Source organism: Roseobacter sp. TSBP12 (assembly GCF_009129705.1).
Lineage (GTDB): Bacteria > Pseudomonadota > Alphaproteobacteria > Rhodobacterales > Rhodobacteraceae > Celeribacter > Celeribacter baekdonensis_A.
Genome location: NZ_PYIB01000052.1, coordinates 1 through 105,469, shown reverse-complemented (window position 1 = coordinate 105,469; position 105,469 = coordinate 1). Strand labels below are relative to the sequence as shown.

Below are 105,469 nucleotides of genomic sequence, written 5' to 3'. Positions count from 1 at the left end.
GGTCGACAGGCCCAAAGCGGCCAAATCCGGCTGCACGGCGGACAGATCGGTGTGGCGGAAGGCCAGATAGGTCGCGAGGTTTTGCGCCGAGGGGCGAAAGGCTTCGCGCATATCGAGATCGGCCCAATCGCTCCAGATCGTGTCTGTCTCTGTGGCGATGTGATCGCGCAGGGCGCGGAACCGCGTCAAAAGATCGGCCGGATTGGGCGCGAGCGGGCAGGAGGGGGGCGAGATGGAAGAAGCGGCGGACATGGGGCACCTATCTGTGACAGTTGCGGCCAGTGTTCGCCGGTCTTGGTAACGGCGCTATGGCAGAGATCAAAGAATGGCCTGTTTTGGAAAAGAAACACCGCCTGGGTGCCGAGGCAGGGGCGGTGTGGCAAGCTGAGATCAGGCTTTGCTGCGGCTTTTGCGGGCGGGCGTGGGGCGGACCCGTTTTTCGATCATGTCATAAAGCACTCCAGCCAAATTTTTGCCGGTGGTGGTCTCCGCGCCTTCAAAGCCCGGCGAGGAATTGACCTCCAACACTTTCGGCCCATCTTCGGCGCGCAACAGATCGACGCCCGCCATACGAAGGCCAAAGGCCTTGGCGGATTTCAACGCGACGTCGCGTTCGGCTTTGCTGATGCGCACGGTCGAGGCGGTGCCGCCCAGATGCAGGTTGGAACGGAAATCGCCGCCCGAAGACGAGCGTTTGATTGAGGCCACGACTTTGCCGTCGATGACGACACAGCGGATGTCTTCGCCCGCAGCTTCTTTGACGAAATGCTGGACCAAAAAGTTGGCTTTGAGGCCGCGAAACGCCGAAATCACCGATTGCGCCGCCTTTTTGGTTTCGGCCAGGACCACGCCGCGGCCTTGGGTGCTTTCCAACAGTTTGACGATGAGCGGCGCTTGGCCCGCCAGGGCGATCAGGTTGTCGGTGTCTTTGGGCGAGGAGGCGAAAGCGGTGGTCGGCATCCCGATCTGGTGGCGTGAGAGGACCTGATGGGCCTGAAGTTTGTCGCGCGATTTGGATATGCCTTCGGAGCCATTGACGCAAAACGTGCCGATGGTTTCAAATTGCCGGATCACGGCGGTGCCATAAGAGGTGATAGACGCGCCGATGCGCGGGATCACGGCGTCATAGCGCGGCAGGCGCTCGCCATCGTAATAAATCTCCGGGGCCATGGCATTGATCACCATGTAACAGCGCGCGGTGTCGATGACCTCAACCACATGGCCGCGTTTTTCGCCCTCATCCACCAAGCGTTGGGTCGAGTAATTGTCCGGTTCGCGTGACAGGACCGCAATGCGCAGCGCGCGCGATGGCAAGGTGTCGCGGATCGCGGTGGTGAAATAGGCGCTGTCGTCCAAAACCGGTTGGCAAAAGCTCTCGGTCGGTTGAACGATCATATCTTCAGAAATCGCCTGACGGCCCAAAAGCATCCGGTAAGCCATATTGGTGCGGTTGGTCAGGGTGATTTCAATCGGCCAGCGGCGATCACCCATCTGGATTTCGGATGAGATGACATAGCGCAGCTCGGTTTCACCATTGGACGAGGTGACTTCGCGGCGATCCACCACATCGGCGGAGCAAGAGATCACGATGTCCTCGCGCGCCGGAATGGGGTGGATGTTAAAGCGCACTTTCGGGGCATCCGCCTTGCCAAAGGGTTCGATGTCAAAGGCATGCAGCGCCGAGGTGCGCGCGCCCGTGTCGACCTTGGCCTTGAGCGCAGGCAAGCCGAGATCCGGCAGTGCAGCCCATTCTTCCCAGCCCAAAGCGAAAGGAGCTTTATCCATCATTGTCGTCTTTCATTTACTGGGGAGGTCCCGTCGCGGTCACGTTCAATGCCCGTGTGCCGTGTTACACGCGCCCAATGTCATCCTTCTGTGTGTATGACAAGAGGGTTTGTGAGTTTTGTGACAGCGACGCTGGGGACCGGCGTAAAGAGAGAAATGCGCGCCCCGATTGGGCCGGAGCGCGCCATCTTTTGAGTTCAGTGCGGCCTTATCAGGCCGGACGCATCAGTGGCCCGTATGATCCGCATGGGCGGGTGCCGCCAGATCCAGCGCCGGGGCGGGGGACGCGGGGCGCGGTGCATCGGCAGAGGCGGGGATGTCGACCCAGGCATTTTCGCCATCGGCGCAATATTGCGTGGTGGGGAAATAGATCACCCCCTCCCCAAGGCTGGCATCCAACGTGCCACGAAAGATGAATTCGTCAAAAAAATCGTCGGGCAACGTGCCACCTGACCATTCAATTGTCTGCACGCCTTCGGTGACCGGACTGCCATGAACGGTATAGCTATGGGCATAGGCCCCACGTTCTGTGGTCACGGTCCAGCCGGGTTTGGGCATTGGTTTGACGTTCACAACGCCTTCGGGAATGTCAATGCGCACACGTTGGGTGCTTTGCCCGTCGCAGCCATGGGTGATGCGCATCACGCCTTTGTAGGTCGTGCCCAAGGCAGCGGTTTGGGTTTCGAGGCTCGCATGGGCCATGGCAGCCAGAGGGGCGACAGAGATCAGACATCCGGCCAAAGCCGGTTTCAGAAAAGAAAATTGGGTCATTGTTGTATCCTAAATTCACATAACAGACCCATCGGCACCGCCTGCGGGGCGGGTCGATGGCGTTTGATCGGCTGTTAGGCGAGGACGGGCGGCGCGCGCGCCGTTTTGACCCGTAAAAGCTGTGGGATCGAGAGGGAGTCTTGAGCAAAAATTCGGGGGGATCTGTGGGGGCTGCCGCTGGGGGCGCAGAGGCCTTGGGTGTCTGGCACAACCGCCGAAGTGGAGATCACACAGTTCGGGCAGCGGCTGTCAGACCCCGAGCCCGAGCCGCCATAGCCGCAGATGTCGCTGGCGGAAAACCCAAGTTCGGCAAACAGGGCGGCGTTGGCCGCCGGAGCGGGGGCAAGGCCAACCGGACGCGCGCCATGCAGCCCCGACAGGACCGCAAAAGCCAGCGCCGCGATCAGCGTGATCAGCGACCTTAAGGTCCTGGTATGGGCGATGGCACGGATCATCATGGCGGGAACATGGCTCAATGGTTCGACCCGTTTAACGCTCGGGCGTGATCCGGTCAACAGGCCCCATGTGGCTGAAGAAATGAACATTCCGAGTTGGCGCGCGCGAAAACTGCCGTTTTCTTAAGCGAGAGAAAAACGCAGGCGAGGCAGGTCGCGTCAGGCACAGGTGACGCTTTTGTTACAGGCGGTGGGGGCGCAGATTTGCGGCAGGGAAAACCAAAAGTTGAAAAACGACCGAAAAGGGGACCACCATTATGAGCAAAGAGAGTTTCATGCCGCTAGTCTACGGGTTAGAGGACGTGCCGCCTCCGTCAAAGGCCGCTTTGGCCGCGGTGCAACATGTCTTGGCCTCCATCGTTGGCATCGCCACGCCGTCCCTGATCATCGGCGGCGCTTTGGGATTGGGCGAACAAGTGCCCTACTTGATAGCGATGGCGTTTTTTGTCTCGGGCGTGGCCACGTTCATCCAATGCAAACGCATCGGCCCGGTGGGATCGGGGCTTTTGTCTTTGCAGGGCACGTCCTTTGCCTTTCTGGGCGCGGTGTTGGCCGCGGGTTTTGCGGTCAAAAGCCAAGGCGGCACGCCGGATGACATTTTGGCGATGATCTTTGGCCTGTGTCTTGTCGGCTCTTTAGTGGAAATCATCCTGTCGCAGTTTCTGGACAAGCTCAAACGCATCATCACGCCCACGGTGACCGGGGTTGTGATCACCGTCATCGGGCTGAGTCTGATCAAATCGGGTTTTACCGATTTCGCCGGGGGCGCGCGGGCGGGCGAAGACCTTGGCAAGCCGCTCTATCTGTTGCTTGGCACTCTGGTGGTGGCGGTGATTTTGGTGATGACCTTTATCGGCAAACCGACCCTGCGGATTTCGGCCATCATGATTGGCCTCATCGTTGGGACCATCGTGGCGAGTTTCTTTGGTCTGGTGAATTTTGGCGCGCTGAGTTCGGCCAAACTCTTTGCCCTGCCGATCCCGTTCAAATACGGCATTGATTTCGACATCGGCCTGTTTGTTCCGATTGCCTTTCTCTATCTGGTGACGGCGATTGAGACCTCGGGCGATTTGACCGCCAATTCGGTGATCTCCGGTCAGCCGGTGGAAGGCGAGCTTTACATGAAGCGCATCAAGGGCGGGGTGTTGGGCGATGGCGTCAATTCCGCATTGGCGGCGGTGTTCAACACCTTCCCCAACACCACGTTTTCGCAAAACAACGGTGTGATCCAAATGACCGGCGTCGCCTCGCGGCATGTCGGGATGTATATGAGCGGGGTCTTGGTCCTGTTGGGCCTGTTCCCCATCATCGGCACGTTCTTTTTGATCATCCCAAAACCGGTTTTGGGGGGAGCCACATTGGTGTTGTTCTCGACCATCGCCGTGGCGGGGATTCGCATCCTGTCCTCGGTCGAGATGACCCTGCGCCGGGTCTATATCATGGCGGTGTCCTTTGGCTTGGCACTTGGCGTCACCTTGGTGCCCGATGCGACGCAACACCTGCCGAGTTTCCTCAAACAGGTCTTTGCCGCGCCGATCACGCTGGCGGGGATGTCCGCGATCATCTTGTCTCTGGCCATTCCTGAGGATGCCAAAGCCACGGTTGAAGCGGCGGAGTAACCTCCGCGGATCGAAGTGAACCCGTCCCCCCGCCCGTGTGTGGGTGGGGGCGGTTTTTTCACGCGCCACATGTCGGGAGAGAGGCTTCTGCGACGCGCAAAGCGAGCCTCTGGCCCTGACGCGCCTTTGCGGGTAAATCCCCCCTATGACCCAAGATGCTCAAACCCCGCGATTCTCATTTTCCCTCAACGCCACCGATGGGCGCGCCCGCACCGGGGTGATCTCCACCCCGCGTGGCGACATTCGCACGCCTGCGTTCATGCCCGTGGGCACGGCGGCGACCGTCAAGGCGATGATGCCCGAAAGCGTGCGCGCCACCGGGGCCGACATCCTGTTGGGCAACACCTATCATTTGATGCTGCGTCCCACCGCCGAACGCATCGCGCGTTTGGGGGGCTTGCACAAATTCATGAACTGGGAGCGGCCTATTTTGACCGACTCTGGTGGGTTTCAGGTGATGAGTCTCTCCGATCTGCGCAAGCTGACCGAAAAGGGCGTGACCTTTCGCTCGCATATTGATGGCTCCAAACATGAGTTGACGCCGGAACGTTCGATGGAAATCCAAAAACTCTTGGGCTCCGACATTGTGATGTGTTTCGACGAATGCCCGGCGCTGCCCGCCGATCGCGACCGGATCGCGTCCTCCATGCGGCTGTCGATGCGCTGGGCGGAACGGTCTCGTGAGGCCTTTGGCGACCGTCCGGGCCATGCGCTGTTTGGCATTCAACAGGGCGGGCTTGAGCGTGATTTTCGCGAAGAAAGCGCCGAGGCGCTCAAGAAAATAGGCTTTGATGGCTATGCGCTGGGCGGTCTGGCCGTGGGCGAGGGGCAGGAGGCGATGTTCGGTTGCCTCGATTTTGCCCCCGACATGTTGCCCACCGATAAGCCACGCTATTTGATGGGGGTTGGCAAGCCCGATGACATCGTGGGCGCGGTCAAACGCGGCATCGACATGATGGATTGCGTCTTGCCCTCACGCTCTGGCCGCACGGGTCAGGCATGGACCCGGCGTGGGCAGGTGAACATCAAGAACGCGCGCCACGCCGATGATCCGCGGCCTCTGGACGAACACTGCTCCTGCCCGGCCTGTTCCCACTATTCGCGTGCCTATTTGCACCACGTCTTTCGCGCGCAGGAGATGATTTCCGGGATGCTTTTGACTTGGCACAACCTGCATTATTTTCAGGAAATCATGCAAGGCATGCGCGACGCGATTGCGGGCGGAACATTTGCGGCTTGGGAAGCGGAGTTTCACGCCAAACGCGCGATGGGTGACATTGATCCGCTGTAAGATATGCGAAAACATCTGCGCGACCTGCGAATAAGGTGAAAGATAGGGCAAACAGACCTTTCTTTTATTTTCTAATGGCTTTGGACATGAAGTTGATCAAGCCGGGCCGTGTCAGGCGCCGTGACGCGGACGTCAACGCAAATCCACTCTTGCAGGGCCGCCCGTTGAAAGGCAGACTGCTATGCAACATGCAACCTGTCTTGCTTGAAATCTGCGGGCGGCCACCCCAGATGTAATCACTAAGACAGGAAAGAGCGCAAAGCTGCTGCAAAGCCGGGGCTTGGCTCTTTTGCCAATAAAAGGAATGAACATGCACGAGCAACTCCAATCCTACCCCGTTCTTCCGCTGCGCGACATCGTGGTTTTTCCGCATATGGTTGTGCCGCTGTTTGTTGGCCGTGAGAAATCGGTCAAGGCGCTGGAAGAGGTGATGAACCAGGACAAGCAGATTCTGCTTGCCGCCCAAATGGACCCGTCGGTCGATGACCCGGATATTGATGGCATTTTCCGCGTCGGTGTCTTGGCCAATGTGTTGCAGCTTTTGAAACTGCCCGATGGTACGGTCAAGGTTTTGGTCGAGGGCGAAAGCCGCGTCCGGCTGACCGAATTCACCCAAAATGACAGCTATTTCGAAGCTCAGGTCATCCCGCTTGAAGAGAGCGAAGGCGATCCCGCCGCGATCACCGCGTTGTTGCGCTCGGTGCGCGAAGAGTTTGAACATTACGCCAAGGTGAAAAAGAACATCCCGGAGGAGGCGCTGGCCGCCGTGTCCGAGACCCGCGAACCCGCGAAACTGGCCGATCTGGTGGCCGGGCATCTGGGGGTGGAAGTGGACCAGAAGCAAAAGCTTTTGGAAACGCTGGCCATTGATGACCGCCTTGAGGCGGTGTACGGCCTGATGCAGGGCGAAATGTCGGTGTTGCAGGTCGAGAAAAAGATCAAGACCCGCGTCAAATCCCAAATGGAGCGCACCCAGCGCGAATATTACCTGAATGAGCAAATGAAGGCCATTCAGAAGGAATTGGGCGACGGCGAAGACGGGGCCAATGAGATTGCGGAATTGGAGGCGAAAGTCGCCGAGACCAAGCTGTCGAAAGAGGCCAAGGACAAGGTCGATGCCGAGATCAAAAAGCTCAAAAACATGAGCCCGATGTCGGCAGAAGCCACCGTGGTGCGCAACTATCTGGATTGGATGCTCTCAATCCCATGGGGCGTGAAATCGCGGGTCAAAAAGGACCTGAGCCGGGCCGAGGACATCCTCGATCAGGATCACTATGGTTTGGAAAAAGTCAAAGAGCGCATCGTCGAATATCTCGCCGTGCAACAGCGCAGCCAGAAACTCAAAGGCCCGATCATGTGCCTTGTGGGGCCTCCGGGCGTGGGCAAGACCTCGCTTGGGAAATCGGTTGCCAAGGCCACGGGGCGCGAATTTATTCGCATCTCTTTGGGCGGTGTGCGCGATGAGTCCGAGATCCGCGGTCACCGCCGGACCTACATCGGCTCCATGCCGGGTAAGATCATCCAGGCGTTGAAAAAAGCCAAAACTACCAATCCGCTCATTTTGCTCGATGAGATCGACAAGATGGGTCAGGATTTCCGTGGCGATCCCGCAAGCGCCATGCTCGAAGTGCTGGACCCGGAACAGAACTCCACCTTTGTGGATCACTATATGGAGGTCGAATATGACCTCTCCAACGTGATGTTCCTGACCACATCGAACAGCTACAACATGCCGGGGCCGCTGATGGACCGGATGGAGATCATCCCGCTTTCGGGGTATACCGAGGACGAAAAGGCCGAGATCGCCAAACAGCATTTGATCCCGAAACAGATCAAAAACCACGGCCTCAAAGCCAAGGAATTCTCTGTCACGGATGGCGCGATCATGGATGTGATCCGTTATTACACCCGCGAGGCGGGGGTGCGCAGCCTTGAGCGCGAATTGGCCAAGATTGCCCGCAAGGCGGTGACCAAAATCGTGCGTAAAGAGGTCGAGGCGGTGCATGTCACCTCCGAGACGCTTGAGGAGTTCCTGGGCGTGCGCAAAGTGCGCTACGGCTTGGCGGAGAAAGAAGATCAGATCGGTGTTGTCACCGGGCTGGCCTATACCTCCGTCGGCGGTGATCTGTTGCAGATCGAGGCGCTCAAATTGCCCGGCAAGGGGCGGATGAAAACCACGGGTAAGCTCGGCGATGTGATGAAAGAAAGCATCGACGCGGCCAGTTCCTATGTCCGCTCCATCGCGCCCTCTCTTGGGGTCAAGCCGCCGCTGTTTGACACGATGGACATCCACGTCCACGTGCCCGATGGGGCGACGCCGAAAGACGGACCGTCTGCCGGTCTGGCCATGGTCACGACCATCGTGTCGGTGCTGACGCAAATCCCGGTGCGCAAAGACATCGCCATGACCGGCGAAGTCAGTCTGCGCGGCAATGCAACGGCGATCGGCGGGCTGAAAGAGAAACTCTTGGCGGCGTTGCGCGGCGGGATCAAAACCGTTCTCATCCCTGAGGAGAACGTCAAAGATCTGGCCGACATCCCGGACAACGTCAAAGAGGGGCTGGAAATCATCCCGGTCACCCATGTCTCTGAAGTGCTCAAATACGCGCTTGTGCGCCAGCCTGAGCCGGTGGAATGGGACGCAGAGGCCGATGAGGCGGCGCGTTTGGCCAAAATCACCTCAACCGGTGAAGGGCAGGGCGCAACCGCGCATTGATTTCGTCTCGGAAACAATCATAATGAAAAACCGGCCTGAGGGCCGGTTTTTTGTGGCTGATATGCCACCAAGCCTCTGTGGTTTACCCCGAGATTGCCAGAGTTTTGAGCAATCATGCCAGCTGACCGCGCTGTACCCCATGAGATAAACCATTCGTTCATTTCCCATTTGCGCCAAGGGGGGCTGTGGCGTTAGGGTTTCCGTGAGCGAAACAAAGAGGTTCAAATGGCAACCCGAAAATCCTCGACCAGTAACCGCAAGACTGCGACCGCTGTCAGGAAGACCACATCAAAATCCACATCCCCCCGTCGCAGCACCAAAGCGGCAACCATGCCAAAATCGGAGTCCCCTGTGACAACAATTTCCAATCCAGAGCCGCTTAAAACCGTCCCCAGCAGCACAGATGCCGCCCCGGTTGATGCGCCTGAAGCAAGTGTAGTGACCACGATGAAAAAGAAAGAAATGATCGCCAAAGTGGCTGAAGCCTCTGGTGTGAAACGCTCTGACGCCAAAAAAGTGCTCGAAGCGGTGTTGGCAGAGTTGGGCGATGCGCTCCAGCGCGGCGACGAATTGAACCTGCCGCCGCTCGGCAAGGTTTCGGTCAACCGCCAACGCGAGGGCTCGGGCGCACATATCGTCATCGCCAAGCTGCGCCGCCCGAAAGCGATGATGGCGGGCACCGAAGAGGGCGATGTCTCAGGCGAGGAAGCGACAGAAACCGAAGCCGCAGAAAGCTAAAGCCTCCCGCTTTAAAAATCTGCATTTCGCCCCTTGCATCAAAGGACCCGTGGCGCTAAACACCGCGCCACGGCGGGTGATTAGCTCAGTGGTAGAGCGCTTCGTTCACATCGAAGATGTCAGGAGTTCAAATCTCTTATCACCCACCATTTTCCACATTTTCCACATTTTGTTTTTAAATAAACTTTTTCTCACGCCAACTTCAATTGTATGGTGAAAACCTTTCAAAATGTATGTGCGCTTTACTGCAAGAGCAGGTAATAGCATATGCATGGAACCTCACATGCGCCGCAGCACAGCTTTTGATCCTGAAAACGCGATCAAAGAGGCGTTGGCGAACGCGGGCATCATGACGAAAATGTGTCGTGAGGATTGCGAGGTTGGCTGAACTGGATAGGCTGATCTCTCGGACGCTGAGACAAGAAAGGCCGCACTTGAAGTGGACAAGATGTTGCGGCCGCGGAGCGGAAGAGAAGAGCTGAACGACAAGCCACCCGAGAGCCGCGCGAGACGCCAGAAAAGGCAATCTGAGGCAGTGACCAAATGAATGAGCAAAGTAAAAAAGCGAAGATGTCGTTGAGAGGACTATGGCGGTTTTTACTGCGATTATTGACTTTAGCTTTGGTCGATATCTTTTTGGCGCCGTTCATTGCAATCATTTTTATCTTTGGCTTTAATATCTCGGATCCATTTGCAAGCGACATTCCCCCGGGCGATGGAGTTTGGCACTATTACATATCCCTCAGTGCTTTGGTGCTCCTGGCATACTTACTCGCTTTCTACGGCATCATATCCATCATTACGATTTTGTTATCTCGCAAACTGAATGTAAGGCGAAGAGCCCTTGTTCGTTTGGGCACTTACAGTTTGTGGATAGGTATGTTTGTTTCCTTGGACCTTATCGACGCTGATTTTGATGTTTTGGTTTGGGTCAGGACTTCGATTTTTGTTGGTGATCCCCTTGTGTGGGGCGGTTTTTGTTCGTCACTCTTGTCGGAATATGTCTGGGAGCGAATTTCCAAAAGAAATAAAAGTCGAACAGCGTAGTAGACACTTCACGGGCATGCTTTTGGTTTATGGAGAACCTTCGCTCATAGGCTCCAAGAGCTTTGCGCCTCTCCAGCACCCCGCACAGCAGGTCTTTCACCACGAATGGTTCCACCCCAAGGTCGATCAGTCGCGCATGGGGCGTATCGGCGGAGTTGGTGTGAAGGGGCGCGCGTCTCATCCTCCGCTGGGCGTTTTGGTCGGGGCTTTTTGCCGGATTGCTTGGGCTCAGCGTGGTTTTGCCGCAGAGCTGAGACGAAATCTAACTTGTCAGACCCGGTTCGGCACAGTAGTTCGATCCCATGACCCATTCCGAGACCTATCCCACTCTCTATCTTTTGCGCCACGGCCAGACCGAATGGAATGTCGAGGGCCGTCTTCAGGGCCGTCTTGACAGTGCGCTGACTGAGACAGGCGTGGCGCAGGCCCATGCGCAGCGGGCGATTTTGGCGCCGATTTTGGCCGCGCATCCGGGGATCGCGATCCACGCAAGCCCTTTGGGCCGAGCGTGGCGCACCGCATCTGTCGTTGCCGAGGGGCGCGCAGTGCAGGCGGTGGACGGGCTCAAAGAAGTGTTCGCCGGCACATGGGAAGGCCGATTGCGCGCCGAAGTTGTGGCAGAGCGGGGGTTTGGATCGGCGGAAGAAAAGGATATGTTCTCGCTGTTTTTAAGCGCCCCGAACGGCGAGGGGGGCGCGGCTTTGGAGGCCCGCTGTCGCGCCTATCTGGCCAGCCTGACCCAGCCCACCGTGATCATTTCGCATGGAGTCGTCTCGGCCTTTTTGCGCGGGATCATCTGTGGTCTCTCTTTGGATGAGATCGCCGCATTGCCCCATGTTCAAGGCGTGGTGACGGTGCTCTCAGGCGGTCAGGCGCGGGTGCTTGACACGACAGAGGCGGCTGAGGCCTATCTGGCCCAATCCCTGGCGACCGATCCCCCTGCGGCATGACGCCCTCTGGTCTGCGCGCCTGAGATGGGGCAGGAGGGGCCTATGAGCTTTTTTGACAAAATCCCGACCTCCACCTTTGTGATTGCCGCGCTGACGCTCGGGCTGGCGCCGTTTTTCCCGGAACCGCATGTCTGGGAAAAGATCAAAATGCTACTGGCGGGCGCGTTGAGCCGACCGATCGATATGTTTGATCTGGTGTTTCACGGTCTGCCTTGGGCGCTTTTGGTGCTGAAACTGGCGCGGGGCGACCGGGGGCAGGCTGTTTAACCGTCGCTGTCACGAAACTGTCGGATATCTTTTACCATTTGGAAAATTGTTTGACACATTTCTCCGAGACAGTGCGGTTGAAGACGACGGGGACCAGCCCCGCGTCTCATAAACGCACATCCATTCCGGAGACCTTATATGTCCATCCGTATCACGCGCCGTCAGGCGCTTGCCGGGGGCGCTGCCCTTGCCGGCTCCCTTGCCATGCCCGGCCTGTCCCGCGCCGCCACCCGTCCGTTGATCACCCACGGCGTTCAGTCCGGTGATGTTGCCCATGATGGTGCAATGATCTGGGCCCGCGCGGACCGCGAGTCCAAAATGATGGTGGAGTGGTCCACCACGGACACGTTCGCCAATGCCACGCGGGTTCAGCCGCTCTCCGTTGGCGATACATCCGATTTCACCGGTAAAATGTTGCTCGAAGGCCTGCCGTCGGACCAGGATATTTTCTACCGCGTTGCCATGGCCGATCTGTCGGACACCAATTCCGTCTCCGAGGCGGTCACAGGCCATTTCCGCACCGCGCCGGGGTCGCTGCGTGATGTGTCTTTCGTCTGGTCTGGCGACACCGCCGGTCAGGGCTGGGGCATTGACGAGGATCGCGGCGGCATGACCACCTACGCGACCATGCTGGGACATCGCCCGGATTTCATGATCCACTCCGGCGATACCGTTTATGCCGATGGCCCGCTCTCGGCTGAGGTCGAGTTGAAAGACGGCACGATGTGGAAAAACGTCATGGTCGAAGAAAAGACCAAAGTGGCCGAGACGCTGAATGAGTTCCGTGCCGCGCATAAATACAACATGCTCGACAAGAATGTGCGGGCGTTTAACGCCGAAGTTCCGATCCTCTATCAATGGGATGACCACGAGGTCACCAACAACTGGTATCCGAACGAGACCTTCGCCTCGGATGATCGTTACACCGAGAAATCGGCGGCTAAACTGTTTGCCCGCTCGGCGCAGGCGTTTTTTGAAATGTACCCGATCCGCGTCAATGCCGCAGAACCCAAGCGTGTCTATCGCAAGGTCTCCTATGGTCCGATGCTGGACGTGTTCTTTCTCGACATGCGCACCTACCGCGACGACAATGACGGCAACCGTCAGCCGACGCCGAAGGATTTCCTGGGCGCCGAACAGATTGCTTGGCTCAAGGGCGCTTTGTCGACGTCGAAAGCCACATGGAAAGTCATCGCCGCCGATATGCCCATCGGTATGATGGTGCGCGATGGCAAAGAGGCGTTTGAAAACATGGCCAATGGCGATGGTCCGGTTCTGGGGCGTGAATTCGATATCGCCGAAGTGCTGTCCTTTATCAAACATGCCAAGGTCAAAAACACCGTCTGGCTCACGGCCGATGTGCATTACACCGCCGCGCATCACTATAGCCCGGAGCGTGCCGAGTTTCAGGACTTTGAGCCGTTCTGGGAATTCGTTTCCGGTCCGCTGCACGCGGGCACCTTTGGTCCGAGTGAGTATGACAACACCTTTGGCCCGAAGGTCGAATTTGCCAAAGCGCCGCCAGAAGGCGAGTTCAACCTGCCGCCGTCCGATGGCTATCAGTTCTTTGGCAAGGTCGATATTTCCGCTGCGGACCGGACGATGACCGTGTCGCTTTTGGATGCGGCTGACACGTTGTTGTGGTCCACGACGATCGCACCCGATCTGGCGTAAATCGCATAAAGAAGCCCCGGAGAGTGATCTCCGGGGCTTTTTCTATAGATGCAAGATTTAGGCCCGAAACTTAGGCTTTGGACACAGCGTCCAGAATTCGCGCCCAGGAGCGGATGCCTTTGTGGAAATTCTTGAGGCCGTATTTCTCATTCGGAGAGTGAATGCGGTCGTCGTCATCAGCAAAGCCCACCAACATCGAATCCAGCCCCAAAATCGTGGTAAAATAGCCCGCAATCGGGATCGACCCGCCCATGCCGGCAAACACCGCCTCGCGGTCCCATTCGTCGGACAGGGCCTGACGTGCCGCCTCGAATTCCGCACGATCCGTGTTCATCACGGCGGCGGGGGACCCGTCGAGGTCTTGGTTCCATGTGACTTTGGCGTCCACCGGCAGGCGGCTTTCGACATGGGCACGCAGGTTTTTGCGGATCGCGTCCGGGTCCTGATCGCCCACCAAACGACAGGTGATTTTGCAATGCGCCTCCGCTGGGATCACGGTTTTGGTGCCCGGTCCCTGATAGCCGCCCCAAAGCCCGTTGATCTCCAAAGTGGGGCGGGCCCATTGTTGTTCCAAGGTCGAATAGGCGGCCTCGCCATGGGCTTTGGTCATGCCAATGCCGGATAGGTAATCCGCCTCGTCAAAGCCACAGCCCTGCCATTGGCGCAGGATGTCGTCGGGCACCTCATGCACGCCGTCGTAGAAATCTTTGATCGTCACGCGGCCCGCTTCATCATGGAATGTGCTGATGATTTTGGAGATTTCGCGCAGCGGGTTCAGTGCCGGGCCGCCGTAATGGCCCGAATGCAGATCTATCGTCGGCCCCGTCAGGGTGAACTCGTCTTTGAGCATCCCGCGCAGCTGGCTACAGATCGAGGGCACGCCGGGGGCGACCATCGACGTGTCACAGATCAGCGCCAGATCGGCGGCGAGCCTGTCTTTGTTGGCTTTCATGAAGGGGATCAGGGAGGGCGAGCCGCTTTCCTCTTCGCCTTCAAAGAAAAACGTGATCGTGCAGGGCAGGGTGCCGTTTTCGGCAATCCAGGCGCGGCAGGCCTCGACGAAGGTCATCAACTGGCCCTTGTCGTCGGATGCGCCGCGGCCCCGGATCACTTTGCCCTGCGCGCGCTCTTCGATAAAGGGCGCAAACGGGTCGTGATCCCAGAGGGTGAGCGGGTCCACCGGCTGCACATCATAGTGACCGTAAAACAGCAAATGCGGCCCACCGGAGCCGATTTTACCCATCACCATCGGGTGGCCGGGCGTGGCGCAGACTTCGGCATCCGCCCCCAACGAGGTCAATTCCGCGGCAAGCCACTCCGCCGCCGCCTGGCAATCGGCCTTGTTGGCCGGGTCGGTCGAAATCGACGGAATGCGTAAAAATGTCATCAAGCGATCAAGGGTAGCGTCGAGATCAGTGTCGATGCGTTCAAGCACCGGAGCGAGGCGAGAGTTCATTATGGGAAACCTTTTATCATGCTCGGGATATTTTGCCGCAGCTTACGCCTCTGAAAAATGGTGTCCAGAGGGGGCGGGCGGGTTGACATAGATCATTCTGAAAGGGAATGGATACGTCATAAGAAGGTGAAGCTGACAAGGCAGAGCAGAAGAGGCTCATAGGGGGCTGTTGCGGTATTATCTTGCGAAATGTGAATATGAGTCGCAATTTTCGCTTGATGCCGCTAAAAGAGGCAGACCTGAGACGCGCGAAAGGACGAACAGTGGACTATACGGCGAAGCTTGACGAAGCACTTCAACGGTTGCACGACGAAGGGCGTTACCGCACCTTTATCGATATTGAACGCAAGCGCGGGCAGTTTCCGCACGCCACATGGACCAAACCGGATGGCTCAGAGCAACCCGTAACCGTGTGGTGCGGCAACGATTATCTTGGCATGGGTCAACACCCGTCCGTTCTCGCGTCCATGAAAGAGGCGGTGGATGCAACGGGCGCGGGCTCTGGTGGCACGCGCAATATTTCCGGCACCACGGTTTATCACAAACGTCTTGAAGCCGAGATTGCCGATCTGCATCAAAAAGAGGCGGCTTTGGTGTTCTCCTCGGCCTATATAGCCAATGATGCCACGCTTTCGACCCTGCCGACGCTGTTCCCCGGTCTCATCATCTATTCCGACTCGCTCAATCATGCGTCGATGATTGAGGGCATTCGTCGCAACGGTGGCGCGAAACGCATTTTCCGTCACAACGATCTGGATCACCTGCGCGCCCTTTTGGCGGCGGATGATCCCGAAACGCCGAAACTCATCGCCTTTGAATCGATCTATTCGATGGATGGCGATTTTGGTCCGCTCAAAGAGCTGTGTGATCTGGCCGAAGAATTCAATGCGCTCACCTATCTCGACGAGGTTCACGCGGTTGGCATGTACGGCCCGCGCGGGGGCGGTGTGGCCGAACGCGACGGTCTTTTGGATCGGATCGACATTGTCAACGGTACACTCGGCAAGGCCTTTGGCGTCTTTGGCGGCTATATCGCTGCTTCGGCCAAAATGTGTGACGCGGTGCGTTCTTATGCGCCGGGCTTTATCTTCACCACCTCGATCCCGCCCGCTGTGGCGGCAGGGGCGGCGACATCGATCGCCTTCCTCAAAGGCGAGGGCGGTGTAAAGCTGCGTGAAGAGCATCAGACTCAGGCGAAAATCCTCAAACTGCGGCTCAAAGGCCTTGGCCTGCCGATCACCGACAATGGCTCGCATATCGTGCCGTTGATTGTGGGAGATCCGAAACACACCAAACTCATGTCCGACATGATGCTCGAACATTATGGCATTTACGTTCAGCCGGTGAATTTCCCGACCGTGCCGCGCGGCACAGAGCGGTTGCGCTTTACGCCCTCACCGGTTCACGGGCCGCGCGAAATGGATGCTCTGGTTCATGCTTTGGACGCGCTTTGGAGCCATTGTGCGCTGAATCGCGCCGAAATGGCGGGTTAATCAAGATATACGCTGGGCGGCCCCGTTGAGCATATGGTAACAGTTTATCAACTTTAGGCGACGAATCGACGCCTAAAGGGCGGGCAGGTTAATTTGGGGCGAATGCATGATCAGGCGGTGGACGAAGCCACACGTCGAGGAGCAGGAACATCCTCGCGGTTTTGACGATTACGAGCTTCAGCTCGGCGACGTCATGCGTGGGGAACGCGCCACCCTTGGCAAATCGCTCTTGGATGTTCAGCGCGAGTTGAAGATCAAAGCAACCTATATTGCCGCCATTGAGAACTCTGACCCCTCTGTGTTTGAAACCCAGGGTTTCATCGCGGGGTATGTGCGCTCCTATGCCCGCTATCTGAATCTTGATCCCGATTGGGCTTTTGCACGGTTTTGCTCTGAAAGCGGCTTTACGGTTGCCCACGGCATGTCCCCCGAGGCCTCAACCAAACGCAAACCGGCCAAGGCGGCGGCGGCACCTGTCAAGAAAGATCCATTCTCCGATCCCAACGCCAGCTTTGTCCCGCGCGGACAGGGGTTTATGTCCCGGATCGAACCCGGCGCGCTGGGATCAACCGCTGTGTTGCTCGCGCTTTTGGGCGTGATCGGCTATGGCGGCTGGTCGGTGTTGCAAGAAATCCAAAAGGTCAAAATGGCCCCGGTCGATCAGGCCCCGGCCGTGATCGCCGAAGTTGCCCCCCTTGGTGGTGCAGGCTCCGAGACCCGTTTGGCGCAGATGGACGAGAGCGTCGGCCTTGCGACCCCCTCCGCCGAGGCGCTGGATCGGTTGTATCGTCCGCAGGCGCTGGATGTGCCGGTTTTGGTGCCGCGTGACGGGCCTATCGCGGCGCTTGATCCGCGCTCTGTTGGGGCTTTGGCGGGCGAAGGACTTGCCGCCGAGCGCGAAGAGCGCCTGAACGCCATGTCGTCTGACATTGCCTTGGCGGCGCTTTCCGACACGGACGAGGGGGATGTGCGCGTGGTCGAAGAGGGCGCGCCCGAATTGGCGCTGGTCGCCGTGCGCCCGTCATGGGTGCGCGTCCAGGCCGCCGATGGGTCCGTTTTGTTTGAGAAGATTCTTGATGCCGGTGAACGTTACATCGTTCCGGCGATGGACAAAGCGCCGATTCTGCGCACGGGCAATGCCGGTGGCGTCTATTTCGACGTCAATGGTCAGGCCTATGGCCCGGTCGGTGCCTCTGGGTCTGTGGTGAAAAACATCGCCCTCTCGGTCGCGGATGTGTCGGACAGTTTTGCCCAGGTCGATCTGGCCGCCAATGACACGGTCGCCGAGGCCTTTCAGGTCGCCCAAAACGGCCAATAAACCGGCTTTCATCTGATCACTCTGCCGCTTCCGCCGCTTGTCACTTGCGGTGTGCCGCCTTATCTAAGGGGGGCTGAATTGACGTTCCCAAAACCGTCCCAAAACCGTCCCAAAAGAGGCCCGTTCCCATGTCGCACAATTCCATTCGCCCTTGGCGCAACATTGACCGACGCGTGAGCCGCAAGATTTGGGTGGGCAATGTGCCGGTGGGGGGCGATGCGCCGATCACCGTGCAGACCATGACCAACACGCTGACCACCGATGTCAAAGCGACCTTGGATCAGGTGCTGCGCGCCGCAGAGGCCGGGGCCGACATCGTGCGCGTCTCCGCCCCCGACCGCGACTCGGCTTTGGCGCTCAAAGAGATCTGCCGTGAAAGCCCGGTGCCGATCGTCGCTGACATCCATTTCCATTACAAACGCGCCATCGAGGCCGCCGAAGCCGGGGCCGCCTGTCTGCGGATCAATCCGGGCAATATTGGTGATGAAAAGCGGGTGCGTGAGGTGATCAAAGCTGCCAAGGATCACAATTGCTCGATCCGCATTGGCGTCAACGCCGGCTCTTTGGAAAAGCACCTGTTGGACAAATACGCCGAACCCTGTCCCGACGCGATGGTCGAATCCGGCATGGATCATATCAAAATTCTGGAAGACAACGATTTTCACAATTTCAAAATCTCGGTCAAAGCCTCTGATGTCTTCCTCGCCGCCGCCGCCTATCAACAATTGGCCGAGGCCACCGATGCGCCGATCCATTTGGGCATCACCGAGGCGGGTGGGCTTATGTCCGGCACGATCAAATCGGCCATCGGGCTGGGTCAGCTTTTGTGGATGGGCATCGGCGACACGATCCGCGTCAGCTTGTCTGCCGATCCGGTCGAAGAGGTCAAGGTTGGCTATGAAATCCTCAAATCTCTCGGCCTGCGCCACCGCGGCGTGAATATCATCTCCTGCCCGTCCTGCGCGCGTCAGGGCTTTGACGTGATCAAAACTGTTGAGGCGCTGGAAAAGCGGTTGGAACATATCAAAACGCCGATGAGCCTGTCGATCATCGGCTGTGTGGTCAACGGTCCCGGCGAGGCGTTGATGACCGATGTCGGTTGGACCGGCGGTGGAGCTGGCCATGGCATGGTCTATCTCGGCGGGGCGCAGAGCCATAAAATGTCCAATGACAATATGGTTGACCATATCGTTGAACAGGTCGAAGCCAAAGCCGCCGAGATCGAGGCTCAGACCGCGTCCGAGGCCGCTGAATAAGCACCACAACCGCTTCAGCGCAGCTCAAATACTCAAATAAAAACCCCGCCAATGGCGGGGTTTTGTCATTTCCAGGTATAAACCGGCGCTGTGACCCGCGTCCTGCCGCATGTTCACCCACGCAGCTCCGCCACGATTTCAACCATCGCATCATAGGGCACATAGCCGCGCAGCATCTGGTCGCCCATCACAAAGGTCGGCGTGCCCGAGATTTGCAACTCCGCCGCCAGTTGGTGATTTTTCGCGATCACCGTGGTGACCTCTTCGCTGTCCATTTTGGCGACAACCGCATCGGCGTCGATGCCAAGGTCGGTGGCCAGACGGCGCAGCGAGCCAACTGTGACATCGCCGCGCGCTTCCATCAGCGCGTCATGGAAGGTCAAATAAGCGTCATCACCAGCCACCATTTTGGTCGCAACGGCAAAGCGCGACGCCAAAACGGAGGCCTCGCCCAAGATCGGGAATTCTTTGACGATCAGTTTGATATTGCCGTCTTTTTCCAAAAGTGCTTTCACATCTGGAAAGGCTTTTTTGCAATAGCCACAGCGGTAGTCGGTGAATTCGACCATCACGATATCGCCTTCGGGATTGCCGTAGATGCCATCGAAGGCGGTGTTGTAAATCGCGTCCATATTGGCGGCGATCATGTCGGCATCGCTGGAGACCTGAGCCTCGGCCTGACGCGCTTGATAGACGTCCACCGCCTCCATCAACACTTCGGGATTGTCCAAAAGATAGGCGCGCACTTCGGCGCGAAACGCCGCGCGCTCGGCATCGGACATGTCACCGATGTCAAAAGCAAAGGCGCCAAGCGCGGTGGAAGCGGTCAAAAGGGCCGCGGCACCGAGTCGGGCGCAGGCTTTGGCAAAAGGCATATCTCTATCTCCGTTTGAGAGCGGTTTCGCACGCGTTTACCACATCTTGCGCCCGGTTCCACCCAACACTTCCGTGACCCAGCGCTGCTGCGGCACGTTGGGCCAAAGGCATCGCGGCTTTGCAATCGCCACGCATGATATGGGCCTCTGAGGCGTTGAGTGCGGCCATGGCGTCCTGACCCGATTGGGCATAGGCGGAGGCCAAATGACGCAACAGATTTGGGTCATAGCCATCGCGCGCCCGCGCCGCCTCCAGCGCGGCGGGGAGGTTGGCCTTATTGGTCGTCGCCAAAAGCGCGCGGCCAAGCCCGGTCTGAATTTGCGCCTCATTTGGTGCCAATTGGGCCGCCCGGCGATAGGCGGTGACAGCGGCATCAAATTGGCGACTTTCCAATAGAATCTGCCCCTGAAGCTCGGCGTAATAGGGGTCGTTTGGGCGTAGCGCGACGAGGCGGGCCATGGTGGCCATCGCCTCTTTCGGCTTGGGCACGCGGTGCAGTGCCACGGCGCGGCGCATCAGCGCGATGTCGGAGCCATCAGAGGCGGGCACCCGGCGCAGCGTATAGGCGGGCGGGCGGATGAACGCCTCCAACTTGCCGCGCGCACGGGCGTACCAATAGTTGGCCTCCGGGTCGGGATTGGCGGTGAGTTTCGATGCGGCTGCATAGCCTTTGAGCGCGCGCAGACGCTCGCGGGTCAAAGGATGGGTGCGCGCGTAGGGGTCCTGGCGGCTCTCGGACAAGACCTCCTGGCCACGAAACATTTCAAGTACATCCAGCATCGCCTGTGGTGGGACGCCCGCGCGCGCCATGTAGCGGATGCCGGCCTGGTCCGCGGAGGCTTCCTCGGCGCGGGTGTGGCCAAACAGCACCCGCTGCGCTGATCCGGTGACGCCCATGGCGATGCCCGCCGCCGCCTCGCCATTGCCCGTGGCGGCTACCACCGCCCCCGACAGCAACAGGCCAAGAGCCGCCGCCGTCGAGGCATTTTTCATATTGGCCTGACGCCTGATGATATGGCCGCCAGTGATATGGGCGACCTCATGGGCGATCACCGCCTGTACTTCGGCCGCCGTATCGAGCGCAAAAGCAGGCCGGAATGGAGGAACACATGGGAGGTATCAGCAACAAAGGCATTCGGTTGGTCGTCATGGATGACGACGATTTTCATCCGCGCGGCCGACAGACCCGCCGCATCAAAGATCGGTCCGGCCAGACGGCCAAGCGCATATTCAATATCCGGGTCGCGCAAAATCCCCTTGGCCCAGGCCGACAGCGGCAGGCAAAGCATTAGCGCGAAGGTCATCAAAAGGCGCATGGCGCGTACTCGCATCTGCCGCATTGCAATTCCTTTCTGTCGCTGGCATTTCAGGCTCCAAACAACCACAGGACATGCCCGATGAAAACCTCCCGCCGCTCTGAAGTCGATCCTTTTATCGTGATGGATGTGATGGAGGCGGCGCGCGCACATGAGGAGGCCGGGCGGCACATCATCCATATGGAAGTCGGTCAACCTGCCACGGGCGCGCCCAACGCGGCGCGGGCCAAATTGGCGCAGGAGATGGAGCAGGGGCCTTTGGGCTACACCGTCGCCCTTGGCCTGCCGGAGCTGCGCAAAGGCATCGCGGCGCTCTATCAGGATTGGTACGGGGTGCGTTTGGATTGGCGGCGGGTGGTGATCACGCCGGGCTCCTCGGGGGCGTTCATTTTGGCGTTCACCGCGCTGTTTGACGCCGGGGCCAAGGTGGGCTTGGGCGAGCCGGGGTATCCGTCTTATCGGCAAATCCTGTCGGGGCTCGACATCACGCCGGTGGGCATTCAGACGCAGATGGAGAACCGCCTACAGCCGGTGCCAAGCGAGATCCCCGACGGTTTGGATGGCTTGATCGTCGCCAGCCCCGGCAACCCGTCCGGCACGATGTTGGATCGGGAGGCCATGGGCGCCTTGATTCAGACCTGTCAGGACCGGGGCGTGTCGTTCATTTCCGACGAGATTTACCACGGCATCCAATACGGCACGCGTCCGGTGACAGCGTTGGAACTCTCGGACGATGTCTATGTGATCAATTCGTTTTCAAAATTCTTTTCGATGACGGGATGGCGCGTCGGTTGGATGGTGGTGCCCGAGGATCATGTGCGGGTGATTGAACGCATTGCACAAAACTTTTTCATCTGCCCGCCCCATGCCGCACAGGTCGCCGCCTTGGGCGCGCTGGAAGGTCGCGATGAGTGTCAGGCCTTAGTCGATGTCTACACCGAGAACCGCCGTTTGATGTTGGACGAGCTGCCAAAAATCGGTTTTGACCGGATCGCGCCACCAGACGGGGCGTTTTACATCTATGCCGATGTGTCGGAGCTGACCGAGGACAGTCGCGCCCTTTGTGCCCGTATTTTGGACGAGGCCGGGGTGGCCGTGACGCCGGGGTTGGATTTTGACCCCAAACGCGGCCACCAGACGATGCGGTTTTCCTATGCCCGCTCGACCGAGGACATTCGTGAAGGGCTGCGCCGCCTGTCTGCGTTTATGGCCGCCGAAATGTCGCAAAAGTGAGTGCGCTTTGGCCGTTCTGATGGCTGTTCAGGCCGCGCCTGTCCGGCTACACTGCGCCAAAGGCCGGACACGCGGCCGGTTTTATGAGGTTTCGATGCAGGTTTTCAAAGCGCTCCTTTTCCTATGCCTCTCCGCTCTGCCGTTGCAGGCGCAAGACGGGCTGACCGCCTTGGCCCGCGCCGACAGTTCGGCCTCAGCGCTGGTCGATCAGGGCGACAGCCTTGAGATGATGTTGCGCCTGTCCCAACCTGTGCCGTTTCGGATTTTCTCGCTTGATGATCCCAGACGCATCGTGGTGGATTTTTCCGAGGTCGATTGGACCGGGTTTGACGTACAGGCCTTTGACACGGCTGAGGGCGTCACCGACCTGCGGGTGGGCGGGTTTGTCCCCGGCTGGTCGCGCATGGTGATGGATTTGGCCGCGCCTTACGGGCTGGTCCATGCCGAAATGTCGCGCGATGAGGCGGGGGCGGTGTTGCGGCTCAACCTTGATCCGATGGCCGCCGATGAGTTTGCTTTGGGGGCCGGGACGCCGTTGGAGGCGCAGCTTGTCCGTCGCTCAGAGCCGGACGGTGCGGTGATCCCACGCAAAAAATTTGGCGAGGGGCCGTTGAAGGTTGTGCTTGATCCCGGCCATGGCGGCATTGATCCGGGTGCCGAACGCGATGGCGTGCGCGAGTCGGATTTGATGCTGAGTTTCGCGCGTGAATTGCGGGATGTGCTGATCCGTGCCGGTGGGTTTGACGTTACGTTGACCCGCACAGATGACACATTCGTGCCGCTCGAAACCCGCCTGACCTTGGCGCGGGAGGCGGGGGCGGAGGTGTTTATCTCGCTCCACGCCGATGCGATTTCCGAAGGTCGGGCTGAGGGGGCGACGCTTTATACGTTGGCCGATCGCGCCTCGGATACTGCGTCGCAAAAACTGGCCGAACGCCATGATCGCGCCGATTTGTTGGCGGGCGTGGATTTGAGCGATCAGGACGATGTCATTGCGGGTGTGTTGATGGACATGGCCCGTAATGAGACCACACCGCGCACGGACCGTTTGGCCGATGCGCTGGTGACGCAGCTGCAAGCCAGCGTCGGGATGCACAAACGCCCGCGTTTGGAAGCTGGGTTTTCCGTGCTCAAAGCCCCCGATATGCCCTCCGTGTTGTTGGAATTGGGCTTTCTGTCCTCGCCCAAAGATCGCGCCAAGCTCAATGACCCGGCTTGGCGCACCCGCGCGGCTTGGGCCATCCGCGATGCGCTTTATGCTTGGCAGGATGAGGAACGGGTGGCGATGGGCAAATTGCGAAAATAAGGCCGCTTTATGCGCCTTGCGCCCTCGTGACTGAGGTGACGCGGCTCAGATGAACCGTTTCGCCCTATCATTCCGCGCCGCTTCGCGTATGGGAGGGGGGACCCATACGGAGAACTGAACGATGACAGCGTCACAGAGCGTGCCGGAGCTGATTGCAGCGGTACAGGCCAAAGCAAAGACATTCGAAGACATCATTTTGGCAGGGCAGGCCGCGTCCAGCGCGCAAGACCTGCGCGCCGCACAGGGTGCGCTTGAACTGGCCGCCGTCGATGCTTTCACCCTGTTCGAGGCGCGGATGCAGCACCATTTCAAACGCGGCCCGTTTTCACGCAAACTCACCGCCGCCCTCAAAGAGGCCGGACGCGGCGACCTCGCCGAGCGCATCCACATCTATTACCTCGCCATCAACGTGCTCAAACACGGAAAAGGCGCAAGCTACCGGGAATTGCTCGACACTCCCACCGCGCTTGTCCATGTGAAGCCCACCAAAGGCGCAACGACGCAAGACGAAAACGCGCCGTCAGACCTGATTGATATTGGCGTTCCGGGCTTTTTCGGCGGTCTCGCCACAAGCCTTTTGCAGGCGCACGCGTTCCTTGAACATCGCTAGGTGTTTGGACGAGGTGTCCGAGATTGAAGAGGCGGGGTAGAGCGCGCGTTGTGATGGGGATGTTGCGCAAATAAGGGGTGACTTTGGATCAAAAATCTATTTTGTGGTGTCATATCTTGGGTGAGGAAATGATGGCAAACCTCCATTTTTTGAACAGAGTTGAACTGCGGTCAGGGCCTGTCGTGATGCGCACGGTGTTGAACGCTCAGGGAGCGGCGCTATGACTGCCCCGTGCTGCGTGTTGCAGAATGATTTCCTCAGTCTTGAGGTCGCGCCTTTGGGCGCGGAGATGCAAAGTTTGCGGACCTCGGCCGGGGACGATCTGCTTTGGAACGGGGATGCCACTTTTTGGTCTGGCCGCGCGCCCGTTTTGTTTCCAATCGTTGGGCGGGCGGTGGATGATGTGATTGCGGTTGCCGATCATAAAGCGCCGATGTCCCAACACGGATTTGCCCGGCGGAGCCTCTTTGCGCTTCAAGACCAAACAGATGTGTCGTGCAGCCATATCCTTACACAGAATTCTAAAAGTATGGCGGTCTATCCCTTTGACTTTACGCTAAAAGTGACGCACCGACTGGAGAGAAACACGGTACAGGTCACAGCGCAGGTGCAAAACAACAGCGCCCAGACCATGCCTTTTGGCTTTGGTTTCCATCCTGCATTTTGTTGGCCGCTGCCCAATACCGGGCAGGCGACGCATTACGTCACACTTGCCACGCACAGCACCCCTGATATGCATAAACTCGATGACGGATTGCTCGATCCGCAGCCGCTTCCCAGCCCATTCGTCGAGGGTAAACTTGCGATTGATGAGGATCTGTTCACCGAAGGGGCGCTGGTTTTTCCGAATGGATCAGAGGCGTTGCGTTATGGTCCCGCCAAAGGACTGACTTTGGAATTTCAGTTCCATAATCTTCCCGATCTGGCGCTCTGGCGCCCGAAAGGCGCGCCCTTTTTGTGCATTGAACCATGGCATGGCACGGCCTCTTACACCGGGGATGGCCCGCAAATATCGCAGCGCCCGAACAGCATCGCACTCGCGCCCGAGGCGGTCGTGGAGTTTGGCTATGAGGTGACAGTTCGGATGTGAATTGGGATGTCCGCCGCGGTATTGGCTGGCAAGACCTGACAGCCCCGTCACCCCGCCAAACGCGCCATCCATACTGTGTGGAAATCGCATTCGGGGTCTTCGGGCACGTAGCGCAGCACCTCTAAACCTTGCTCAGCCATCAGGGCGCGGTATTCGTCGGGGCCGAGCGAGGCGTGGTAGACCTCTTCGCCCTCGACATTGCCGATCACTTCGCTGTCCTCAGGACCCGAGGTGAACAGCAACACGCCACGGGGCGCGAGGTGGTGGGCGAAGGTTTTGAACATCGCCCGCTGGTCGTCTTTCGAGAGGTGAAAGAAGCTGTCCCATGCGATCACCGCATCAAAGGTCTCTTGCAGGTCGAGCCCGCGCATGTCCTCGTGAAACACCCGCACATTGGGCAGGTTCTCTTGGAACAAGGCGACCATGGCCGCCGCGCCGTCGACGCCTGTGACCTCTACCCGGCGATCCACCAGATATTGTGCGATCGGACGACCTGCGCCACAGCCAAGGTCAAGCACCCGGCGTTTGCCGGTGCTTTGCGGGGCGTGGGCCAAAAGCCGGTCCAGCCAGACCCGTTCAAACAGGGCCTTGCTGCGGTTGCGATCAAAGCCTTTGGCTTGGCGTTCGTAGGTGGGCAAGATATTTTCGGGTGTCATGGTGACCAGCAGATAGGGGGGCAGACGGGGCAGGGCAAGCCTAACTGTATCGGGCGCGATCACAAGCGGCGTCTTTCTGCTCACATTTGCGCGGGGGATGTTTTGACCCGGAGGTCGTGCCTGTATAAGGAGGAGCAAAGATCGGGCGTTGATGCGAGTCAGGGCCGGGTCAGGTGGTGGGAAAGGCAAACACGTGCTTCGATTTATTCTCTCTTTTTTCGGCACAATTTTCTCGTGGGTGACCACGGGGGCCTTTCTGTTGGCTGTGGTCATCGGCGGGATTTTTTGGATGTATGGGCGCGATTTGCCCAATCACGAAGCCTTGGCGCAATACACGCCACCGACGATTTCGCGGATTTATTCCGGCGAGGGCAAAATCATCGACGAATTTGCCAAGGAACGCCGCCTGTATACCCCACCTGAAGAAATCCCCGATCTGGTGAAATATGCGTTTGTGTCGGCAGAGGATAAAAATTTCTACACCCATCACGGCTATGATCTGCGCGGCATGGCGGCGGCGGCGCTTGAGGCGGCCAAAGGCGGCACCCTGCGCGGCGCATCGACCATCACGCAACAGGTGATGAAAAACTTTTTGCTCTCCTCGGATCGCTCCGCTGAACGTAAAATCAAAGAGTTGATCCTGGCCACCCGGTTGGAACAGACCCTGACCAAGGATCAAATCCTTGGGCTCTATCTCAACGAGATCGACCTTGGCGTGCGCTCCTTTGGGGTGACGGCTGCGGCGCAGTCTTATTTCAACAAATCGCTCTCGGAGCTGTCCCCGGAAGAGGCGGCATTTTTGGCGATTCATCCGAAAGCGCCCTATTCCTATCACCCGGTGAAAAACTATGACGCGGCGCTCAAACGGCGCAATTTCGTTTTGCGCGAGATGTATGAAAACGGCTATTTGAGCCAGGCGGACTACGAAACGGCGCGGGAAAAACCGATCAAATCGGTGCAAAACGGTGATTACGAGAGCTTCCGTGCAAGCCTGCCGCCGCGCGATTATTTCACCGACGAAATCCGCCGCCAATTGTCCAAGGACTTTGGTGAAGAGGAATTCTTTGAAGGTGGCCTCTCAATCCGCGCCACCATGGATCCGGAGATGCAAACCAGCGCCGCCCATGCGTTGCAAAAGCGGCTCGAAGAGTTGGACCGGGGCCGGGGCCAATGGCGCGGCACGGGCAAGACGATTGATGTCGCCACGCTGGAGGATGGCACATGGGAAAATGCGCTTGGGACTGTGAATGTGGCACGTGACGTGACGCTCGATGGCAAATGGTCGGTCGGCGCGGTCAACACCATTGGCGCCTCCGAGATGACGGTGATGGTCGAACAGGTCGGCGAAGTCACCGTGCCGCGCGAGGACATCAAATGGATCAAAGGCGGGTTCAGCGACAATTTTGAACGCGGCGATGTTGTCCATATCCGGCGTATGACCACCGGCAACAATGGTGAGGGCGATCTGATCCGTTGGAGCCTGCGGCAGGTGCCACAGGTGCAGGGCGCGTTCATGGCGATGGACGTCAACACCGGCCGCGTGATCGCGATGCAGGGGGGCTTTAGCTATCAGAACTCGGTGTTCAACCGCGCCACACAGGCCACGCGTCAACCGGGGTCTTCGTTCAAACCCTTCGTCTATGCGGCGGCTTTGGACAGTGGCTTTACACCGGCGACGATTATCGTGGACGCCCCGATCGAGATCAACACACCCCAAGGTGTCTGGCGCCCTAAAAACGCCTCGCGCACCTTTTACGGGCCCACGCCCTTGCGCACCGGGATCGAACAGTCCCGGAACCTGATGACCATCCGTCTGGCGCAAGAGGTCGGTATGGACACGGTGGCGCGGTATGCCGAACGCTTTGGCGTTTACGATCACATGGGGCAATATCTGGCCTCCGCTTTGGGCGCCGAAGAAACCACCGTGTTCAAAATGGTCTCGGCCTATGCGATGTTCGCCAATGGCGGCGAGCGGGTGGAACCGACGCTGGTCGACCGGGTGCAGGACCGTTGGGGCCGCACCATCTACAAACATGATCAACGTGCCTGTCCCGAATGCGAGGTCGCGACACTTGCGCCGGGCAAAGCTCCGACCATTACGGCCAACCGCGAACGGGTGATGAACGCGATCACCGCCTATCAATTGACTTCGATGATGCAGGGCGTGGTTTCGCGCGGCACCGCCGCCGGCAAGGTGCATTTGAACGTCCCCGTGGCGGGGAAAACCGGGACCACCAATGACGGCAAAGACGCGTGGTTCATTGGCTTTACCTCCAACATCGTGGCGGGGTGTTACATCGGCTTTGACACGCCGCGGGCAATGTCTGGGGCATCGGGCGGCGGGTTTTGTGGCCCGGTGTTTGACGCCTTCATGCAAGACGCGGTGAAAAAATACGGCGGTGGCAAATTCAAAGTGCCACCGGGCGGGCATTTCATCAAAATCGACCGCTATACGGGGGCCCGCCTCAATGATGACGCCTCGGGTCCGAATGTGGTGGCCGAATATTTCCGCGATGGCGAAGAGCCGATCTTTGGTCTGATGTATGATGGCGGCTTTGCGATGGGGGCGGACCTGCCCTTGGTGTCGGGCGCCAGTGCAGGCAATGGTCAACGCGAGGTTCAGACCTCGACGGGCAAGGTGATCAAAGTGCCCGAAAAGGCCAAGATCAACTCGCTGTCCTCGGGCGGGCTGTATTAAACCCTTTCGCAAGATCCGCCTGTCCGCCCCCTTGTTTCTTGGGGGCGGTGCGCGTAAATCTCCACACACGCTGAGCCCCTGAGACGCTTTGATCGTTGAGACAAGAATAAGGTAAGACACCCGTGCGCGCTGAAATCCAAAACACTGTGGCCAAAATCGAAAAATCCGTGGCGCTGCTCAAGCAGCGGCTGGATTGGGAAACTGCGCCGCATCGGCTTGAGGAATTCAACGCGATGATCGAGGACCCGACCCTGTGGGACGATCCCGAGCGGGCGCAAAAACTGATGCGCGAGCGCCAGATGTTGATGGATGCGGTGAACACCGCGAAATCCATCGAACAGGATATGAAAGACAACATCGAGCTTATTGAAATGGGCGAGATGGAAGAGGACCAAGAGGTCATCGCCGAGGCCGAAGCGGCGCTGATGGCGCTGACCAAAACGGCGGCTGAGAAAGAGCTTGAGGCGTTGTTGGATGGCGAGGCCGATGGCAACGACACGTTCCTTGAGATCAACTCCGGCGCGGGCGGCACCGAGTCCTGTGACTGGGCCTCAATGTTGGCGCGGATGTATGTCCGATGGGCGGAGAAAAAGGGCTATAAGGTCGAATTGCAATCCGAGAGCGCGGGCGAAGAGGCGGGCATCAAATCCGCCGCTTATAAAATCTCCGGTCCCAATGCCTATGGCTGGCTGAAATCCGAGTCTGGCGTCCACCGTCTCGTCCGCATCTCGCCGTTTGATAGCGCCGCCAAGCGCCACACGTCTTTTACCTCGGTCAAAGTCTACCCGGTGGTGGATGACAATATCGAGATCGAGGTGAACCCCTCCGACATCCGCATCGACACCTATCGCTCGTCGGGGGCGGGCGGTCAGCACGTCAACACCACCGACTCCGCCGTGCGGATCACCCACTTTCCAACCGGGATCGTGGTGACCAGCTCGGAGAAATCCCAACACCAAAACCGTGACATCGCAATGAAGGCCCTCAAGTCGCGCTTGTACCAAATGGAATTGGACAAACGCTCCGCCTTGGTGAATGAGGCGCATGAGAACGCCGGTGACGCCGGCTGGGGCAACCAAATCCGGTCCTACGTGTTGCAGCCCTATCAGATGGTCAAAGACCTTCGCACCAACTTTGAAACCTCAGACACCAAAGGCGTTCTGGACGGCGATCTCGACGGCTTCATGGCCGCCACCTTGGCGCTCAACGTGTCAGGGAAATCACGCGCGGATGCTCAGGGGGAGTGAGGTCTGGCGGAGAGTGTAGTTGCGCCGAAGCCGCCATTGAGCATGGATGCAGCGAATGGCGGGGTTGAGCCCGGAGTGCACGATGCTGCGCGGTGCATGAATGTCCACTTACGTGATTTGCTTTTGATCACTTGCCTTATGATATCGTTGCGACTCTCTTGCTCAAAACCTATGAAGCTACGTTGCAGTTCGCCATTTCTTGTCGCCAGCCTGCTGTGAGCTGGGCGACCGTCACTGCGCCAAGTGATCGCTCAAATTGAATCCGCGCTGCGTTCAACGCTTCGGTCGTGGCGGCGTTCGCTTCGCGGGCAAGCAGACAGGTTGGCTCATCCTCATCATTGCCAAGCGCAAACAAGGTCGGTGATCCTAGGGCCTTGTAAATGGAAAGCAGGGTGATTTCACTCAACGGCTTGATCAATATCCAGCCGCCGCCATGCCCTTTCGTGGACGTGACAATTTCCGCATCGCGCAGCCCTGCCATCGTGCGGCGCACCACGGCGGAATTGGTCTGCAACATCTGCGCGATCAATTCTGATGTTGCTGGCTCGTCCATGCCGTCAAGATGGAGAAGGGCATGAAGAACGCGGGAAAGTCTTTTATCCTGACGCATTTTGAGTCTCCATCGCCCCTATGTAACATTTGAAAACACAAGAGATTGACTCTTGGTGTGTTATGGTACATTTGATGTTACATGAATATTTTCAAAAGTACCATGGCCGATGTGTCTCAGCACAAGCCGCGCTCCGACAGGTGGATGGCCTTGGCCGTTCTGTTCCTTGCCAGCTTCATGAACCTGATTGACGTCAGCATCGTGAATGTCGCCCTACCGCGCATACAAGTGGACACGGGTGCGACAGCGACCCAGCTTGAATGGGTGGCGGCAGTCTACGTTCTTGCCCTTGCCGTGGGCCTGCTGCCCTTTGGGCGCTTCGGTGATGTGTTCGGACGCCGCCGTATGTTCCTGTGGGGCCTGCTTGGGTTCACTGCCGCATCCGTTCTTTGCGGGGTCGCACCTGATATACTGACCTTGATTGCGGCCCGCGCGGCGCAGGGTAGTTTCGCCGCCATGATGGTGCCGCAGGTTCTTGCGATTGTGCATGTGATCTTTCCACCGGATGAAAAGGCCCGGGTCTTTGGTCTGTTTGGTACAGTCTCCAGCCTTGGCGTCGTCGCAGGGCCGATCATTGGCGGCGGGTTGATTACCGCTGATTTCGCGGGGCTGGGCTGGCGGCTGGCCTTCCTGATCAATGTTCCGCTTGGTATGGTCGCCTTGATCGGCGCCATGCGCTTTGTCCCTGATCTGGAGACTGACACCACATTGCGCCCCGACTGGATCGGAACGGGATTGTTTGCCGGGGCAATCGTTCTTTTGGTCCTGCCGCTGATCGAGGGTCGCGTCCTTGGCTGGCCGTGGTGGACGTTTGCGGCACTCTTGGCCTGTGTGCCAATGATGGTCGGCTTTGTGCTTTGGGAACGTCGCCTGAGCAAACGCGGCTTGTCCGCGCTGATGCCCGAGGGACTTTTGCAAAACCGGCCCTACCTGATCCGCCTTGGTTGGTGATCTTATTCTTCTCCGGCATCCCCGGTCTGTTCCTTGTCCTCGCCATCTTCCTGCAATCCGGGTTTGGCCTGTCAGCCCTGCAAAGCGGCCTTGTGACCACGCCTTTCCCTGTTGGCGTTATGCTGGCGTCCACACTCACATCACGCTTTGGAAACGCGTATCTGACACTCAGAATTGCGTGCGGTGCTGCACTTCTGACGATCGGCATGATTGGACTTCGGGTCGTGATCAACGGCGTGGGGACTGACCTGACCCCGTATCTGTTCACCGTGCCGTTGATCATCTGCGGCTTTGGCATGGGAACGGCGGTCATGTCGCTGTTTCAGGTCACTATGTCGAGCGTTGAAGCGCAAGATGCAGGGGCCGGTTCTGGTGCCATGCAAGCGTTCCAACAAGTCGGCGCTGCCCTCGGTATCGCAATCGCAGGTCAGATATTCTTCTCTCTGCTCGGTGAGGACGAAATGCAAGTGGGCACAGAGGCCGCGTCCCGTTTTGTCCATGCCGCGTCACAAGCCACGCTCTATTCGATGGCCGTCTTTGCGGCCTTGGCCCTCGGCCTTGGAGTGTCAGCCTATCGCAACAGAAAGCCCCCACAATGACCGATAAATCATCAAACCCCTCGCAAGATTTTTGGGAACCACATTACGCCAAAATGACTCGTCCGTCTGGCGGCCGTGTCTCCGCCGTTTTGAAGCAGTTTGTCGAGGCGCGACCAATCGGAACCGCGCTTGAACTGGGGTGCGCCCGTGGCGACGACGCAATCTGGCTGGCAAAGCAAGGATGGACGGTCACAGGGGTTGATGTTGCCGAGGCCGCATTGAGTGCGGCCCGTGCCTCCGCGCAGGAAGCGAACGTCTCGGATCGAACGACATTTGAACGGCATGACCTGGGTATGACCTTTCCAACTGGAAAATTCGACTTGGTGACAGCGATGTTTTTCCATTCACCGGTCGATTTTGGGCGGGTTCAGGCGCTGCGCCGTGCCGCGCAATCCGTCGCACAAGGCGGGCTTCTTTTGATCGCTGGACATGGTTCTCGCGCGCCTTGGTCATGGGCTGATCCAGATACGGTCTATCCAACTGCACAAGACGAGCTGGCGGACCTGGCTGTTAACGCAGACGATTGGCGGAACGTCTTTGTCGGACCCATCGAACGAGCTGCGACAGGCCCGAAGGGGCAGAGCGCTGTGGTGATTGACACAGTCATTGCCATTGAGCGGAGTTAATCACGGTTCTTGAACGCTTTCCGGAGATGGGCGTTTATAAAAGCGGTCATTGGCGCAGCAATAATGAATGCTCGCTTTGTCCGGCAATTTACCATTTCATGCGCCGCAAAGCGTAGGGCGATGAACTCCGAACCGGTCACCCGACACCAGCGCGGCGAAAGTACCCGGAGAGCCCTCTTTGATCAATGCTGCGCAAGGCAAGAAGGGCGGCTCTGACGGCCCTTCAATCCATTCATAGGCACTGTTCAGCGAGGCTGTCTTTAGAAAAACTGGCTACAGTGTAAATGCCTTAGTCCTGAGACATGGGGACGAGGGTATCCACTGGCAGATCAGCTAAGTAGCCGACAATCTGGGACCGGGACCGCTCCATATCCGCCAGCCTCTGGTCCAGTTTCGCCACTTCACCTTCAAGCCGGGCGCGCAAGCGGTCACAGGGGTGGAACGTCGGCTTCGGGCTGATGATGCAGGGCAAAAGGTCGTGCATCGCCTCGACCGTCAGGCCGGCATCCGCCAACTGTTTTATCCGCTTTGCCTCTTCGAGGTCGGCTTCAGAATAGTCGCGATAGCCGCTGCCGGTTCGGTGCGGCTGGAGCAAGCCTTCGGCCTCGTAAAAGCGCAACATCCGGACGGTGATACCACAACGCTGAGAAATTTCTCCGATCTGCATTGATATATCTCCATTTTTCATTTGACCCTAACAACGCTGTCAGGGTGCATGACGAGAGCCGACACATCAAGTCGGAGAACAGAATCATGTCGAAAATAGAACATTTGCAGCATGACGGTGCCCGCGTTGGTTATCGTGACGACGGTGAGGGGCGGCCTCTGGTGCTGGTGCATGGGACAGGAGGGGACGGTGAGGCGAACTTTTCTGGCGTGATGCCCTACCTGTCCGCCCGAAGGGTAATCCGGCCTGATTACGCAGGGGCCGGGCTGACAGATGATCCCGCCAAGGCCCTGACACTGGACCGGCTGGCCGGGCAAGTGCTGGCTGCGGTGGACCATGCCGGCGTCGAGAGCTTCGATCTGTTGGGCTTCTCCCTCGGCGCTGCTGTTGCAGCTCGGCTTGCGGCCCGCCAGCCAGACAGGATCGAACGGCTCGTCCTAGTCGGTGGCTTTGTCACTGGAGCTGATCCTCGGTCGCAGTTGCAGTTTCGGCACTGGGCGGATCTTGCACGGCGGGACCCGGCATCGCTCGCACGGCTCATGCTGTTGACAGGCTTCAGCCGCGCCTTCCTCGCAGGAATAGACGATATGGAGTCGGTCGTTGCCGAAATGGTGGCAAGCAGCAACTGGCAAGGTATCGCGCGGCAGGCCGAACTCGACCTCCAAGTCGATGTCTCAAGCGATCTGGCAGATATTCGCGCTCATACGCTGGTACTTGGCAATCAGCAGGATCAGATGGTTGACCCCAAAGCCTCGATCGCTCTGGCGGATGGCATCGGCCGTACCACGCTCGACTGGATCGACGGGCCACACCTGGCTTTGATGGAAACACCGAAGCCGATTGCAGAGTTGCTAACGCGGTTTTTTCACGACTGACGCCATACATAGGGTGGCAACAGCGCTTCCTAGAGCACGACAGAGCCACGGGCGCGCCACTTCTCGCAGGTAGAAACACGATCCAATGCCGTCCTTCACATTACAAAAGTGAAGGGCGGTTTTGTCCGCACAGTCGCCGCTCGGTCGGAAAAATGCTACGAGGCGCATGAACGTCTGAAAGGCGAAAGCTGCAACGCGGCGTTGGCGGGGGCGGTGACTGTCTCCTCTGGGCCGTTTTGGCCTTCTTTGCCTGCGTCGCAATTGAACTCATCTGCCTTTCAACGAGCATCAGAGGCGCTTGTCGCCGTCAAACCGGAACGGCTTCCCGCAACACGCGATCACTGATCCGCTCCGGAAGATCTCCAGGCGTCTTGACATCAACCTTGACGTTCAAGGCCTCTGCGAGAGCGTCCTGTAAGCCTCCCAAATCGAAAAGAGTGGTTTCTGGCATAGGATCAACTAAAATATCGAGGTTGCTATCTTCCGTATCCTCTCGACGCAACACAGAGCCGTAAACGCGAGGATTTGATGTACGATGTTGCGCGACGAGTTACCGGATCACGTGACGCCATTGCTCAAAAGCCAGCGAAGGTTTTTTCTGGCACATTTCCCGTCCTTCAAATCCTTCAAGACTTTGAATATCAGCCGCGACGCAAAGCGTCTACAAATCTAGGGGCACCTCAATTCGACGAAGCCGTAGACGCGGAGTTTCAATCAAAGCTCGCGCCTATAGCCGACCATGCACCGCCGGATGACACTCAACACTGGTACAGGCTTTCCGGGCGGCCTATTCGCCCTATGCTGCACGCATTGCCCTTGTTGATGGTGGCGGCTTGGCCAGCCCGCGGGGTGGGCGTTTAAAGTATTGTCGCGTTCCGCGCCCGATTTATCCTTTAGACGATGCTGTGGCGCTATGATCCGTTTAGACAGCTCACTCTAAAGTGGCGCTGTCCCAAGCCGGTTCGGCCACGGCGAGACAGAGGCGTTAGATGGCAGCGGCAGTCAGGATGAAAAACACCTTGCGCACATGGGTCAGATTTTCCCATGTGCCGACAAAACCAGCCGCCACAACAAAACTGTCACCGGGGCCAAAGACCCGCTGCGCACCCTCTGCATCCGTCAGGCGCACTTGGCCCTCTAAAATATGACACATCTCGTCATAGTCGCAGGCGCAGCGTTCCAAATGCGGGCCAGCTTCCCAAATGCCGCTGAGCGCGCGTCCATCTGTGCTTTCAAAACAGCGCCAGCTTTTGCTATCATAGGGCGCATCGACCAAGGCGGGATCGTCCACGCGGGTTGCGCGCGGGGCGCCATTTGTTTCAAAGGCAATCACATGGGCGGGGTTCGTCATATCTGTCCTTTCAAAATGTAGCGTCAAGATGCGAGGCCAATGCCAAAGGCATCCAGAAGGCGCAGAACGGCGCCACGGTGGCCTGTTTCATCTTCGCGGGCCAAATCTTTTTGTGCCATTTTGACGGCCATGCTGCGGATCGGTTCGGGCGGAAAAGGCACCGCCCAGCGGCGTGGCATTTTCAATCGCGTGCGTTCAGTGTCGGCCCCATTCAACAGATCCAACATGGTCAAGGCGGCAAAGCGGCTGGCGGAGACGCCCTGTCCGGTAAAGCCCATCGCATAGGCCAGTTGACCATCATAGGCCAAACCAGAGAAAAAGGTGGTGCGGGCCGAGGTGTCGATGATACCGCCCCAGGCGTGGTCAAATCGCACATCCGCAAGGGACGGGAAGGCGGCCGAAAACTGGTCTGCCAGCCGCTGGAAACTCTCGTCGCGCTGCAACAAGGCGTCACTGCGATCACTGCCGTAGTGATAAATCGCGTCATACCCGGCCCAAAGCATCCGATTGTCGGCGGTTTTGCGGAAATAGTGAAACTGGTTGCCGCAATCAGCGATACCATAGCGGTCTGTCCAACCGATGCTGGCCCATTGCGCTTCGGTCATCGGTTCGGTCACCAGCGAGTAATCAAAAATTGGGATGAAGGACAAGCTCAGGCGCTTGAGCAAGGGCTTGGCCGCGTTCGTCGCCAAGATCACCTGTTTGGCGCGGATCACCGCTTGGGCGGTGTCCAACTGGAGGACGGTGCCGTCGCGGGACAGCTTGGAGACACCGGAGTTTTCGCAAATCGTAACACCTTGCTGCAAACAGACCCGGCGCAGCTCGGCCACTGTGCGCGCCGGATCAACCAGCGCATAATTCGGTTCAAACAGACCGGCGGAATAGACCGGACTGTCGAGTTTATCGGCCAACTCCGCACCTGACAGCAGACTGTGTTCGATGCCAAAGCGGGCATAGTTGCGCGCCATGTCTTGCAACCCCTGTGCCTGCCATGGCGTTGCTGCGACATTGAGTTTGCCGGAGCGCTCAAACCCCGCATTCATCCCGTAGTGCTCAAGGTCTCGTGCGTAGTGATCAAGATTGTCACGTCCAAGCCGGATCAATCGCTCCGCCTCGCCTGTGTGGCGCGTGAGCGCATTGGACACGCCATGCGAAATAGATGGGGCACAAAAGCCGCCATTGCGCCCACTGGCGTCTTGGCCGCATCGCTTGGCCTCAAGCACAACAATCGTAGCGTCAGGGTGGCGTTCGCGGGCCTTCAGCGCACTCCACAATCCGGTAAAACCACCGCCGACAATCGCCAAATCACAGGACAGATCTGAGGTGGCCGGAAGGCAAGCGGGCAAAGTCGGGACGGTCGTGGTCCAAAACGGAACGGGTTGGGCGGCGCTCAACCGCATGTCGCTTGTCATCGCATGCCTCCTACTCTGCTCAGGCGTTGTTCCAAAGCGGCCAGTTCGGCTTGGGAATTGACGCCGGTGACCTCGTCCTCATCTGCCTCGACACAGGCCACAGAGCGACCATCGGCGCGGGCGAGGGCGACGAGGTCGGTGAGATAATATTCGCCTTTGCTGTTGTCATTTTTCACCGCGGCCAACAACGGCCAAAGGAGGTCAGAGCGCAGCGCGACAATGCCGGAATTGCAAAGTCCGATGGCACGTTCTTCGTCCGTGGCCTCGGCATGCTCAACAATCCGCTCCAACCCGCCTTTGGCATCGGTAACAAGGCGGCCATAGCTGCGCGTGTCGTTTGGGCGAAAGCCCAACACCGCCATGGCATTGGTTGCATCGACCGCCTTACATAACCGCCGCATTGTCGCCGTGGTGACCAAGGGCACATCGCCATACAGCACAAGCACCACGCCGTGAAACGCTTTGAGCGCAGGTCCTGCCATTTGCACCGCGTGGGCTGTGCCAAGCTGCGGCTCTTGTAGCGCGGTTGTTTCGTTGGGATAGGCCCGCGTGATCTGCTCCCGCCCTGCGCCGACGATCAAAACCCGCTGGGACGCGCCGAGCTCGTCCAAACTGTCGAGCAAATGGTCCAACATTGGCCGCCCGGCCAAAGGGTGCAGCACCTTGTGCAGATCAGAGCCCATCCGCGTACCTTTTCCAGCCGCAAGCACAACGGCGGCAATCGGTGTCTGGCTCATGACGGGTCTGCCGGATCTAAATACCAACCCCAGGTTTGGGTGTGGTCATAGCGGGTGATCTGTTTGGTCTCGCGAAAGGCCATAAAACCCGCCGTGCCCAATTCGCGTCCGATGCCTGAGGATTTATAGCCGCCCCATGGCACTTGCGTGAATGTGGGCTGCGAACAGTTGACCCAAATGACCCCCGCGCGCAGCTTGGCCGCGACCCGTTCACAGCGCTCCAGATCGTCCGACATCACCGCACCGGCAAGCCCATACACACTGTCATTGGCCAGTGTGAGGGCTTCGTCTTCGGTGTCAAACGGGTTCACGCAAACAACGGGGCCAAAAATTTCCTCGCACCAAATCGCGGCCTCACGTGGCACATCGGCAAAGATCGTAGGCGCGATGTAATAGCCGGTCTCAACCCCTTCGGGACGTCCGCCCCCACTCACCAGTCGCGCCGTTGTGGCTTTGCCCGCCGCAATCGCGGCCATGACTTTGTCATATTGAGATTTCGACACAATCGGCCCGAGTTTGACGCCTGGCGCGTCTCCGGCGCCAATCGTGATTGCCTCTGCCGCTTGTTTTAGCCGCGCGAGCAAAGCGGGATAGAGGCTGCGCTCGACCAAGACACGGGAAGTGGCGGAACACACCTCGCCCTTGTTCCAAAAAATGCCGAACATGATCCATTCGACTGCTTTGTCGATGTCGCTGTCGGCGAAAATGACAAAGGGGGATTTGCCGCCAAGTTCCAAGGACACGGTGCGGATGCCCGCCGCCGCCGCCGTCATGATTTTGCGCCCGGTTGCGGTCGACCCGGTAAAGGCGAGCTTGTCCACCAGCGGGTGATCGGACAGCGGTGCGCCGGCCTCCGGCCCGGTGCCGGTGATCAGGTTAAAGACGCCGGGCGGTAGATCGGCGTTATCAATGACTTCGGCCAAAAGCGCGCAGCTCAGCGAACAGAATTCTGAGGGTTTGAGCACCACCGTACAGCCCGCCGCTAGCGCCGGAGCGACTTTCCAAACTGCCATGAGCATCGGGAAATTCCATGGCGTGATGGCGCCGACCACCCCCAAAGGTTCGGTGGACACCGTGCTGGTGAATGTGGGATCGCCGACATCGACGGTGGTTGCTCCGTCGCGCTCATGCGACTCGGCCAGATCGGCGTAATATTCAAACACAAAGGCCGCGTCGCCAATGTCCCATTCGGCCTCTGGAATCGGCTTGCCATTGTCGCGGGTCTCGACCGCTGCGATTTCCGGCAGCCGCGCTTTGATCCCCGCCGCGATGCGCCGCAACGCCGCTGCGCGCGCAGTTGCGGGCAGGGTTGGCCACGGACCCTGGTCAAAGGCCCGTCGCGCGGCACGCACGGCCCGGTCCACATCCGTTGCCCCGCCCGCAGCAATGCGGGCAAAGGCCGTTTCGGTGGCCGGATTGATCGCCTCAAAGCTGTCGCCCTCAGCCGGGGCCACAAAAGCGCCGTCGATATAAAGTTCGGTCGTCTGCATGATCTCTGCCTCCCGATTAGGAAATTTTGCGCCCGCCTGCATCCAGGAACCAGTCATCCGGGTAAGGATACCACCAGTCTTGCCGCACCGGTTTGTGGTCCAAGATCACCATTTTCGAACGGCGGAAGGTCTCAAGCCCCATCCGCCCCAACTCGCGCCCAATACCGGAGTTTTTCCAGCCGCCAAAGGGCAGGGCATCATTGTCAATCATCGGGTTGTTGATCCAAACCATCCCAGCCTCAAGCAGCTCATGCGCCTCATGGGCCTCTTCGAGCGAGGTGGTGAAAATAGACGCGCCAAGGCCGAATTCAGAGGCATTGGCGCCCGCAATGGCGGCATCGAAATCCGGCACCCGCACAATCGCGGCGACCGGGCCGAAACATTCCTCATGCAGGATGTCCATCTCGGTGGTGCAATTGGTCAAAATCGTTGGCTCGTAAAACCATCCGGTGGTCTGGGACGGCGGCACGCGCCCGCCGCAGACCAGCGTGGCACCTTTGGCGAGCGCATCGGCCACAAGGCGTTCCACCTTATCGCGGGCGGCTTTGCTCACCAGCGGACCGATTTCGGATTTATCCAACCCATTGCCGATGCGAAGACGTGCGGTTTCGGCTTTGAACGCCGCGACAAAGGCATCGTGCACCGCATCGACGACGTACAGCCGCTCGGTCGAGGTGCAAACCTGACCCGACATGTGGAAGGCCCCGGTCACTGCCCCGGCGGCGGCCACGTCGATTGGCGCATGAGCGGAGATGATCATCGGGTCGGAGCCGCCCGCCTCGATCACGGCCGGTTTGAGTTTGGACGCGGCGGCCATGGCCACGGCTTGACCTGCGGCCACGGAGCCGGTGAAGGCCACCGCATGGGTGCGAGGGCTTGCGACCAGTGCCTTGCCGACTTCGGCGCCGCCGGGCAGACAGGCCACAAGGCCTTCGGGCAGGCGACGGAACACTTTCATAAATTCCAGCGTCGAGAGCGTTGTCGCCTCGGCCGGTTTGATGACGCAACCGTTCCCCGCGGCCAAGGACGCAGCCACAGTCCAGCACATCAACAACACTGGAAAGTTAAACGGCATGATATGTACGGAAATGCCCAGCGGTTCATATTTGGCGAATTGCAGCGAGCCGATTTGAGTGGTGCCCGCGACTTTGCCGGCCTCGTCGCGCGCCATTTCGGCGTAGTAGCGAAAAATCGGTGCGCAATTGGCCAGTTCACCGATGGCTTCGGGATAGGGTTTGCCCATTTCGCGGCTCATCACGATGGCGCAATGGGTGAGGTCGGCGGTCTCAATGAAATTGGCGAGATCGTGCAGCATCTTGGCGCGGCTTTTGGCATCCGTCGCCTGCCATTTCGATTGCGCCGCTGCCACGGCAGTGAGGGCCGCGTCGATCTCCGACGCCGTCACTTCCGCGCGCTGGCCAACGGTGTTGAGCGTCGCCGGGTCGATCACATCCTGTGTGCCCCCCGCACTTTTGGGGAAGTCTGGCGACACAAAATAACAGGCGTTGAGAATGTCAGTCATAGCGGTATCCTTACGTATTCATCCGCGAAAATGCGGGTCCAGCGTCGCGCCAGCCGGGCAACGTCTGGTCAATAAAATCTGTGATCTCATAGAGATTGGCGGCCTCTAAGGCGGTCTGCATCTGGCGCATCACCCGTGGCATAAAGGCAAGATAGCCGGGTTTGCCGTCGCGTTTGCACAGGCGCAGGAATTGTCCGGCCAAACGAGTGTGCCGCTGTGCCGCCAAGAGGTGATAGCGGTGCAGGATTTCATCTTTGCTGCCGCAACGGTCCGGGATGGCGGTGAGATACCGATCCAACATCGCCTGTTCCAATCCGGGTGCCAAATCGCGGCGCGCATCTTGCAGCAGGGACATGAGATCATACTCCCCCGCGCCACGCACGCCGTCTTGGAAATCGAGCAGGCCGCAGCGCGCGACGCCTTGGCGATCGGTCAACAACATCAGGTTGTCGATGTGAAAGTCACGTAGAACCAAAGCGTTCAACTGCCCGTCCAGTGGCGCAAAGGCGGTGTCCCAGAGCCGTGAGAACCGGGCGTCGAACACAGTCGCGTCCAGATCAGGGCGAAACGCCGGGACGAACCAATGGGAGAACCGCGATACTTCTTCGAGCAGAACCGGCCGATCATAGGCCGGAACGGTCACCTCAATTGCGGTCGGTTGGCTGTGCAGATGCACCAAAGCATCAATCGCCAATTCATAAAGCTCGGTTTCATCATGCCCGGAGGTTAGCAAATTGCCATAGGTCGCCGTGCCGAAATCTTCGATCAGGGCAAGCCCCACCGCCGGGTCTACCCCCACAACCCGCGGGGCGCTCAGGCCCAAGCTCGACAGATGCCGCGCCAACCGCAGGAACGCGGCAAAGCCCACTGGGTCGGTGCGGTCATCCATCAACAACAGCCCCGTATCCGTCAGGCGGAAATACCGCCGCGCCGAGGCATCGCCGGGCAGGGCCGACACCTGTGCCGCAGCCTGCCCATGGCGCGCCAGAAACGAAGCAATGGGCGGATCAAGTTTGGTGGGGGCACAGAGCACGGTCATCGGATCATATAGACCTTTTTGATGGTCTCATGGACGGTGCAGACGCCTTTCCAATCTTTCGGGAAAAACGCCGCCGTGTCGGGGGTGATTTCAATCACCTCACCGCTTTCATGGACATAGGTGCAGCGCCCCTCAAGGAAATGGCAGAACTCGTCAGAGGTCACATGGCACTCCCATGTGCCGGGGGTGCAAATCCACACCCCGCATTCAGACTGGCCCTCAGGCCCTTTGTGCATCACCACGCCGCTGACGTGGGACTCGCCCTCGATCATGGTGGGGATGATGCCCCAATCGACGGTCTCGGTGAGCGCAGTCGGGTTTCTCAAAACAGGTGTTGTCATCTCTCAAATCCCTTAGGTGAGCATGTAGCTGTTGCGGGTTGTTTCAAAAATCTCGGCCACGCCGGTCCATCCGGCCTTAAACACGACAGCGGTGCCGGGGGTGATGTCGATCACCTCGCCGTCATCGCTGCGGTATTGGGCGCGCCCGGAGATAAAGTAACAAAACTCGTCGCGCGGCACCGAAAGCCGCCATGTGCCGGGGGTACAGACCCAAATGCCGGTTTCGGGGCTATTGTTTGGCCCTTTGAACAGGAGCCGCCCGGTGGACTGCGATGCACCTGCAAGGGCATCGGGCTGTGCGCCCCAATCCGCGAGATCGTCAAACGTGGCGGCACCGTGAATATGCGGCGCGGAAGAGGAAAGGTTTGTCATGCGACCAACCCCGCCAATAGTTTCGCGGCTTTCAGAGGCCCTTCGCAGGACTGCATATGCTTGGAAATCATGGCCAAGCGGTCGGCCATGTCTGTATCAGTCAGACAGGCTTCGATCTTGGCGATCATTTCTTCGTCACTCCATTCATAGCGATCCGAGCGGAAGCCGTAGCCGGTTTCTTGCACGCGCATCGCGTTGTCATGGCCATCCCAAACATAGGGCATGATGATTGCGGGTCTGCCAAAATACAGACACTCGGTGAAGGAGTTGTTGCCGCCATGATGGATCACCGCATCGACTTGCGGGATGACGGAGGGCTGCGGATACCAGCTTTCGATGATCACATTGGGCGGGATGTCGGAGTATTCGTCTTTGTAATCGCCGACATTGAACAAGGCGCGATAGCGGGTCTTGCCGATCAGGGTGATCAGCCGTTTCAAAAGGTCGGTGTCGCCAGAACCCAGCGAGCCGAAGGAGACATAAAGCAGCGGACCGTCGTTGTTGGCGGCAAATGTTGGCACTTCATAGGCGGCATCTTCGCGCACGCAGCCTTCGAGGTACTGGAACCGCGCCGGGTCAAGAGGGGTCTCACGCTTGTAGGTCAGCGGCTGCGGATAGAGCATCATGTTCATGTAGGGGGAGGCTTCGAAAAACTCGCCGATCTTGTACGCGTCTTCGCCGCACTCTGCGAGGAAGGCGTTAAAATCCGCATGGATCGGGGCAATGACGTCTTCGAACTTGGCGCGGAAGGCTGCGTGGCCCTCGGTGTCGTTTTCCGACATGCCGGAGAGATGCGGCGGGATGGCCGGGTCTTCGATCTCGTTTTCAGAACACGAAATGATCCGCACCCATGGTACGCCATATTGTTTGATCGCCGGGAACAGGATGACGTTATCGACGGCAATCACGTCGGGTTTGATCCGGTCCAAAACGGCGGGCAAATCTTTTTGTGCCCATTTGGCGCTGTCAACAATCGCCTCCCAACATTCCTTGACGTAATTGTCGATCTGATCAATCGGCGCTTTGCGGAAATTGGGGATGTGACCGTTGATGAAATCTTCCCAGAATTTCGCCATCTGTTCGGGTGGCATCGGTTCCGAGAGGGCCACGGGATGGGCCTCAAATCCGTAGCCTTGGTAAATCTCGACAAAGCCCGGATCGGACAGGAACACCACTTTATGTCCCATTTTGGTCAAGGCTTGTGCGATCCCGACCGAATTCAACGCGGGACCGTAGGCGGCTTCGGGGAAAAGGGCGAAGGTTTTCTGTTCCATGGTGACTCCTTTGACGGGGTTCAATTTGGGAAAATATGGGTGTCTTTGGCGGACCACTGCACGGTGATGCTTTGGCCGACCTCGGGGGCGTGGCCGTCCGCCTCATCTGCGGTCATCCGCGAGATCACCGGCGTGTCAGAGAGCGGCGTTTTGATATGCAGCAACAGATCAAGACCGTGATAGGCCACCGCGGCGATCTCACCGCTCAACTGGTTTTCGCCGGTGCCGGTGACATGGAGCCGTTCTGGACGAATGGCGGCGATGGCCGCGCCATTCTTGGCGATCTCGGTCACGCTTTCGGATCGGATCACACTGCCATCCGCGCCAACGAAATTGGTGCCTTTTTTCTCGACAGGCAGGAAATTCATCACCCCGATAAAGTCGGCGGCAAATTTGCTTTGCGGCGCTTCGTAAATGTCATGCGGGGTGCCGACCTGCAAAAGTTTGCCATCCTTCATGATGGCGATGCGGTCGGCCATAACCAGGGCTTCTTCTTGGTCATGCGTCACGATGATAAAGGTGATACCGAACTCATGCTGCAACCGTTTGAGTTCAAGCTGCATCTCGCTGCGCAGTTTTTTGTCCAACGCGCCGAGCGGTTCGTCGAGCAAAAGCACCTTTGGCCGTTTCACCAAAGCCCGCGCCAGGGCGACCCGTTGGCGTTGCCCACCCGAAAGTTGTTCGGGTTTGCGTTTGGCCAAATGGCCGAGCTGAATGACCTCAAGGATCTCATTGACCCGCGCTGCGATTTCCGCTTTCGGCAGACGGTCCATTTCAAGCCCGTAGGCAATGTTTTGCGCCACGGTCATATGCGGGAACAGCGCGTAGGATTGGAACATCAGATTCAAAGGCCGCTGGTTGGGCGCGAGTCCGGCGATGGATGTGCCCTCCAGCGTGATGTCACCGGCCGAGAGGTCTTCAAACCCTGCGAGCATGCGCAACAGCGTGGTTTTGCCACTGCCCGATGCACCGAGGAGCGCGAAGAACTCGTTCTTGCGAATGTCCAGCGACAGGCCATCAACAGCTTGCACAGTGCCAAAGGTCTTGGAGACGTCTTTGATGCTTAAAAACGATTGGGTCATTGGCCGGGCAAGCCTCCTTTGTTCAGTCGTTGGGAGAGGGCCAGTGCGATCACCGAGACCGCCATCACCAGCGTGGCCAGAGCGTTAATTTCAGGGGTCACCCCAAAGCGGATCATCGCGAAAATCTGCATCGGCAGAGTGATTGAGGCGCGTCCGGCCCCGGCGGTGAAAAAGGCGATGATGAATTCGTCAACCGAGAGGGTGAAGGCCAAAAGCGCGCCCGCAACGATGGCGGGCATCAACACCGGAATGATGACGCGTTTGAGTGTGGTGAATGTCGAGGCGCCGAGATCGGCGGAGGCTTCGACAATCGACCAGTCAAAGTTCTTCAACCGCGCCCGCACCACGGCACAGACAAAGGCCAGGTTGAACACGACATGGCTGACGATGATCGTATGCAGCCCCATCTTCACGCCAATCAGCGAGAAAAACGACAACAAAGCGATGGCCAAAACGATGTCGGGAATGATCATCGGGGCGAAAATGAGGGTTTCCAACCATTTGCCATTGCGACGGCGGATTTCGACGCCGATGGCCAAAAGGCTGCCCAAAAGCGTAGACAACAGGGTCGAAAAAATCGCCACGATCAAAGTGTTGCCCGCCGCTTTGAGGATGTCTTCATTCTCAAGCAAGGCACCATACCATTTGAACGAAAATCCGGTCCAAGCGGTTGGTAGGCCGCCTTCGTTAAAGGACAGGCCCACCAGCACCGAAATCGGGATGTAGAGAAAGGCGAAGATCACGCCGAGGATGATCAACATCAGGCGGAATGTGTTGCGATCAGCCATTTTGCGCTCCTTTGCGACCAGAGGCGCGCTCGGCCACCACAGCTTGCAACATCAAGAGACCCAGCATCACCGCGATCAACACCATCGAGAGCGCCGCACCAAACGGCCAATCATTCGCGGTCAGGAATTGGGCGTAGACAAGGTTGCCGATCATCTGGAACTGGCCTCCACCAAGCAGCGCGGGGGTCACGAAATTGCCGATCGAGAGGACGAAGACAAAGACAAACCCCGTGGCAATCCCCGGCACCGTCATTGGCAGCGTCACACGGCGAAACGTGGTCCATCCAGACGCGCCCAGATCGCGCGAGGCCTCGGAAATATCGGGGTTCAGACGCGACAGTGGCGCGTAACAGCTGAGAATGACGAAGGGCAGATAGTTGTAGACCAAACCGATGATCACGGCTTGCTCGGAGTACAACATGCTGGGCAATTCGCCCTCAAACCCAAGCCAGCGCGCGAGGTTCACGATCAAGCCTTCGCGGTTCAGCAACACGATCCACGCATAGGTGCGCACCAGATAGTTCGACCAGAACGGCAGCACGGCAAAGAACAACAGCATGGATTGGTGGCGACGTGGCATCGCGGCAATGGCATAGGCCGCAGCATAGCCCAGTACACAGGCAATGGCGGCAGAGAGCCCGGCGATCCCGGCGGATTTCAGGAAAATCTTGAAATACAGCGGGTCAAACACCAGCGCGAGGTTTTCAAGCGTGACCGTATACTCAATCCCGCCGTAAACGCCGCGCCGGAAAAAGGCGAGCACGAGGATGAGCACACAGGGCACAACCATCAACCCAAACAGCCAAAGCATGGCCGGGGTCATCAAGATCATGGGACGGCGGTCAGTGGACATAGAAGATCCCTGTGCTGAACGAGCCAGCATCATTTTGTGCGATTGGGGGGGATGGTCCCGCCCTTGGGGAGAGGCGGGACCAAAAGGGAGCGAGGCGTGTTTGGATCAGTTCGCTTTGATCTCGGAGACAAGGCGAGAATAGTCGCGCTGCGCGGCTCCCACGTCACGCAATTGCTCAAATTTCAACATGTCCGCCGGGGCCATGCCCATGTTCGGGTATGTCTCGATCAGTGCCGGGTCCACACCGTCCATCGCGGCCTTGTTCGGCACTTTGTAGAGGATGTTTTCGGCAGCCCAGCGGTGATTTTCGGCATCCAGAATGTAGTTCACAAATGCATAGGCTGCGTCTTTGTGCTCAGACGCCTTCAGGATCACCATCGTGTCGACCCAAAGATCAGAGCCTTCAGTCGGGATCATATATGTGATGTCGGCATTTTCGCCGATGCCGTAGTTGCACCAGCCATCCCACGCCTGCACCAACTCCGCCTCGCCGGACACAAGTTTGGCGTAGAAGGTGGTGTCGTCATAGGCCAACAAAGTGCCTTTGGCTTTGATCAGAAGATCACGCACTTCGGCCATTTTGTCGGGATCCGTTTCGTTCACCGAATAGCCAAGCGCCAATTGACCAGCGGCCAGCAACCAACGGTCGGTTGCGAGCATGGTGGTCTTGCCGGACACGGCCTCTGTCGGTTCCAAAAGATCGTACCAGGACGTCGGTTCCGCAACCAAATCGGAGCGATAGCACAGCCCGGTCGTACCCCAAGCATACGGCAGTGAGAAAACGTTGCCCGGATCATGCGGCAGCTCGGTGGCTTCGGTGTAGAGATTGGCGATGTTGGGGATTTTGTCGTGGTCGAGCTCTTCGGCCAAACCAAGGTTGTGCAAGACTTCGGCAAACGGTGAGGACACAAAGACAACATCATAGCCTGCGCCTTTTGACGCGATCAATTTGCCCATGATTTCTTCGTTTGTGGCGTGCAACACCAACTCGGCTTCGTTGCCGGTTGCGGCGTTAAACGTGTCAATCGCATCGGCGGCCATATAGCCATCCCAGTTTGACACGGTGAGCGGCTCAGCCAAGACAGGTGCGGCCATCGCAGCCAGTGTCACGGTCAAGCAAACACCGCTGTGCAGTGTGTGTCGTATCATAAACGTAACCTCCAAAGGGTCTGTTGGACTGTCCGGACCGTGGCCCGGTAATTTGTGTTGCGATTCTTTACGATCGCTATAGTCTCAGTATTAATCGTGGAAATTATACGTCAATTTGTTTTTGCGGTCTTTTTTGGTGTCGGCTGGTTGGTCGGACTCTTAGGGCCCAAAACCCCTGCCTCAAAGGAGAGGCTCATGCCGATATCGCGCAGTAATACGCGTCAAAACCACCTCAAGCTGGCCCGCCAGATCATCGAGTTCATTCTGGAGCACGATTTGAGCAAAGGTGATCACCTCCCGGAATCGGTCTTGTCCGAGGCTTGCGGCGTGTCTCGGACGCCCATTCGATCTGCGCTTAAATTGCTGGAACAAAAGGAAATTGTTCAAAAACGAGAGGAGGGTGGGTTTTTCCTTAATCTCCCGCCGGATGCGCTGTCGGCGGACATCTCCTCTGATCTTGACGATATGGAGGGGTCTTTGGCGGCGCGTATTCTTTCGGATCGGGCCGAGCGCCGCCTTTCGGATGTTCAGTCGGTCAGCGCGCTTGTTCGGCGCTATGGCGCGCCAAGATCGTCTGTACTAAATTCTCTAAAAATACTGTCCTCAGATGGAATCGTCGTTCAACTGCCGGGCCGCGCCTGGGCGTTTCAGCCGATGTTGGACACGCCAAACGCAATTGAGGAAAGTCTCGCATTTCGATTGACGCTTGAACCACAGGCCATTTTGACGCCGGGATTTCAGGTCGACAGCCAAAAGATCGGCTGATGCGGCAACAGATGGAAGAGTTTCTCCAACGCCCTGATGGCAAGCTCAGTTCCTCGGCCTTTCTACGCTTGGATTGTGCCTTTCACAGCTTCATTGCAGAAAGCTCCGGCAACCGTTTTGCTCGCGGCGTCTTGCTGGCCCACCAGCGCCTGCGCCTCTCGACGCAAAAGGATCACACCATCGCGGATTTTCGTCTGCGCCAATCGCTGAATGAACATTTGGGTATTCTCGACAGTCTGGAGCGGATGCAACTTCAGCTTGCCGCCGATCAAATGGTGCTGCATCTACGGCGCAGCCAGATCCGCAAACCGCAAACGGTCAATCGCGGCATTCTACCCCTCGCGCGCGGAGGCTCTTTATGACGAAGCCCATTATTGCCCTTTTCCCCGAAGCCAGTTTTGGCTCCGCTCTCAATTGCGTTGGCATTGCTCAGGAGTTGCAACGCCATGGTGCCGTCCCGGTGTTCCTGTGTCACCCCGGTTTCAACGGTGTTTTTGCCGAATACGGGTTTAAGGAATACCAACTTCCGGACACCGCGCCCTCGCAGCCGCAAACCGAGGATACATGGCAGAGCTTTGTCACCGCCCATGTCGCCCATTTCAACCAAGATCCCATGGCACAACTGCACAGCTATGTTGCGCCCACTTGGGACGCGATCGTGGACACGGCCATCCGGGCCGAGGATGGGCTTGAGACCCTGCTTAAACGGATCAAACCCGCAGGATTGTGCTCGACAACGTCATCATGTTTCCGGCCATCGCCAATGCGGGCGTGCCGTGGGTGCGGGTGGTGTCCTGTACCGAAACCGAAATCCCTGATGCACATGTCCCGCCCTATCTCTCGGGCATGGCCGCACACGACCCGGCGCGTCCGGCCTTTGAGGCGCGCTATCTTGAGGTCACGGCCCCGGCGCATCTCAGATATAATACGTTCCGAGGTCAGCGCGGCCTGCCGCCTTTGGCTGCGGGGTTGTTTTTGGAACCTTCGCCCTATTTGAACCTATTGTTGGCCCCCACGGCGATCCGCCATGACCGTCTGGTGCCGCTGGACGAGCGTCTTTTCGTGTTTCTCGAAGGCTGCGTGCGCGAAGAGGCGCAATTCGACCCGCCGCCTTTGCCCATCAACGAGGGGCCGATTGTTTATATGAGCTTTGGGAGCCTTGGCGCCATCGACACCGATCTGTTTGCGCGGATGATCGCGGTGTTTGCCACGATTCCCGCCCGGTTCTTTGTCAATGTCGGTGGCTTTTTGGAAAGCTATAGCCAAGTGCCGGACAATGTGTATCTGGGCAGTTGGTTCCCGCAGCCCTCGATCGTGTCGCAAGCGGATTTGTTCATCCATCATGGCGGCAACAACAGCTATTGTGAGGCAATGTATTTTGGTGTGCCGTCTCTGGTGATGCCCTATTGTTGGGATGGCCATGACAACGGGCTGCGCGCACAACAGACTGGCACTGGTGCGTTTTTGCAGCGCAACGACTGGACGCCCGAACAATTGCGTGAGGTGATCACCGCGCTTTTGGGTGACACGGCGATGTTGGCCCATCTCAAGACCATCTCTGAGCAGATGAAAGCAACCCCCGGCACACACATCGCGGCGCAGTCGATTTTGACAGTGATTTCTTAGCCGTAAGCCAGTTTTAATCCGCAGCCGCTCTTCAGGGTAGAACCGCGCCATATCAGAGGCCCCCTTGAGGCGGCGTGCGGCATTGGGCAGGGCGCGCGTGCCGATCCAGTCGATGGTCAACCCCTCGCGCAGACAGGTCAGCACATCCGCGAGCCTGCGCCGACGCCCGTGATGCATGAGTACCTCACCGACCGCCACCATCGGCGTCGAACAGCGGAGCGCCAGCGCGGCACAGGTGTCGAATCATCCCTGATCGGACCCGTCATAGCGCGGCGCGGCGCCGAGAAAGACATGACCGGGGTCCCGGAAGATCATGTTTGGGCGTTGCAGGCAGGCCAGATTGTCAGCGCGCGGAGTTCCGAAATCCCGCATCTCTTGGCGACGCGGAAGGTGCCATGCGTGGGGTTGCTTCGTGGCAAGACAGGATTGGCGGGGGCGATTGTTCACCTCGACACACTTAAAAATGCGATGCAGGCGATCTCTTTCTCCGGGCTGACCTACCGGGAGATGTCTCGAAAATTGCGGGTCTCAAGTCCGACGCTGCGCTATCTGCTCGATCAGGGTTTTCTGACAACCTACAATGGCCAAAACCCGGCGACACTCAATGAGACCGAGATCATCCCTCAGGTTTCGATAGATGCGTTTTTGCAGCAATACGTGACCCCCGGCCGCCGGGCAGAAGCCGCGGGATCGAGTCACTTTCGGTCAGCGTCGAAATTTCTTCGGTCGAGCATCAAAAGCAACAAGTAGCCAGAATGAGCAAGGTCCGTTTTGTCCGGCGTAGCCGTCATCCATCCTTGCAGCCCTTAATGCCAGCTTTTCTCTCCGTAGGACTTTGCTTTAATCGCTGCGTCGGGCCACCAACATAGGTCTGACCGCTAAAAAGAGCGCTCACTCTGTCCTCACCCCATCGCCCACAAATTCCCCCATCCAGCCCCCTTATGTGACAAACTCACCGACAGCTGCGTTTGCGCTCGCATAGACTGAACCCAGACAAGCGGGAAACCCGCGTAGGAGGACATGCACAGATGACATATTGGGCTGAGACCAAAGCCCCTCTTTCGGGAGGGCAGACAGGATGATTACGGAGTTTTCGCCAACCGAGTTTACGCCATGGGCTTCGCTCATCGGTGGGCTTTTGATTGGCGCTGCCGCCGTGTTGTTGATGGCGCTACAGGGCCGGATTTTTGGCGCGACCGGGATTTTGGCTGGGTTTTTGACCCCGACGAACTCGTCGGATTGGGCGTGGCGGGCGATTTTGCTGGCGGGGATGGCTTCGGGGCCTTTGGCCTTTGCGGCGTTGACCGGGCATATGCCGGTGGTTGAGGTGCCGGTGTCAAAAACGGCGCTGATCATCGGTGGGTTTATCGTTGGCATCGGCGTGAGTTACGGGTCGGGTTGCACCTCGGGCCATGGCGTGTGCGGCATGTCGCGGCTCAGCCCGCGCTCGATTGTGGCTACGCTGAGCTTTATGTTTGCCACGGCGGTGACGGTCTATTTGATCCGCCATGTGTTCGGCCAAGTTGTGGGAGGGGCGTGATGAAACATTTTCTGACCTATCTCACCGGGCTGATCTTTGGCCTTGGGATTTCCATGTCCGGCATGGCCAACCCGGCAAAAGTGTTGAACTTTTTTGACTTTGCCGGAACCTGGGACCCCTCGCTGGTGTTTGTGATGGGCGGGGCGGTGACGGTGAGTTTCTTTGGCTACCGCGCCCTGTTCAAACGCTATGAGACCCCGGCCTTTGAGCCGCGCTTTATCGTGCCGACGAGCCGGGTGATTGACGCCAAACTGGTGGGCGGCTCTCTGGTTTTTGGCGTCGGTTGGGGCATCGCGGGGTTTTGTCCGGGTGGCGCGCTTCCGGCGCTTGGTGCACTGGATGCCAATGTCTGGGTGTTTTTTGTCGCACTTGTGGCGGGGATTTTTGCCGCCAAGTTTATGATGAAGTTAACGGCGGCCAAAGCCGCGCGCCGGGCCGCATGAGGCCTTTGGTGCAGATCGAAGAGAAAAAGGAGAGAGAAATGGCATCGAATTATCCCGTCGATATGTCGGTCAATCCCGAGGTGAAAGCCTTTTTTGACCCTGAAACATGGACGATTTCCTATGTCGTCAAGGACCCGGACTCCAACGCCTGTGCGGTGGTCGACAGTGTCATGGACATCGACTACGCCGCCGGCCGCATTTCCTACAAAAGTGCGGATGAGATCATCGCCTATATCGAGGAGCAGGGCCTGAAACTCGAATGGTTGATCGAGACCCATGTTCACGCCGATCACCTCTCGGCCGCGCCCTATATTCAGGACAAGCTTGGCGGCAAGATCGGCATTGGCGAAAACATCACCGTGGTCCAGGACGTGTTTGGCAAAGTGTTCAACGAGGGCACAGAATTCCAACGCGATGGCTCGCAGTTTGATCGCCTGTTCAAGGACGGCGACACCTATCAGGTGGGCGAGATGACCTGTTTCGCCATGCACACGCCGGGCCACACCCCGGCCTGTATGACCCACACCATGGGCAATGCGACCTTTACTGGCGACACGTTGTTCATGCCCGATGGCGGCTCGGCGCGCGCCGATTTTCCGGGCGGCGATGCGGGCATCTTGTTTGACAGCATCCAAAAACTGCTGGCCCTGCCGGACGACATGCGCCTGTTCATGTGCCACGATTACGGCCCGAATGGCCGCGACATTGCGTGGGAAACCACGGTGGGTGACGAAAAGACCCATAACATTCACGTTGGCGGCGGCAAAACCAAGGCCGATTTCGTTAAATTCCGTGAGGAACGCGATGCACAATTGGCGATGCCACGGCTGATTATTCCGTCTTTGCAGGTCAACATGCGCGCGGGTGAGTTGCCCCCGGCGGATAAGGATGGCAAGACATTCCTGAAGGTTCCGGTGAACGGGCTCTAAGACCTCTTTTGATGTCGTGGGGCGCGTTGCCGCTTTGTCGCTTTCAGGCCCGTGGAACGGGCAGGGCGGCCCCACGCACATCAGGAGATCAGACATGGATTTCAACAAGATCAACGACACACTGACGGTCAGCAGTCAAATCACCCCCGACGAGGTCACACGTTTGGCCGAGAAAGGCTTTAAAACGCTGATCAACAATCGCCCGGATATGGAAGTTGAGCCGGGCTTGTCGTCGGATGTGATGGAAGAGGCGGCAAAGGCGGCTGGGCTGAGCTACCTCTATTTGCCGGTCATGCCGGGGCAATTCACCCCCGACCTGATCGCGGATATGGCACAGGCCCTGGCCGAACTGGACGGTCCTGTCTATGCCTATTGCCGCTCCGGCACGCGCTCTTGCACCACGTGGGCGCTGGCACAAATCGGCATCCTGTCGGCTGATGAGATCGTCGAACAGGCCGCAGGCGCAGGCTATGACCTGAGCGCGATGGTTGATTTTCTAAGGGGCTAAGACGCGCCCATACGCGTCTCTGTCCCGGCTTTCACGACCCCGAACGGGGTATGTACGGTTTTGGGACAGGTCCGGGCGGGAGCCGGATCCGTCTTGCTTTGCGAGGAGACGCAGGATGGACATTAAAAAAATCACGGACGGATTGTCCGTGTCGGGACAGATTCAGATCGACGACATGGTCAAACTGGCCCGCCGTGGCTTTCGGGCGGTGGTGTGCAACCGCCCGGATGGCGAGGCCGCCGATCAGCCGACCCATGAGGAAATGCAGCGCGCGGCCGAGGCCGCAGGCTTTGCATTTCTTTATTTGCCGGTCACGCCGGGCATCGTCTCCGAAGAGACGGCGGAGGCGTTTCGCACCGCTTTGACCGAATTGCCCGGTCCGGTGTTTGGCTATTGCCGCACGGGTACGCGCACCACGACGCTGTGGTCTTTGGCGATGGCGAAAGAGAAATCCGTGGTCGATATTTTGGCCGCAACCAAAGCCGCAGGCTACGACATGTCGGGCGTGGCACGGCGCATCGCCAATGGCGGTGTGACACCGACGGACAGTGTCGAAGATGCCAAATTCGATGTGGTTGTCGTCGGCGGCGGGGCTGCGGGTGTGGCGATGGCGGCGTCGCTGAAAGCGCGCAAACCTGATCTTGAGATCGCCATCATTGATCCGGCGGGCACGCATTATTACCAACCGGGATGGACCATGGTGGGCGCGGGCGTGTTTGACGCGCAGACCACTGCCAAAACCATGGGCAGCCTGATCCCGCGCGGGGTACATTGGCTCAAATCCGCTGTGGCGGCGTTTGAACCGAAAAACAACGCGGTGATTTTGGATGGCTGCCGGGTGGTGAAATATGATCGCCTTGTGGTCTGTCCGGGGCTGAAACTCGATTGGGCACGGATTGAGGGCCTGACCGAGACCTTGGGCAAAAACGGTGTGACCTCGAATTATCGTTATGATTTGGCGCCTTATACCTGGAAATTGGTGCAGGGCTTGAAGGGGGGGAAGGCGATTTTTACCCAACCGCCGATGCCGATCAAATGCGCCGGAGCACCGCAAAAGGCGCTGTACCTCTCGGCGCATGAGTGGGAAACGCGCGGTGTTTTGCCCAATATCGAGATTGATTTCATGAACGCGGGCGGCGTGTTGTTTGGCGTCAAAGATTATGTGCCCGCACTTGAGGGCTACATCGCACGCTATGGCGCCAATGTGAATTTCTTCCACAATCTGGTGGCCATCGACGGGCCGGGCAAAAAAGCCACCTTTGAGGTCGCCAAACCCGACGCGGCAAAGGAGACGATCACCGTCGATTTCGACATGATCCATGTGGTGCCGCCACAGGTCGCGCCCGATTTCATCCGCGTCTCGCCGCTGGCCGATGCGGCCGGATGGGTCGATGTGGATCAGGTCACGCTGCGCCACAAGGAGTATGACAACATCTGGTCCTTGGGCGATGTGATGAACGCGCCCAACGCCAAAACCGCCGCCGCAGCCCGGATGCAGGCCCCCGTGGTGGCCGACAATATCGCCGCCGACATCGACGGGAAATCGCCGCAATCGGCCTATAATGGCTACGGCTCCTGTCCGCTCACGGTCGAGAAGGGCAAGATCGTTTTGGCCGAATTCGGTTATGGTGGGGTGTTGTTGCCATCTTTCCCGAAATGGCTTTTGGATGGCACGAAGCCGACGCGTAAGGCTTGGATTTTGAAAGAACAAATCCTACCGCCAGTCTATTGGAAAGCCATGTTGCGCGGTAAGGAATGGTTGATCAAACCCGAAAAAGTTCACGCGAAATAAACACGCATCCGGGCAGAATACATCTTCTGCCCGGATGTCCTCCCCGATCCTGTGTCCAAGCGAAAGGACAGTCCCTTGTCTGTGACCCGGTCATTTGACCCGCGCAAACTGCGCCGTTACCTCCCCATCCTTGAGTGGGGTTCGAAATACACGCCCTCGACCTTCGCCAATGACGGCATCGCGGCGATCATCGTGACGATCATGTTGATCCCGCAATCTCTGGCCTATGCCTTGCTTGCGGGGCTGCCGGCGCAGATGGGGCTTTACGCCTCGATCCTGCCGCTCGTCGCCTATGCCATCTTCGGCACCTCGCGCGCCCTGGCCGTGGGGCCGGTCGCGGTTGTCTCGTTGATGACCGCCGCGGCAGTTGGCAACATGGCATTGCAAGGCACGGCCGAATATGCCGCCGCCGCGATCACATTGGCGTTTATTTCCGGTGTGATCCTGTTGGTGATGGGTTTTTTCCGACTTGGGTTCTTTGCCAATTTCCTGTCGCATCCGGTGATTGCCGGGTTTATCACCGCCTCGGGCATCCTGATCGCGGCGTCGCAGATCAAACATATCTTTGGCGTTTCCGCTTCGGGAGAGACCTTGCCGGAGCGGTTGATCTCGCTCGCTCAACACCTCGGTCAGACCAATTTCATCACGCTGATCATCGGCGTGGCGGCGACGGCGTTTTTGTTTTGGGTGCGCAAAGGTTTGAAACCCTTGTTGATCTCCAAAGGCGTGGGCCCGCGCATGGCGGATATTGCGACCAAGGCCGGCCCTGTCGCCGCGGTTGTGGTCACCACGCTGATTTCATTCGTGTTTTCGCTCAACGATCACGGCGTGAAAATCGTCGGTGAGGTGCCGCGTGGCCTGCCGCCGCTCACGCTGCCGTATTTCTCGCCTGAGATTTGGCGCCAGCTTTTTGGCTCTGCCATTCTGATTTCGATCATCGGCTTTGTGGAATCCGTCTCGGTGGCGCAAACCTTGGCCGCCAAAAAACGCCAACGCATCGTCCCGGACCAAGAGCTCATCGGCCTTGGGGCCTCCAACATCGCCGCGGCGATTTCGGGCGGCTATCCGGTGACGGGGGGCTTCGCGCGCTCTGTCGTCAACTTTGACGCGGGCGCGGAAACCCCCGCAGCGGGGGCGTTTACCGCCGTGGGCATCGCGCTTGCAGCCTTGTTCCTCACGCCTTTGCTCTATTTCTTGCCCATCGCCACGCTGGCCGCGACCATCATCGTCGCCGTGCTGTCCTTGGTGGATTTCAAAATCCTCAAAACCACCTGGGGCTATAGCAAGGCCGATTTCGCCGCCGTTCTGGCCACCATCCTGTTGACGCTTTGGTTTGGGGTGGAAACAGGTGTGTCGTCGGGCGTGATCCTGTCCATCGCGCTGCACCTCTATAAAACCTCGCGTCCGCATGTGGCCGAGGTTGGTCTGGTGCCGGGGTCCGAGCATTTTCGCAACATCAACCGTCATGACGTGTTGACGGTGCCGGAGATGGTGACGATCCGGGTGGATGAGAGCCTGTATTTCGCCAATGCGCGGTTCTTGGAGGATTATATTTTGGACCGGATTGCCGACAACCCGGTGATCAAACATGTGGTTCTGATGTGTCCGGCGGTGAATGATGTCGACTCTTCGGCGCTTGAAACGCTCGAAGAGTTGAATCGACGTTTGAATGATGCCGGGATCAAGTTGCACCTCTCCGAGGTCAAAGGCCCGGTGATGGATCGGCTGCAAAAATCGCATTTGTTGCAGGATTTGAGCGGGCAGGTGTTCTTGTCGCAATTCGCGGCGATGAAGGCTTTGGGGGATGTGACAAAGCCTGTACCGCCCGAGACCCAGTCCGACACAGCCGCCTAAAAAACGCCCGCCACATCCGGCGGGCGTTTTCTTTGGAGAGGGTTCAGGCCGGGTTCATGCGGCGGGGGGCCTGCGCATATTGGCCCGGATAGACCGAGGCCAAAACCACAACCATGCCAAGGGATTGCAACGCGGACAGGTTTTCGCGGGCAATCACCACGCCTAAGATCACGGCGGTGAACGGGCTTAACAGGCCCAAAGGCGCAACGGTTTGCGGGTCCAGCCGGGCAATACCGCGAAACCACAGGAAATAGGTCACAGCCCCGCCGATCAGCCCGAGATAGACAAAGCCCATGAGGTTGGTGGCGTTCACCTGTGGCATCGGCGGATCAAGGATCAGCGCGATGGGCAAAAGCAACAGCCCCCCGGCGACCAATTGCCAGGCCGTGACGGTGAGCGGCGTGGCGGGCAGGGCCCATGTGCGGGTCAAAACCGTGCCGATGGCCATGGACAAAGCGCCGATCAGGGCTGCGATGAGGCCGAGCGGGTCCAATGTGGCGGCGGGGGTGAGCACCAAAAGTGCCACGCCGATGACGCCCGCAACCCCGGCAAATACCGCCAAGGGGCGTAGCGCCGCGCCCATCCAAACCCGCATCAAGATCAACACGATCAACGGCTGCATCGCGCCTAATGTGGCCGCCACACCGCCCGGCAGACGATAGGCGGCGATGAACAGGCAGCTCCAGAACAGGGTGAAATTCAGCGCCCCCAAGACAAAGAGTTTGCCCCAAAGTGCCAGCGGCGGCAGGCGGCGCAGGATCACCAGAAGCAAAAGCCCCGCAGGCAAGGCGCGCAAAAGCGCGACGCTGAAAGGGATGCCCTCGGGCAAAAATCGGGTGGTGACAAGGTAGGTCGAGCCCCAGATGGCGGGGGCGAGGGCGGTGAGCAGGATGTCGGAGCTGCGGGAGGAGGGATGTGGCATTGTGCGGCCTTTGGAGGAAACTGAATTTATCTTGATGTTAAGATAATGCGATAAATCTTGACGTCAAGATGATTTTCTGCAAAGCCTTTTGCATGAGCGATGACAGCATTCAGATTGACCACATCCGGGCGCAATGGGCGAAAGCCCGGCCCGATCTTGACACGGCACCGATGGGGCTGATTGGCCGATTGGGGCGGATCACCCGCGTGTTGTCGCGTGAAATGGAGGCGACTTTCGCCCGCCATGGTCTCAACCAAGCCAGTTTCGATTTGCTCGCCACGTTGCGCCGTGCTGAACCGCCGCATGCGCTCACCGCCGGGCAATTGATGGACAATATGATGATCACCTCGGGCACAGTGACCAATCGGATCAATCGGTTAGAGGTCAAAGGTCTGGTGGAGCGCCGCGCGGACAAAGAGGACGCGCGCCGGGCGATTGTCGGCCTGACAGAGGCGGGATTTGCCCTGATTGATCGGGTGATCGAGGATCATGTCGCCACCCAACATCGCCTGACCGCGTTGCTCACGGACACGGAATTTGCCACGCTGGATGCGGGGCTGGCGGGCTATCTGGCCAAGCTTGACGGTCGCGAGTCCGGTTAAATCCGGCGTTGCAAAACCTGCGCGCAAATCCGGGCGTGATCCGGTTCGATCCCCCAACTGCACGCCACTTCCCACGCGAGAGCTGCGGTTTTTTCTGTCGCGCTGGCGTTTTCGGGATCAGTGCGGATCAGGTCATAGGCGCGCAAATCCACCCGCGCCTCGTCCCAATCTATCAGCGCCGGACCGTGCTCGGTGTCGATCAGATTGCCCGCGCTCAGATCGCCATGGATCACGCCGACCTTGCCCTGCATCGGCTGCCACGCCCGGCGGCACAGCGCGACGATCTCGGCGGGCATGGCCATCAGATCGACATCGCCGCCGGTGGTGGCCTCAATCAGGTCGAGACTGCTCAAAAACCCCGGACGCTGCGGCAGGCGCGGGTGTTGCGGTGAAAGTATCTGAGCCGCCACTTTGGGAATGTCTTCGGGCGCAAAGGGACGCCCCTCCAGATAGGGTTCGCAGGTCCATCCCGCCGCCGATAAAGCGCCGTCCAACGCCGGGATAAGCCGGGGGACGGTGAACCCTGCGGCCTCGGCGGCGTCCATGACGGGCGTGAGCCAGAATAGCGCCGCCTCCGTGCGCCGGGTCGATTTGAACACCAAATCGCGTTTGAGGCCCGAGGTGCGAAACACCGCATTGCGATGACCGCCACCGATCGGCTCCAAGGCGGCTTGAACACCCCAAAGGGGACTGGGTGGCAGTGCAGCAGGCATCAATACACCCACCGCACGAGGCCAAGGGTGAGTACCGGGAAGGCGATCAAAAGCCCGACGCGGATCAGGTCGGTGATGACGAAAGGCAGGGTGCCTTTGAAGGTCTCGGAAATTGGCGTTTCCCTGTCCAAAGCATTGATGATAAACAGGTTCATCCCCACGGGCGGGGTGATCAAACCAACTTCGACCACGATCAGGACGACGATGCCGAACCACAGGCCGAACTCGCCATGGGGCAAGCCAAAGTCCAAACCCTCCAAGATCGGGAACAGGATCGGGATGGTGAGAATGATCATCGACAGGCTGTCCATGACGCAACCAAAGGCGAGGTAAAGCAGCAGAACCGCCGCCAAAATCACCCAAGGGGTGAGGCCCAAAGCACCGACCCAGGCGGCGGCCTGCATCGGCACGCCGGACAGTGCCAAAAAGTTGTTGAACACTTTCGCCCCGATCAGGATCAGGAAAATCATGCCGGTCGAGGCGGCGGTTTCCAAAATCGCCTCGCCCGTGCCGCGCCATGTCAATCCGCCACCGGCCAGCGCCACGATTCCAGTGCCTGCCGCGCCCACGGCGGCGGCTTCGGTCGGGGTGAAAATGCCCAAATAGATACCGCCCACGACCGCGACAAAAATCGTCAAAACCGGCCAGACGGCCACAAGTGCGCTGAGGCGTTCGGTCATCGGTGCCTTGTCGCGTTGCCCGCAGGATTGTGGCCGGATACGCACGTAGATCGAGATGCAAATCATATAGCCAAGGGCGGCCAAAATCCCGGGAATAAAGGCGGCGACAAAGAGCTTGGCGATGTTTTGTTCTGCCAACATGGCGTAAACCACGAGGATCACCGAGGGCGGAATGAGAATGCCCAATGTGCCGCCGGCGGCCAGCGCGCCCGTCGCCAAACGTCCCGTGTAGCCATATTTTTTCAACTCCGGCAGCGCAACTTTGCCCATGGTGGCGGCGGTGGCCAAGGACGACCCACAGATCGCGCCAAAACCGGCACAGGCGCCGACCGCAGCCATGGCGACCCCGCCTTTGCGGTGGCCGAGCCATGTTTCCGCCGCCTTAAACAACCCCGCCGACATGCCGCCCATGGTTGCGAAATGGCCCATCAACAAAAACAGCGGGATGATGGAAAACGAATAGGACGAGAATTCGCCATAGATCAGGTGTTTGAATTGGCTCAACATCATCACGGAATTGCCGCTCAGGAGATAGGCTCCGCCAAAACCCACGGCAAACATCGCCACCCCGATGGGAATACGCAAAAAGATCAATGCCAAGAGGATGGGGAAAGACCAAAGGCCGATTTCAAAGCGGCTCATGTGTGGCCTCCGTTGGAGGGGGACAGCAGGGCGCGAGTTGAGCGCAGCACAGAGTAGAGCGCGACGATCACCGCCACTCCACAGGTGGCCATGGCGGCGCGATAGCCCCAGACCACCGGGATCTGCAGAATGAACGAGGTCTCGTTATAGGTCCCTTTGTCAATCATCCCGAGCCAAAGTCGCCACGCCACGAGGGCGGAAAAACCCAACAAAAACAGATCGCCGATCAAGTCCAACAGGCGATTGAGCCTATACCCCATCAGTGGTTTGAACAGATCGACCCGAGCATGGGCGCGGGCGAATTGGGCATAAGGCATGGCGGAAAACACGGCAAATCCGATGCCAAATTCAACCAGCTCAATATCGCCGGGGATCGGGCCAAAGCCGACGCCATCCAAAGCCCGGCCCAGAATGGACACGCAGGTCAATGCGATCACGGCCAAAAGGCTCAGCCCGCCGGCATAGGCGGTCAGCCGCGCCAAACCAGCGACCCACTGGGGCAGGCTGTGGGTCAGGCTGCGGGACAGGCGGTGATGCATCTGGGGCCCCCTCAAGCTGTGGCTGGACTGCAGCAGGGGTTTAACGTGACACAGGGACAGGTCAACGTGAAAATCAGCTCTGGCTGCGCGAAAGATCCAATGGGTCCTCATAGTATGGCACATCCATGCCCTGAAGAGGTGCAGCCTGCGGCTGTTCAATCGCCTGAATGACGGCGCGGGCCAATGCCTTCCCAGCCTTGGCGACGTCTTCATGAAGCGTCAGCGCCTCACGCCGAAACCGGGTCAAAAGCGGGGTTGCCTCTTTGGCGAAGGCATCAAAATCTCTGCCGATCACCCGTCCCAATTGCTCGGCTGTGTCAATGGCGGTGATGGCGCTCATCGGCGAGGAACAAAGGATGGCGTCAATCTCGGGGCTCTCTTTGAGGGCGGCGCTCACTGCGGTTTCAATCACTTTGGAGGCGCTGTCCGAGGTGGCGCCTTTGAGCCAGATCGGCGTCATGCCATGAATCTGGCAGGCCTTTGTGATACCCTCAAGAATGTCCTGACCATAAAGCTGATCCAGAGGCGGGGCGACAATCAGCACATGACGCCGCCCGCGCCGGGCCAAGGCGGCAATGCCCAGTTCGGCAAAGCGGCGGTTGTCAAAATCAAACCACGCGTGTTGATCCGCCCAGATCGTGCGGCCATGGGTGGCAAAGGGAAATCCCCGCTCCATCAAATAGGCGACGCGCGGGTCTTTGGGCATGGTCTGGTTGAGGATTACGGCGTCGGCGGAACGGGTGCCGATCATATGGCGCAGCGGCCGCATCAGATCCTCATTCGGGGCATAGGGGGTGACGACCAGATGATAGGCCGTGCCTTGAAGCCTTCGGCGATGGAGGAAATCAGTTGCGCGGTGTGGGACATGATGTCGGGTTCGGTGGGCATCAACAACGACACGACATGGGTTTTGCCCGTGCGCAGGCGCTGACCGGCACGGTTCGGTTGATAGCCGATGTGATCGGCGCACTCACGCACACGCCTTTTGGTCTCGACCGAAATATCCGGTGCATCTGAGAGCGCGCGGCTGACCGTGGCGATGGCCAGCCCGGTGATGCGGGAGATGGTTTTAAGGGTCGGGCGCTCGCCCGGAGACAAGGGGTGTGTGATCACAGGGGCCGTTTTCTCATGCTCATCCTCACCTGTCATATCCGCTCCTTACGAGGATGTCAGCTTCGCCCATCATGGATCGCAGCAGTGTCGCTTGTGCGGTCGCTGGGGTCGCGACAGCACGGTAAGACTTTTCGGGAAAATTTTCCAACCTGAAAAAATGCATCGTCGGGCATCTTGGCCAATCACCGTGAAAGAATCGCTTTTGATGAGGCGCTAAAACGTTTTAGATGGAGTGTGGAGGCCGGAATCGTGTCTGGGAGGGGTCGTGGCGGAGATTGAATTGACACAGGGGGGGCGGTTTGTTGATGCGCAGGGCGCCTATGATCTGCCGGTCTCACTGCCGTTTGACAGCGTCTCGACTGTTGTTGCGGCGGGGCATGGGCCGGAGCCTTATGCGGGTGACGCGGAAACCGCGCTGCGCTGGATTGCCGAGCGCGATTGGGTGTTGCGCCGCTCGGTCACACTGACGCAGACGGATGTTGAGATGGTGCTCTCAGGCCTTGATGGCGTCGTCGATGTCTGGGTGAACGGCGTCGATGTGTTGACCGCCGACAATGCGTTTCGAACCTGGCGGGTGGACCTGTCGGAGTATGCTCAGACCGGCGAAAATCAGATCGAATTGCGGTTCCACTCGGTGATCCACGCGGCAGAGGCGCGGCAAAAGGCGCAGCCGTTTTACATCCCCTATCACAAGGCCAATTGCCCGATCCCCAACATCAACATGCTGCGCAAACAGCAATGCGATTTTGGTTGGGATTGGAACATCGCTTTGGCGCCGTTTGGGGTCAGCGGGGGTGTGAGTATTTGTCCTGCAATGAAGACGCGGATTGCGCATCTCCATGTGGCGCAGGCGCATCATGATATTGAGGCCGAGAGCGTGTCGGTCACGGTGACGGCGCATGTTGAACATGGGGACGGCGCGGTGGTTGCGATGCGCTTTGCGGATCGAACGCGTGAGGTCGTGGTCACGGATGGCGTGGCGCAGGCGGTGTTTTTTGTGGAGGTGCCAAGGCTTTGGTGGCCAAACGGGCAGGGCGATCAGCCGCTTTATCCGCTTGAGCTCAGGTGCGGTGAGGCGGTGGTGACGCGCCGGATTGGGCTTAGGCGGATTGAACATGTGGCGGTCAACGACGCGAAAGGCACGGGGGGCACCGGGTTTAAATTCCGGGTCAATGGCCGGGATGTTTTTGCCAAAGGCGCGAATTGGATTCCGGCGGATGCGCTGCATGGGCGCATTGAGCGCGACAAGGTGCGCGATCTTTTACGCTCCGCCGTCGATGCCCATATGAACATGATCCGGGTCTGGGGCGGCGGGCGTTATGAGCCGGGTTGGTTTTACGATCTCTGCGATGAGATGGGGCTGATGGTCTGGCAGGACTTTATGTTCGCCTGCAATCTCTACCCGGCAGATCGGGCGTTTTTGGACAATGTGGCGGCTGAGGTGCGTGAGCAGGTGCAGCGATTGCAGCATCACGCCTGTCTGGCGCTGTGGTGTGGCGACAACGAGCTTTTGGGCATGTTGCATGAATTTCCCGAGGCGCGGGCCCATCGCGACCGCTATCTGGTGATGTATGATCGGCTCAATCAGACCTTGGAACGTGCGCTTTTTGGCGTAGACCCAGAGGCCAATTGGTGGCCGTCTTCGCCCTCGCTGGGGCCTCTGAATTATGGCGATGCCTGGCATGAGGACAGGTCGGGCGACATGCATGTGTGGACCGTCTGGCACGAGAATATGCCGTTTGAGGCCTACCGCGAGATGAGGCCGCGGTTTGTTTCCGAATTTGGATTTCAGTCCTTTCCCTCGATGGCGGTGATCCGCCGGTTCATCGCGCCCGAGGACCGCAATATGGCGTCTGCGGTGATGGATGCGCATCAGAAAAACGCGGGCGGAAACGCCCGGATCGTCAGCACGATGATGCGCGATTTTCGCCTACCGGAGCGGTTCGAAGACCTCGTGTACCTGTCGCAGGTGCAACAGGGACTCGCGATCAAAACCGCCGTCACCGCATGGCGGGCGCTCAAGCCGCAGTGCATGGGCACGCTCTATTGGCAACTCAACGACACATGGCCTTGCGCCTCTTGGTCGAGCTTGGAGTATGGCGGCGGCTGGAAGATTTTACACCATATGGCCGCGCGGTTTTATGCCCCGGTTTTGGTCACAGTCGTGCCGCAGGGCGATAAAGATGTGTTTAAACTTATCAACGATTTGCCAGATGAGGTGGATGTGTCCATTCAGGTCGCTGCCGTCACGCCAAAAGGCGATGTGCGGCCTTTGGCGGAGGTCTGCGTCACGGCGATGACCCACAAAGCCTTTGATGTTTTGGAGTTGGAGCGTAGCCTGTTAAAACAGGATGAACTCTACGTCTTTACATGGCAGTATAAGGGGCAAAATGAGGGCGGCGAAGGCGGCGACATCCATGCGCCACAACCGTTCAAGACTTATGATCTGATTGATCCTCAGATTGTGATTGGAACCAAAGAGTTGCGCGGAAAAATTGAAATCACACTTGAGGCCAGAGCGCTCGCGCTTTTTGTCACGCTTGAGGCAGATCAGCCGGGGCGGTTTTCGGCCAATGCTGTGACGCTATTGCCAGATGTGCCGCAAAAGATCACCTTTGTGCCGCAAGGTTCAGATATGAAAACGAATTTTACAGTTCAAAATCTCTATGAGGCGACCTTGGGAGGGGCCAGATGAAACGATCCATTGTCAACGAGATCATCCGAGAGTCGGATGCCTTTATGCGCTCTTTCGGCTTTGTCATGCCGCCCTTTGCCTATCTGACGCCCGAGGCGCTCAAAGCCCGCGTGGCCAGCGATGGTGCGATGATCCGCGATCATATGATGGGCTGGGACATCACCGATTATGGTCAGGGCGATTTCGACAGTTTGGGCCTGTTTCTGTTTACCCTGCGCAATGGCAATGCCGCCAATGTGGCGCGGGGCATGGGGCCGCTTTATGCCGAAAAACTGTTGATCTCGGAGGAAAACCAACTTTCCCCGATGCATCACCATATCTACAAGACCGAAGACATCATCAACCGCGGCGGCGCGACCTTGGTGTTGCAGCTTTATACCCGGACCGAAGATGGCGTGCTCAATGACACGGCCCCGGTCGAGGTGAGGACTGACGGTCAGATGCGGACCTTGAAAGCGGGCGAACATCTTGCACTGGCGCCGGGGGAAAGCGTGACGTTGGAACCGTGGCATTGGCACGCATTTTGGGGCGAGGGCGGTAAGGTGTTGATCGGCGAAGTGTCGAATGTGAACGATGACCGCACGGATAATATTTTTCACCAACCGATCGGGCGGTTCAGCCAGATCGAAGAAGACGAAGCACCGCTGCACCTTTTGGTCAGCGATTATGACAGTTGGCTGTGAGCCAAAAGGAGGCCCCGATGACCTACACCCCTGCCGAAAGCCGCTATGACACGATGATCTACCGCACATGCGGCCACTCCGGGCTGAAACTGCCCGCCGTGTCGCTGGGCCTGTGGCACAATTTCGGCCATGACACGCCACATCAAACCAAGCGCGACATCCTGCGCACCGCCTTTGATCACGGCATCACCCATTTCGATCTGGCCAACAACTATGGCCCGCCTCCGGGCAGTGCCGAAGCGGCCTTTGGTGAGATCCTCAAGACCGATTTTGCCGGATACCGCGACGAGATGATCATCAGTTCCAAGGCGGGCTATCGCATGCATCCGGGGCCTTATGGCGAATGGGGATCACGCAAATATCTGATGGCCTCTTGTGATGCCTCGCTCAAACGCATGGGTGTGGATTACGTCGATATTTTCTATTCGCACCGCTTTGATCCCGACACGCCGTTGGAGGAAACCATGGGCGCATTGGATAGCATCGTGCGTCAGGGCAAGGCGCTTTATGTGGGGATTTCGTCCTATAATTCCGCCCGCACCCGCGAAGCGGTGGCCATTCTCAAAGACTTGGGCACGCCCTGCCTGATCCATCAGCCGAGCTATAACATGCTCAACCGCTGGGTCGAACGCGACGGGTTGAAAGACACGCTCAAAGAGCTGGGCGTCGGTTCCATCGCCTTTACGCCCTTGGCGCAGGGCATGTTGACGGCGAAATACCTCAAAGGCATCCCCGAAGGCTCGCGCGCCACCCAAGGCAAATCCCTGGCCCCGTCGATGGTGTCGGATCGGGCGATCAAAAACCTCAACGCACTCAACGACATCGCGCAGGCGCGCGGTCAAACATTGGCGCAAATGGCGATCGCTTGGGTGTTGCGCGATGAGGGCATCACCACGGCGCTCATCGGCGCGTCAAAGCCGTCGCAGGTTGTCGATTGTGTGGGGGCGGTGAGCAACTTGACGTTTACGGCGGAAGAATTGGCGGCAATTGACGAAGCCGCCGACGAGGAGAAAATCAACCTCTGGGCGCTGTCGTCGGAAAGCGATCAAGATTAGTCTAAGTGGTTGTGATTTAAGTCATTGGCGGCTTCTCTCGGAGGCTGTATTCTAGGTGAAAATACGCTCGGGAGGGGCCGCGATGACGAATGAGACAGCTCAATTTGGCGGGCAATGGACATCGCGTTTGATGATCTTTGACCTTGAGGATCGGATCAGCACACCCGTGCTTGAAACCGATTTCGAGATTGCCGCGCCCAACTGGACGCCGGACGGATCGGCGTTGATCGTGAATGGCGGGGGCAGCCTGTTTTGGGTCGATCTGGAGGCACCGGAATTGTTGGAGATCGACACCGGGCTGTGCATCAATCTCAACAATGATCACGGCATCTCACCCGATGGCGCGACCCTTTATTTCTCGGATCACACCTATGGCCGCGGCGCGCTGATCTGGCGGCAATCTCTGGACGGTGAGGCCGACCCGGAACAGGTCACGGAGAAACGCCCGTCGTGGTTTCATGGCATGTCACCCGATGGCCAATGGATTTGCTACACGGCGGTGCGCGAGGGGTTGTTTGGTATTTACGTCGCGGCAAACGATGGCTCCGGCGAGCATTGCGTGATCGAGGGTGGTCATCATTACGATGGCCCGGATTTCTCCGCCGATGGGGCGTGGATTTGGTTCAACTCGGACCGCACCGGTGCGTCCGAACTTTGGCGGGTGCGCCCCGATGGCTCGGGGTTGGAGCGGATGACTCAGGACGCGATGGTCAATTGGTTCCCGCATCCCGCGCCCGAAGGCGATGCGGTGGTCTATTTGGCCTATCCCGAGGGCACGGTGGGCCATCCGCCGATGATGCATGTGGAATTGCGGCTGTGGCGACCGGGGCACCCAAGTGAAACGCTGGTGACGTTGACCGGCGGACAGGGCACGATCAATGTGCCATCATGGTCGCCCGATGGGGGGGCATTTGCCTATGTTGAATACGCGGAATAGGGCCGGTGTCTCGGCTTTGATTTTGGCCAGTCTGGCCAGCCCGGTGTGGGGGGGTGACTTGCCCGCGCCGGTGACGGATGAGGATTACCTCACAGTAAGTCCGTCCGAGGTCGCTTTGGGGCAGCTTTTGTTCTTTGATCCGATCCTGTCGGGCAATGACAATATCTCGTGCTCGACCTGCCATCATCCAAAATTTGGCACCTCGGACGGGCTCTCTTTGGGCTTGGGTGAGGGCGGGGTCGGTCTTGGGCCGATGCGTGTGGCGGACCCGCAAAACCTGCCCGAACATCGCGTGCCGCGCAACGCGCCCGCGCTCTATAATCTTGGCGCGCATGAGTACACGCGGATGTTCCATGATGGTCGGGTCGAGGAGGTCGATGGCCATTTGCGCGTGCCGATTGAGGATGGGTTTTTCGCCACAGTGTCGGGCGTTTTGGCGACCCAAGCGGCGTTCCCCGTGCTCTCGCCCGATGAGATGGGTGGGCAGGTCAGTGAAAACCCCCTGTCCAAAGCGATCCGCAAAGGGCAATTTTCCGGTCCCGGCGGCGCATGGGACATGATCGCGGGTAAAGTCGCGGCGATCCCCGCGTATCAACAGCGTTTTGAGGCGACCTATCCCGAAATCGCCTTTGGCCGCCCTATCGCCTTTGCCGATATTTCCAATGCGGTGGCGGCGTTTATGGCGTTTGAATTCCGCTCTGATAACAGCCCCTTTGACCAATACCTGCGCGGCGACGAGGCGGCTTTGAGCGATCAGGCCAAGGCGGGGATGGCGCTGTTTTACGGCGAGGCGGGCTGTGCCGCCTGCCATTCCGGCGCGTTTCAGACCGACCATGATTTTCACGCCATGGGCCAGCCGCAATTTGGCCCCGGCAAGACGTTGATCTTTGAACAGGGTGCGCGCGACGAAGGCCGGTTCCGCGTCACCGGCCAGCCGCAAGACCTCTACGCCTTTCGCACGCCCGCCCTGCGCAATGTCACGCTGACATCTCCCTATGGTCACACGGGCGCCTACGCCGATCTGCGCGATTTTGTGGTGGCGCATCTGGCCCCCTCAGAGGCGCTGATGACCTATGATCGCGCACAGGCTGTGCTGCCCGATCTGCCGGTTGCGGATTGGGAGGTGATGGACACGGAGGCCGATGTCGCGGCGATACTGTCGGCGATCAAAGTACCGGACCGGAGCTTGCCCGACGATCAAATCGACGCGCTGATGGCGTTTCTTGCTGCGCTTGAAGACAATCCAAATCGGCTGGGCGTGCCGGACACGGTGCCATCAGGTTTGCCGTTTGAGAAGTAGCGTTTACTCCCGTGCCAGCTCGACCCAACGATCAAACCGGGTCAGTTCCACCCAATCACTCTCAAAGCCGTCGGGCCATGTGACCTGAACCTTTGCGCTCTCCGCGTTACCCAGGCCAAAGTGCAACGGCACCGCCTTGCCCGATCCGTGCCCGCCACCGATGCTCAGCTCTTGCACCTGTAGGCCCAGGTTGGTCAGCACCGACACCACCGCGCCGACGGCGGCTTTATTGGTCCCGGATTGCACCAAAGAGACGTCCAAATATTGCCCGGTGGTGGGCGTCACGTTTTCATAAAGCTCCATGTTGGAGCCGCGATTGACCACCACCAGATCGAGCTTGCCGTCACCATTTAAATCCACCAATCCCGCGCCGCGCGATTTTTCCAAGGACGCCACGCCCGCCGCAATCGAGACCTCGCGGAACGTCCCGTCCGGCCTTTGTTGCAACAGGTTGTTGGGGTCGCGTGCGGCGTTTGAGGGCATTTGTTCGACATTGCCCTTGGCGATAAACAGATCGGCCCGCCCGTCATTGTCGACATCGCCCCAATCGGCCTGCCAGCCGGTCGAGGGCCGCCCGTCATCGCCCAAATGCGGCCGATGGGCATAGGTGCCGATGTCAAAAGGCGCGGCCTCATAATGACCATTCGCGCGACCGAATTGCAGCAACTGATCCCCCATTGAGGTCAACATTACATCCGGGATCGCATCGCCATTGATGTCACGTTCCGCGATGCCCATGCCCCAAAGCGAGACCCGGTCCCAACCATCGCTCTCATCCAAAAAGCGATTGTTTTGAAGGTCATAGACCTGTTCGTAGCCGCCTTTGACGTAGTAATGCCGATCATTGGAAAGTCGCAGGCTTTGCACCCCCCGCGCGCCTTTGGACATCAGGGCGGAGAGCGTACAGAATCCCGGCGACAGGATGGTTTTGTCCCATCCCGTGGCGTTTGGGCGGTGTAATTCGTTGCTGTCACAGGCCTCAAACGGCCCGTCCGGGTTGTCACGGTCGACGTAATTGCCGAAAATCAGGGTCGGGCGGGTGTTGTCACCCTCCCACCCGGCGGCAAACGCCGTGGTCCAACGGTCGCCGCCGTCAAAGCCCCAGGCCTCTGAGGCCTCCTCAAAGGCGCAGTCGCCCAAGCCTTTTAACAGTAGATTTTTGCCGACCCGCAGCACCGCGAGATCGGTGATCCCATCGCTGTCGATGTCGATCGGATAGGCCCCGGTGACGCCCGTGATCTCGGCCATCTCGCCACGTTCAAAGGCCAATGTCCCGCCACGCTCGGAGCGGTTCACCATCAGGCTGGCGGGATTTTCACCGCCTGCGGCAAAGAGATCGGTCATCCCATCGCCATTGCAATCAAAGGAGGCGACGCCGCCGCCGACAAAATGTTCCCATCCGCCGCCGTAGACATGCGCGGGCAGGGCGTCGGAGCGATCTTGGAATTGTGGAATGGATTGCGCCATGAGGGCAGTGGGCGTGCAGAGCACACAGAGGGGGAACAAAAATCGGCGGGTCATCCCACAAGCATCTCCGTGGCCAGATCAAGTGCCAAGGCACCCGCACCCCGCGCCCAGACCAAATCTCCCCAGGCGTGAATTTCCACCGGGGTCGGCGGGCGTCCGGGTTTGTGGGTCAACATGCGGGTCTCGTGCAGCACATCTTCGGCATAGAGAAAATCGTAGCGCAAACGATCGCCGGAGAGAAGGATTAATGCCGGGTCAAACAGGGTCACGACATTGGCCAGCCCTGCGGCCAAATAGCGCCCGGCGCGGGAAAAAATTGTCCGCGCCAAGGCGTTGCCGTCTTTGGCCTGGCGATAGAGCGTTTCCAACATGTCGTCGGCGCTTCGGCTTTGCGGGCCGATGTTGAGCGCGGTGTGGGCCTCGCGCACCAAGGCATAGTCGGCGACATAGGCCTCAAGACAGCCGCGCTGCCCGCAGCGGCACAGCGCGCCGTCGAGTTGTACCTTGGTGTGGCCAAGTTCCATCCCGTGCCCCATGCCGCCGCGGTGCAACTGGTGCCGGATCACAAGGCCCATGCCCAACCCGTGTTCGATCGAGACCACGGCAAAGTTGTCCAACCCGCGTCCGGCGCCAAACCACAGTTCGGCCAGCGCCAAAAGATTGGCATCATTGTCGATCCGCACCGGCACGCCCAAACGTTCCGCCAAGAGGTCGCGCAGCGGGATATCGGCGGCTTCCATGAAGGGGCACCACAGCACATGACCTGCGTCGAAATCGACCATGCCGGGCAGGCCGAGGGCCACGGCGGTGGGCCGTGTGCCGGTCAGGTTCGCATCCTTGAGGCCCGCCGCGACGATGGTCTCGGCCTCAATCAGAATCTCGTCGGTCGTGCGCGCCATTGGGGGCGCGGGCAGGGTGGCCGAACCCAAAAGATTGCCGGCCAAATCCAGCACCACGGCGGAGTTGGAGCGATCCGAGATTTTGATGCCGACGATGATGCCGGATGTGGTGCCGATTTTGAGGCCGACGCGGGGGCGGCCCCGAGTGGAGTCTGTGTCGCGGCGGGGCAGTTCGGTTTCCTCGATCAACCCCGCGCCGATCAGATCGGAGGCGATTTGGGTGACGGTTGCGGGCGAGATGGCAAGCTGGCGCGCCAGATCAACGCGGGCGATGGCACCTGCGGCGCGCACCGCCTCAAACACTTGGCGTTTATAGGGTTTTGCGCCGGTGTCCGCGCTTGGGAACAGGGGGCCGCAGCCCGCCTCGGGTGGGGCTGGGTGAGTGGATCAACGGCGGTTTCCGTCGGGATGTCTGTTGTCACGTCAGGGATCATAAAAATTCGCCAATCTAATTTAATAGACGATTTACGCACCTTTTCGCCTAAGGTTTGAGCGATTAATGCATGGTTTATTTTGAATATCCATCAGAAAGTGAATGTTGGGCGTTATTATTATTTTGACACTCAAATTAAATATGCCATGATTTCTCCATCCCGACTGCGAGTCGGGACCCGTCGGCACTTATCTGTAGGAGGAGTGAGACCGACGTGGTTATTTGGGAGGATATTCATGCGTAAATCCATGTTGATGGCGGCCACCATTGTGGCTGCCGGCTTTACAACTTCGGCGTTCGCCGCCGATCTCACCGTCGGTGTGAGCTGGTCCAATTTCCAGGAAGAGCGCTGGAAAACCGACGAAGGCGCGATGAAAGCGGCGCTTGAGGCGGCTGGGGCCACCTATGTCTCCGCCGATGCGCAATCATCGTCGGCCAAACAGCTCTCCGATATTGAAAGCCTGATCGCACAGGGTGTGGATGCGCTCATCGTGTTGGCGCAAGACACCCAGGCAATCATTCCGGCCGTTGAAATGGCGGCTGACGAAGGCATTCCGGTCATCGCCTATGACCGCCTGATCGAAGATTCACGCGCCTATTACCTGACCTTTGACAACATTGAAGTCGGTCGTCTTCAGGCCAAAGCCGTGTTCGATGTTCAGCCGACCGGCAATTATGTCATGATCAAAGGCTCGCCGACCGATCCGAACGCCGATTTCCTGCGCGGCGGTCAGCAAGAGGTGCTTCAGGCGGCGATTGATTCCGGCGCGATCACCATTGTGGGCGAGGCCTACACCGATGCGTGGCTCCCGGCCAACGCACAGCGCAACATGGAATCCATCCTCACCGCCACCGACAACAAAGTGGACGCGGTTGTGGCCTCCAACGATGGCACCGCAGGCGGTGTTGTGGCCGCTTTGGCGGCTCAAGGCATGGCGGGTATCCCGGTCTCCGGTCAGGATGGCGATCACGCCGCTTTGAACCGTGTGGCTTTGGGCACCCAGACCGTGTCCGTGTGGAAAGACGCCCGTGAACTTGGCAAAAACGCCGCCGAGATCGCGGTCGAATTGGCGGGCGGCATGATGGCGGCCGATGTCGATGGCACCGTTGCTTTCACCACTCCGGGTGGCAATGACATGAATGCCAAATTCCTGGCTCCGATCCCGATCACCAAAGACAATCTGTCGGTGGTTGTGGACGCCGGTTGGATCACCAAAGACGCGCTGTGCCAGGGTGTTGAAAACGGCCCGGCCCCCTGTAACTGATCGGTTTCAGGACCGAAATCCTCCCGGTTCGCCGGGTATTTAGGACTGTTCCCGCCGGGTTCGGCGGGGGCGGTCCGCCTCATCACATCTGCTGTCGCGTTATCCGACACGCGCAGGCAGAGCAGAGATCAAGACATAAAGATCGGGACATGAGGCACACGAGGCGCAGACCTCGTTCAGACCTAGGGGAAGGCGACAATGGGGAAGGCGACAATGGCGGACCAATCACAGACAGCGGCGACACAGGCAGACACACAGGCGGGCCCACAGAGTTCCAGCAACAAAGGGTTTTTCTCCCTGTTGGAGATCGACATGCGGCTCTTGGGCATGGTGGGGGCGTTTATCCTCATCGCGCTGGCGTTCAATATGTTCACCGATGGGCGGTTTGTCACACCGCGCAATATCTTTAACCTGACCGTGCAAACCGTTTCGGTTGCGATCATGGCGACGGGCATGGTCTTTGTCATCGTCACCCGCCACATCGACCTCTCAGTCGGGGCTTTGTTGGCGATTTCCTCGGCCATTGGCGCGATGATGCAGGCGCGTTGGTTGCCACAGATTGTGGGTCTTGATTACGGCAATCCGCTGATCGCGCCGATCGCGATTGTGACCTGTCTGGCGGTCGGCACCCTCATCGGCGCGTTCAATGGCTGGCTGGTTGGCTATCAAAAAATCCCGGCCTTTATCGTCACCTTGGGCGGTCTGTTGATTTGGCGCTATGTCGGCTGGTACGTCACCGATGGTCAAACCATTGCGCCGCTCGATCAGACCTTTACCGTCTTGGGCGGGGCCGAGGGCACATTGGGCGTCACCCTGTCCTGGGCGGTCGGTATTTTGGCCTCAGCATTCACCATCTATGCCCTTTGGAACGCGCGCAACGCTCGGAAAAACCACGGTTTTCCGATCAAGCCGCTCTGGGCCGAAGTCACCATTGGCGGTGTCGCCGTGGTGGCGATCCTTGGCTATATCGCCACGCTCAACGCCTATGATATCCCGGTGGGCAAACTCAAACGCCTGTTTGAAGCGCGCGGCGAGATCATGCCAGCGGGCTATTCCGAGGCTTACGGCCTGCCGATTTCGGTGATCATTTTGATCGTCGTCGCCATTGCCATGACCCTTGTGGCCAAGAAAACCCGCCTTGGTAAATACATCTTTGCGACGGGGGGCAACCCGGATGCGGCAGAGCTTTCGGGCATCAACACCAAACTTTTGACGGTTAAGATCTTTGCGTTGATGGGCTTTCTCTGCGGTCTCTCTGCGGTGATCGCTTCGGCCCGTTTGCAAAGCCACGCCAATGACATTGGCACGCTTGATGAGCTGCGCGTGATTGCGGCGGCGGTGATCGGTGGCACGGCCTTGTCCGGCGGGATCGGCACCATTCACGGGGCCATTCTGGGCGCTTTGATCATGCAATCCTTGCAATCGGGCATGGCCATGGTCGGTGTCGATGCGCCGTTGCAAAACATCGTGGTTGGTTCGGTTCTGGTCTTTGCTGTCTGGATCGACATCCAGTATCGCAAACGTCTTGGTATGAAAATTTAAGGGGGAATAAGCATGGAAAACAGTGCAAACACAACCATGGGCAAGAACCCCAACACCGGCACGCCGCTGGTCGAACTCAAAGACATTTCGATCTCTTTTGGCGGGATCAAGGCGGTGGATCATGTCTCGATTGATCTGCACGCCGGCGAGGTCGTGGGCCTGTTGGGCCACAATGGCGCGGGCAAATCGACGCTGATCAAATGCCTGTCTGGCGCCTATCAAAAGGACGCGGGCGAGGTCTATATCAATGGTGAGAAGGCGGAGATCCGCAACACCCGCGATGCGCGCAAATACAATGTCGAAACCATCTATCAAACGCTGGCTTTGGCCGACAATTTGGACGCCGCCTCCAACCTGTTTTTGGGGCGCGAATTGGTCACACCGTTTGGCTTTGTCGATGAACCGGCGATGGAGGCGGAGACGCGCAAGATCATGGGGCGGTTGAACCCGAATTTCCAGAAATTCAAAGAGCCGGTGAGCGCGCTCTCAGGTGGTCAACGCCAATCGGTTGCCATTGCACGCGCGGTCTATTTCAACGCCAAAATTCTGATCATGGACGAACCCACAGCCGCGCTTGGTCCACATGAAACCCAGATGGTGGCCGAACTGATCGAAGAACTCAAAGCGCAGGGTTTGGGGATTTTCCTCATTGAACATGACATTCACAACGTCATGCGGCTCTGTGACCGCGCTATGGTGATGAAAAACGGCCAAAGCGTTGGCACGGTCAACGTTGACGAGGTCACGGATGAGGACATTCTGGGCATGATCATCATGGGGAAAAAGCCGCCGCAGGCATATTGATCTGGCCATTCCCTTTTTCTCATGGCGGGCGCTGATCCATCGCGCCCGCCGCACAACCAAACGGATATCTCATGTATATCGGACTTGATCTCGGGACCTCTGGTCTCAAAGCCATCCTGATCACGGAGGCGCAACATGTCGTCGCCGAAGCCAATGTGGCCCTGACCAATGAGCGCCCGCAGGATGGCTGGTCGGAACAGGACCCGGCCACATGGCTTGCCGCCAGTGATCGGGTGATGGCCGACCTTGGCACCAAGGCCGATCTCTCAGCGGTCAAAGGCATCGGTCTTTCGGGGCATATGCATGGTGCGACCCTATTGGACGGTGCGGATCAGGTGCTGCGTCCTTGCATCCTGTGGAATGACACCCGCTCCCATGTCGAGGCGGCGGAGATGGACGCCGATCCACGCTTTCGCGCCGTCACCGGCAATATCGTGTTTCCGGGCTTCACCGCGCCGAAACTTGCCTGGGTCAAACGCCATGAGCCAGAGATTTTCGCGCAGCTCAAAAAGGTGCTTTTGCCGAAAGACTACCTGCGGCTCTATCTGACCGGGGAGCATGTGGGCGACATGTCCGACAGCGCCGGGACCGCATGGTTTGACACCGGCGCGCGCGATTGGTCAGATGATTTGCTGGCCGCGACCGACATGGATCGCTCTTTCATGCCGCGCTTGGTCGAGGGCTCTGAGGTTTCAGGCACATTGCGCGCTGATCTCTGCGCCAAATGGGGCGTCTCGCCCACCTGTGTGATCGCGGGGGGCGGCGGTGACAATGCCGCCTCTGCCATCGGGGTGGGCGTTGTGAAAGCCGGGCAGGCCTTTGTGTCTTTGGGAACCTCCGGCGTGCTCTTTGCCGCCAACGACGGCTATCAACCGGACGCAGCCACCGCTGTTCATACCTTCTGCCACGCGCTGCCAAACATCTGGCACCAGATGGGCGTGATCTTGGCGGCGACCGATGCGCTCAATTGGTATGGGCGATTTGTTGGCCAAGACGCGGCGACGCTGACCCGTGCGCTTGGTGGGCTTGAAGCCCCCGGCAAGACCCGGTTTTTGCCTTATCTGGGCGGCGAGCGCACACCGTTGAACGACTCTGCCATTCGCGGCGGTTTTATTGGCCTTGAACATGCGACGGACACGCATGCGGGCACCCGCGCGGTGCTTGAGGGCGTGACCTTCGCGATCAAAGATTGCGCCGAGGCACTGGCCGCGACCGGCACCAAAATTGACCGGCTTTTGGCGGTCGGAGGTGGCTCGAAATCCCACTACTGGGTCGAGGCCATCGCCACCGCGTTGAATGTCGCCGTGGACCTGCCCGTGGCGGGGGATTTTGGCGGCGCTTACGGTGCGGCGCGCCTTGGCCAAATGGCTGCAACTGGGGGCGGGGCCGAGCTGGCCGCAACGCCCGCCATTGAGACAACGATTGAACCTAACCAAAGCCTGAGTGCTGCGTTTGAAGACGGGTTCGCCCGGTTCAAAGCGGCACAGGTTGCCATTAAGGGGCTGACATGACTGAGTTTTTCAAAGGCATTCCACAGATCCATTACGAAGGCCCGGCCTCGCATAATGAGTTCGCCTATAAATATTACAACCCGGATGAGGTTGTGATGGGCAAGCGGATGGAAGATCATCTGCGCTTTGGCGTCGCCTATTGGCACAGCTTTGCCTATGAGGGCGGCGACCCGTTTGGCGGGCGCACCTTTGATCGTCCGTGGTTTGGCGAGGGCATGGACAAGGCAAAACTCAAGGCCGATGTGGCCTTTGAGATGTTCGACATTCTGCAAGCGCCGTTTTTCTGTTTCCACGACCTTGATGTCCGTCCCGAAGGTGCGACTTTTGCCGAAAGCAAACGCAATCTTGAGGAAATCATCGACTATTTCGCCGAGAAAATGGAGACGTCGAAAACCAAGCTGTTGTGGGGCACGGCCAATCTGTTCACCCACCGCCGGTTCATGGCCGGATCGGCGACCAACCCGGACCCGGACGTGTTTGCCTACTCCGCCGCGACAATCAAATCCTGTATGGATGCGACGATCAAACTGGGCGGGGCCAATTACGTCCTTTGGGGCGGGCGCGAAGGCTATGAGACGCTGCTCAACACCGATCTGACACGCGAGGCCAACCAGGCCGCGCGGATGTTGGAAATGGTGGTCAATTACAAACATAAAATGGGCTGGGACGGGGCGATCCTGATCGAACCGAAGCCGCAAGAACCGTCGAAACACCAATATGATTTCGATGTCGCCACCGTTTACGGATTTCTCAAACGCTATGGGTTGGAGAATGAGGTCAAAGTGAACATCGAACAGGGCCACGCCATCCTTGCGGGCCATTCCTTTGATCACGAATTGGCGCTGGCGGGCTCTTTGGGCATCCTCGGGTCCATTGACATGAACCGCAACGATTACCAATCCGGCTGGGACACCGACCAATTCCCGAACAATGTGCCCGAAGTGGCTCTGGCCTATTACGAGGTCTTGCGCGCGGGTGGGTTCACCACGGGGGGCACCAATTTCGATGCCCGTATTCGACGTCAATCGCTCGACCCGGAAGATTTGATTTTAGGTCATGTCGGCGCGATGGACATCTGCGCGCGCGGGTTCAAAGCCGCAGCAAGGATGTTGGAAGACGGTAAATTGGAAGCGGCACGTCAGGCGCGCTATGCCGATTGGGATACGGCCGCGAACCAAGCCATGCTGAAAGACGGCGATCTGGAGACAATCCAAGCCCGCGTTCTGGCCGATGGCGTCAACCCGGAACCGCGGTCCGGACGTCAGGAACGGTTGGAGAACCTGGCGAACTCATACCTGTAAGGGTTTGATTTGTAATGTGGAAAGGGCGGGGTGTTCCCGCCCTTTTTATTGCTGATTTGAGTATTTGGGCTGCTATGAAGGGGTTAGGCTTTCGATAATGTGCGATGGATCGCGTCGGTCCAACCGTCATATTTTTGCTTGCGCAGCGCCGCGTCCATCTGTGGGCTAAAGGTCGCGTCGGCGCGCCAGACCTTGGCAAATTCATCCGGTTCTGGGCACAGATCGACCGCAAGCCCGGCCAGATAGGCGGCACCCAAAGCGGTGGTTTCCAAATTGGCCGGACGGTCCACCGGCGCGCCCAAGATGTCGGCCAGGAATTGCATCGCAAAGGGGTTGGCCGACAGGCCGCCATCGACACGCAGGGTGGTGTCCTCTGGCGTGGCACTCCAATCGGCATGCATCGCTTCGATCAGATCGCGGGTCTGATAACCGACGCTTTCCAAGGCGGCGCGGGCAAACTCCGCAGGCCCGGTGTTGCGCGTCAGGCCAAAGATCGCGCCGCGCGCCTCGGCATCCCACCACGGTGCTCCGAGGCCGGTGAAGGCGGGGACGAGGTAGAGGTTTTGTTCGGGATCGGCCTGTTGTGCCAACTCGAGCGTGTCTTTGGCGTCGGTGATGATGCCAAGCCCATCGCGCAGCCATTGCACCACGCCCCCGCGACAAAGATAGACCCTTCGAGTGCATAGGTGGGGGTGCCGTTCAATTGATAGGCGATGGTGGTGAGCATCCGGTTTTGCGATGTGACTGGGGTGCTGCCGGTGTTCAACAGGGCAAAACAGCCGGTTCCATAGGTGGATTTCATCATGCCGGGGCGAAAACACGCCTGACCGACCGTGGCCGCCTGTTGATCGCCCGCAACGCCGCGAATGGGGATCGGCGCGCCGAACAGGGTGGTTTCGCCAAAGTCAGCGGAGCTGTCGCGCACCTCGGGCAGCATCTCTATCGGGATGCCAAGGCGGTCGCAAATCGTCGCGTCCCATGTGCCTTCATGGATGTTATAGAGCATGGTGCGACAGGCGTTGGTGGCGTCTGTGGCATGGACCCGGCCCCCCGGATTGCCCTCTGTCAGGTTCCAGATCAGCCATGTGTCCACCGTGCCAAATTTGAGCCGACCCGCGCGCGCCATCTCGCGCGCACCTTCGGTTTGATCGAGGATAAAGGCCAGTTTGGTGGCGGAGAAATACGGGTCTAACAAAAGCCCGGTGCGCTTTGTCACCTCCGCCTCAAAGCCATCGGCGCGCAGTTTGGCGCAGGTCGCGGAGGTGCGCCGATCTTGCCAGACGATGGCGGGGGCGATGGGGTTTCCGGTCTCGGCGTCCCAGACCACGGTGGTTTCGCGTTGATTGGTCAGACCCAAGGCGGCCGGGTATGCGCCAGAGTCCGTGACAGTGTCCGCGAATACATTGCGGATCACTCGCACAGAGGTCTGCCACAAATCCATCGCGTCATGTTCGACCCAGCCCGGATGCGGGTAATATTGGGTGAATTCCTCTTGGGCGCTGGAAATGGGCCGCAGCTCCGCGTCAAACAGAATGGCGCGGGTCGAGGTCGTGCCTTGGTCCAGGCTTAAAATCGTGTTGCTCATGTCGTCTCCCTTGACCCAAACGATAGGGCGCGGATCAGGTTTCGACAAGCAGGGGATCGATAGGAAGGGGCGGCCCCATCGTCATATAATTGCCGATCTTCGCCAAAGCCGCCGCCGAGGATGAGGTCATAGCTGCTTTGGTGCGATCGGGGGGCGGAAGGGAGTTGGTATCGCCCTCTTTGCTAAATGAAAAGCGCAGAGCATGTATGCGCGCCCTTGTCATTTGGCCGCCAATCAGGGAGTTTTACCGAAAGACCCAAGCCGCAGCAAGAACCCAAACCAAGAGGTCGCGTCGATGAAATTTTTCCCCATGTTCCTTCGGGTGGCTGAACGAGATGTTGTGATCGTCGGCGGCGGGGAAACGGCGGCGCAAAAAGCGCGGCTGATGTTGAAAACCGAGGCGCGGTTGATTTTTGTCGCCCCCGAACTGGACCTCGAACTGGCCGCTTTGGTCGACGAGGGCCGCGCGCGCCATCACAGCGGAACGATCTCGCCGGAGTTGTTTCGCGGTGCGGCGCTGACGTTCATCGGCACCGGCTGTCCGGGGACAGATGCCGCGTTGCATGCCTTGGCGCGTGAGGCAGGGGCCTTGGTCAATGTGGTCGATCAACCCGCACTCTGCGAGGCGACGACGCCGTCGATTGTGGATCGCGATCCCTTGGTGGTGGCGATTGGCACCGAAGGGGCGGCACCGATCCTGGCACGTCAGATCAAAACCCGGTTGGAAAGCATTTTGGAGCCGCGTTTGGGCGATCTGGTGGGCTTGGGCGGGCGGCTCAGGGGCGCTGTGGCGGCGCGTGTGCCACGCGAAAACCGCCGTGCTTTTTGGCGCTGGGTCTATGATGACGCGCCGCGTCGCCTACATGCACGAGGCGCCGAACGCGAGGCGGCAGAACTGATCAAACAGGCGATTGAGGCCGGGGGCGCGCCGAAAGAGGCGGGCACCAAGGGGGCCGTGACGCTGTTGCCCGTCAGCAGCCTTGAACCGGATCTGATGACCCTGCGCGCGGTGCAGCGGTTGCAGGAGGCCGATTTGGTGCTCTGTTCGGATGCGAGTTTTGTGCCGATCCTGGAATTGGCGCGCCGCGATGCCGCGCGTATCGTGGTCGGGCGCGATCATGGCACCGAAGATTGGCTTGTATCCGATCAACGCAAGGTGATTTTGGATGAATTCGCGACGGGCGCGCGGGTCGTCTGGCTCGTGGCGCGCCGCGATGCGGAGCGGGCCGCGCTTGGCCTGCCGGAGGATATTGAACGGGTGCCCGCTGTTCGGGTTTAGGTGGGTTTAGGAGATAAGCATGAGTGATCTGGAACATCGTATTGCCGTGGCGCGGGGCGAGGTCCCGGCGGATATTGTCCTCAAGGGCGGGATGATTTTTGATCTGATGACCGGCGCATTGATCACAGGCGATGTGGCCATCGTTGGCGACCGGATCGCGGGCGTTTATGAGAGCTACGAGGGTGCACGCGAGATTGATGTCAGCGGCCAGATTATTGTTCCGGGCTTTATCGACACGCATTTGCACATCGAAAGCTCTCTGGTCACGCCGTTTGAATTTGACCGCTGTGTCGCGCCGCGTGGGGTGACGACGGCGATTTGTGATCCGCATGAGATTGCCAATGTCATCGGTCTGGACGGCATTCGGTATTTTCAAGCGGCCTCTGAGCACACGGTGATGGACATCCGGGTGCAGCTCAGTTCGTGCGTGCCCTCGACCCATATGGAAACCGCAGGAGCCGAGCTTTTGGCCGAGGATTTGGCCAAGGTCATGGGGCATAGGTCCGCCATCGGGCTGGCCGAGTTCATGAATTATCCTGGCGTCATTTACCGCGACCCGGAGGCGATGAAAAAGCTGTATCTGTTTGAAGATGCACATATTGATGGCCATTGCCCGCAACTCTCGGGCCGTGATCTCAACGCCTATATTGCGGCGGGCATTCGCACCGAACATGAGGCAACCACGGCGGATGAGGCGCGTGAAAAACTGCGCAAGGGCATGCGGGTTTTGATCCGCGAGGGGTCGGTGTCGAAAGATTTGCACGCGTTGCAGCCGCTTTTGTCCGATCTGACCGCGCCTTACATGTGCCTGTGCACCGATGATCGCAACCCGTTGGACATCGGCGAACACGGCCATTTGGACTACATGATCCGCACCTTGATTGCGCTTGGCTGTTCGCCTTTGGCGGTCTACCGCGCGGCCTCTCTGTCCGCCGCCGAGGCCTTTGGCTTCAAGGATCGTGGCATGATCGCGCCGGGCAAACGCGCCGATCTTGTGGTGATCGACAGTCTAGAGGGCTGTCATGCCTCACGCGTGTTTGCCGGTGGGGTTGAGGTCACGGAGGCCGCCTTTGCCGCGCGCGGGTCGGTCGATCCGATCGGGCGGCACTCGGTCAAAGCGCGCAAAGTGACGGCGGAGGATTTTCGTACCACCGGCAACCGCGAGCAGACCGATGTGATCGGCATCCTCGAAGGTAAAATCATCACCGAACATCTGCATGAGACCATCCCCATCATTGATGGCGACAAGCGCCCCGATCCGACCCGCGATCTGACCCGGATCACGGTGATCGAGCGCCATGGTAAAAATGGCAATATCGCCTCGGGTTTTGTCAAAGGCTTTGGTGTCAAGGCAGGGGCGATTGCCTCGACCGTTTGCCATGATCACCACAATATCGTGGCTGTGGGTGTCGATTACGACGATATGGCCTTGGCTGCGAACCGCTTGTCGGAGATCGAAGGCGGCTTTGTTGTGGTCCGCGATGGCGTGATCTTGGCGGAATTGGCACTGCCCGTGGCGGGGTTGATGAGCCTTTTGTCGTTCGAAGAGGTGCGCGATCATTTGGTCGATCTGCGGGCGGCGGCGGCGTCCTTGGGGGTCACATTGGAAGAGCCGTTTTTGCAATTGGCGTTTTTGGCGCTTCCGGTCATTCCGGCGCTCAAAATCACCGACCGCGGCATGGTCGATGTGATCAAATTCGAAATCATCGTCTGATTTTTGTGCATTTTTTGATCTGCGCAGCCTTGGGAGTGGGCGGGGGGCGTGTGTGTTGCGCAAAGTGAACCGATCAGTTCATTTTTAGAGATTCTACAATTGACAAAACTGTCAACTCGGCACATTTGAGAGAGAGCAATGGGCGCAACGCGTCCTACTTTTTCAAATCAGGAGGTTCCTTATGACCCGTTCGATTTTGGCTGTTTTTGCACTGACGCTGACACTGGCCGCCTGTGACGCCGTGGATACATATCCCGTGTCGCAATGCACGACCGCCGATCATTATCCGGTCGCCTGTCAGCCGATTTCTTCGACCGATCACCCCGGTGATTTGGCCATCACCGCCGCCCCGGATATGATGGGTGCATAAACGGGCGCTAGGCCACAGTTTCCCCGGCTTGGTTGCGCAATATCGCGCGGCCAAGGCGGATTGAGCCATCGCGAATGTCGCTTTCAAGCGCCGAACACAGCGCCGTCACATCGCGCGCCTCCATGGCCGCCAACATTTCTTTGTGGCGGTCGATCATGGCGCTGACTTTGATGGTTTTGATCACTTGGCGCTGAAAGGGGCCGAGCTGTAACCACAGGCTTTCGATCATCGGCATCACCGCTTGATGCGGGTTGAGCCCGTAGAGGTCTTTGTGAAAGGCCTGATTGATCCGGGTCAGCGCGTCCAGATCGCCCGCGGCCAATGCCACATCCATCTGATCGTCAAGTGCGCGCATTTTTTCGATGATGACGGTAGAGATATAGGGAAACGCCCGCTCTGCGGCGTGGGTTTCCAAACTGATGCGCAGATGCACCAGCTCCTCAAATCGCCCAAGACTCATGTCGGGGACTTTGAGGCGGCGGTTGCCCAACACCTGAATGGCATTTTCCGAACTCAACCGGCGCACCGCCTCGCGGATCGGGGTGGGGCTGAGGTTCAATTCCTGCGCCAGTCCGCGAATGGTCAGCGCGGTTCCGGGCGCAAAAGCCCCGACAATGATGGCATTGCGCAAGCGGCTATAGGCATATTCCTGCGTGGTGGTGCCATGATCCCCCGTAAATTCAGGAATAGCTGATGCCGCCATGGGTGTCGGACCTTGCTGTTGTCTCAATATCGCGAGAATGGCGCGTGTTTGAGGTTGACACAAGCCTAAAAGAGATCACAAAGTAATAAATGGTATCACATTTAGGGGCGCGATATGACATCGGCACAGACAGGATCGGTAACAGCTTCGGAACAGGCAGAGCTTTGGCGCTCTGAGAACCCGGAAATCGAGACGATATTCGCCTGTATTTGCGATCTCAACGGTGTGATGCGCGGCAAACGTGTGCCGGTCGATCAGCTTGATAAAATCTTGGAGGGCGGGCTGCGGATGCCGCTCTCGTTGCTCAGTATGGACATTTGGGGCGAAGATATTGAGGGCAACGAATTGGTCTTTGATACCGGCGATGCCGATGGGTTGTGCGATTTCACCGGCCGCGATTTAAGCCCGGTCGATTGGATCAGTCGCCCGGCGGCCTTTGCCCAGCTTTGGATGCGGCAAGAAGACGGTTCGGTGTTTCCGGGCGACCCGCGCCGCGCCCTCGACACGATCACGGCCCGGTTCAAGGCGCTGGGTCTGACGCCGGTTGTGGCGACCGAATTGGAATTCTATGTCGTTGACCCCTCCGAGGCTGCACCGCAACCGCCGTGCTCGCCGGTCACTGGCAAGCGCCTTGATTCTGATGGCGCGCTCTCACTCGATGAGTTGGAGCATTTCGACGCGTTTCTTAATGAAATCTACGATGGCTGCCGTGCCCAAGGCATCCCGGCGGATGCGGCCATCTCGGAAAACGGGGCAGGGCAGTTTGAGATCAATTTCATGCATGTCGCTGACCCGCTAAAGGCGGCGGATGATGCGGTTTTGTTCAAACGTCTGGTGCATGGCATCGCCCGCAAACATGGGTTTGCCGCGACCTTTATGGCCAAACCGTATGGCGACCGCTCCGGCTCGGGCATGCATGTCCATTTCTCGCTGGTCGATGAAGAGGGCAACAACGTTTTTGACGATGGCGGCAATGAGGGCACCGAAGTGATGCGCCAAGCGGTTGCGGGTCTTTTGGAAACGATGCAGGAAAACGCCTTGGTGTTCGCGCCGCATGAAAATTCGTTCCGTCGGCTTTTACCCGGTGCCCATGCGCCCTCGACCGTGTCGTGGGGCTATGAAAACCGCACCGCCTCGATCCGCATCCCCGGCGGCGGCCATAAGGCACGGCGGATCGAACATCGGGTCGCGGGGGCGGATGCCAACCCCTATCTGGTGCTCTGTTCGATCTTGGGCGGCGCGCTTTTGGGGATTGAAAACAAATGGGTGCCAAGCGCGCCCATCGTTGGAGATGCCTATTCGCAGGACCTGCTTCACTTGCCCTATGACTGGGCCTCGGCGATCGAAGCCTTTAGTCGCGGACGCCATGTCGAAGACATCTATTCCAAGCGCCTCAAGCGCATGTTCGTGCAGTGCAAACAACAAGAGCTGCGCCGTTTTGCCCGCCATGTCACTGATTTCGAATACCATTCTTACCTGGAGGCCGTGTGATGGCTCATCCCTACGCGGGCACCGGCGCGCATACGACAAGCTACTATGCCGCCTCAGCCAACCCTGTGCCGGACCGTCCGGCCCTGACGGGCGATCATGAGATTGACGTCTGTGTTGTGGGCGCGGGCTATTCCGGCCTCTCGACCGCGCTGCATTTGATTGAAAAAGGCTATAAGGTTGCGATCCTTGAAGGTGCGCGCGTCGGCTGGGGCGCGTCCGGGCGCAACGGCGGTCAGATCGTCAACGGTCTGAACGCCAGCCTTCAGACCATCGGCAAGCGCTACGGTGGTGAGACTGCGACATTCGTGGCCGGTCTTGTGCAAGAGGGCGGTCAGATCATCCGCGAGCGGATCAAGACCTATGACATTCAATGTGACCTCAAAGAGGGCAATGTCTTTGCCGCTTTGACGTCGAAACACATGCAGGAACTCGAAGAACGCCGCGCGCTTTGGGCCGGATATGGCATCCACAATCAGGATATGCTGAGCGCAGACGAGATGCGCGCCCATGTCAAATCGGACCTCTATGTCGGGGGTATGATTGATCATTCCGGCGGCCATATGCACCCGCTCAACCTTGCGCTTGGCGAGGCGGCGGCGTTTGAATCCCTGGGCGGCGTGATCTATGAAATGTCGCCAGTGACCTCGGCGGACACAGAGGTGGCGCGGCCGGTTGTGCGCACGGCTGAGGGGTCTATGACCTGCAAAACCTTGGTGCTCTGCGGCAATGCCTATCTGGGCCATGTCGTCCCGGCGCTGACCGCGCGGGTGATGCCGGTGTCGACGCAAGTGATGGCAACGAAACCGCTGGGCGAGGCCTTGGCAGCCGAGCTGATGCCCACCGATGTCTGCGTTGAGGACGTGCGCTATATCCTTGATTATTATCGTATGTCTGCCGACAAGCGGTTGCTGTTTGGTGGTGGCACGGTCTATGGCGGGGCCGATCCGAAGGACATCAAAGCCAAGCTCAAAGGCAATCTTGATAAGGTCTTTCCGCAGCTCAAAAACGTCGAGATCGACTATGCGTGGAGCGGCAATTTCGCGCTGTCTTTCTCGCGGGTGCCACAGATGGGCCGCCTTGGCGCCAACACCTATTTCGCCCATGGCTATAGCGGTCACGGCGTCACCGGATCGCACACCTTTGGCCGCATCCTGTCCGAGGCAATCCATGGCGATCTGACCCGGTTTGACGTGTTTGCCGCCTTGCCTTGGATTCCGTTCCCCGGCGGGCGCGCGTTGCGGGTGCCGTATTCGGTGATCGGATCGTGGTGGTACGCGCTGCGCGACAAACTGGGTGTCTAAAACACTGGGTGTCTAAAACATGGTACGCCGCGCTCCAGAGGGGGCGCGGCGCAGGCTTATCTGACCCCTATACAGACCGAAACTTCTTAATCCGAGCAAGTAAATTTCACGGCCCCACGCGGCTCTGACGCGCTTTGCGACTGCGCAGGTGTCTTATAGGATTGACATTCGGCCTCTCACTACGGATGAGCAGGGTCGGCCAGATTTCAGATCCTACATGAGATCAGGGACTGCGTAGGTGTCCGGCCCCAACTCTACGCGATCATTCATCGCGGGCCATCTGCGATGACGAAGATGGAGGCAAGGGGGCGCGTCGTTCCCAACGAGGTGAGGTTGCCCAGACAGAGACGGACGGAACCCGATAATCTCCTTCGACAGGGTGGCGGAGGGCAGATCGGCGAACGGATCGTTCGTGATGGCTCTGAGGGCCTGTGCCTTCGTGCGTCTGGTCTTCTTTACAGCCTCTGCGGTGGCGCGTTCGATCACTTTGAACCACGGAGGGTCGCATACGTTCAGCCCTTTAGCGCGTCAGGTCTGGCAAGCTCTTTTTTTCCCCAAGCGGTTGCGGCGGGCGTCTGTCAAAAGTCTTCGTGTCGTGATAGACGGTTCCCTCGCGCATCACTCGCAGACGTGCCCTATAGCCGTGACGTCCATCCCTGCGTTTGCGAGTCGTGATCGAACCGATAATGGCCTTTTTATTTGGCCCGAAATGAGCGGAAATGAGGCGGACGAAAGGTGCTTATAAGTGGTTGTTAAAAATATGAAACAAGACATATCAACGGCCTCTCGCCTGTCCGTTGCGCCGATGATGGATTGGACCGACCGCCATTGCCGGTACCTGCATCGGTTGATGTCGCATCATGCGCTTTTGTACACCGAAATGGTGACCGCCCCGGCTTTGGTGCGCGGTGGGGCTGTGCATTTATTGACCTTCAACCCGGAGGAACATCCGGTCGCGGTACAGCTTGGCGGCTCTGATCCGGTTGAGTTGCAAGAGGCCACGAAGATTTGCGTCGATCACGGCTATGATGAGATCAATCTCAACGTTGGCTGCCCGTCTGATCGAGTGCAATCGGGGGCGTTTGGCGCGGTGTTGATGAAGTCGCCGGAGCTTGTGGCGGACTGCGTCACGTTGATGCAAAAGGCGGCGGGTGCGGTGCCTGTGACGGTGAAATGCCGCATCGGGGTGGATGATCAAGAACCGACCGAGGTTTTGCCCGCCTTCGTTGAGACCATGCGCGCCGCAGGTATCACCCGGATGCAAATTCATGCCCGCAAGGCCTGGCTTGACGGGCTCAGCCCCAAACAAAACCGCGATATTCCGCCTTTGGATTACCCGCTGGTCCATGCGATGAAAGAGGTCTTCCCCGATCTGCATCTGTCGATCAATGGTGGTATTCAAAGTCTTGAAATGGTGGAAGAAGAACTGACCTATATGGATGGCGTCATGGTCGGGCGCGCCGCCTATCATCAGCCCTATGACATTTTAGGCGCGGCAGATGCGCGGATTTTTGGCGACACCCGCGTGGCACTGACCCGGCATGAGGTCGTGCTGGCGATGGAGGACTATATTGGCCGGCATATCGCGGAGGGGGGCAAGTTGGCGCAGATCACCAAACATATGTTGGGGCTGTTCGCCGGCCAACCCGGCGCGCGGCGGTGGAAACGTGTGCTCTCCGAGGGCGCACATAAAGACGGCGCGGGGTTTGAACTGGTGAAAGAGGCTTTGCCAGAGTGACGACATGAGTGACGATTTGCGCAGGAGGCATATATGATGAAAGACGTTCCCAGCCTGTTAGAGGCGACACAGGCCAACAAAGCCGCTTGGGAGGCCTCTGCGTCTCTGCATGGGACGGGCGCGGGGTGGGAGGCGCTGCTCAAAGCGGCGTCAGAACCGGGGTTCTCAACCTTTGACACCTGCTTGGCGCAGACGCTTGGCGCTCTTGATCTCTCGGGCAAACGCGCGGTGCAGATTGGATGCAACAATGGGCGCGAACTGTTGTCTTTGGCGAGCTTTGGCGCAGTACCTGCGGTGGGGATCGACCATTCCGGGGCCTTTCTCGCACAGGCGCGTATGCTGTCAGAGGCGGCAAAACGCACGCCTGAGTGGATCGAGGCAAATGTATACGAGTTGCCGTCCGACATGCGCAGGTTCGATTTTGCGCTGATCACCATCGGTGTGCTCAACTGGATGCCCGATCTGGCGCGGTTTTTCGAGATTGTCGCGGGGCTGATGGCGCCCGGCGCCCGGCTGGTGATCTATGAGACCCATCCGGTGATGGAAATGTTCGACCCGGTGGCGGAGCAGCCGCATGAGCCAGCGTTCAGTTATTTCCAACAAGTGCCGCATAGGCAGGACGAGATGTTCAGCTATGACGGCCAGGATCACGGCACGGGGACGACCAGTTATTGGTTCCCGCACACACTGGGCGAGATTGTGACCTCCTGTATCCGGGCCGGGTTGCGGATCGAGCGGTTGACGGAACATGGACACAGCAATCGTGAGCCGGAATATGACCTCTATGAGGGACGCGCCGCGCAAATCCCGATGAGCTATACATTGGTTGCGCGGCGCGAAGGTTAGGGCGGATTATTCCGCCGCCTCTTGCCCGCCACGCTTCGGTTTTTTCTCGTTTTTCCCCTTTTTGAGCGTCCCGGTTTCGGGGTGCTCGGGTTCAAATTCCACCACGCTTTCGGGCGTGGCGGTGGGTTGGGTCACCGGGCGCTCGGGGGTTTTGCCCATCTGGGCCTCGCGTGGCGCGGGACCGGACGCGAGGGCCGGGGCAGAGGCGCGGTGGGCGTCAAAGTCTTCGGGGGCACCCCAAGCGGCCTCGCCGGTGGGCCAGACGAATTCCGGGTTTTTGGCGCGTTTGGCTTCGGCGCGCAGACGGAAATCTTCGGCCGTGCGCGATTGACGGCCCAACAGCGTGGCCAAACGCATGGTCAGATGATGCGCAATGTCCCAGAACCAGACCCGCAAAGCCAACATCGCGGGCGTGAAGATCAGCGTCAAAATCGTTGCGATGCCAAGACCAAAGACCACGGCGGTGGCCAGGTTGGTCCAGAAATCCGCCGTTGGCGAATTCATCGAATAGCCGCCATTGATAAAGTCCAACGAGAGGCCAAACATCATTGGCGTCAGGCCCGCCATGGTGGTGATCGTGGTCAAAAGCACGGGGCGGATGCGGTCCTCGGCGGTGCGCACGATGGCCTCGATCCGGGGCATGAACCGGGAATATTCCTGGTAGGTGTCAATGAGCACGATGTTGTTGTTCACCACGATCCCCGCGAGGGCCACGACCCCGGTGCCGGTCATGATCATGCCGAATGTCATGTCCATCACCAAAAGGCCGACCAAGACGCCCGCCGTGGACATGACCACCGCCATCAGCACCAAAACGGAATTATAGAAACTGTTGAACTGGGCCAGAAGGATGATGAACATCAGGGCCAAGGCGGCGCTGAAACCTTTGACCAAAAACGCCCCGGTTTCCTTTTGCTCCTCATCATCTCCGGTCCATTCCCATGTGACGGAATTGGCCAATGGGGCCTCGCTCTCAAGCCAGGTGGTCAGAGTTTCGATCCGTTCGGTCGGGGTGATCGCCACGCCGTCCTCGCGGGTCAGGCCGGAGTCGACCGCGGCTTTGACATCGTAATAGCGTTGCTGATCGACCCGGTCGATTTGCGCCAGCTTGGCGACGGGTTGACGGGTGATGAAATTCGACAGCGGCACAAGCCCGTCCATCGTACGCACTTTGAGCGTGTCGAGCGTGGACAGCACCCGGTCCTGTTCCGGCAGGCGCACACGAATGTCGATTTCCTCATCCGAGCTGTCGACCCGCATGGTGTCGAGCAACAGCCCGCGCGTCACCAATTGGATCATGCCACCGACGGTGGCCACATCCGCGCCATAGCGCCCGGCCTTGGCGACATCGACGTCGATTTGCCAATCAATGCCGGGCAGGGGGCGGGTGTCTTCGATATCGGTCAGCGCCGGGGTCGCCTCATATTTGGCGCGCACAAGGGCGGTGGCCGTTTCCAAATCCTCGAAACTGTCGCTCTTGAGGCGCAAATGCACCGGTTTGGCCGAAGCCGGCCCCATCGCCAGATTGAGCGTTTCGGTGTAGATGCCGGGGATTTCGGCCAGTCGGGCCTCCAACTGGGCCAAGACATAATCGCCGTCATACTCCGGCGCAACATGGGTGTCCTCAAAGAACAACCAGCCGTCCTTGGTTTCGGTCGGGCGGTCTTCCCATGGAATCAATTCGACTTGGATTTGCCCGATGGTGTCGCGCGGCGATGATCCGCCGCCGGTGTTGGCGTTGAGCCCTCCGGAGCCCGCAAAGGCAAAGGCATTGTCGACGCCCGGCTGGGTCAACACCACCTCTTCGGCTTGACGCACCAGCGCATCTTTTTCCGCCACCGAGAGGTTGCCGCGCGCCGAACATAGATGATCGCCTGTTCGGGCTCAGAAGCGGCAAAAAATTCAATGCCCTTGTTGTGTTTGCCGTAATAGCCAAAGACCGAGATCACGCCAAAAACCACCACACCAATCGCCACCAAAGGCATCACCGGGTTGCCCGCGATGGCATGGGTGAAATGGCCGAATAGGGTGCGTTTGTAGCCGGATTTGACCTTTTTCTCCGCCCGTTCGATCCGGGCTGCCGACAACATGATGCCCGTCAGCGATGAGCCGATGAGGAACAAAGCGCCGCCGACAATCTTGGGCATAATACCAGAAGCCCCCACGCCCATGAGATAGCTGGGGTTCATCAATTGCATCAGGCCCAGGAACACCAGATAGGCCGAAGGCGCGACCAAAACGGCGCGCAGCCAATAGGGCGTGGTGGCGCGCAGGCCCGCTGAGGCGCGGTCAAACAGCCGCGCGATCCGGCCTGACACACCGCCCATGACCGGCAGGTAAATCAGCGCCACAATCAGAGATGCGGAGAGCACAAAGATGATCGTCACCGGCAGCATGCCCATGAATTCGCCCGCAACGCCGGGCCAAAACAGCATCGGCAAAAATGCGCAAAGCGTGGTGGCGGTGGAGGAGACGATCGGCCAGAACATCCGTTTGGCCGCCTCGACAAAGGCCGCCATCGGGCCTTCGCCCTCGTCCATTTTGCGGTCGGCATATTCGACCACCACAATCGCGCCATCGACCAACATGCCCACGGCCAGAATGAGGCCAAACATCACGATATTGGAAATGGTGATGCCCATCAGCCCCAAGAGGATGAAACACAGGAGAAACGAGGTCGGAATGGCAAAGCCACGAGCAAAGCCGAGCGGATGCCTAAAGAGGCCAACACCACGATCATCACCAGCGCCACGGCGGTCAGAACCGAGCCTTCAAGCTGGCTCACCATCGAGGCGACCTGACGCGACTGATCGTTGGAGGTGCCGACAACCACGGCGTCTTGCAGGGCTTGCGGCCAGGTTTTGACCTCGGCGCGCACCTCCTCTTTGACCAAGGCAACCGTGTCGATGATCGGGTAGCCTTTGCGTTTGACGATCTGAAGCGCGACGGTGTTTTCGCCGTTGAACCGTGCCGTGCCCTCGCGGTCTTCAAAGGTCAGGCGGATGTCGGCCAAATCGCCCAGCGTGACGACACGGTCGCCATTGACCTTGACGGGCAGGGCCATGACATCGCGCTGATCTTTGAACGACGATGGGATTTTGACCGAAAATGTCCCTTGATCGGTTTCCACTTCGCCCGCTGCAACAAGGCGATTGTTGTTGGTGACGACCGAGATCAATTCGCCCGCCGTGACATTGTAAGATTCAAGCCGCAGCGGGTCGATGACCACCTCCAGCATCTCGTCGCGCTGTCCGGCAAGCTGCGCTTCCAAAATCGGCTCCAGGCCCTCAATCCGGTCCTGCATTCGCTTGGCATATTGGACCAAAGTACGTTCGGGCACGGGGCCGGTCAGGTTGACGATCAGGATGGGAAATTCGGAAAAGTTGATCTCGGTGATTGAATAATTGTCCGCCCCCGTGGGGAAATTCGCCTGAACCCGGCCCATGCGGTCGCGCACATCGGCGATGATTTTGGTCTTGTCCCAACCAAATTCAAACTCAAGCGCGATGCCGCCATAGCCTTCGGCGGCGGTGCCCGACAAGGTTTTGAGACCGTCCAGATCGGAGAGTTCCGTCTCCATCGGTTTGACCAAGAGCTTCTCGGCGTCTTCGGCGGAAATGCCGGGGAAAGGGACGGAGACAAAGAGCGCGGGGATCTCGATATCCGGTTCGCCCTCTTTTGGCAGGCTGACATAGGCAAATGTCCCCGCGATCAAGGTGAGCGCGATGAAGGCGAGGATCATCCGGGCGCGTTCGCCCGCCCAATCGACGAGGCCGGTCATTGGTCGCTCTCCATAGGCGTCTCCATAGGCGTCTCCATAGGCGTCTCCATGGGCGTCTCCATCTGCGTCTCTGTATCGGCTGCGGTGGGGGCCTCCTCAAAAGAGGCCGCCACCAAAACCCCGGCTTTGACAAAATCCTGACCCACCACGATGATGTCGACCTCATCGGCCAGACCTGCCACCCAAATGCCCTCGCGGGTGTCGCGCAGCACCTGAACCGGGGCAAATTCGGCGCGGCTGTCCGCACCGAGGAGCCGCAGCCCGATTTGGCCCTCATCGTCCAGAGTCAGCGCCGATTGCGGCACCAGATGTGCGGCCAGACCGGCGGCGGAGATTGCCATTTCAACGGTTTGACCATCGCGGATGGAGAAATCCGGGTTAGGGATTTCGACCTCAACCCGGAACGTGCGGGTCGAAGGATCGGCGGAGCGCGACAGGAAGGTGACGCGGCCGGTGACTTCGGGGCCAGAAATCAACCGTGCGCCCGCCAAAGCCCCGACCTCAATCGCCGCCACGTCTGCTTCCGGTGCGTAACCGACCAATTTGATCGGATCGAGTTGGATCACCGTGGCGCAGGCGGAGCCTGAGGACAAGAACGTGCCAAGCTCGGCCGTGTCGCTTTCCAAAAGCCCGGCAAACGGCGCTTTGATGGTGAGGTTTTCGATGTCGCGGGAGGCCAAGGCGACCGCCGCGCGCGCGCTTTCGATCCCGGCCTCGGCGGTCAGGATCTGAGTCTCGGAGGCATAGCCACCTTCGGCCAGTTTGCGCGCATTCGCCAACGCCACCTCGGCCTGGGTGAATTCGGCCTTGGCTTGGGCCAATGTCGCCTCGCGGGTGCCTATATCAAGCTCACAAAGCGTTTGATCGACCTGAACATAAGCGCCTTTGCGCAGCGGGGCGTTGACCACACGACCGGAGGTTTCCGCCGTCACATTGACTTCGCGCGCCGCTTCGGTTTCCCCCCGTACAACCACCACATTTGTCAAAAGCTGTGCGGTGGAGTGGCGCACCACCACGGAAACGGGACGGGCCTCACCCATGGTTTTTTGCGCGGGCGTTGCAAATTCTGATTCTGTCTGTGCGGTGGTGTCTGGCGTTTCCCCGGAAGGCGGGCTGTCTGAGGCGGCAAAATTGGTCAGCCGATCACGCTCAAAGACAAAGAAATACAGAGCAATGGTGACAAGCAAGGCGATGACGATGGAAACAATACGCATGTGGGTCTCTGTCTCGGTCTGGGGCGTCCTCTCTTCTCAGAGAGGCTGGGTTTCAGTTCGATATACGGCGTCGTGCACACAACAGTTCATTTTGCCGGATATTTTTGGCAGATATTTTGCGGCCTGTCAGGTTTTGTGGCGCGTTCACCATAGAGTTAACATCATTAACATTGCGGCCAAGATGGGGAGATCGCAGGGCAATCACAAGGTCGCGATGGAAAAAAATCGCCTGAATATAGAAATTTCGGTCTCTGCAGGTTAAAATTCGCTCAGATTGCACCTTGCTTGTGACGGCGTTGGTGACAGCGGCGTGATCACGAGGCCACGGTAAGGAGCCTAACCCAAGCCGGAATGCGGCTCAAGTCGTGAGGGGCCGACACCGTGGGCAGGGCCGTGGCCAACACCATGGGCAGGACGATTTGCCACGCTCCCCGATCCAGACCGTTGCTCAGGTCTTGGCATTCGGTTTCAGATCGGGGTATGAGGGGGCAACAGGTTGAAACATAATGACCGCACGCCGTGTTGCGAGATGGGGGCCCCTTGAGCCAAACCGACAGTTTTATCGACGAGGTGACCGAAGAGGTCCGCCGTGACAAATTCTATGCTTTTCTGCGCAAGTTTGGCTGGATCGGCATTTTGGCCGTCTGTGTTCTGGTCGGGGGCGCGGCGTGGAATGAATACGCCAAAGCCCAAGCCCGGACTCAGGCAGAGGCCATGGGCGATGCGTTGACGGCGGCGCTTGAGGGCGCGGATGCCACGGCACGGGCGCAAGCCTTGGCCGAGATTGGCGGCGAGGGCGATGTCCGGGTGATCACGGCGATGCTGCGCGCGGGCGAATTGCATGCGGCGGGCGATGCCAAAGGGGCGATTGCCGCTTTGGCGCCATTTACCGCGGATGCCATGTTGGACCCGGTGTATCGCGATTTGGCCGTGCTCAAAACCGCCATGATCGGTGCGGGCGACATCCCGGCTGAAGAGCGGGTGAGCCAGCTTGCGGGCATTGCCGCCCCCGGCGCGCCGTACAGGCTTTTGGCCGAAGAACAAATTGCCGCCGCTCAGGTTGAAATGGGTCAGGTCGAGGCGGCGATTGATGGCTATCGGGCGATCTCGCAAGATGGTGAGGCAAGTAATGCCTTGCGTCGGCGTGCGCTGCAGATGATTGTGGCGCTTGGAGCCGACCCGGCGGTTGAGTGAGCGCCGGGTGAGTGCATATGGTGCCTCTCGGGGCGTGGGTTTAAGTCGAGTTGAGACAAATGGGAGTGCGGGCATGATCGGTCAGGCAGGGAAAGCGGGGCTTTTTTGCGCCGTGCTGGCGCTCACGGCATGTGGGGCTGGACGCGAAGAGATCCTGTCAGGGCAGCGCCTTGATCCGCGCGAAGGCTTGGTCTTTGGTCCGGCGCAGACCGAGACGGCCAACCGGGTTGAAAATATCGCCCTTGGTCAACAGGTCAGCCGCGCCGCATGGACCACAACCGGGGCCGGGCGGTTGCATGCCTCTGGTCACAATGCCTTTACCTCAGGCACGCCAACTGTGGCTTGGACCGCGCCGATTGGCCAAGGCAACTCGCGCAAACTGCGCCTCTCTGTTGATCCTGTCGCCGCGAACGGTTTGGTCGTGGCGATGGATGCGGCGGCGCACTTGACCGCCGTGTCTGCCGCCTCTGGTGCGCCGGTGTGGTCGGTCGATCTGACGCCCGCGGGCGAAAAGCCCGGCAAGGCCTCAGGCGGGGCTTTGGCGATTGAGGGCACAACCGTTTATGCCACCATTGGTTACGGCGAACTGATTGCTTTGGATTTGACCACGGGCGCGGTCAAATGGCGGCAATCCTTGGATGCTGTGGGGGCCTCTGGCCTCGCGGTCTATGATGGCTTGGTCTATGTCGTGGCGGGCGATGGCCAGGGCTGGGCGGTGAAAACATCGGATGGCCGGGTCAAATGGCAAATCAGTGGACCCGAAACCGTAACCTCGCGCGTAGGTGCCGCCTCGCCGGTTGTCACCGACCGTATGGTGGTCTTCCCCTTTGCCTCCGGCGATCTGTACGGCGCATTCCGCAAGGGCGGCATCCGCATGTGGTCCGCCTCTTTGGCTGGCCAACGCAAAGGCGTGGTCTACGCCAATATCTCTGACATCACATCCGATCCTGTGGTCGTAGGCCCGACGATGTATGTCGGCAACCAAGCCGGACGCTATGCCGCCTTTGACGTCGAGACCGGCGCGCGCAAGTGGACCGCGGATGAGGGCGCCTATAGCCCGGCGACGGTGATCGGCGGATCGGTGTTTATCGTCACGGATCGCAACGCTTTGGTGCGGTTGTCTGCTGCCACCGGCGCACGGGTCTGGTCGGTGCAACTGCCGTTTTTCACCACCGATAAAGAGCGCAAACGCAAAGATGTCTTTGCCCATTACGGGCCTGTGGCGGCGGGGGGCAAACTTTGGGTTGCCTCCAATGACGCGGTGTTGCGGGGCTTTGATCCGGCCTCGGGTGCGCTGGTTGCCTCTGTCGCCTTGCCCAAGGGCGCGGCCTCCGACCCGATCGTTGTCGGGGGCGTGATGTATGTGCTGCTTGAGGACGGGAACCTGGCCGCACTGCGTTAAGGCCTTTACCGCGCCCCCGGTTTGGGTGTATCGGGGCCGCTAAAGCGTGCGGCCTTTGACCTGTTTCGGGGAAAAGGCGGTGCGCAGCGCAACATCTCAGCGTGTCGCACCTTTCGCCAAGAACCCCGTGTCTCAGGTGTGTGGCGGACCGTTTTAGACTATGATCCGGAGCTATCCTCATGAGTTTTTCGCTTGCCATCGTTGGCCGTCCCAATGTGGGCAAATCGACCCTGTTCAACCGTCTGGTTGGGCGGCGTCTGGCGCTTGTGGATGACCAGCCGGGGGTGACCCGCGACCTGCGCGAAGGCGAGGCGCGGCTTGTGGACCTACGTTTCACCGTGATCGACACTGCCGGGCTTGAGGAAGCGACCGATGAATCGCTTCAGGGCCGGATGCGCAAACTCACCGAGCGCGCGGTCGATATGGCCGACATTTGCCTGTTTATGATTGACGCCCGCGTGGGCATTTTGCCCGCCGACGAAATCTTTGCCGAAATCCTGCGCAAACGCGCCAAACATGTGATTTTGGCGGCCAATAAGGCCGAGGGCAAAGCCGGCGAGGGCGGGCTTTTGGAGGCCTATGCCTTGGGTCTGGGCGAGCCTTTGCGCCTCTCTGCCGAACATGGCGAGGGCATGCATGAGCTGTATGACGCGCTGTTGCCGCTCTCGAAAGAATTCGACGAACGCGCCGCCTCTGAGGCGCCTGTGACCGACATTGAATTGTCCGAGGAAGAAGCAGCCCTGGGCGAGGATTTCGAAGAAGGCGATGAGGCCGGATTTTCGCGCGACTTTACCCTTGATAAACCGCTGCAAATCGCCGTCGTTGGCCGTCCGAACGCCGGGAAATCCACGCTGATCAACAAGTTGCTTGGCGAAGAGCGGCTTTTGACCGGGCCAGAAGCGGGCATCACCCGTGACAGTATTTCGGTGACGATGACGTGGAACGACGTGCCTGTTCGGGTGTTCGACACGGCGGGGATGCGCAAAAAGGCCAAGGTTCAGGAAAAACTTGAGAAACTCTCGGTCTCTGACGGGCTGCGTGCGGTGAAATTCGCCGAAGTGGTCGTCGTGTTGCTCGACGTGTCGATCCCCTTTGAACAACAAGACCTGCGCATCGCCGATTTGGCCGAACGCGAAGGTCGTGCGGTGGTGATCGCGGTCAACAAATGGGACGAAGAGACCGATAAATCCAACAAAGCCAAGGCTCTGCGCGAAGAATTCACCCGGCTTTTGCCTCAGCTGCGCGGCGCGCAATTGGTGACGGTGTCGGCGCTGACCGGCAAGAATCTGGACAAGCTGCAAGAGGCGATTTTGAATGCGCATGCGGTGTGGAACCGTCGCGTCTCCACCGCCAAGCTCAACAATTGGCTGGGCGCGATGACCACGGCGCACCCGCCGCCCGCGCCCGGTGGCCGCCGGATCAAGCTGCGCTACATGACCCAAGTCAAGGCGCGCCCACCGCAATTCGTGGTAATGTGCAGCCATCCTGAGGAATTGAACGACAGCTATAAACGCTATCTGATCAATGGGTTGCGTGAAGATTTTGATATGCCCGGCACGCCGATCCGGCTGTTTTTCCGCTCACAGGGCGACAAGAACCCGTTCAAGAACAAAACCAAATCCATGCCATCGCGCCTGCGCAAGCACCTCGGAAAAGATCGTGCCGACGCGCCAAAGGTCCAAAAACAGCGCCCTCCAAAACGCTGAGGCTACCAAGACAGTCGCATTGAAAAAGGCGCCCGTCGGATATCCCGCGGGCGCCTTTTGTGTCTTGTATCTCTTGCCGCCCGAGCGACAGTCAGCGGCTGAGGTTACACTTGAGCCATATGCTGATGATCGGAAGTTTCGTGCCGTCCGGTTGTGTCGAGAAACCGGGTTCGCCCTCGGCTTTGATGGAAATGCCGTTCTCGAATCCCTGATCGACACAGATTTTGCCGATGCGGCGGATTACCTCTGGTTCGGACACGAGTTTCGGATTGTAGGTGACTTGGAACGTCGAGAGACGTCCGTTGTTTTCCAACGGGAACAGGAGTTCAATCCCGCGTTGATCCGCAGGTTCAAGAAGCACGTCCTTGATCTTCTGACGGCGGTCCGCAGCCGCTTGCGGGTCAACGGAACAGGCGGAAAGGGCGGCAATCAAAGCCGCACCGATAAAAAAGTTCTTCATTCAAGAGTCCTATACCAAATGCATCGAAAGGGCCTGAACATGACCCTCGGCACCACTTAGAGGATGTCAGAGGTTCAGATCAACCCAGATCGGAACGTGATCCGACGGTTTTGCCTTGGCGCGGGTATAGGCGTCGATCTGGCAATCGCGCAACAGGTCGGCGGCTTGCGGTGAGAGCAGGAAATGGTCGATGCGGATGCCATCGTTTTTGTCAAACGCACCGCCTTGGTAGTCCCAGAATGTGTAGGTGTTGGGGGCGTTGTTTTTGACCCGTAGCGCATCGGTAAAGCCGAGGTTCATCAAGCGGCGAAAGGCGGCGCGGGACTCGAGGCGAAACAGCGCATCGTCCTTCCACGCCTCGGGGCGTTTGGCGTCCTCGGGCTGTGGGATCAGGTTGAAATCGCCTGCCATGAGAAAGGGCTGTTCTTCGCGCATCAATTCACGCGCGCGCGCCTCAAGGCGCTCGAACCATTTGAGTTTAAAGTCATATTTTGAGCCAGGCACCGGCGCGCCCTCGGGGGTCAACTCCACTGGATTGCCATTCGGCAGGTAGAGGCCGCAGATGCGGATCGCCTGTGTGTCGCCAACCACCGTGGCCTCAATGTAGCGCGCCTCGATATCGTCTGCGCCGTCGCGACCTGCACCTTCCGCGCCGGGTAAGCCGCGGGTGACGTCTTCGAGTGGGCGTTTGGACAGGAGAGCCACGCCGTTGAAGGATTTTTGGCCATAGGTTTCAACATTATAGCCCATGTCCTCAAAGAGGTCGCGGGGGAAGTTGTCGTCGACCGATTTGATCTCTTGCAAGATCGCCACATCGGGCTCGGCCTCTTTCAGCCACTCCTGCAACGCCTCGACGCGGGCCTTGATGCCGTTGATGTTGAAACTGGCGATTTTCATATGCGTCTCCTCGTCTTTGACTCTTTGTATGGCGAAGGGCGCGGAAGGGAAAGGAGGGATCAGCCCCGATCTGCGATTGCGCGCCCACAGGCGGCGGCAGAGGCCCAGGCCCATTGGAAATTATAACCGCCAAGCCAGCCGGTGACATCGACAACTTCGCCGATGAAATAAAGCCCGGGAACGGATTTGACCTCCATGGTTTTGGAGGAGAGTGCATGGGTGTCAACGCCACCCAGAGTGACCTCGGCGGTGCGGTAGCCCTCCGATCCGGTGGGTTTGAGGGGCAGTGAGTGGATCAGATCGGCCAAAGCGTGCAGTTTGGCGTCGGATTGATCGGCGAGATTGCCCGTGAGGTTCCATTTTTGCGCCAGAGCGGCGGCCAATTTGGTGGGGAACAACAGCGAGAGCGCCGTGTGCATTTGGCGGCGGCCATTCTCGGAGCGGGCGGTTTTGAGGGCGTCAAAGGCGGAACGGGCGGGCAAGAGATCGACGTGAATCTCTTCGCCCTCGCGCCAGTAATTTGACGCCTGCAACACCGCCGGGCCTGAGAGACCGCGATGGGTGAACAAAAGCGCCTCATCAAAGGAGGTGCCGCCCGCTCCGACACGCGCGTCAAGCGCGGTGCCAGCCAAGGGCACGATCCAGTCCAAATCCTGTGGACCGAACGTGAGGGGCACCAAGCCGGGGCGGGTCTCGACGAGGGGCACGCCGAATTGTGTGGCGATCTGATAGCCCAATCCGGTGGCACCCATTTTGGGTATGGATTTGCCGCCGGAGGCGATCACCAGATGGCGCGTTGCAACCTCGCGCCCAGATAGAGTCACGCGAAACTCTGTGCCATCATGCGTGACCTCGTCCACGGTGGTGGAGAGGCGCAGATCGGCGGCGCGGGCCTCATGCAGAAGCATTTCGACAATGGCGGCGGATTTGCCGTCGCAAAACAATTGTCCGAGGGTTTTCTCATGCCAGGTGATGCCATGCTGGGCCAAAAGCTCGATGAAATCCCATTGGGTGTAGCGCGCCAAAGCGGATTTGGCGAAATGCGGGTTTTGCGACAGGTAATTGTCCGGCCCTGCGTCCAGATTGGTGAAATTACAGCGTCCGCCACCGGAAATCCGCACCTTTTCGGCGGGGCGTTTGGCGTGATCCACAACCAGCACCCGTGCGCCTTTGGCGGCTGCAAATTTGGCGCAAAACAATCCTGCTGCGCCTGCACCGATGATGATCGTGTCAAACTGTTCCATGCCCGGCTCCTTGGCTGTGGTTTGAACAGGCAGGAGCGGATTTGGCAAGAGACGTGGCAGGATTTGCCCGATCTTTCATCTTCGGCCCCGATGTCTCAAACGGAAACAGGCCCCGCGTGATGCGAGGCCTGTTCACTGCGCCTTGGGAGGGGCGAATTACCCTTGGTTAAAGTCGCTGATCGTCGCTGTGGCCACGGGGGCCATGCCATCGACGCTCAAGACCACAAGCGCTTTTTGCGCCACGTTTGGCTGAAGCTGGACTTTCACGTTCTCATTGGCCCCGGCGTGAACCATTTCAGAACCAAGAAGCGCGCCTTGGGTGCCGTCGGTGAAATCATAGATCGACACGGTGCCGCCATTATCGGCGCGTACAAGGTCCAGATTGATGACTGAGTTCGTATGCTCGTAGGTGCCCGGGATGATGTAATTGTAGGACATACCGGCGGCAAATGCGGCGGTGCCGGAGGCCAACGCGATGAGTGAAGCAGCGGCGAGGGTTTTGAGGGAATTGAAGGTCATTGTCTTATCCTTTCCTGATCTTGTTTTACGAGCGGCGGATAACTGACAGGGTATATTCCGTCGTTGTGAAAGACAGGTGGGGGTGCCGCCCCGCGATGTTAAGGGGTTGAAAGATCACAAGAAACGGAACGGTTTGTGAGGTGGCGTGTGCGTGCGGCTTGGTCCAGATACCAAACGCCCCGCGTTTTGGCGCAGGGCGTTTGGACAGGTCAAAGGTGTCGGTTTGCGGAGCGGATCACATCGAAAACGAGGTGCCACAGCCACAGGACGAGGTCGCATTGGGGTTTTCAATCACGAACCGCGCGCCGATCACCTCTTCGGTAAAATCAATCACGGCGTTTTCCAAAAATGGCAAAGACACCGGGTCAATCACCACCGTGCCGCCGGTGCCGGACAACACAATGTCGTCGCTCGCAGGCTCGTCCAGCGTGATGTCATATTGAAATCCTGAACAGCCGCCCCCCTCAACCGCGACGCGAAGCGCCTTGGACTCGCCCGTCGCCGCGTTGATCTCAGAGAGGCGTTCATAGGCGCGGGCGGTCACTTTTGGGGGCAGGGTGAGGGACATGATGCTACCTTTTGGTCTAAAGCGGCGGGAATTCACCGAATTTCAGCGATTTAAAGCAGAAACAAGGGATAACCCCGTGTCATCTGTTTGTTGTAGGGCTTGTCTCTTAATATAAGTGTGAAAAAGATCATCGACAAGGACATGGCGCGGCAATGGCGCGAGAGACGTGCCATGCGACCGCTCGATCCGGTCATAGATAGCAGGACAGGCAGATGTTGAAACCCTATGCAAGCCAACCGTTTGAAACCCGCGGGCGGCTTTTCCCGGAAAAACTCTCGACCTTTCGCTCGCCGTTTCAACGCGACCGGGATCGGATCATTCATTCTTCGGCCTTTCGCCGCCTCAAACACAAGACCCAGGTCTTTGTCGAACATGAGGGCGATTATTACCGCACCCGTCTGACCCATTCGATCGAGGTGGCGCAGGTGGCGCGCACCTTGGCCGGGGCATTGGGGCTGAATGAAGGCTTGGCGGAGGCTGTGGCGCTGGCGCATGATCTGGGCCATTCGCCCTTTGGTCACACCGGCGAGGATGCGCTTGAACTGTTGATGGCGCCTTATGGCGGCTTTGATCACAACGCCCAGGCGCTGCGGATCGTCACCAAGCTGGAAAAGCACTACGCCGATTTTGATGGGCTGAACCTGACATGGGAAAGCCTTGAGGGGCTGGCCAAACACAATGGTCCGGTGATGGGGCCACATGCCGACCCGAAAAAGCACCCGGCGGACGCGCCACTGCCCTATGCGCTCAAAGAGGTGAACGATCAGTTTGATCTTGAACTCTACACCTTTGCCAGTGCCGAGGCGCAGGTGGCGGCGATTGCCGATGATGTGGCTTACAATCACCACGACCTGCATGACGGCCTGCGCGCGGGGTTGTTTACCGCCGCCGATTTGATGGAATTGCCGCTGACTGGCCCGGCTTACGCAGAGGTCGATCGCGACTACCCCGGCCTTGATCCGCATCGGCGCGATCACGAGGCGCTGCGGCGGATTTTTGGTTATATGGTCGAGGATGTGATCACCATTGCCACCAACCGTTTGGAGAGCGCCAAGCCCGAAACGGCGCAGGATATTCGCGAGATGGACCGCACGATCATTCGCTTTTCCAAACCGTTCTTTCAAAACCTTAAAGCGATTAAATCGTTTTTGTTCAAACGGATGTATCGCGCTCCTACGGTGATCAAAGAACGCGAACGGGTGACGCATATGGTCAACACGCTGTTTCCTTTGTTCATGAAACAGCCCGAGCTGTTGCCCGAGGAATGGCGTCATGAGGTGGAGCTGGCGCAGAGCGATACGGAACTGGCTCGCATTGTTTTGGACTATGTGGCCGGGATGACCGATCGCTTTGCCATTCAGGAATTTGAGCGGCTTTGCACCTAAGTCTGTGACGACAGAGCGCACACAAGACCACATGGGGGAAGGACGATCATGGCCACGGACACGATGACAGGGATGAACCCGGTGGAAGCCTTTGCGCTGGTCGGCGTTTTGGGTGTGGGCGCGCAATGGCTGGCGTGGCGATTGAAGCTCCCGGCGATTGTTCTGATGCTGGCGGCGGGGCTGATTGTCGGGCCGGGCTTCGGGCTTTTACAGCCCGCGCGCGACATTGGCCCGGTGGTGCAACCGCTGATTTCTCTGGCGGTGGCGGTGATCCTGTTTGAGGGCGGGCTGACGCTGGATCTGCATAAATTGGGCGATGCCAAACATGGCGTGTTCCGGCTTGTGGTTGTCGGCGCGCCTCTCGGGTGGTTGTTGTCGGCCTCGGCGCTGCATTGGGGTGCGGGGCTGGGCTGGGAGGCCTCGGCGGTGTTTGGCGGCATCATGGTGGTCACGGGGCCAACAGTGATCGCGCCTTTGCTGCGACAGGCGAAACTCCAACGCCGTCCCGCGAACCTGTTGCAATGGGAGGCCATCGTCAACGACCCGGTCGGCGCCTTGGCCGCCGTGTTGGCGTTTGAATTCGTGCTTGTGGGCCGCGAAGCCGAAAGCCTGTCTGCCGCACTCCTGCAATTGGGCTTTGGCATCATTGTGGCCGGCGGTGTGGGGCTTTTGGCCGGGTTGGCAATTTCTTACACGTTCAGACGCGCCTATGTGCCGGAATATATGAAGGTTCCGGTGTTGTTTGTGACCCTGTTGGCGACATTTGCCGTGCCGGATTTGATGCTGCATGAAAGCGGGCTTTTGGCCGTGACGGTGATGGGACTGGTGATCGCCAATGCCGATTTGCCCTCCTTTGACGAGCTGCGCCGGTTCAAAGAACACGCAACGATCCTGTTGGTGTCGGGCGTGTTCATCCTCTTGGCCGCCTCGATGGATTTTGCCTCTCTGGGGCAATTGACCTGGCGGGCCGGACTGTTTGTGGCGCTGGTGATCCTGGTGGCGCGACCTGTGACCGTGCTGGTTGCTTTGATCGGAACCAAATTGCCGCGCAATGAAAAGCTTTTGATCGCCTTCACGGGCCCGCGTGGCGTGGTTTTGGTCGCCGTGGCGGGGCTGTTTGGCGAACGTCTGGCCGCCGCAGGTGTCGAGGGTGCGGGCGTCATCGGGCCACTGGCCTTTGTCTTGGTTTTGGTCACGGTGGTGTTGCATGGGTTCACGCTGGCACCTTTTGCGCGTGCGCTTGGGCTGGCCTCGACGGGCAAGCCGGGGGTGTTGATTCTGGGTGGCTCGCGTTTCACCACTTCACTGGCCGAGGCGCTCAAGCGCGAGGACATCCCGGTGCTGATCGCCGATCCCAACCATGCACGCCTTGTGCGGCCGCGCGCGGCAAATTTGCCGGTGTTTTATGGCGATATTTTGGGCGAGGCGGCCGAAGACAGTCTTGAAATTCTGTCCTATGACACGTTGATCGCGGCCTCGGACAATGACGCCTATAACACCTTGGTTGCGACCGATTTTGGCTCGGAATATGGCCGCGAAAACGTCTGGCAACTGGCTCGTGTGAAAGAGGGCAAAGCCCGCCACAGCCTGCCGACGCAATTGGGGGGGCGGCCCTTTGGGCTGGGTAAAACCTTTGGCGATCTGGATACGCTGATGCAAAGCGGTTGGCGGGTGTCGGTGACGACATTGAGCGAGGATTACGATTTCGAGACATGGAAATCCGATCGCAAAGGCGCGCTTTTGCTGGGCCGTTTGAAAGAGGACGGGACGTTTCGGCGGTTGCTGTCGGAGGATGCGGATATCCTGTTTCCGTTGCGCGCCGAAGCGGAGATTGACGCCTTGCCCGAAGAGCAGCGCGAGAGCGCGCGCGCGGCCCTCAAACGCCGCATGACAGAGGCGCGCGAGG

Annotated in this window: 93 protein-coding genes, 1 tRNA gene and 5 pseudogenes; 56 read left to right on the top strand and 43 right to left on the bottom strand. The window is 58.9% G+C overall.

Translation table 11 applies throughout. From position 1 onward, the window contains the following. The 4 genes and pseudogenes from C8029_RS16075 to C8029_RS16060 form a co-directional block, all read right to left on the bottom strand. Positions 1 to 252, bottom strand: a pseudogene (locus tag C8029_RS16075) (pyruvate kinase); the annotation flags it as partial. Positions 253 to 390: 138 nt separating this feature from the next. After that, positions 391 to 1,785, bottom strand: a complete 1,395-nt coding sequence (gene rimK / locus C8029_RS16070) for a 30S ribosomal protein S6--L-glutamate ligase (RefSeq protein WP_152003288.1) — start codon at positions 1,783 to 1,785, stop codon at positions 391 to 393. A 225-nt stretch (positions 1,786 to 2,010) separates the two neighbouring features. After that, positions 2,011 to 2,556 carry a YcnI family copper-binding membrane protein gene (locus C8029_RS16065; protein ID WP_152003287.1) on the bottom strand — a complete coding sequence of 182 codons (546 nt, stop codon included), beginning with the start codon at positions 2,554 to 2,556 and terminating at the stop codon, positions 2,011 to 2,013. A gap of 74 nt (positions 2,557 to 2,630) precedes the next feature. Beyond that, positions 2,631 to 3,101 carry a hypothetical protein gene (locus C8029_RS16060; RefSeq protein ID WP_193217669.1) on the bottom strand — a complete coding sequence of 157 codons (471 nt, stop codon included), beginning with the start codon at positions 3,099 to 3,101 and terminating at the stop codon, positions 2,631 to 2,633. A gap of 185 nt (positions 3,102 to 3,286) precedes the next feature. Between C8029_RS16060 and C8029_RS16055 the strand changes: the two genes are divergently transcribed. The 3 genes from C8029_RS16055 to lon all read left to right on the top strand — a co-directional run bounded on the left by C8029_RS16055 (position 3,287) and on the right by lon (position 8,637). Continuing rightward, positions 3,287 to 4,630, top strand: a complete 1,344-nt coding sequence (locus C8029_RS16055; protein WP_226946370.1) for a uracil-xanthine permease family protein — start codon at positions 3,287 to 3,289, stop codon at positions 4,628 to 4,630. Between the two features lie 145 nt (positions 4,631 to 4,775). Continuing rightward, the gene (gene tgt / locus C8029_RS16050; RefSeq protein ID WP_152003285.1) at positions 4,776 to 5,921 is read left to right on the top strand and encodes a tRNA guanosine(34) transglycosylase Tgt; all 1,146 of its coding nucleotides are present in this window, start codon (positions 4,776 to 4,778) and stop codon (positions 5,919 to 5,921) included. 310 nt (positions 5,922 to 6,231) lie between these two features. After that, positions 6,232 to 8,637, top strand: coding sequence for an endopeptidase La (gene lon, locus C8029_RS16045; RefSeq protein WP_009571667.1), 2,406 nt, complete (start codon positions 6,232 to 6,234; stop codon positions 8,635 to 8,637). A 221-nt stretch (positions 8,638 to 8,858) separates the two neighbouring features. On the opposite strand, the gene C8029_RS16040 is transcribed toward lon, so the two are convergent. Next, complete coding sequence (locus C8029_RS16040) at positions 8,859 to 9,038, bottom strand: hypothetical protein (RefSeq protein ID WP_152003284.1); 180 nt, start codon at positions 9,036 to 9,038, stop codon at positions 8,859 to 8,861. Here C8029_RS16040 and C8029_RS16035 point away from each other — a divergent pair. From C8029_RS16035 to C8029_RS16010, 6 genes are all read left to right on the top strand, one after another. Next, the gene (locus tag C8029_RS16035) at positions 8,968 to 9,375 is read left to right on the top strand and encodes an HU family DNA-binding protein (protein WP_193217668.1); all 408 of its coding nucleotides are present in this window, start codon (positions 8,968 to 8,970) and stop codon (positions 9,373 to 9,375) included. The two genes, C8029_RS16040 and C8029_RS16035, sit on opposite strands and share 71 nt — an antisense overlap. A gap of 74 nt (positions 9,376 to 9,449) precedes the next feature. Then, a tRNA-Val gene (locus tag C8029_RS16030) sits at positions 9,450 to 9,524 on the top strand. A gap of 394 nt (positions 9,525 to 9,918) precedes the next feature. Then, positions 9,919 to 10,422 (top strand): hypothetical protein, encoded by a 504-nt coding sequence (locus tag C8029_RS16025; RefSeq protein WP_152003282.1) that lies wholly within the window; start codon positions 9,919 to 9,921, stop codon positions 10,420 to 10,422. A 302-nt stretch (positions 10,423 to 10,724) separates the two neighbouring features. Beyond that, positions 10,725 to 11,372: a histidine phosphatase family protein gene (locus C8029_RS16020; RefSeq protein WP_152003281.1), complete on the top strand. Its 648-nt coding sequence runs from the start codon at positions 10,725 to 10,727 to the stop codon at positions 11,370 to 11,372. A 42-nt stretch (positions 11,373 to 11,414) separates the two neighbouring features. After that, entirely contained in the window at positions 11,415 to 11,639 is a 225-nt protein-coding gene (locus tag C8029_RS16015; protein WP_152003280.1) for an RND transporter, read from the top strand. A 138-nt stretch (positions 11,640 to 11,777) separates the two neighbouring features. Next, positions 11,778 to 13,313: an alkaline phosphatase D family protein gene (locus C8029_RS16010; protein WP_152003279.1), complete on the top strand. Its 1,536-nt coding sequence runs from the start codon at positions 11,778 to 11,780 to the stop codon at positions 13,311 to 13,313. Between the two features lie 70 nt (positions 13,314 to 13,383). On the opposite strand, the gene C8029_RS16005 is transcribed toward C8029_RS16010, so the two are convergent. Further along, on the bottom strand, positions 13,384 to 14,769 hold the full coding sequence (locus C8029_RS16005; protein WP_009571676.1) for a dipeptidase: 1,386 nt from the start codon (positions 14,767 to 14,769) through the stop codon (positions 13,384 to 13,386). A gap of 263 nt (positions 14,770 to 15,032) precedes the next feature. On the opposite strand from C8029_RS16005, the gene hemA reads away from it, so the two are divergent. The 4 genes and pseudogenes from hemA to ispG all read left to right on the top strand — a co-directional run bounded on the left by hemA (position 15,033) and on the right by ispG (position 18,836). Then, on the top strand, positions 15,033 to 16,262 hold the full coding sequence (hemA, locus tag C8029_RS16000) for a 5-aminolevulinate synthase (protein WP_009571677.1): 1,230 nt from the start codon (positions 15,033 to 15,035) through the stop codon (positions 16,260 to 16,262). 106 nt (positions 16,263 to 16,368) lie between these two features. Beyond that, positions 16,369 to 16,620: pseudogene (locus C8029_RS23145) on the top strand (helix-turn-helix domain-containing protein); the annotation flags it as partial. 63 nt (positions 16,621 to 16,683) lie between these two features. Next, the gene (locus C8029_RS15995; protein WP_414632330.1) at positions 16,684 to 17,580 is read left to right on the top strand and encodes a DUF4115 domain-containing protein; all 897 of its coding nucleotides are present in this window, start codon (positions 16,684 to 16,686) and stop codon (positions 17,578 to 17,580) included. A gap of 128 nt (positions 17,581 to 17,708) precedes the next feature. Continuing rightward, on the top strand, positions 17,709 to 18,836 hold the full coding sequence (gene ispG, locus C8029_RS15990; RefSeq protein ID WP_009571679.1) for a flavodoxin-dependent (E)-4-hydroxy-3-methylbut-2-enyl-diphosphate synthase: 1,128 nt from the start codon (positions 17,709 to 17,711) through the stop codon (positions 18,834 to 18,836). A gap of 113 nt (positions 18,837 to 18,949) precedes the next feature. Here the strand turns inward: ispG and C8029_RS15985 are convergent, their stop codons facing one another. From C8029_RS15985 to C8029_RS23015, 3 genes are read right to left on the bottom strand one after another with little or no spacing between them, the layout of a single operon-like run. Beyond that, complete coding sequence (locus C8029_RS15985; protein ID WP_009571680.1) at positions 18,950 to 19,711, bottom strand: DsbA family protein; 762 nt, start codon at positions 19,709 to 19,711, stop codon at positions 18,950 to 18,952. A gap of 4 nt (positions 19,712 to 19,715) precedes the next feature. Continuing rightward, complete coding sequence (locus C8029_RS15980; protein ID WP_353617613.1) at positions 19,716 to 20,765, bottom strand: M48 family metalloprotease; 1,050 nt, start codon at positions 20,763 to 20,765, stop codon at positions 19,716 to 19,718. After that, positions 20,762 to 21,052 carry a M48 family metalloprotease gene (locus C8029_RS23015; protein WP_353617612.1) on the bottom strand — a complete coding sequence of 97 codons (291 nt, stop codon included), beginning with the start codon at positions 21,050 to 21,052 and terminating at the stop codon, positions 20,762 to 20,764. The genes C8029_RS15980 and C8029_RS23015 overlap by 4 nt, the downstream gene beginning before the upstream one ends. A 57-nt stretch (positions 21,053 to 21,109) precedes the next feature. Here C8029_RS23015 and C8029_RS15975 point away from each other — a divergent pair, with 57 nt between their 5' ends. The 4 genes from C8029_RS15975 to C8029_RS15960 all read left to right on the top strand — a co-directional run bounded on the left by C8029_RS15975 (position 21,110) and on the right by C8029_RS15960 (position 25,267). Then, positions 21,110 to 22,261, top strand: a complete 1,152-nt coding sequence (locus C8029_RS15975; protein ID WP_009571682.1) for a pyridoxal phosphate-dependent aminotransferase — start codon at positions 21,110 to 21,112, stop codon at positions 22,259 to 22,261. Between the two features lie 19 nt (positions 22,262 to 22,280). Next, positions 22,281 to 23,567, top strand: coding sequence for an N-acetylmuramoyl-L-alanine amidase (locus C8029_RS15970; RefSeq protein WP_009571683.1), 1,287 nt, complete (start codon positions 22,281 to 22,283; stop codon positions 23,565 to 23,567). 121 nt (positions 23,568 to 23,688) lie between these two features. Further along, positions 23,689 to 24,177 (top strand): hypothetical protein, encoded by a 489-nt coding sequence (locus C8029_RS15965; RefSeq protein ID WP_152003278.1) that lies wholly within the window; start codon positions 23,689 to 23,691, stop codon positions 24,175 to 24,177. Between the two features lie 220 nt (positions 24,178 to 24,397). Then, positions 24,398 to 25,267: an aldose 1-epimerase family protein gene (locus C8029_RS15960; RefSeq protein WP_152003277.1), complete on the top strand. Its 870-nt coding sequence runs from the start codon at positions 24,398 to 24,400 to the stop codon at positions 25,265 to 25,267. A gap of 47 nt (positions 25,268 to 25,314) precedes the next feature. Here C8029_RS15960 and C8029_RS15955 read toward each other — a convergent pair whose 3' ends face one another. Then, positions 25,315 to 25,986, bottom strand: a complete 672-nt coding sequence (locus tag C8029_RS15955; RefSeq protein ID WP_152003276.1) for a class I SAM-dependent methyltransferase — start codon at positions 25,984 to 25,986, stop codon at positions 25,315 to 25,317. Between the two features lie 130 nt (positions 25,987 to 26,116). Between C8029_RS15955 and C8029_RS15950 the strand changes: the two genes are divergently transcribed. Next, the gene (locus C8029_RS15950) at positions 26,117 to 28,621 is read left to right on the top strand and encodes a penicillin-binding protein 1A (protein ID WP_152003275.1); all 2,505 of its coding nucleotides are present in this window, start codon (positions 26,117 to 26,119) and stop codon (positions 28,619 to 28,621) included. Between the two features lie 122 nt (positions 28,622 to 28,743). After that, entirely contained in the window at positions 28,744 to 29,868 is a 1,125-nt protein-coding gene (gene prfB, locus C8029_RS15945) for a peptide chain release factor 2 (RefSeq protein ID WP_009571688.1), read from the top strand. Positions 29,869 to 30,037: 169 nt separating this feature from the next. Here prfB and C8029_RS15940 read toward each other — a convergent pair whose 3' ends face one another. Beyond that, a complete protein-coding gene (locus tag C8029_RS15940) occupies positions 30,038 to 30,478 on the bottom strand; it encodes an Rrf2 family transcriptional regulator (RefSeq protein ID WP_009571689.1) in 441 nt (146 codons plus the stop codon). Positions 30,479 to 30,559: 81 nt separating this feature from the next. Here C8029_RS15940 and C8029_RS22515 point away from each other — a divergent pair, with 81 nt between their 5' ends. From C8029_RS22515 to C8029_RS15930, 3 genes are read left to right on the top strand one after another with little or no spacing between them, the layout of a single operon-like run. Beyond that, complete coding sequence (locus C8029_RS22515; protein ID WP_226946368.1) at positions 30,560 to 31,429, top strand: MFS transporter; 870 nt, start codon at positions 30,560 to 30,562, stop codon at positions 31,427 to 31,429. Then, positions 31,426 to 32,028, top strand: a complete 603-nt coding sequence (locus tag C8029_RS22510; RefSeq protein WP_286189993.1) for an MFS transporter — start codon at positions 31,426 to 31,428, stop codon at positions 32,026 to 32,028. Before C8029_RS22515 ends, C8029_RS22510 begins: the two co-directional genes overlap by 4 nt. Then, positions 32,025 to 32,654 carry a class I SAM-dependent methyltransferase gene (locus tag C8029_RS15930; protein ID WP_152003274.1) on the top strand — a complete coding sequence of 210 codons (630 nt, stop codon included), beginning with the start codon at positions 32,025 to 32,027 and terminating at the stop codon, positions 32,652 to 32,654. Before C8029_RS22510 ends, C8029_RS15930 begins: the two co-directional genes overlap by 4 nt. Before the next feature lie 289 nt (positions 32,655 to 32,943). Here C8029_RS15930 and C8029_RS15925 read toward each other — a convergent pair whose 3' ends face one another. After that, complete coding sequence (locus tag C8029_RS15925; protein WP_009571692.1) at positions 32,944 to 33,321, bottom strand: MerR family transcriptional regulator; 378 nt, start codon at positions 33,319 to 33,321, stop codon at positions 32,944 to 32,946. 86 nt (positions 33,322 to 33,407) lie between these two features. Here C8029_RS15925 and C8029_RS15920 point away from each other — a divergent pair, with 86 nt between their 5' ends. Further along, positions 33,408 to 34,196 (top strand): alpha/beta fold hydrolase, encoded by a 789-nt coding sequence (locus C8029_RS15920; protein ID WP_152003273.1) that lies wholly within the window; start codon positions 33,408 to 33,410, stop codon positions 34,194 to 34,196. A gap of 985 nt (positions 34,197 to 35,181) precedes the next feature. Here the strand turns inward: C8029_RS15920 and C8029_RS15910 are convergent. The 13 genes from C8029_RS15910 to C8029_RS15850 all read right to left on the bottom strand — a co-directional run bounded on the left by C8029_RS15910 (position 35,182) and on the right by C8029_RS15850 (position 47,606). Beyond that, positions 35,182 to 35,547, bottom strand: coding sequence for a cupin domain-containing protein (locus C8029_RS15910; protein ID WP_009571695.1), 366 nt, complete (start codon positions 35,545 to 35,547; stop codon positions 35,182 to 35,184). A 23-nt stretch (positions 35,548 to 35,570) separates the two neighbouring features. After that, complete coding sequence (locus tag C8029_RS15905; RefSeq protein WP_152003272.1) at positions 35,571 to 36,959, bottom strand: NAD(P)/FAD-dependent oxidoreductase; 1,389 nt, start codon at positions 36,957 to 36,959, stop codon at positions 35,571 to 35,573. Further along, a complete protein-coding gene (locus C8029_RS15900; RefSeq protein WP_152003271.1) occupies positions 36,956 to 37,696 on the bottom strand; it encodes an NTP transferase domain-containing protein in 741 nt (246 codons plus the stop codon). Before C8029_RS15900 ends, C8029_RS15905 begins: the two co-directional genes overlap by 4 nt. Beyond that, on the bottom strand, positions 37,693 to 39,186 hold the full coding sequence (locus C8029_RS15895; RefSeq protein ID WP_152003270.1) for an aldehyde dehydrogenase family protein: 1,494 nt from the start codon (positions 39,184 to 39,186) through the stop codon (positions 37,693 to 37,695). The genes C8029_RS15900 and C8029_RS15895 overlap by 4 nt, the downstream gene beginning before the upstream one ends. A 16-nt stretch (positions 39,187 to 39,202) precedes the next feature. After that, positions 39,203 to 40,708, bottom strand: a complete 1,506-nt coding sequence (locus C8029_RS15890) for an aldehyde dehydrogenase family protein (protein WP_152003269.1) — start codon at positions 40,706 to 40,708, stop codon at positions 39,203 to 39,205. A gap of 10 nt (positions 40,709 to 40,718) precedes the next feature. Next, positions 40,719 to 41,747, bottom strand: coding sequence for an aminoglycoside phosphotransferase family protein (locus C8029_RS15885; RefSeq protein WP_152003268.1), 1,029 nt, complete (start codon positions 41,745 to 41,747; stop codon positions 40,719 to 40,721). Continuing rightward, positions 41,744 to 42,088 (bottom strand): cupin domain-containing protein, encoded by a 345-nt coding sequence (locus C8029_RS15880; protein WP_009571701.1) that lies wholly within the window; start codon positions 42,086 to 42,088, stop codon positions 41,744 to 41,746. The genes C8029_RS15885 and C8029_RS15880 overlap by 4 nt, the downstream gene beginning before the upstream one ends. Before the next feature lie 12 nt (positions 42,089 to 42,100). Next, positions 42,101 to 42,460 (bottom strand): cupin domain-containing protein, encoded by a 360-nt coding sequence (locus C8029_RS15875; protein ID WP_009571702.1) that lies wholly within the window; start codon positions 42,458 to 42,460, stop codon positions 42,101 to 42,103. After that, positions 42,457 to 43,734, bottom strand: a complete 1,278-nt coding sequence (locus tag C8029_RS15870; RefSeq protein ID WP_009571703.1) for a glycosyltransferase — start codon at positions 43,732 to 43,734, stop codon at positions 42,457 to 42,459. The genes C8029_RS15875 and C8029_RS15870 overlap by 4 nt, the downstream gene beginning before the upstream one ends. A gap of 20 nt (positions 43,735 to 43,754) precedes the next feature. Next, positions 43,755 to 44,816 (bottom strand): ABC transporter ATP-binding protein, encoded by a 1,062-nt coding sequence (locus C8029_RS15865; RefSeq protein WP_009571704.1) that lies wholly within the window; start codon positions 44,814 to 44,816, stop codon positions 43,755 to 43,757. Further along, the gene (locus tag C8029_RS15860) at positions 44,813 to 45,604 is read right to left on the bottom strand and encodes an ABC transporter permease (protein ID WP_009571705.1); all 792 of its coding nucleotides are present in this window, start codon (positions 45,602 to 45,604) and stop codon (positions 44,813 to 44,815) included. Before C8029_RS15860 ends, C8029_RS15865 begins: the two co-directional genes overlap by 4 nt. After that, positions 45,597 to 46,457, bottom strand: coding sequence for an ABC transporter permease (locus C8029_RS15855; RefSeq protein WP_009571706.1), 861 nt, complete (start codon positions 46,455 to 46,457; stop codon positions 45,597 to 45,599). The genes C8029_RS15860 and C8029_RS15855 overlap by 8 nt, the downstream gene beginning before the upstream one ends. 105 nt (positions 46,458 to 46,562) lie before the next feature. Next, positions 46,563 to 47,606, bottom strand: coding sequence for a polyamine ABC transporter substrate-binding protein (locus C8029_RS15850; protein ID WP_152003267.1), 1,044 nt, complete (start codon positions 47,604 to 47,606; stop codon positions 46,563 to 46,565). A gap of 195 nt (positions 47,607 to 47,801) precedes the next feature. Between C8029_RS15850 and C8029_RS22505 the strand changes: the two genes are divergently transcribed. The 3 genes from C8029_RS22505 to C8029_RS15840 all read left to right on the top strand — a co-directional run bounded on the left by C8029_RS22505 (position 47,802) and on the right by C8029_RS15840 (position 49,997). Beyond that, positions 47,802 to 48,371, top strand: coding sequence for a GntR family transcriptional regulator (locus C8029_RS22505; RefSeq protein ID WP_226946366.1), 570 nt, complete (start codon positions 47,802 to 47,804; stop codon positions 48,369 to 48,371). Next, a complete protein-coding gene (locus C8029_RS22500; RefSeq protein WP_226946365.1) occupies positions 48,371 to 48,733 on the top strand; it encodes an FCD domain-containing protein in 363 nt (120 codons plus the stop codon). Before C8029_RS22505 ends, C8029_RS22500 begins: the two co-directional genes overlap by 1 nt. Before the next feature lie 382 nt (positions 48,734 to 49,115). Beyond that, positions 49,116 to 49,997 (top strand): glycosyltransferase, encoded by an 882-nt coding sequence (locus C8029_RS15840; RefSeq protein WP_502707605.1) that lies wholly within the window; start codon positions 49,116 to 49,118, stop codon positions 49,995 to 49,997. On the opposite strand, the pseudogene C8029_RS22495 reads toward C8029_RS15840, so the two are convergent. Next, positions 49,983 to 50,303 (bottom strand): annotated as a pseudogene (locus C8029_RS22495) (PHP domain-containing protein); the annotation flags it as partial. The gene C8029_RS15840 and the pseudogene C8029_RS22495 sit on opposite strands and share 15 nt — an antisense overlap. On the opposite strand from C8029_RS22495, the gene C8029_RS22095 reads away from it, so the two are divergent. The 7 genes from C8029_RS22095 to C8029_RS15800 all read left to right on the top strand — a co-directional run bounded on the left by C8029_RS22095 (position 50,289) and on the right by C8029_RS15800 (position 57,063). After that, a complete protein-coding gene (locus tag C8029_RS22095; protein WP_226946363.1) occupies positions 50,289 to 50,747 on the top strand; it encodes a hypothetical protein in 459 nt (152 codons plus the stop codon). The pseudogene C8029_RS22495 and the gene C8029_RS22095 sit on opposite strands and share 15 nt — an antisense overlap. 328 nt (positions 50,748 to 51,075) lie before the next feature. Continuing rightward, positions 51,076 to 51,537 (top strand): YeeE/YedE family protein, encoded by a 462-nt coding sequence (locus tag C8029_RS15825; RefSeq protein WP_009571711.1) that lies wholly within the window; start codon positions 51,076 to 51,078, stop codon positions 51,535 to 51,537. After that, complete coding sequence (locus C8029_RS15820) at positions 51,537 to 51,980, top strand: DUF6691 family protein (RefSeq protein ID WP_009571712.1); 444 nt, start codon at positions 51,537 to 51,539, stop codon at positions 51,978 to 51,980. The genes C8029_RS15825 and C8029_RS15820 overlap by 1 nt, the downstream gene beginning before the upstream one ends. Before the next feature lie 38 nt (positions 51,981 to 52,018). Further along, positions 52,019 to 52,909 carry an MBL fold metallo-hydrolase gene (locus tag C8029_RS15815; protein WP_152003265.1) on the top strand — a complete coding sequence of 297 codons (891 nt, stop codon included), beginning with the start codon at positions 52,019 to 52,021 and terminating at the stop codon, positions 52,907 to 52,909. A 94-nt stretch (positions 52,910 to 53,003) separates the two neighbouring features. Then, positions 53,004 to 53,417, top strand: a complete 414-nt coding sequence (locus C8029_RS15810) for a protein tyrosine phosphatase family protein (RefSeq protein ID WP_152003264.1) — start codon at positions 53,004 to 53,006, stop codon at positions 53,415 to 53,417. A 115-nt stretch (positions 53,418 to 53,532) separates the two neighbouring features. Beyond that, the gene (locus C8029_RS15805; protein ID WP_152003263.1) at positions 53,533 to 55,209 is read left to right on the top strand and encodes a bifunctional protein tyrosine phosphatase family protein/NAD(P)/FAD-dependent oxidoreductase; all 1,677 of its coding nucleotides are present in this window, start codon (positions 53,533 to 53,535) and stop codon (positions 55,207 to 55,209) included. A 75-nt stretch (positions 55,210 to 55,284) separates the two neighbouring features. Continuing rightward, entirely contained in the window at positions 55,285 to 57,063 is a 1,779-nt protein-coding gene (locus C8029_RS15800) for a SulP family inorganic anion transporter (RefSeq protein WP_074645881.1), read from the top strand. 43 nt (positions 57,064 to 57,106) lie between these two features. Here the strand turns inward: C8029_RS15800 and C8029_RS15795 are convergent, their stop codons facing one another. Further along, a complete protein-coding gene (locus C8029_RS15795) occupies positions 57,107 to 57,985 on the bottom strand; it encodes an EamA family transporter (protein WP_152003262.1) in 879 nt (292 codons plus the stop codon). Between the two features lie 92 nt (positions 57,986 to 58,077). Here C8029_RS15795 and C8029_RS15790 point away from each other — a divergent pair, with 92 nt between their 5' ends. Further along, positions 58,078 to 58,587, top strand: coding sequence for a MarR family winged helix-turn-helix transcriptional regulator (locus C8029_RS15790; protein WP_152003261.1), 510 nt, complete (start codon positions 58,078 to 58,080; stop codon positions 58,585 to 58,587). On the opposite strand, the gene C8029_RS15785 is transcribed toward C8029_RS15790, so the two are convergent. The 5 genes from C8029_RS15785 to C8029_RS22485 all read right to left on the bottom strand — a co-directional run bounded on the left by C8029_RS15785 (position 58,584) and on the right by C8029_RS22485 (position 62,310). Beyond that, a complete protein-coding gene (locus tag C8029_RS15785) occupies positions 58,584 to 59,300 on the bottom strand; it encodes a phosphotransferase enzyme family protein (RefSeq protein WP_152003260.1) in 717 nt (238 codons plus the stop codon). The genes C8029_RS15790 and C8029_RS15785 overlap by 4 nt on opposite strands. Beyond that, the gene (locus C8029_RS15780; protein ID WP_009571720.1) at positions 59,300 to 60,622 is read right to left on the bottom strand and encodes a TRAP transporter large permease; all 1,323 of its coding nucleotides are present in this window, start codon (positions 60,620 to 60,622) and stop codon (positions 59,300 to 59,302) included. The genes C8029_RS15785 and C8029_RS15780 overlap by 1 nt, the downstream gene beginning before the upstream one ends. Next, positions 60,619 to 61,161 (bottom strand): TRAP transporter small permease, encoded by a 543-nt coding sequence (locus C8029_RS15775; RefSeq protein WP_152003259.1) that lies wholly within the window; start codon positions 61,159 to 61,161, stop codon positions 60,619 to 60,621. The genes C8029_RS15780 and C8029_RS15775 overlap by 4 nt, the downstream gene beginning before the upstream one ends. Before the next feature lie 73 nt (positions 61,162 to 61,234). Then, the gene (locus C8029_RS22490) at positions 61,235 to 61,930 is read right to left on the bottom strand and encodes a substrate-binding domain-containing protein (protein WP_226946362.1); all 696 of its coding nucleotides are present in this window, start codon (positions 61,928 to 61,930) and stop codon (positions 61,235 to 61,237) included. Then, a complete protein-coding gene (locus C8029_RS22485; RefSeq protein ID WP_226946361.1) occupies positions 61,930 to 62,310 on the bottom strand; it encodes a LacI family DNA-binding transcriptional regulator in 381 nt (126 codons plus the stop codon). The genes C8029_RS22490 and C8029_RS22485 overlap by 1 nt, the downstream gene beginning before the upstream one ends. Before the next feature lie 229 nt (positions 62,311 to 62,539). Here C8029_RS22485 and C8029_RS15765 point away from each other — a divergent pair, with 229 nt between their 5' ends. The 5 genes from C8029_RS15765 to C8029_RS15745 all read left to right on the top strand — a co-directional run bounded on the left by C8029_RS15765 (position 62,540) and on the right by C8029_RS15745 (position 68,944). Further along, complete coding sequence (locus tag C8029_RS15765) at positions 62,540 to 64,969, top strand: beta-mannosidase (protein ID WP_152003258.1); 2,430 nt, start codon at positions 62,540 to 62,542, stop codon at positions 64,967 to 64,969. Continuing rightward, positions 64,966 to 65,652 carry a D-lyxose/D-mannose family sugar isomerase gene (locus tag C8029_RS15760; RefSeq protein WP_152003257.1) on the top strand — a complete coding sequence of 229 codons (687 nt, stop codon included), beginning with the start codon at positions 64,966 to 64,968 and terminating at the stop codon, positions 65,650 to 65,652. Before C8029_RS15765 ends, C8029_RS15760 begins: the two co-directional genes overlap by 4 nt. 17 nt (positions 65,653 to 65,669) lie before the next feature. Continuing rightward, on the top strand, positions 65,670 to 66,707 hold the full coding sequence (gene mgrA, locus C8029_RS15755) for an L-glyceraldehyde 3-phosphate reductase (protein WP_152003256.1): 1,038 nt from the start codon (positions 65,670 to 65,672) through the stop codon (positions 66,705 to 66,707). A gap of 82 nt (positions 66,708 to 66,789) precedes the next feature. After that, the gene (locus tag C8029_RS15750) at positions 66,790 to 67,644 is read left to right on the top strand and encodes a TolB family protein (RefSeq protein WP_009571726.1); all 855 of its coding nucleotides are present in this window, start codon (positions 66,790 to 66,792) and stop codon (positions 67,642 to 67,644) included. Next, positions 67,625 to 68,944 (top strand): cytochrome-c peroxidase, encoded by a 1,320-nt coding sequence (locus tag C8029_RS15745; RefSeq protein WP_009571727.1) that lies wholly within the window; start codon positions 67,625 to 67,627, stop codon positions 68,942 to 68,944. Before C8029_RS15750 ends, C8029_RS15745 begins: the two co-directional genes overlap by 20 nt. A 3-nt stretch (positions 68,945 to 68,947) precedes the next feature. Here the strand turns inward: C8029_RS15745 and C8029_RS15740 are convergent, their stop codons facing one another. Next, complete coding sequence (locus C8029_RS15740) at positions 68,948 to 70,465, bottom strand: CRTAC1 family protein (RefSeq protein ID WP_152003255.1); 1,518 nt, start codon at positions 70,463 to 70,465, stop codon at positions 68,948 to 68,950. Then, positions 70,462 to 71,658 carry an ROK family transcriptional regulator gene (locus tag C8029_RS15735; protein WP_040402167.1) on the bottom strand — a complete coding sequence of 399 codons (1,197 nt, stop codon included), beginning with the start codon at positions 71,656 to 71,658 and terminating at the stop codon, positions 70,462 to 70,464. Before C8029_RS15735 ends, C8029_RS15740 begins: the two co-directional genes overlap by 4 nt. A gap of 321 nt (positions 71,659 to 71,979) precedes the next feature. Between C8029_RS15735 and xylF the strand changes: the two genes are divergently transcribed. The 5 genes from xylF to xylA all read left to right on the top strand — a co-directional run bounded on the left by xylF (position 71,980) and on the right by xylA (position 78,166). Then, positions 71,980 to 73,008 (top strand): D-xylose ABC transporter substrate-binding protein, encoded by a 1,029-nt coding sequence (xylF, locus tag C8029_RS15730; protein WP_152003254.1) that lies wholly within the window; start codon positions 71,980 to 71,982, stop codon positions 73,006 to 73,008. 213 nt (positions 73,009 to 73,221) lie between these two features. Beyond that, positions 73,222 to 74,550 (top strand): sugar ABC transporter permease, encoded by a 1,329-nt coding sequence (locus tag C8029_RS15725; protein WP_040402168.1) that lies wholly within the window; start codon positions 73,222 to 73,224, stop codon positions 74,548 to 74,550. 36 nt (positions 74,551 to 74,586) lie between these two features. Further along, entirely contained in the window at positions 74,587 to 75,354 is a 768-nt protein-coding gene (locus C8029_RS15720; protein ID WP_040402171.1) for an ATP-binding cassette domain-containing protein, read from the top strand. 71 nt (positions 75,355 to 75,425) lie between these two features. Further along, the gene (gene xylB / locus C8029_RS15715; RefSeq protein ID WP_152003253.1) at positions 75,426 to 76,865 is read left to right on the top strand and encodes a xylulokinase; all 1,440 of its coding nucleotides are present in this window, start codon (positions 75,426 to 75,428) and stop codon (positions 76,863 to 76,865) included. Further along, positions 76,862 to 78,166 (top strand): xylose isomerase, encoded by a 1,305-nt coding sequence (gene xylA / locus C8029_RS15710; RefSeq protein ID WP_152003252.1) that lies wholly within the window; start codon positions 76,862 to 76,864, stop codon positions 78,164 to 78,166. Before xylB ends, xylA begins: the two co-directional genes overlap by 4 nt. Before the next feature lie 83 nt (positions 78,167 to 78,249). Here xylA and glpK read toward each other — a convergent pair. Continuing rightward, positions 78,250 to 79,751, bottom strand: a pseudogene (glpK, locus tag C8029_RS15705) (glycerol kinase GlpK). A gap of 295 nt (positions 79,752 to 80,046) precedes the next feature. Here glpK and C8029_RS15700 point away from each other — a divergent pair. From C8029_RS15700 to C8029_RS15690, 3 genes are all read left to right on the top strand, one after another. After that, entirely contained in the window at positions 80,047 to 81,030 is a 984-nt protein-coding gene (locus C8029_RS15700; RefSeq protein ID WP_081583696.1) for a siroheme synthase, read from the top strand. Positions 81,031 to 81,049: 19 nt separating this feature from the next. Continuing rightward, a complete protein-coding gene (gene ade / locus C8029_RS15695) occupies positions 81,050 to 82,744 on the top strand; it encodes an adenine deaminase (RefSeq protein WP_009571737.1) in 1,695 nt (564 codons plus the stop codon). Between the two features lie 181 nt (positions 82,745 to 82,925). Beyond that, positions 82,926 to 83,114, top strand: coding sequence for a hypothetical protein (locus C8029_RS15690; protein WP_009571738.1), 189 nt, complete (start codon positions 82,926 to 82,928; stop codon positions 83,112 to 83,114). Between the two features lie 7 nt (positions 83,115 to 83,121). Here C8029_RS15690 and C8029_RS15685 read toward each other — a convergent pair whose 3' ends face one another. Beyond that, entirely contained in the window at positions 83,122 to 83,817 is a 696-nt protein-coding gene (locus tag C8029_RS15685) for a GntR family transcriptional regulator (RefSeq protein ID WP_009571739.1), read from the bottom strand. A 114-nt stretch (positions 83,818 to 83,931) separates the two neighbouring features. On the opposite strand from C8029_RS15685, the gene C8029_RS15680 reads away from it, so the two are divergent. The 4 genes from C8029_RS15680 to C8029_RS15665 all read left to right on the top strand — a co-directional run bounded on the left by C8029_RS15680 (position 83,932) and on the right by C8029_RS15665 (position 89,193). Then, a complete protein-coding gene (locus C8029_RS15680) occupies positions 83,932 to 85,308 on the top strand; it encodes a glutamine synthetase family protein (RefSeq protein WP_009571740.1) in 1,377 nt (458 codons plus the stop codon). After that, a complete protein-coding gene (locus C8029_RS15675) occupies positions 85,308 to 86,609 on the top strand; it encodes an NAD(P)/FAD-dependent oxidoreductase (RefSeq protein WP_009571741.1) in 1,302 nt (433 codons plus the stop codon). Before C8029_RS15680 ends, C8029_RS15675 begins: the two co-directional genes overlap by 1 nt. Before the next feature lie 760 nt (positions 86,610 to 87,369). Continuing rightward, complete coding sequence (gene dusA / locus C8029_RS15670) at positions 87,370 to 88,347, top strand: tRNA dihydrouridine(20/20a) synthase DusA (protein ID WP_152003289.1); 978 nt, start codon at positions 87,370 to 87,372, stop codon at positions 88,345 to 88,347. Positions 88,348 to 88,380: 33 nt separating this feature from the next. Then, positions 88,381 to 89,193 carry a class I SAM-dependent methyltransferase gene (locus tag C8029_RS15665; RefSeq protein ID WP_152003251.1) on the top strand — a complete coding sequence of 271 codons (813 nt, stop codon included), beginning with the start codon at positions 88,381 to 88,383 and terminating at the stop codon, positions 89,191 to 89,193. Between the two features lie 6 nt (positions 89,194 to 89,199). Here C8029_RS15665 and C8029_RS15660 read toward each other — a convergent pair. Both C8029_RS15660 and C8029_RS15655 read right to left on the bottom strand, forming a co-directional pair. Next, a pseudogene (locus C8029_RS15660) lies at positions 89,200 to 92,974 on the bottom strand (efflux RND transporter permease subunit). Then, positions 92,971 to 94,188: an efflux RND transporter periplasmic adaptor subunit gene (locus C8029_RS15655; RefSeq protein ID WP_152003250.1), complete on the bottom strand. Its 1,218-nt coding sequence runs from the start codon at positions 94,186 to 94,188 to the stop codon at positions 92,971 to 92,973. The pseudogene C8029_RS15660 and the gene C8029_RS15655 overlap by 4 nt, the downstream one beginning before the upstream one ends. Positions 94,189 to 94,728: 540 nt before the next feature. Between C8029_RS15655 and C8029_RS15650 the strand changes: the two genes are divergently transcribed. The 3 genes from C8029_RS15650 (at position 94,729) to der (ending at position 98,490) form a co-directional block, all read left to right on the top strand. Next, on the top strand, positions 94,729 to 95,382 hold the full coding sequence (locus tag C8029_RS15650; protein ID WP_040402181.1) for a tetratricopeptide repeat protein: 654 nt from the start codon (positions 94,729 to 94,731) through the stop codon (positions 95,380 to 95,382). Between the two features lie 73 nt (positions 95,383 to 95,455). Continuing rightward, positions 95,456 to 96,784, top strand: a complete 1,329-nt coding sequence (locus C8029_RS15645) for a PQQ-like beta-propeller repeat protein (RefSeq protein WP_152003249.1) — start codon at positions 95,456 to 95,458, stop codon at positions 96,782 to 96,784. A 179-nt stretch (positions 96,785 to 96,963) separates the two neighbouring features. Next, a complete protein-coding gene (der, locus tag C8029_RS15640) occupies positions 96,964 to 98,490 on the top strand; it encodes a ribosome biogenesis GTPase Der (protein WP_152003248.1) in 1,527 nt (508 codons plus the stop codon). Positions 98,491 to 98,581: 91 nt separating this feature from the next. Here der and C8029_RS15635 read toward each other — a convergent pair whose 3' ends face one another. The 5 genes from C8029_RS15635 to C8029_RS15615 form a co-directional block, all read right to left on the bottom strand. Continuing rightward, complete coding sequence (locus C8029_RS15635; protein WP_009571751.1) at positions 98,582 to 98,950, bottom strand: hypothetical protein; 369 nt, start codon at positions 98,948 to 98,950, stop codon at positions 98,582 to 98,584. A gap of 66 nt (positions 98,951 to 99,016) precedes the next feature. Further along, on the bottom strand, positions 99,017 to 99,847 hold the full coding sequence (xth, locus tag C8029_RS15630; RefSeq protein ID WP_152003247.1) for an exodeoxyribonuclease III: 831 nt from the start codon (positions 99,845 to 99,847) through the stop codon (positions 99,017 to 99,019). A 59-nt stretch (positions 99,848 to 99,906) separates the two neighbouring features. Further along, positions 99,907 to 101,091: a BaiN/RdsA family NAD(P)/FAD-dependent oxidoreductase gene (locus C8029_RS15625; RefSeq protein ID WP_152003246.1), complete on the bottom strand. Its 1,185-nt coding sequence runs from the start codon at positions 101,089 to 101,091 to the stop codon at positions 99,907 to 99,909. A gap of 156 nt (positions 101,092 to 101,247) precedes the next feature. Beyond that, positions 101,248 to 101,610 (bottom strand): hypothetical protein, encoded by a 363-nt coding sequence (locus tag C8029_RS15620; protein WP_009571754.1) that lies wholly within the window; start codon positions 101,608 to 101,610, stop codon positions 101,248 to 101,250. A 235-nt stretch (positions 101,611 to 101,845) separates the two neighbouring features. Beyond that, the gene (locus C8029_RS15615) at positions 101,846 to 102,178 is read right to left on the bottom strand and encodes a HesB/IscA family protein (RefSeq protein WP_009571755.1); all 333 of its coding nucleotides are present in this window, start codon (positions 102,176 to 102,178) and stop codon (positions 101,846 to 101,848) included. A 212-nt stretch (positions 102,179 to 102,390) separates the two neighbouring features. On the opposite strand from C8029_RS15615, the gene C8029_RS15610 reads away from it, so the two are divergent. After that, positions 102,391 to 103,563, top strand: a complete 1,173-nt coding sequence (locus C8029_RS15610; RefSeq protein WP_152003245.1) for a deoxyguanosinetriphosphate triphosphohydrolase — start codon at positions 102,391 to 102,393, stop codon at positions 103,561 to 103,563. Positions 103,564 to 103,611: 48 nt separating this feature from the next. Then, positions 103,612 to 105,469 (top strand): cation:proton antiporter (locus tag C8029_RS15605; RefSeq protein ID WP_152003244.1); only part of this gene is annotated, 1,858 nt, incomplete at its 3' end.

Bases quoted from the DNA above. Each gene is read 5' to 3' on its own strand.
- rimK (WP_152003288.1), bottom strand. From the start codon at position 1,785: ATGGATAAAGCTCCTTTCGCTTTGGGCTGGGAAGAATGGGCTGCACTG.
- C8029_RS16065 (WP_152003287.1), bottom strand. From the start codon at position 2,556: ATGACCCAATTTTCTTTTCTGAAACCGGCTTTGGCCGGATGTCTGATC.
- C8029_RS16060 (WP_193217669.1), bottom strand. From the start codon at position 3,101: ATGTTCATTTCTTCAGCCACATGGGGCCTGTTGACCGGATCACGCCCG.
- C8029_RS16055 (WP_226946370.1), top strand. From the start codon at position 3,287: ATGCCGCTAGTCTACGGGTTAGAGGACGTGCCGCCTCCGTCAAAGGCC.
- tgt (WP_152003285.1), top strand. From the start codon at position 4,776: ATGACCCAAGATGCTCAAACCCCGCGATTCTCATTTTCCCTCAACGCC.
- lon (WP_009571667.1), top strand. From the start codon at position 6,232: ATGCACGAGCAACTCCAATCCTACCCCGTTCTTCCGCTGCGCGACATC.
- C8029_RS16035 (WP_193217668.1), top strand. From the start codon at position 8,968: ATGCCAAAATCGGAGTCCCCTGTGACAACAATTTCCAATCCAGAGCCG.
- C8029_RS16025 (WP_152003282.1), top strand. From the start codon at position 9,919: ATGAATGAGCAAAGTAAAAAAGCGAAGATGTCGTTGAGAGGACTATGG.
- C8029_RS16020 (WP_152003281.1), top strand. From the start codon at position 10,725: ATGACCCATTCCGAGACCTATCCCACTCTCTATCTTTTGCGCCACGGC.
- C8029_RS16015 (WP_152003280.1), top strand. From the start codon at position 11,415: ATGAGCTTTTTTGACAAAATCCCGACCTCCACCTTTGTGATTGCCGCG.
- C8029_RS16010 (WP_152003279.1), top strand. From the start codon at position 11,778: ATGTCCATCCGTATCACGCGCCGTCAGGCGCTTGCCGGGGGCGCTGCC.
- C8029_RS16005 (WP_009571676.1), bottom strand. From the start codon at position 14,769: ATGAACTCTCGCCTCGCTCCGGTGCTTGAACGCATCGACACTGATCTC.
- C8029_RS15995 (WP_414632330.1), top strand. From the start codon at position 16,684: ATGTCCCCCGAGGCCTCAACCAAACGCAAACCGGCCAAGGCGGCGGCG.
- ispG (WP_009571679.1), top strand. From the start codon at position 17,709: ATGTCGCACAATTCCATTCGCCCTTGGCGCAACATTGACCGACGCGTG.
- C8029_RS15985 (WP_009571680.1), bottom strand. From the start codon at position 19,711: ATGCCTTTTGCCAAAGCCTGCGCCCGACTCGGTGCCGCGGCCCTTTTG.
- C8029_RS23015 (WP_353617612.1), bottom strand. From the start codon at position 21,052: ATGCGGCAGATGCGAGTACGCGCCATGCGCCTTTTGATGACCTTCGCG.
- C8029_RS15975 (WP_009571682.1), top strand. From the start codon at position 21,110: ATGAAAACCTCCCGCCGCTCTGAAGTCGATCCTTTTATCGTGATGGAT.
- C8029_RS15970 (WP_009571683.1), top strand. From the start codon at position 22,281: ATGGCTGTTCAGGCCGCGCCTGTCCGGCTACACTGCGCCAAAGGCCGG.
- C8029_RS15965 (WP_152003278.1), top strand. From the start codon at position 23,689: ATGACAGCGTCACAGAGCGTGCCGGAGCTGATTGCAGCGGTACAGGCC.
- C8029_RS15960 (WP_152003277.1), top strand. From the start codon at position 24,398: ATGACTGCCCCGTGCTGCGTGTTGCAGAATGATTTCCTCAGTCTTGAG.
- C8029_RS15940 (WP_009571689.1), bottom strand. From the start codon at position 30,478: ATGCGTCAGGATAAAAGACTTTCCCGCGTTCTTCATGCCCTTCTCCAT.
- C8029_RS22515 (WP_226946368.1), top strand. From the start codon at position 30,560: ATGAATATTTTCAAAAGTACCATGGCCGATGTGTCTCAGCACAAGCCG.
- C8029_RS15930 (WP_152003274.1), top strand. From the start codon at position 32,025: ATGACCGATAAATCATCAAACCCCTCGCAAGATTTTTGGGAACCACAT.
- C8029_RS15925 (WP_009571692.1), bottom strand. From the start codon at position 33,321: ATGCAGATCGGAGAAATTTCTCAGCGTTGTGGTATCACCGTCCGGATG.
- C8029_RS15920 (WP_152003273.1), top strand. From the start codon at position 33,408: ATGTCGAAAATAGAACATTTGCAGCATGACGGTGCCCGCGTTGGTTAT.
- C8029_RS15910 (WP_009571695.1), bottom strand. From the start codon at position 35,547: ATGACGAACCCCGCCCATGTGATTGCCTTTGAAACAAATGGCGCCCCG.
- C8029_RS15905 (WP_152003272.1), bottom strand. From the start codon at position 36,959: ATGACAAGCGACATGCGGTTGAGCGCCGCCCAACCCGTTCCGTTTTGG.
- C8029_RS15900 (WP_152003271.1), bottom strand. From the start codon at position 37,696: ATGAGCCAGACACCGATTGCCGCCGTTGTGCTTGCGGCTGGAAAAGGT.
- C8029_RS15895 (WP_152003270.1), bottom strand. From the start codon at position 39,186: ATGCAGACGACCGAACTTTATATCGACGGCGCTTTTGTGGCCCCGGCT.
- C8029_RS15890 (WP_152003269.1), bottom strand. From the start codon at position 40,708: ATGACTGACATTCTCAACGCCTGTTATTTTGTGTCGCCAGACTTCCCC.
- C8029_RS15885 (WP_152003268.1), bottom strand. From the start codon at position 41,747: ATGACCGTGCTCTGTGCCCCCACCAAACTTGATCCGCCCATTGCTTCG.
- C8029_RS15880 (WP_009571701.1), bottom strand. From the start codon at position 42,088: ATGACAACACCTGTTTTGAGAAACCCGACTGCGCTCACCGAGACCGTC.
- C8029_RS15875 (WP_009571702.1), bottom strand. From the start codon at position 42,460: ATGACAAACCTTTCCTCTTCCGCGCCGCATATTCACGGTGCCGCCACG.
- C8029_RS15870 (WP_009571703.1), bottom strand. From the start codon at position 43,734: ATGGAACAGAAAACCTTCGCCCTTTTCCCCGAAGCCGCCTACGGTCCC.
- C8029_RS15865 (WP_009571704.1), bottom strand. From the start codon at position 44,816: ATGACCCAATCGTTTTTAAGCATCAAAGACGTCTCCAAGACCTTTGGC.
- C8029_RS15860 (WP_009571705.1), bottom strand. From the start codon at position 45,604: ATGGCTGATCGCAACACATTCCGCCTGATGTTGATCATCCTCGGCGTG.
- C8029_RS15855 (WP_009571706.1), bottom strand. From the start codon at position 46,457: ATGTCCACTGACCGCCGTCCCATGATCTTGATGACCCCGGCCATGCTT.
- C8029_RS15850 (WP_152003267.1), bottom strand. From the start codon at position 47,606: ATGATACGACACACACTGCACAGCGGTGTTTGCTTGACCGTGACACTG.
- C8029_RS22505 (WP_226946366.1), top strand. From the start codon at position 47,802: ATGCCGATATCGCGCAGTAATACGCGTCAAAACCACCTCAAGCTGGCC.
- C8029_RS22500 (WP_226946365.1), top strand. From the start codon at position 48,371: ATGCGGCAACAGATGGAAGAGTTTCTCCAACGCCCTGATGGCAAGCTC.
- C8029_RS15840 (WP_502707605.1), top strand. From the start codon at position 49,116: ATGTTTCCGGCCATCGCCAATGCGGGCGTGCCGTGGGTGCGGGTGGTG.
- C8029_RS22095 (WP_226946363.1), top strand. From the start codon at position 50,289: ATGACCGGGGTCCCGGAAGATCATGTTTGGGCGTTGCAGGCAGGCCAG.
- C8029_RS15825 (WP_009571711.1), top strand. From the start codon at position 51,076: ATGATTACGGAGTTTTCGCCAACCGAGTTTACGCCATGGGCTTCGCTC.
- C8029_RS15820 (WP_009571712.1), top strand. From the start codon at position 51,537: ATGAAACATTTTCTGACCTATCTCACCGGGCTGATCTTTGGCCTTGGG.
- C8029_RS15815 (WP_152003265.1), top strand. From the start codon at position 52,019: ATGGCATCGAATTATCCCGTCGATATGTCGGTCAATCCCGAGGTGAAA.
- C8029_RS15810 (WP_152003264.1), top strand. From the start codon at position 53,004: ATGGATTTCAACAAGATCAACGACACACTGACGGTCAGCAGTCAAATC.
- C8029_RS15805 (WP_152003263.1), top strand. From the start codon at position 53,533: ATGGACATTAAAAAAATCACGGACGGATTGTCCGTGTCGGGACAGATT.
- C8029_RS15795 (WP_152003262.1), bottom strand. From the start codon at position 57,985: ATGCCACATCCCTCCTCCCGCAGCTCCGACATCCTGCTCACCGCCCTC.
- C8029_RS15790 (WP_152003261.1), top strand. From the start codon at position 58,078: ATGAGCGATGACAGCATTCAGATTGACCACATCCGGGCGCAATGGGCG.
- C8029_RS15785 (WP_152003260.1), bottom strand. From the start codon at position 59,300: ATGCCTGCTGCACTGCCACCCAGTCCCCTTTGGGGTGTTCAAGCCGCC.
- C8029_RS15780 (WP_009571720.1), bottom strand. From the start codon at position 60,622: ATGAGCCGCTTTGAAATCGGCCTTTGGTCTTTCCCCATCCTCTTGGCA.
- C8029_RS15775 (WP_152003259.1), bottom strand. From the start codon at position 61,161: ATGCATCACCGCCTGTCCCGCAGCCTGACCCACAGCCTGCCCCAGTGG.
- C8029_RS22490 (WP_226946362.1), bottom strand. From the start codon at position 61,930: ATGCGGCCGCTGCGCCATATGATCGGCACCCGTTCCGCCGACGCCGTA.
- C8029_RS22485 (WP_226946361.1), bottom strand. From the start codon at position 62,310: ATGACAGGTGAGGATGAGCATGAGAAAACGGCCCCTGTGATCACACAC.
- C8029_RS15760 (WP_152003257.1), top strand. From the start codon at position 64,966: ATGAAACGATCCATTGTCAACGAGATCATCCGAGAGTCGGATGCCTTT.
- mgrA (WP_152003256.1), top strand. From the start codon at position 65,670: ATGACCTACACCCCTGCCGAAAGCCGCTATGACACGATGATCTACCGC.
- C8029_RS15750 (WP_009571726.1), top strand. From the start codon at position 66,790: ATGACGAATGAGACAGCTCAATTTGGCGGGCAATGGACATCGCGTTTG.
- C8029_RS15745 (WP_009571727.1), top strand. From the start codon at position 67,625: ATGTTGAATACGCGGAATAGGGCCGGTGTCTCGGCTTTGATTTTGGCC.
- C8029_RS15740 (WP_152003255.1), bottom strand. From the start codon at position 70,465: ATGACCCGCCGATTTTTGTTCCCCCTCTGTGTGCTCTGCACGCCCACT.
- xylF (WP_152003254.1), top strand. From the start codon at position 71,980: ATGCGTAAATCCATGTTGATGGCGGCCACCATTGTGGCTGCCGGCTTT.
- C8029_RS15725 (WP_040402168.1), top strand. From the start codon at position 73,222: ATGGCGGACCAATCACAGACAGCGGCGACACAGGCAGACACACAGGCG.
- C8029_RS15720 (WP_040402171.1), top strand. From the start codon at position 74,587: ATGGGCAAGAACCCCAACACCGGCACGCCGCTGGTCGAACTCAAAGAC.
- xylB (WP_152003253.1), top strand. From the start codon at position 75,426: ATGTATATCGGACTTGATCTCGGGACCTCTGGTCTCAAAGCCATCCTG.
- xylA (WP_152003252.1), top strand. From the start codon at position 76,862: ATGACTGAGTTTTTCAAAGGCATTCCACAGATCCATTACGAAGGCCCG.
- C8029_RS15700 (WP_081583696.1), top strand. From the start codon at position 80,047: ATGAAATTTTTCCCCATGTTCCTTCGGGTGGCTGAACGAGATGTTGTG.
- ade (WP_009571737.1), top strand. From the start codon at position 81,050: ATGAGTGATCTGGAACATCGTATTGCCGTGGCGCGGGGCGAGGTCCCG.
- C8029_RS15690 (WP_009571738.1), top strand. From the start codon at position 82,926: ATGACCCGTTCGATTTTGGCTGTTTTTGCACTGACGCTGACACTGGCC.
- C8029_RS15685 (WP_009571739.1), bottom strand. From the start codon at position 83,817: ATGGCGGCATCAGCTATTCCTGAATTTACGGGGGATCATGGCACCACC.
- C8029_RS15680 (WP_009571740.1), top strand. From the start codon at position 83,932: ATGACATCGGCACAGACAGGATCGGTAACAGCTTCGGAACAGGCAGAG.
- C8029_RS15675 (WP_009571741.1), top strand. From the start codon at position 85,308: ATGGCTCATCCCTACGCGGGCACCGGCGCGCATACGACAAGCTACTAT.
- dusA (WP_152003289.1), top strand. From the start codon at position 87,370: ATGAAACAAGACATATCAACGGCCTCTCGCCTGTCCGTTGCGCCGATG.
- C8029_RS15665 (WP_152003251.1), top strand. From the start codon at position 88,381: ATGATGAAAGACGTTCCCAGCCTGTTAGAGGCGACACAGGCCAACAAA.
- C8029_RS15655 (WP_152003250.1), bottom strand. From the start codon at position 94,188: ATGCGTATTGTTTCCATCGTCATCGCCTTGCTTGTCACCATTGCTCTG.
- C8029_RS15645 (WP_152003249.1), top strand. From the start codon at position 95,456: ATGATCGGTCAGGCAGGGAAAGCGGGGCTTTTTTGCGCCGTGCTGGCG.
- der (WP_152003248.1), top strand. From the start codon at position 96,964: ATGAGTTTTTCGCTTGCCATCGTTGGCCGTCCCAATGTGGGCAAATCG.
- C8029_RS15635 (WP_009571751.1), bottom strand. From the start codon at position 98,950: ATGAAGAACTTTTTTATCGGTGCGGCTTTGATTGCCGCCCTTTCCGCC.
- xth (WP_152003247.1), bottom strand. From the start codon at position 99,847: ATGAAAATCGCCAGTTTCAACATCAACGGCATCAAGGCCCGCGTCGAG.
- C8029_RS15625 (WP_152003246.1), bottom strand. From the start codon at position 101,091: ATGGAACAGTTTGACACGATCATCATCGGTGCAGGCGCAGCAGGATTG.
- C8029_RS15620 (WP_009571754.1), bottom strand. From the start codon at position 101,610: ATGACCTTCAATTCCCTCAAAACCCTCGCCGCTGCTTCACTCATCGCG.
- C8029_RS15615 (WP_009571755.1), bottom strand. From the start codon at position 102,178: ATGTCCCTCACCCTGCCCCCAAAAGTGACCGCCCGCGCCTATGAACGC.
- C8029_RS15610 (WP_152003245.1), top strand. From the start codon at position 102,391: ATGTTGAAACCCTATGCAAGCCAACCGTTTGAAACCCGCGGGCGGCTT.